Source organism: Amycolatopsis sp. N2S4-7 (assembly GCF_058119595.1).
The window spans coordinates 5711052-5822418 of sequence record NZ_CP172299.1 but is presented as its reverse complement, the minus strand read 5'-3'; the positions used below and the strand labels follow the sequence as shown (position 1 = coordinate 5822418).

The 111367-nt window shown below is 71.8% G+C and carries 123 protein-coding genes and 2 pseudogenes (2 of these 125 only partly in view); 82 read left to right on the top strand and 43 right to left on the bottom strand.

What is annotated here, in order from left to right; all coding sequences use genetic code 11:
- From ACH54P_RS27305 to ACH54P_RS27290, 4 genes are all read right to left on the bottom strand, one after another.
- Nucleotides 1-146 carry the 5' end (the start) of a hypothetical protein gene (locus tag ACH54P_RS27305; protein WP_489906197.1) on the bottom strand. It extends 997 nt beyond the left edge of the window, so only the first 146 of its 1143 coding nucleotides appear in the window; it begins with the start codon at nt 144-146; its stop codon lies off the left edge, out of view.
- 19 nt (nt 147-165) lie between these two features.
- Nucleotides 166-558, bottom strand: a complete 393-nt coding sequence (locus ACH54P_RS27300; protein WP_489906196.1) for a FixH family protein — start codon at nt 556-558, stop codon at nt 166-168.
- A complete protein-coding gene (locus ACH54P_RS27295) occupies nt 555-1955 on the bottom strand; it encodes a DUF8832 domain-containing protein (protein ID WP_489906195.1) in 1401 nt (466 codons plus the stop codon). Before ACH54P_RS27295 ends, ACH54P_RS27300 begins: the two co-directional genes overlap by 4 nt.
- A 96-nt stretch (nt 1956-2051) precedes the next feature.
- The gene (locus tag ACH54P_RS27290) at nt 2052-2903 is read right to left on the bottom strand and encodes an alpha/beta fold hydrolase (protein WP_489906194.1); all 852 of its coding nucleotides are present in this window, start codon (nt 2901-2903) and stop codon (nt 2052-2054) included.
- A 53-nt stretch (nt 2904-2956) separates the two neighbouring features.
- Between ACH54P_RS27290 and ACH54P_RS27285 the strand changes: the two genes are divergently transcribed.
- On the top strand, nt 2957-3523 hold the full coding sequence (locus tag ACH54P_RS27285) for a CGNR zinc finger domain-containing protein (RefSeq protein ID WP_489906193.1): 567 nt from the start codon (nt 2957-2959) through the stop codon (nt 3521-3523).
- A 67-nt stretch (nt 3524-3590) separates the two neighbouring features.
- Here ACH54P_RS27285 and ACH54P_RS27280 read toward each other — a convergent pair whose 3' ends face one another.
- From ACH54P_RS27280 to ACH54P_RS27270, 3 genes are read right to left on the bottom strand one after another with little or no spacing between them, the layout of a single operon-like run.
- On the bottom strand, nt 3591-4463 hold the full coding sequence (locus ACH54P_RS27280) for an oxygenase MpaB family protein (RefSeq protein WP_489906192.1): 873 nt from the start codon (nt 4461-4463) through the stop codon (nt 3591-3593).
- Complete coding sequence (locus ACH54P_RS27275; RefSeq protein ID WP_489906191.1) at nt 4463-5038, bottom strand: TetR/AcrR family transcriptional regulator; 576 nt, start codon at nt 5036-5038, stop codon at nt 4463-4465. Before ACH54P_RS27275 ends, ACH54P_RS27280 begins: the two co-directional genes overlap by 1 nt.
- On the bottom strand, nt 5005-6381 hold the full coding sequence (locus tag ACH54P_RS27270) for an amidase (RefSeq protein WP_489906190.1): 1377 nt from the start codon (nt 6379-6381) through the stop codon (nt 5005-5007). Before ACH54P_RS27270 ends, ACH54P_RS27275 begins: the two co-directional genes overlap by 34 nt.
- 126 nt (nt 6382-6507) lie before the next feature.
- Between ACH54P_RS27270 and ACH54P_RS27265 the strand changes: the two genes are divergently transcribed.
- Both ACH54P_RS27265 and ACH54P_RS27260 read left to right on the top strand, forming a co-directional pair.
- Complete coding sequence (locus tag ACH54P_RS27265; protein ID WP_489906189.1) at nt 6508-7065, top strand: dihydrofolate reductase family protein; 558 nt, start codon at nt 6508-6510, stop codon at nt 7063-7065.
- Nucleotides 7066-7093: 28 nt separating this feature from the next.
- Nucleotides 7094-8122, top strand: a complete 1029-nt coding sequence (locus tag ACH54P_RS27260) for a D-cysteine desulfhydrase family protein (RefSeq protein WP_489906188.1) — start codon at nt 7094-7096, stop codon at nt 8120-8122.
- 84 nt (nt 8123-8206) lie between these two features.
- On the opposite strand, the pseudogene ACH54P_RS27255 reads toward ACH54P_RS27260, so the two are convergent.
- Both ACH54P_RS27255 and ACH54P_RS27250 read right to left on the bottom strand, forming a co-directional pair.
- Nucleotides 8207-8767 (bottom strand): annotated as a pseudogene (locus ACH54P_RS27255) (DUF998 domain-containing protein); the annotation flags it as partial.
- Nucleotides 8768-8801: 34 nt separating this feature from the next.
- A complete protein-coding gene (locus ACH54P_RS27250) occupies nt 8802-9587 on the bottom strand; it encodes a protein phosphatase 2C domain-containing protein (protein WP_489906187.1) in 786 nt (261 codons plus the stop codon).
- Between the two features lie 91 nt (nt 9588-9678).
- Between ACH54P_RS27250 and ACH54P_RS27245 the strand changes: the two genes are divergently transcribed.
- Together ACH54P_RS27245 and ACH54P_RS27240 are read left to right on the top strand one after the other, a co-directional pair.
- The gene (locus ACH54P_RS27245) at nt 9679-9888 is read left to right on the top strand and encodes a sigma factor-like helix-turn-helix DNA-binding protein (RefSeq protein ID WP_004559389.1); all 210 of its coding nucleotides are present in this window, start codon (nt 9679-9681) and stop codon (nt 9886-9888) included.
- Nucleotides 9888-10415 (top strand): Clp protease N-terminal domain-containing protein, encoded by a 528-nt coding sequence (locus ACH54P_RS27240; RefSeq protein WP_489906186.1) that lies wholly within the window; start codon nt 9888-9890, stop codon nt 10413-10415. The genes ACH54P_RS27245 and ACH54P_RS27240 overlap by 1 nt, the downstream gene beginning before the upstream one ends.
- Here ACH54P_RS27240 and yczE read toward each other — a convergent pair.
- Entirely contained in the window at nt 10412-11059 is a 648-nt protein-coding gene (gene yczE / locus ACH54P_RS27235; RefSeq protein WP_489906185.1) for a membrane protein YczE, read from the bottom strand. The genes ACH54P_RS27240 and yczE overlap by 4 nt on opposite strands.
- A gap of 61 nt (nt 11060-11120) precedes the next feature.
- On the opposite strand from yczE, the gene yczR reads away from it, so the two are divergent.
- Nucleotides 11121-12572, top strand: a complete 1452-nt coding sequence (yczR, locus tag ACH54P_RS27230; protein WP_489906184.1) for a MocR-like transcription factor YczR — start codon at nt 11121-11123, stop codon at nt 12570-12572.
- A gap of 502 nt (nt 12573-13074) precedes the next feature.
- Here yczR and ACH54P_RS27225 read toward each other — a convergent pair.
- Nucleotides 13075-14370 (bottom strand): hypothetical protein, encoded by a 1296-nt coding sequence (locus ACH54P_RS27225; protein WP_489906183.1) that lies wholly within the window; start codon nt 14368-14370, stop codon nt 13075-13077.
- A 923-nt stretch (nt 14371-15293) separates the two neighbouring features.
- Complete coding sequence (locus ACH54P_RS27220; protein WP_489906182.1) at nt 15294-16469, bottom strand: pyridoxal phosphate-dependent aminotransferase; 1176 nt, start codon at nt 16467-16469, stop codon at nt 15294-15296.
- A gap of 29 nt (nt 16470-16498) precedes the next feature.
- Between ACH54P_RS27220 and ACH54P_RS27215 the strand changes: the two genes are divergently transcribed.
- On the top strand, nt 16499-17797 hold the full coding sequence (locus ACH54P_RS27215) for a DUF445 domain-containing protein (protein ID WP_489906181.1): 1299 nt from the start codon (nt 16499-16501) through the stop codon (nt 17795-17797).
- Between the two features lie 213 nt (nt 17798-18010).
- Here the strand turns inward: ACH54P_RS27215 and ACH54P_RS27210 are convergent, their stop codons facing one another.
- Nucleotides 18011-18472 carry a CGNR zinc finger domain-containing protein gene (locus ACH54P_RS27210; protein ID WP_489906180.1) on the bottom strand — a complete coding sequence of 154 codons (462 nt, stop codon included), beginning with the start codon at nt 18470-18472 and terminating at the stop codon, nt 18011-18013.
- A 90-nt stretch (nt 18473-18562) separates the two neighbouring features.
- Between ACH54P_RS27210 and ACH54P_RS27205 the strand changes: the two genes are divergently transcribed.
- The 3 genes from ACH54P_RS27205 to ACH54P_RS27195 are packed head-to-tail and all read left to right on the top strand — an operon-like array spanning nt 18563 to nt 19935.
- Complete coding sequence (locus tag ACH54P_RS27205; RefSeq protein ID WP_489906179.1) at nt 18563-18931, top strand: VOC family protein; 369 nt, start codon at nt 18563-18565, stop codon at nt 18929-18931.
- A gap of 25 nt (nt 18932-18956) precedes the next feature.
- A complete protein-coding gene (locus ACH54P_RS27200; RefSeq protein ID WP_489906178.1) occupies nt 18957-19322 on the top strand; it encodes a TFIIB-type zinc ribbon-containing protein in 366 nt (121 codons plus the stop codon).
- A 1-nt stretch (nt 19323) separates the two neighbouring features.
- Nucleotides 19324-19935 carry an AAA family ATPase gene (locus ACH54P_RS27195; protein ID WP_489906177.1) on the top strand — a complete coding sequence of 204 codons (612 nt, stop codon included), beginning with the start codon at nt 19324-19326 and terminating at the stop codon, nt 19933-19935.
- A 58-nt stretch (nt 19936-19993) separates the two neighbouring features.
- On the opposite strand, the gene ACH54P_RS27190 is transcribed toward ACH54P_RS27195, so the two are convergent.
- The gene (locus ACH54P_RS27190; protein ID WP_489906176.1) at nt 19994-21142 is read right to left on the bottom strand and encodes a methyltransferase domain-containing protein; all 1149 of its coding nucleotides are present in this window, start codon (nt 21140-21142) and stop codon (nt 19994-19996) included.
- 150 nt (nt 21143-21292) lie between these two features.
- Between ACH54P_RS27190 and ACH54P_RS27185 the strand changes: the two genes are divergently transcribed.
- From ACH54P_RS27185 to ACH54P_RS27160, 6 genes are all read left to right on the top strand, one after another.
- On the top strand, nt 21293-21712 hold the full coding sequence (locus tag ACH54P_RS27185; protein ID WP_489906175.1) for a helix-turn-helix domain-containing protein: 420 nt from the start codon (nt 21293-21295) through the stop codon (nt 21710-21712).
- Nucleotides 21709-22389, top strand: a complete 681-nt coding sequence (locus ACH54P_RS27180) for a hypothetical protein (RefSeq protein WP_489906174.1) — start codon at nt 21709-21711, stop codon at nt 22387-22389. The genes ACH54P_RS27185 and ACH54P_RS27180 overlap by 4 nt, the downstream gene beginning before the upstream one ends.
- An 84-nt stretch (nt 22390-22473) precedes the next feature.
- Complete coding sequence (locus ACH54P_RS27175; protein ID WP_489906173.1) at nt 22474-22767, top strand: DUF2516 family protein; 294 nt, start codon at nt 22474-22476, stop codon at nt 22765-22767.
- A gap of 241 nt (nt 22768-23008) precedes the next feature.
- Nucleotides 23009-23554 carry a YbaK/EbsC family protein gene (locus ACH54P_RS27170; RefSeq protein ID WP_489916658.1) on the top strand — a complete coding sequence of 182 codons (546 nt, stop codon included), beginning with the start codon at nt 23009-23011 and terminating at the stop codon, nt 23552-23554.
- Nucleotides 23551-24558 (top strand): ornithine cyclodeaminase family protein, encoded by a 1008-nt coding sequence (locus ACH54P_RS27165; RefSeq protein ID WP_489906172.1) that lies wholly within the window; start codon nt 23551-23553, stop codon nt 24556-24558. The genes ACH54P_RS27170 and ACH54P_RS27165 overlap by 4 nt, the downstream gene beginning before the upstream one ends.
- Nucleotides 24555-26003, top strand: coding sequence for an aromatic amino acid lyase (locus ACH54P_RS27160; RefSeq protein ID WP_489906171.1), 1449 nt, complete (start codon nt 24555-24557; stop codon nt 26001-26003). Before ACH54P_RS27165 ends, ACH54P_RS27160 begins: the two co-directional genes overlap by 4 nt.
- 154 nt (nt 26004-26157) lie before the next feature.
- Here the strand turns inward: ACH54P_RS27160 and ACH54P_RS27155 are convergent, their stop codons facing one another.
- Entirely contained in the window at nt 26158-27093 is a 936-nt protein-coding gene (locus tag ACH54P_RS27155) for a GNAT family N-acetyltransferase (RefSeq protein WP_489906170.1), read from the bottom strand.
- Nucleotides 27094-27152: 59 nt separating this feature from the next.
- Here ACH54P_RS27155 and ACH54P_RS27150 point away from each other — a divergent pair, with 59 nt between their 5' ends.
- On the top strand, nt 27153-27716 hold the full coding sequence (locus ACH54P_RS27150; RefSeq protein ID WP_489906169.1) for a cadmium resistance transporter: 564 nt from the start codon (nt 27153-27155) through the stop codon (nt 27714-27716).
- A gap of 66 nt (nt 27717-27782) precedes the next feature.
- Here ACH54P_RS27150 and ACH54P_RS27145 read toward each other — a convergent pair.
- From ACH54P_RS27145 to ACH54P_RS27135, 3 genes and pseudogenes are all read right to left on the bottom strand, one after another.
- Nucleotides 27783-28539: pseudogene (locus ACH54P_RS27145) on the bottom strand (IS5 family transposase); the annotation flags it as partial.
- Nucleotides 28540-28725: 186 nt separating this feature from the next.
- On the bottom strand, nt 28726-29436 hold the full coding sequence (locus ACH54P_RS27140; RefSeq protein WP_489906168.1) for an ABC transporter permease: 711 nt from the start codon (nt 29434-29436) through the stop codon (nt 28726-28728).
- Entirely contained in the window at nt 29433-30131 is a 699-nt protein-coding gene (locus ACH54P_RS27135; protein WP_489906167.1) for an ABC transporter permease, read from the bottom strand. Before ACH54P_RS27135 ends, ACH54P_RS27140 begins: the two co-directional genes overlap by 4 nt.
- A gap of 138 nt (nt 30132-30269) precedes the next feature.
- Here ACH54P_RS27135 and ACH54P_RS27130 point away from each other — a divergent pair, with 138 nt between their 5' ends.
- A complete protein-coding gene (locus ACH54P_RS27130) occupies nt 30270-31193 on the top strand; it encodes an ABC transporter substrate-binding protein (protein ID WP_489906166.1) in 924 nt (307 codons plus the stop codon).
- 174 nt (nt 31194-31367) lie between these two features.
- Here ACH54P_RS27130 and ACH54P_RS27125 read toward each other — a convergent pair whose 3' ends face one another.
- Both ACH54P_RS27125 and ACH54P_RS27120 read right to left on the bottom strand, forming a co-directional pair.
- On the bottom strand, nt 31368-32162 hold the full coding sequence (locus ACH54P_RS27125) for a class I SAM-dependent methyltransferase (protein WP_489906165.1): 795 nt from the start codon (nt 32160-32162) through the stop codon (nt 31368-31370).
- A 28-nt stretch (nt 32163-32190) separates the two neighbouring features.
- On the bottom strand, nt 32191-32673 hold the full coding sequence (locus ACH54P_RS27120; RefSeq protein WP_489906164.1) for a MarR family transcriptional regulator: 483 nt from the start codon (nt 32671-32673) through the stop codon (nt 32191-32193).
- Nucleotides 32674-32759: 86 nt separating this feature from the next.
- Here ACH54P_RS27120 and ACH54P_RS27115 point away from each other — a divergent pair, with 86 nt between their 5' ends.
- Together ACH54P_RS27115 and ACH54P_RS27110 are read left to right on the top strand one after the other, a co-directional pair.
- Nucleotides 32760-33194 (top strand): SRPBCC family protein, encoded by a 435-nt coding sequence (locus ACH54P_RS27115; RefSeq protein ID WP_489906163.1) that lies wholly within the window; start codon nt 32760-32762, stop codon nt 33192-33194.
- Nucleotides 33195-33346: 152 nt separating this feature from the next.
- The gene (locus tag ACH54P_RS27110) at nt 33347-34363 is read left to right on the top strand and encodes an NADP-dependent oxidoreductase (RefSeq protein WP_489906162.1); all 1017 of its coding nucleotides are present in this window, start codon (nt 33347-33349) and stop codon (nt 34361-34363) included.
- Here the strand turns inward: ACH54P_RS27110 and ACH54P_RS27105 are convergent.
- Nucleotides 34360-34992 carry a haloacid dehalogenase type II gene (locus ACH54P_RS27105; RefSeq protein ID WP_489906161.1) on the bottom strand — a complete coding sequence of 211 codons (633 nt, stop codon included), beginning with the start codon at nt 34990-34992 and terminating at the stop codon, nt 34360-34362. The genes ACH54P_RS27110 and ACH54P_RS27105 overlap by 4 nt on opposite strands.
- 70 nt (nt 34993-35062) lie before the next feature.
- Between ACH54P_RS27105 and ACH54P_RS27100 the strand changes: the two genes are divergently transcribed.
- The gene (locus ACH54P_RS27100) at nt 35063-35395 is read left to right on the top strand and encodes an ArsR/SmtB family transcription factor (RefSeq protein ID WP_489906160.1); all 333 of its coding nucleotides are present in this window, start codon (nt 35063-35065) and stop codon (nt 35393-35395) included.
- Here the strand turns inward: ACH54P_RS27100 and ACH54P_RS27095 are convergent.
- Nucleotides 35364-35978: a pyridoxamine 5'-phosphate oxidase family protein gene (locus tag ACH54P_RS27095; protein WP_489906159.1), complete on the bottom strand. Its 615-nt coding sequence runs from the start codon at nt 35976-35978 to the stop codon at nt 35364-35366. The two genes, ACH54P_RS27100 and ACH54P_RS27095, sit on opposite strands and share 32 nt — an antisense overlap.
- Nucleotides 35979-35987: 9 nt before the next feature.
- On the bottom strand, nt 35988-36587 hold the full coding sequence (locus ACH54P_RS27090; RefSeq protein ID WP_489916656.1) for a TetR/AcrR family transcriptional regulator: 600 nt from the start codon (nt 36585-36587) through the stop codon (nt 35988-35990).
- Between the two features lie 113 nt (nt 36588-36700).
- Between ACH54P_RS27090 and ACH54P_RS27085 the strand changes: the two genes are divergently transcribed.
- Nucleotides 36701-37750: an NAD(P)-dependent alcohol dehydrogenase gene (locus ACH54P_RS27085; RefSeq protein ID WP_489906158.1), complete on the top strand. Its 1050-nt coding sequence runs from the start codon at nt 36701-36703 to the stop codon at nt 37748-37750.
- A 21-nt stretch (nt 37751-37771) separates the two neighbouring features.
- Here the strand turns inward: ACH54P_RS27085 and purU are convergent, their stop codons facing one another.
- The 5 genes from purU to ACH54P_RS27060 all read right to left on the bottom strand — a co-directional run bounded on the left by purU (nt 37772) and on the right by ACH54P_RS27060 (nt 41005).
- Nucleotides 37772-38647, bottom strand: coding sequence for a formyltetrahydrofolate deformylase (gene purU, locus ACH54P_RS27080; protein WP_489906157.1), 876 nt, complete (start codon nt 38645-38647; stop codon nt 37772-37774).
- A gap of 40 nt (nt 38648-38687) precedes the next feature.
- On the bottom strand, nt 38688-38987 hold the full coding sequence (locus ACH54P_RS27075; RefSeq protein ID WP_489906156.1) for a maleylpyruvate isomerase N-terminal domain-containing protein: 300 nt from the start codon (nt 38985-38987) through the stop codon (nt 38688-38690).
- On the bottom strand, nt 38956-39657 hold the full coding sequence (locus ACH54P_RS27070; protein ID WP_489906155.1) for a DedA family protein: 702 nt from the start codon (nt 39655-39657) through the stop codon (nt 38956-38958). The genes ACH54P_RS27075 and ACH54P_RS27070 overlap by 32 nt, the downstream gene beginning before the upstream one ends.
- Before the next feature lie 62 nt (nt 39658-39719).
- Nucleotides 39720-40520: a class I SAM-dependent methyltransferase gene (locus tag ACH54P_RS27065; protein WP_489906154.1), complete on the bottom strand. Its 801-nt coding sequence runs from the start codon at nt 40518-40520 to the stop codon at nt 39720-39722.
- Nucleotides 40499-41005, bottom strand: coding sequence for a DUF2505 domain-containing protein (locus tag ACH54P_RS27060; protein WP_489906153.1), 507 nt, complete (start codon nt 41003-41005; stop codon nt 40499-40501). The genes ACH54P_RS27065 and ACH54P_RS27060 overlap by 22 nt, the downstream gene beginning before the upstream one ends.
- Nucleotides 41006-41029: 24 nt before the next feature.
- Here ACH54P_RS27060 and ACH54P_RS27055 point away from each other — a divergent pair, with 24 nt between their 5' ends.
- The 7 genes from ACH54P_RS27055 (at nt 41030) to ACH54P_RS27025 (ending at nt 48324) form a co-directional block, all read left to right on the top strand.
- Nucleotides 41030-42085: a UDP-N-acetylmuramate dehydrogenase gene (locus ACH54P_RS27055; RefSeq protein ID WP_489906152.1), complete on the top strand. Its 1056-nt coding sequence runs from the start codon at nt 41030-41032 to the stop codon at nt 42083-42085.
- A 156-nt stretch (nt 42086-42241) separates the two neighbouring features.
- Nucleotides 42242-43420, top strand: coding sequence for a L,D-transpeptidase (locus ACH54P_RS27050; protein WP_489906151.1), 1179 nt, complete (start codon nt 42242-42244; stop codon nt 43418-43420).
- Nucleotides 43421-43423: 3 nt separating this feature from the next.
- Entirely contained in the window at nt 43424-44239 is an 816-nt protein-coding gene (locus ACH54P_RS27045) for an alpha/beta fold hydrolase (protein ID WP_489906150.1), read from the top strand.
- Nucleotides 44240-44339: 100 nt separating this feature from the next.
- A complete protein-coding gene (gene mshA / locus ACH54P_RS27040; protein WP_489916654.1) occupies nt 44340-45635 on the top strand; it encodes a D-inositol-3-phosphate glycosyltransferase in 1296 nt (431 codons plus the stop codon).
- Nucleotides 45632-46144, top strand: a complete 513-nt coding sequence (locus ACH54P_RS27035; protein WP_489906149.1) for a type III secretion system chaperone family protein — start codon at nt 45632-45634, stop codon at nt 46142-46144. The genes mshA and ACH54P_RS27035 overlap by 4 nt, the downstream gene beginning before the upstream one ends.
- Nucleotides 46145-46214: 70 nt before the next feature.
- The gene (locus tag ACH54P_RS27030) at nt 46215-47090 is read left to right on the top strand and encodes a DUF4349 domain-containing protein (RefSeq protein WP_489906148.1); all 876 of its coding nucleotides are present in this window, start codon (nt 46215-46217) and stop codon (nt 47088-47090) included.
- A gap of 484 nt (nt 47091-47574) precedes the next feature.
- On the top strand, nt 47575-48324 hold the full coding sequence (locus ACH54P_RS27025; protein ID WP_489906147.1) for a phosphoglyceromutase: 750 nt from the start codon (nt 47575-47577) through the stop codon (nt 48322-48324).
- Nucleotides 48325-48383: 59 nt separating this feature from the next.
- Here the strand turns inward: ACH54P_RS27025 and ACH54P_RS27020 are convergent, their stop codons facing one another.
- Together ACH54P_RS27020 and ACH54P_RS27015 are read right to left on the bottom strand one after the other, a co-directional pair.
- Nucleotides 48384-49262, bottom strand: coding sequence for a hypothetical protein (locus ACH54P_RS27020; RefSeq protein WP_489906146.1), 879 nt, complete (start codon nt 49260-49262; stop codon nt 48384-48386).
- Nucleotides 49259-49897 (bottom strand): DNA-binding response regulator, encoded by a 639-nt coding sequence (locus ACH54P_RS27015; protein ID WP_489906145.1) that lies wholly within the window; start codon nt 49895-49897, stop codon nt 49259-49261. The genes ACH54P_RS27020 and ACH54P_RS27015 overlap by 4 nt, the downstream gene beginning before the upstream one ends.
- A gap of 66 nt (nt 49898-49963) precedes the next feature.
- Between ACH54P_RS27015 and ACH54P_RS27010 the strand changes: the two genes are divergently transcribed.
- The 8 genes from ACH54P_RS27010 (at nt 49964) to proC (ending at nt 58768) form a co-directional block, all read left to right on the top strand.
- Entirely contained in the window at nt 49964-50836 is an 873-nt protein-coding gene (locus ACH54P_RS27010; RefSeq protein WP_489906144.1) for an oxidoreductase, read from the top strand.
- Between the two features lie 145 nt (nt 50837-50981).
- Nucleotides 50982-52226: a sensor histidine kinase gene (locus ACH54P_RS27005; protein WP_489906143.1), complete on the top strand. Its 1245-nt coding sequence runs from the start codon at nt 50982-50984 to the stop codon at nt 52224-52226.
- Nucleotides 52223-52912: a response regulator transcription factor gene (locus ACH54P_RS27000; RefSeq protein ID WP_091303839.1), complete on the top strand. Its 690-nt coding sequence runs from the start codon at nt 52223-52225 to the stop codon at nt 52910-52912. The genes ACH54P_RS27005 and ACH54P_RS27000 overlap by 4 nt, the downstream gene beginning before the upstream one ends.
- Nucleotides 52913-53035: 123 nt before the next feature.
- Entirely contained in the window at nt 53036-54019 is a 984-nt protein-coding gene (locus ACH54P_RS26995) for a Ppx/GppA phosphatase family protein (protein WP_489906142.1), read from the top strand.
- Between the two features lie 157 nt (nt 54020-54176).
- The gene (locus ACH54P_RS26990; protein WP_489906141.1) at nt 54177-55823 is read left to right on the top strand and encodes an Rv0497 family membrane protein; all 1647 of its coding nucleotides are present in this window, start codon (nt 54177-54179) and stop codon (nt 55821-55823) included.
- 148 nt (nt 55824-55971) lie between these two features.
- Complete coding sequence (locus ACH54P_RS26985) at nt 55972-56784, top strand: sugar phosphate isomerase/epimerase family protein (RefSeq protein ID WP_489906140.1); 813 nt, start codon at nt 55972-55974, stop codon at nt 56782-56784.
- Nucleotides 56785-56954: 170 nt separating this feature from the next.
- Nucleotides 56955-57773: a thioesterase family protein gene (locus tag ACH54P_RS26980; RefSeq protein WP_489906139.1), complete on the top strand. Its 819-nt coding sequence runs from the start codon at nt 56955-56957 to the stop codon at nt 57771-57773.
- 185 nt (nt 57774-57958) lie between these two features.
- Nucleotides 57959-58768, top strand: a complete 810-nt coding sequence (gene proC / locus ACH54P_RS26975) for a pyrroline-5-carboxylate reductase (protein WP_489906138.1) — start codon at nt 57959-57961, stop codon at nt 58766-58768.
- Here the strand turns inward: proC and ACH54P_RS26970 are convergent.
- On the bottom strand, nt 58756-59082 hold the full coding sequence (locus ACH54P_RS26970) for a winged helix-turn-helix transcriptional regulator (RefSeq protein WP_489906137.1): 327 nt from the start codon (nt 59080-59082) through the stop codon (nt 58756-58758). The genes proC and ACH54P_RS26970 overlap by 13 nt on opposite strands.
- A 41-nt stretch (nt 59083-59123) precedes the next feature.
- Between ACH54P_RS26970 and ACH54P_RS26965 the strand changes: the two genes are divergently transcribed.
- From ACH54P_RS26965 to ACH54P_RS26945, 5 genes are all read left to right on the top strand, one after another.
- Entirely contained in the window at nt 59124-59684 is a 561-nt protein-coding gene (locus ACH54P_RS26965) for a carboxymuconolactone decarboxylase family protein (RefSeq protein ID WP_489906136.1), read from the top strand.
- 182 nt (nt 59685-59866) lie between these two features.
- Nucleotides 59867-60082, top strand: coding sequence for a helix-turn-helix domain-containing protein (locus ACH54P_RS26960; RefSeq protein ID WP_285456379.1), 216 nt, complete (start codon nt 59867-59869; stop codon nt 60080-60082).
- 154 nt (nt 60083-60236) lie between these two features.
- Nucleotides 60237-60338, top strand: a complete 102-nt coding sequence (locus ACH54P_RS26955; protein WP_007030867.1) for a 30S ribosomal protein bS22 — start codon at nt 60237-60239, stop codon at nt 60336-60338.
- 266 nt (nt 60339-60604) lie between these two features.
- Nucleotides 60605-61648: an NAD-dependent epimerase/dehydratase family protein gene (locus ACH54P_RS26950; RefSeq protein ID WP_489906135.1), complete on the top strand. Its 1044-nt coding sequence runs from the start codon at nt 60605-60607 to the stop codon at nt 61646-61648.
- Nucleotides 61649-61722: 74 nt separating this feature from the next.
- Nucleotides 61723-62757, top strand: a complete 1035-nt coding sequence (locus ACH54P_RS26945; RefSeq protein WP_489906134.1) for a lysophospholipid acyltransferase family protein — start codon at nt 61723-61725, stop codon at nt 62755-62757.
- A gap of 3 nt (nt 62758-62760) precedes the next feature.
- Here ACH54P_RS26945 and ACH54P_RS26940 read toward each other — a convergent pair whose 3' ends face one another.
- From ACH54P_RS26940 to ACH54P_RS26930, 3 genes are all read right to left on the bottom strand, one after another.
- A complete protein-coding gene (locus ACH54P_RS26940) occupies nt 62761-63663 on the bottom strand; it encodes an HAD family hydrolase (protein WP_489906133.1) in 903 nt (300 codons plus the stop codon).
- Between the two features lie 99 nt (nt 63664-63762).
- On the bottom strand, nt 63763-64839 hold the full coding sequence (locus tag ACH54P_RS26935; RefSeq protein WP_489906132.1) for a DUF5667 domain-containing protein: 1077 nt from the start codon (nt 64837-64839) through the stop codon (nt 63763-63765).
- Nucleotides 64840-64952: 113 nt separating this feature from the next.
- Entirely contained in the window at nt 64953-65645 is a 693-nt protein-coding gene (locus tag ACH54P_RS26930; RefSeq protein WP_489906131.1) for a sigma-70 family RNA polymerase sigma factor, read from the bottom strand.
- Nucleotides 65646-65960: 315 nt separating this feature from the next.
- Between ACH54P_RS26930 and ACH54P_RS26925 the strand changes: the two genes are divergently transcribed.
- The 15 genes from ACH54P_RS26925 to ACH54P_RS26855 all read left to right on the top strand — a co-directional run bounded on the left by ACH54P_RS26925 (nt 65961) and on the right by ACH54P_RS26855 (nt 80764).
- The gene (locus tag ACH54P_RS26925; protein WP_489906130.1) at nt 65961-67472 is read left to right on the top strand and encodes an AMP-binding protein; all 1512 of its coding nucleotides are present in this window, start codon (nt 65961-65963) and stop codon (nt 67470-67472) included.
- Nucleotides 67473-67491: 19 nt separating this feature from the next.
- Nucleotides 67492-67728 carry a glutaredoxin family protein gene (locus ACH54P_RS26920; RefSeq protein WP_360263394.1) on the top strand — a complete coding sequence of 79 codons (237 nt, stop codon included), beginning with the start codon at nt 67492-67494 and terminating at the stop codon, nt 67726-67728.
- Between the two features lie 64 nt (nt 67729-67792).
- On the top strand, nt 67793-69349 hold the full coding sequence (locus ACH54P_RS26915) for a molybdopterin-dependent oxidoreductase (protein ID WP_489906129.1): 1557 nt from the start codon (nt 67793-67795) through the stop codon (nt 69347-69349).
- Nucleotides 69350-69579: 230 nt separating this feature from the next.
- Nucleotides 69580-70506 carry a redox-sensing transcriptional repressor Rex gene (locus ACH54P_RS26910; RefSeq protein ID WP_489916651.1) on the top strand — a complete coding sequence of 309 codons (927 nt, stop codon included), beginning with the start codon at nt 69580-69582 and terminating at the stop codon, nt 70504-70506.
- Entirely contained in the window at nt 70503-71810 is a 1308-nt protein-coding gene (locus tag ACH54P_RS26905) for a glutamyl-tRNA reductase (protein ID WP_489906128.1), read from the top strand. Before ACH54P_RS26910 ends, ACH54P_RS26905 begins: the two co-directional genes overlap by 4 nt.
- A gap of 3 nt (nt 71811-71813) precedes the next feature.
- Nucleotides 71814-72761 carry a hydroxymethylbilane synthase gene (gene hemC / locus ACH54P_RS26900; protein ID WP_489906127.1) on the top strand — a complete coding sequence of 316 codons (948 nt, stop codon included), beginning with the start codon at nt 71814-71816 and terminating at the stop codon, nt 72759-72761.
- Between the two features lie 85 nt (nt 72762-72846).
- Nucleotides 72847-74379 (top strand): bifunctional uroporphyrinogen-III C-methyltransferase/uroporphyrinogen-III synthase, encoded by a 1533-nt coding sequence (locus tag ACH54P_RS26895; protein WP_489906126.1) that lies wholly within the window; start codon nt 72847-72849, stop codon nt 74377-74379.
- Nucleotides 74380-74678: 299 nt separating this feature from the next.
- Nucleotides 74679-75650, top strand: coding sequence for a porphobilinogen synthase (gene hemB, locus ACH54P_RS26890; RefSeq protein ID WP_489906125.1), 972 nt, complete (start codon nt 74679-74681; stop codon nt 75648-75650).
- 17 nt (nt 75651-75667) lie between these two features.
- Nucleotides 75668-76204: a hypothetical protein gene (locus tag ACH54P_RS26885; RefSeq protein ID WP_489906124.1), complete on the top strand. Its 537-nt coding sequence runs from the start codon at nt 75668-75670 to the stop codon at nt 76202-76204.
- Nucleotides 76201-76647, top strand: a complete 447-nt coding sequence (locus ACH54P_RS26880; protein WP_489906123.1) for a hypothetical protein — start codon at nt 76201-76203, stop codon at nt 76645-76647. The genes ACH54P_RS26885 and ACH54P_RS26880 overlap by 4 nt, the downstream gene beginning before the upstream one ends.
- Before the next feature lie 13 nt (nt 76648-76660).
- On the top strand, nt 76661-76999 hold the full coding sequence (locus ACH54P_RS26875) for a hypothetical protein (protein ID WP_489906122.1): 339 nt from the start codon (nt 76661-76663) through the stop codon (nt 76997-76999).
- 62 nt (nt 77000-77061) lie between these two features.
- Nucleotides 77062-78333 (top strand): efflux RND transporter periplasmic adaptor subunit, encoded by a 1272-nt coding sequence (locus ACH54P_RS26870; protein WP_489906121.1) that lies wholly within the window; start codon nt 77062-77064, stop codon nt 78331-78333.
- The gene (locus tag ACH54P_RS26865) at nt 78330-79034 is read left to right on the top strand and encodes an ABC transporter ATP-binding protein (protein WP_489906120.1); all 705 of its coding nucleotides are present in this window, start codon (nt 78330-78332) and stop codon (nt 79032-79034) included. Before ACH54P_RS26870 ends, ACH54P_RS26865 begins: the two co-directional genes overlap by 4 nt.
- Nucleotides 79031-80233 carry an ABC transporter permease gene (locus ACH54P_RS26860; protein WP_489906119.1) on the top strand — a complete coding sequence of 401 codons (1203 nt, stop codon included), beginning with the start codon at nt 79031-79033 and terminating at the stop codon, nt 80231-80233. The genes ACH54P_RS26865 and ACH54P_RS26860 overlap by 4 nt, the downstream gene beginning before the upstream one ends.
- A gap of 9 nt (nt 80234-80242) precedes the next feature.
- A complete protein-coding gene (locus ACH54P_RS26855) occupies nt 80243-80764 on the top strand; it encodes a hypothetical protein (protein WP_489906118.1) in 522 nt (173 codons plus the stop codon).
- On the opposite strand, the gene ACH54P_RS26850 is transcribed toward ACH54P_RS26855, so the two are convergent.
- Nucleotides 80761-81237, bottom strand: coding sequence for a TspO/MBR family protein (locus ACH54P_RS26850; RefSeq protein WP_489906117.1), 477 nt, complete (start codon nt 81235-81237; stop codon nt 80761-80763). The two genes, ACH54P_RS26855 and ACH54P_RS26850, sit on opposite strands and share 4 nt — an antisense overlap.
- A gap of 60 nt (nt 81238-81297) precedes the next feature.
- On the opposite strand from ACH54P_RS26850, the gene hemL reads away from it, so the two are divergent.
- The 7 genes from hemL (at nt 81298) to ACH54P_RS26815 (ending at nt 88770) form a co-directional block, all read left to right on the top strand.
- Nucleotides 81298-82599, top strand: a complete 1302-nt coding sequence (gene hemL / locus ACH54P_RS26845) for a glutamate-1-semialdehyde 2,1-aminomutase (protein WP_489906116.1) — start codon at nt 81298-81300, stop codon at nt 82597-82599.
- On the top strand, nt 82596-83222 hold the full coding sequence (locus ACH54P_RS26840; protein ID WP_489906115.1) for a histidine phosphatase family protein: 627 nt from the start codon (nt 82596-82598) through the stop codon (nt 83220-83222). The genes hemL and ACH54P_RS26840 overlap by 4 nt, the downstream gene beginning before the upstream one ends.
- Nucleotides 83219-83791: a TlpA family protein disulfide reductase gene (locus ACH54P_RS26835; protein ID WP_489906114.1), complete on the top strand. Its 573-nt coding sequence runs from the start codon at nt 83219-83221 to the stop codon at nt 83789-83791. Before ACH54P_RS26840 ends, ACH54P_RS26835 begins: the two co-directional genes overlap by 4 nt.
- 226 nt (nt 83792-84017) lie before the next feature.
- Entirely contained in the window at nt 84018-84791 is a 774-nt protein-coding gene (locus ACH54P_RS26830) for a cytochrome c biogenesis CcdA family protein (RefSeq protein WP_489906113.1), read from the top strand.
- Entirely contained in the window at nt 84788-86383 is a 1596-nt protein-coding gene (gene resB, locus ACH54P_RS26825) for a cytochrome c biogenesis protein ResB (RefSeq protein ID WP_489906112.1), read from the top strand. Before ACH54P_RS26830 ends, resB begins: the two co-directional genes overlap by 4 nt.
- Nucleotides 86384-86386: 3 nt before the next feature.
- The gene (gene ccsB / locus ACH54P_RS26820) at nt 86387-87355 is read left to right on the top strand and encodes a c-type cytochrome biogenesis protein CcsB (protein WP_489906111.1); all 969 of its coding nucleotides are present in this window, start codon (nt 86387-86389) and stop codon (nt 87353-87355) included.
- Nucleotides 87356-87432: 77 nt separating this feature from the next.
- Nucleotides 87433-88770 (top strand): MinD/ParA family ATP-binding protein, encoded by a 1338-nt coding sequence (locus tag ACH54P_RS26815; RefSeq protein ID WP_489906110.1) that lies wholly within the window; start codon nt 87433-87435, stop codon nt 88768-88770.
- 62 nt (nt 88771-88832) lie between these two features.
- Here the strand turns inward: ACH54P_RS26815 and ACH54P_RS26810 are convergent, their stop codons facing one another.
- Together ACH54P_RS26810 and ACH54P_RS26805 are read right to left on the bottom strand one after the other, a co-directional pair.
- Nucleotides 88833-89018: a hypothetical protein gene (locus tag ACH54P_RS26810; RefSeq protein WP_489906109.1), complete on the bottom strand. Its 186-nt coding sequence runs from the start codon at nt 89016-89018 to the stop codon at nt 88833-88835.
- 150 nt (nt 89019-89168) lie between these two features.
- A complete protein-coding gene (locus tag ACH54P_RS26805) occupies nt 89169-89381 on the bottom strand; it encodes a BldC family transcriptional regulator (protein ID WP_072474890.1) in 213 nt (70 codons plus the stop codon).
- Nucleotides 89382-89661: 280 nt separating this feature from the next.
- Here ACH54P_RS26805 and ACH54P_RS26800 point away from each other — a divergent pair, with 280 nt between their 5' ends.
- From ACH54P_RS26800 to cds1, 3 genes are read left to right on the top strand one after another with little or no spacing between them, the layout of a single operon-like run.
- The gene (locus tag ACH54P_RS26800; protein WP_489906108.1) at nt 89662-90135 is read left to right on the top strand and encodes an Lrp/AsnC family transcriptional regulator; all 474 of its coding nucleotides are present in this window, start codon (nt 89662-89664) and stop codon (nt 90133-90135) included.
- Between the two features lie 11 nt (nt 90136-90146).
- A complete protein-coding gene (locus ACH54P_RS26795; protein ID WP_489906107.1) occupies nt 90147-90422 on the top strand; it encodes a DUF4229 domain-containing protein in 276 nt (91 codons plus the stop codon).
- A complete protein-coding gene (gene cds1, locus ACH54P_RS26790) occupies nt 90419-91501 on the top strand; it encodes an L-cysteine desulfhydrase Cds1 (RefSeq protein WP_489906106.1) in 1083 nt (360 codons plus the stop codon). The genes ACH54P_RS26795 and cds1 overlap by 4 nt, the downstream gene beginning before the upstream one ends.
- On the opposite strand, the gene ACH54P_RS26785 is transcribed toward cds1, so the two are convergent.
- Genes ACH54P_RS26785 through ACH54P_RS26770 form a run of 4 tightly spaced genes read right to left on the bottom strand, consistent with a single transcriptional unit; the run spans nt 91498 to nt 94676 of the window.
- On the bottom strand, nt 91498-92370 hold the full coding sequence (locus ACH54P_RS26785) for a 1,4-dihydroxy-2-naphthoate polyprenyltransferase (RefSeq protein WP_489906105.1): 873 nt from the start codon (nt 92368-92370) through the stop codon (nt 91498-91500). The two genes, cds1 and ACH54P_RS26785, sit on opposite strands and share 4 nt — an antisense overlap.
- Nucleotides 92371-92419: 49 nt before the next feature.
- A complete protein-coding gene (locus ACH54P_RS26780; RefSeq protein WP_489906104.1) occupies nt 92420-92566 on the bottom strand; it encodes a hypothetical protein in 147 nt (48 codons plus the stop codon).
- 51 nt (nt 92567-92617) lie between these two features.
- Entirely contained in the window at nt 92618-93751 is a 1134-nt protein-coding gene (gene menE / locus ACH54P_RS26775) for an o-succinylbenzoate--CoA ligase (RefSeq protein WP_489916649.1), read from the bottom strand.
- A gap of 1 nt (nt 93752) precedes the next feature.
- Nucleotides 93753-94676, bottom strand: coding sequence for a 1,4-dihydroxy-2-naphthoyl-CoA synthase (locus ACH54P_RS26770; RefSeq protein WP_410639765.1), 924 nt, complete (start codon nt 94674-94676; stop codon nt 93753-93755).
- A 57-nt stretch (nt 94677-94733) separates the two neighbouring features.
- On the opposite strand from ACH54P_RS26770, the gene menD reads away from it, so the two are divergent.
- The 3 genes from menD to ACH54P_RS26755 all read left to right on the top strand — a co-directional run bounded on the left by menD (nt 94734) and on the right by ACH54P_RS26755 (nt 98523).
- Nucleotides 94734-96419: a 2-succinyl-5-enolpyruvyl-6-hydroxy-3-cyclohexene-1-carboxylic-acid synthase gene (gene menD / locus ACH54P_RS26765; RefSeq protein ID WP_489906103.1), complete on the top strand. Its 1686-nt coding sequence runs from the start codon at nt 94734-94736 to the stop codon at nt 96417-96419.
- 117 nt (nt 96420-96536) lie between these two features.
- The gene (locus tag ACH54P_RS26760; RefSeq protein ID WP_489906102.1) at nt 96537-98054 is read left to right on the top strand and encodes a M1 family metallopeptidase; all 1518 of its coding nucleotides are present in this window, start codon (nt 96537-96539) and stop codon (nt 98052-98054) included.
- A gap of 22 nt (nt 98055-98076) precedes the next feature.
- Nucleotides 98077-98523 (top strand): DUF3592 domain-containing protein, encoded by a 447-nt coding sequence (locus tag ACH54P_RS26755; protein WP_489906101.1) that lies wholly within the window; start codon nt 98077-98079, stop codon nt 98521-98523.
- Between the two features lies 1 nt (nt 98524).
- Here ACH54P_RS26755 and ACH54P_RS26750 read toward each other — a convergent pair whose 3' ends face one another.
- Nucleotides 98525-99361, bottom strand: a complete 837-nt coding sequence (locus ACH54P_RS26750) for an inositol monophosphatase family protein (RefSeq protein WP_489906100.1) — start codon at nt 99359-99361, stop codon at nt 98525-98527.
- Nucleotides 99362-99565: 204 nt separating this feature from the next.
- Here ACH54P_RS26750 and ACH54P_RS26745 point away from each other — a divergent pair, with 204 nt between their 5' ends.
- Together ACH54P_RS26745 and ACH54P_RS26740 are read left to right on the top strand one after the other, a co-directional pair.
- Complete coding sequence (locus tag ACH54P_RS26745; protein WP_489906099.1) at nt 99566-100636, top strand: glycosyltransferase family 4 protein; 1071 nt, start codon at nt 99566-99568, stop codon at nt 100634-100636.
- A 3-nt stretch (nt 100637-100639) separates the two neighbouring features.
- The gene (locus ACH54P_RS26740) at nt 100640-101743 is read left to right on the top strand and encodes a glycosyltransferase (protein WP_489906098.1); all 1104 of its coding nucleotides are present in this window, start codon (nt 100640-100642) and stop codon (nt 101741-101743) included.
- A gap of 59 nt (nt 101744-101802) precedes the next feature.
- On the opposite strand, the gene ACH54P_RS26735 is transcribed toward ACH54P_RS26740, so the two are convergent.
- Nucleotides 101803-102270 (bottom strand): MarR family winged helix-turn-helix transcriptional regulator, encoded by a 468-nt coding sequence (locus ACH54P_RS26735; protein ID WP_489906097.1) that lies wholly within the window; start codon nt 102268-102270, stop codon nt 101803-101805.
- 53 nt (nt 102271-102323) lie between these two features.
- Here ACH54P_RS26735 and ACH54P_RS26730 point away from each other — a divergent pair, with 53 nt between their 5' ends.
- The 10 genes from ACH54P_RS26730 to ACH54P_RS26685 form a co-directional block, all read left to right on the top strand.
- Entirely contained in the window at nt 102324-102875 is a 552-nt protein-coding gene (locus ACH54P_RS26730) for a DUF4386 domain-containing protein (protein ID WP_489906096.1), read from the top strand.
- A gap of 9 nt (nt 102876-102884) precedes the next feature.
- Nucleotides 102885-103574, top strand: coding sequence for a demethylmenaquinone methyltransferase (locus ACH54P_RS26725; RefSeq protein ID WP_489906095.1), 690 nt, complete (start codon nt 102885-102887; stop codon nt 103572-103574).
- A 9-nt stretch (nt 103575-103583) separates the two neighbouring features.
- Nucleotides 103584-104870: a geranylgeranyl reductase family protein gene (locus ACH54P_RS26720; protein ID WP_489906094.1), complete on the top strand. Its 1287-nt coding sequence runs from the start codon at nt 103584-103586 to the stop codon at nt 104868-104870.
- 467 nt (nt 104871-105337) lie between these two features.
- Complete coding sequence (locus tag ACH54P_RS26715; protein WP_465308443.1) at nt 105338-105757, top strand: NADH-quinone oxidoreductase subunit A; 420 nt, start codon at nt 105338-105340, stop codon at nt 105755-105757.
- 4 nt (nt 105758-105761) lie between these two features.
- On the top strand, nt 105762-106310 hold the full coding sequence (locus ACH54P_RS26710; RefSeq protein WP_086863694.1) for a NuoB/complex I 20 kDa subunit family protein: 549 nt from the start codon (nt 105762-105764) through the stop codon (nt 106308-106310).
- Between the two features lie 4 nt (nt 106311-106314).
- A complete protein-coding gene (locus tag ACH54P_RS26705) occupies nt 106315-107064 on the top strand; it encodes an NADH-quinone oxidoreductase subunit C (RefSeq protein ID WP_489906093.1) in 750 nt (249 codons plus the stop codon).
- Entirely contained in the window at nt 107061-108440 is a 1380-nt protein-coding gene (locus ACH54P_RS26700) for an NADH-quinone oxidoreductase subunit D (protein WP_489906092.1), read from the top strand. The genes ACH54P_RS26705 and ACH54P_RS26700 overlap by 4 nt, the downstream gene beginning before the upstream one ends.
- The gene (nuoE, locus tag ACH54P_RS26695; RefSeq protein WP_489906091.1) at nt 108437-109294 is read left to right on the top strand and encodes an NADH-quinone oxidoreductase subunit NuoE; all 858 of its coding nucleotides are present in this window, start codon (nt 108437-108439) and stop codon (nt 109292-109294) included. The genes ACH54P_RS26700 and nuoE overlap by 4 nt, the downstream gene beginning before the upstream one ends.
- Entirely contained in the window at nt 109294-110589 is a 1296-nt protein-coding gene (gene nuoF / locus ACH54P_RS26690) for an NADH-quinone oxidoreductase subunit NuoF (protein WP_489906090.1), read from the top strand. Before nuoE ends, nuoF begins: the two co-directional genes overlap by 1 nt.
- Nucleotides 110586-111367: the start of an NADH-quinone oxidoreductase subunit G gene (locus ACH54P_RS26685; RefSeq protein ID WP_489906089.1), read on the top strand. Its footprint extends 1690 nt past the window's final position; 782 of the gene's 2472 nt are visible here — the first part of the coding sequence; the start codon lies at nt 110586-110588; its stop codon lies beyond the right edge, outside the window. The genes nuoF and ACH54P_RS26685 overlap by 4 nt, the downstream gene beginning before the upstream one ends.

Genomic DNA, 111367 nt, shown 5'->3' with positions numbered 1-111367 from the left:
CCGACGTCGCTGTGCCACTGGATGTCCCAGGTCAGCCCGACCAGCGACAGCAGCGACCCCCCGAGCACGACGTTCGCGGGCAGCAACCCCGTTCGCGCCTGTTTCGCGACCGACGTCGTGTGTACGCCGGATGCGGTGAGATCCATTTCCCCCGACCTCCTCCTTCTACTTGACCAACACGGGAAAGACGACCTGCGCGGGGCCGCCGGGGCCGCGCAGCGAAACGGTGATCTCCCACTGCCCGGCCATCGGCAGCCCGACGTCCGCGGCGCGGAACCGGCCGGGCCCGTCCGGCCCGGCGGGCACCGGCGCGAGCGCGTGCCCCATCTGCGCCATCACCGGCGCGACCGTGACGGCGTCCGGCGCGGGTCCGGTGACCGCCACCGCGAACGTGTTGCCGCCGATGCGCGGGGCGTCCGCGGAGAACTGCACGGTGTACGGCCCGGAAACGGCTTGCTGGGTAGTGGGTTGGGTGTCGCGGCCGCCCCAGAGCAGCCAGGCGGCACCGGCCGCGACGACCAGCGCGACGACGGCGATCAGCACGGTGGGGCGTTTCATCGGCCGGCTCCTGTCGTCGGGACGTCCACCACGGCGGGGACGGTGAGCACCTGGTAGCCGCGTTCGGCCTGCAGCCAGATCCGGTACCGGCCGGGCTCGGCGAAGGTGTAGGTGAAGCTGACGTCCGGGCCGTACGCGGCCACGGTCTCGTCCGGGCGGTCGAGCTGACCGGCGACCGGCGGCACCATGGCGTGGACGTGCGCCCACGTCGGCGCCTTCGCGGCGCCTTCTCCGGCGGGGCCGGTGAACGGCCCGGTGATGATGAGGTGGCCGAGCATGCCCAGCCACGGCTGGAGGTCCTGGGCCGGGAAGCGCGCGGTGATGGTGGACGGCGTGCCGGGGGTGACCGTCAGCTCGACCGGGGTGCCGTCGACCGTCCGCAGCCCTGGGCCGGGTGGTTCGGGAGCGGGCGCCGCGGTGCCGTGCATGTCCACAGAGGACCGGACGAGCTGGACCCCGCCGCCGCGCCGGGCGAGTTCCGCGGCGACGGCGTAGGTGCCCGCTTCCGGAGCGGCGACGCGGACGCGGTAGTCGCCGGGGCCGACGCGCACCGGGTGCAGGTGGCTCATCCGCCCCGACGGCGAGACCAGGACCAGGTGCACGAGGGCGTTGTCGTGGACGAGCAGGTCGTCGACCGGGCGCCCGGTGGCGCCGTCGGTGAGGCGCAGCTTCAGATCGCCGCGCTCCGCCTGGACGGCCAGGTTCGCCGGCGGCCGCGAGTAATCCACTGTGGACAGCTGCGCGTTCGCGTACGGGTCGGTGACGTTGTCGAACGTCGGGTCGAGCTGGCTGCCGGGCGCGGGTGGCGGGGGAGTGCTCGCCGAGAGCACTGCACCGGTGACCGCGACGGCGATCGCGGCGACCGCGCCACCCGCCGGGACCAGCGCGAACGCGGTGCGTTTCGCCCGCACCCCCACGGCGAGGGCGAGCAGCAGGAACACGCCCGCGGCGACGAACCCGCCGTAGGTCGCCTTCTCCCACGGCGGCACCACCCGCGCGGGCACGAGGAACGGGATGGTCGCCGCGGGTCCGGTCCCGTCGCTCAGCGACAGTTCCCACGGCCCCGGCTTGCCGACTCGGAGATTTCCCGGGTAGACGCCCGGCTCGGCGCCGAGGACGACGTCGGCTCGCGAGCTCGTGACACCGTCCGCCGCGACGGCCAGGTGCAGCGTGCCCGGCGCGGTGCCCCGGTGCGTCACCACGTCGACCCGCAGTGGCGACGGCGTCGTGTCGACCCGCCGGATGATCACGGTCAGCTCGCGCGCCCCGAGCGTCTGCGCGACCTGGACGTCGGTGCCGGACGGCGCGCCGTCGGCGTACGCGGTCCCGCCACCGAGCGCGATCCCCAGCGCGGCCAGCAGGAGCAGCAGCGTCATGTGCTTTGGTGTTGTCCCCATCGTGGGATTGAACCTAGCCAGCGCGCGGGGTGGCGGGCGTCACGGCGGCGAGGGAACTCCGGTCCCCAGTGCGGGGGACCGGAGCCCCCGGGGACCTCAGGGCTGCAGGAATCGCCGCAGGTGGGCGACGACTTCGGCCGGCTGCTCCTCGGCCAGGAAGTGGCCGCACTCGTCGAGGGCCACGCCCGTGACGTCGTTCGCGTACTCGCGCCAGATCTCCAGCGCCGGCAGCTTGCCGACCAGGCCGTTCGCGCCCCACAGCGCGAGAAGGGGCTGGGTGACGCGTTTGCCCGCGGCGAAATCGGCGTCGTCGAGCTCGGCGTCGTCCGGGAAGGACGCCCGGTAGTCGTCGAAGCCGGCGCGCAGCGCTCCGGGCTGGGAGAAGGCGCGGACGTACTCGGCGACGGCGTCCGCGTCGAGGGCGTGGCGCTGGTAGGTCCAGCGCTCGAAGAAGTAGCCGAGGTAGGCGGCGACGTTCTGGCCGGCCAGCAGTTCCGGCAGGTCGGGCTGCAGGTGGAAGAGCCAGTGCCAGGAGGTCTTGGCGATGGTGTCGAGCCGGTGCCACATCGCGCGGGTCGGCACGATGTCGAGCACGGCGAGGCGGTCGACCTGGTCCGGGCGGTCGAGGGCCCAGCGGTGGGCGACGCGGCCGCCGCGGTCGTGCCCGGCGACGGCGGTCCGGGAGAAACCGAGGTGGTCGGCCAGCGCGGCGACGTCGGCGGCCATGGTGCGCTTGGCGTAGCCGGTCTTCGGTTTGTCGGTGCGGCCGTACCCGCGCAGGTCCGGGGCGATCACGGTGTGCGTCTCGGCGAGCGGCTCGAGCACCTTGTGCCAGCAGTGCGACGTCTGCGGCCAGCCGTGCAGCAGGAACAGGGGCGGCCCGTCGCCGGCTTTCAGGTAGTGCATCCGGAGCCCGTTCACTTCCGCGGTGTTCTCTAACCGGTTCATAGGGTTAGAGGGTAGCTGTGCTTCTAACTGTCTTCAAGGGTTAGAATGCAGGCATGGAGTGGGCCTTCGACGGCGGACGGCCGTGCCTCGACCTCGTCAACACGCTGCGCGCGCGGTACACGGCCGACGGCATCGAGATGCTGACCGGGCCCGAGGCGCTGGCCGAGTGGCTGTCCCTGGCCGGGTTCACGACGGGCGAGGTCCCGGTGACGGCGGGGAACGTGCTGGCCGCGAAGGCCCTGCGGGAGGCGATCGACCGGGTGCTGCAGGCGGTCGCCGCGGGGGAGCCGCCAGCGGAGATGGACATCGGCCTGGTGAACAACGCGGCCGCCTCGGCCCCGGCGCCCCCGCCGCGGCTGGTGTTGTCGGAGGGGCGGGTGCGCCGCGAGGTCCCGGCCCCCAAGGACCCGGTGGCGGCAGCGTTCGCAGCCCTGGCGGCGGACGCGATCGCGTTGGCGACGAGCGACGCATCAGTCCGCATCTGCGCGGCGGACGACTGCGGGCTGCGGTTCTGCGACGCGTCGCCGCGGCGGAACCGGCAATGGTGCTCGATGGCGCGGTGCGGGAACCGGGCCAAGGCCCGGGCTCATTACGCGCGGGTCAGCGGCCGGGAGGAGTAGGCGGCGTGGGGCGGCCCAGCAGGTGGGGCGCCAGCAACGCCACGCGTGCGGCGGCGAGCGAGGGCCGTCAGGGCGAAGCGCCCGGCCCATCTCCCCGCACCAAGGCCCGATAAGCCCGCGGGTGCGCCCGGAACCACACGTTGAGCTTCCCGATCCACCGCATGTGCGCAGTCCGCAGCCCGGCCGGAATCGGCGTGGCGAGAACCCGCACCACCATTGCGAACCGATCGAACCGCCGCTGGTCCCGGAAAGTCCACTGTAGACCCAGCCGGTCCCGCAACGAGGGTGGCAACGTCGCCCGGAGCAGAAACATCTGCCCCCGCGCCTGAAGCTCCCGCATCGGCCGCCACCAGCGGTCGGGCAACCACGAAACCGGCTTCCGCACCGTCCGGATCGTCTCGAAGAGCGTGTCGATCGCCGAATTCCCGGCGAAACCCGCCACCATCGAGTCGTAATAACGCTCGAAACCCGCCCAGTCCGGCGGCAGGTCGCGGTCCCGCACCCCGAGCAGCCGGCCGATGCCGCACATCTGCGCGTAGTACTCGTCAAGCTCCGAAGTGGACAGCGGAACCCCGAAAAACCGTTGCGCGTCAACGGGAACCTTCACCAAAGTCGCATGCACCCAGGCGTACGCCTCGGGGTTCAGCGCGCTGTAGCGCCGACCGGACGAAAACCCGGTGAACGACCGGTGCAACGCGCGCAACCGGGCCGCCTCCACCCGCGCCCCTTCGACACCGCCGTAGACGTAGATCGACAGCGACGCGCCCGTCCGCATCAGCCGGGTCCACGGATCCTCCGTGTAGTCCGAATGATCGCGGACCCCCGCCGCGACGATCGGGTGCGCCACCTGCAGCACCAGCACCTGCCCGGCGAGGAGCGCGTCGCGGAAGTCGCCGAAGTACTTCCACGCCGCCGTGCCGCGGACGACCGGCGGGGCCATCAAGCCCCGCGGAGCAGCATCATCAACGGCTCGGCCACCGGGGTCTCGGTCTCGCCGGTCGCCAGCCGCCGCAGCTGCAGGCCGGCGATCAGCGCGACCACCGGCCCGGCCAGCCGCCGCGGTTCCGGCACCCCCAGCGCGTCGAGGATCGTCACCGCCAGCTCGTCGTACGCCGCGAAGCAGCGGGAAGACGCTTCGCGCAGTCCAGGATCGCGTGCGGACTGCAGGTACAGCTCGTGCGCGCCGAGCTCGTCGGCGCCGAACGGCAGCTGCGCGATCACGTGCTCGACAACCGAAGCCGCCTGCTCGACGCTGAGGCCGTCCGCGCGGTAGCCGTCGACGATCGCGCCGAGCTTGGCCGTCTCCTCTTCGACGAACAGCAGCATCGCTTCGCGCAGCAACGCCGTCTGGCTGGGGAAGTGGTAGGTCAGCGTGCCGAGCGAAACCCCGGCGGCGGCCACGATCCGGCGGTTCGTCAGCCCGCCGACGCCGTGCTCGCCGACGACCGTCAGCGCGCCGCGCAGAATGGCGTCCCGGGTGCTTACCAGCTTGTCTCGGGATGCCGCTCCGGCCACCGTTCGACCTCTTCCAGTTGCGCGGCGAGCGAAATCAGCCGCTCCTCGGCGTGCGACGGCCCGAGCAGCTGCGCACCGAGCGGCAGCCCGCTCTCCGTCTGCCCGGCCGGGACGTTGACCCCCGGCCAGCCCAGCACGTTCCACGGCCAAGCGTACGGGCAGGCGGCGATCATCGCCTGGTCGGTCTCCCAGCCGGACAGCCCGTCGAACGTGCCGATCGGCGGCGCCGGGGTCGCGGTCGTCGGGGTCAGCAGGACGTCGACGCGGCCGAACACCGAGCCGATCCGCCGGTGCAGCCCCGGCTCGAGCGCGCGGGCGAGCCGCAGCGCGGGTCCGGCCAGGATCCGGCCGTGGCCGGCGTTGCTGCGGGTGCGCGGGTCGAGCCCGGCGCGGTCCGGGACCCGCAGCGCCCAGTCGCGGACGCCGGTCAGCGAGCGCGGCAGGAACGTCAGGCCGATCAGCCCGTAGTCGGGCTCGAGCTCGACGATCTCGTGGCCCAAGCCGGCGAGCGACTCGGCGAGCCGTCGCACGGAGTGTTCGACGACCGGGTCGAGCCGCGTCTTCGTGGCGGTGAACGGGATCCGCGTCGACAGCCCGATCCGCAGCTTGCCGGGCTCGCGGGTGGCGGCCGTCCGGAACGTCTCGGGCGTGCCGGCCGCGGCGTCGAGCAGCAGGGCGGCGTCTTCGACCGTCCGGGCGAGCGGGCCGAGCACGGTCAGGCCGTGGAACAGCTCGCCGCCGGTCGGGATCCGGCCGCGCTGGGTCTTGATGCCGACGAGCCCCGTCCACGCGGCCGGGATGCGCACCGAGCCGGCGCCGTCGGAACCGAGCGCGGCCGCGATGACCCCCGACGCCACCGCGGCCGCGCTCCCGCCCGAAGACCCCCCGGGTGTGTGGCCGGGGTGCCACGGGTTGCGCGTGACACCGAAGGCCGGGCCCTCGGTGAACGGCCATTGCCCCAGTTCAGGGGTGTTCGTCTTGCCGATGATCACGGCGCCCGCTTCGCGCAGCAGGGCGACCGCGGGCGCGTCGGCTGTCGCGCAGGGGAACTCCCCGGAGCAGCCGAACGCGGTCGGCAGGCCGGTGAGGTCGACGTCGTCCTTGATCGCGACGGGCACCCCGAGCAGCGGAGCGCGCTCGCCGGCCGCGAGCCGCCGGTCCGCGTCGGCGGCTTCGGCGCGGGCTTCGTCGTCACGCAGGTGGCGGAAGGCGTTGAGCGTGGGCTGGCTCGCGTGGGCGCGGCCGAGCGCGGTGGCGACGAGCTCGGCGGAGGTGACCTCGCCCGCGGCGAGCTGCGCGGCCTGGGCGGCGAGGCCCGTGAAGTCGAGGCTCGTAGCGGTCATGGCGGCCCCCGAAGGTTCTCGTTCGTTCGAACGAACGTTACCGGATCACCGGCCCTTCGGCCACTGCCGATGAGTTTCCGCCGCCCGGCCCGTCTACCTCTCCGACGACTACGCAGGGAGAAACCGATGGCTCAGGTACACGCGGGCATGGCCATGTCGCTGGACGGCTTCGTCGCCGACCGCCACGGCGGCATGGCCCGGCTTTCCGGCTCCGCCACGTCCGCCGGCAGTGACCACATGACCGCGCTGATCCGGGAGACCGGCGCGGTCGTCCTCGGTCGCCGGACGTACGCGATGGCCGACGACCCGGACTGGTTCGTCGGCAACTACGAGTTCCAGGTGCCGATCTTCGTCCTCACCCACACGCCGCCGGACGCGCCGCCGGCGCAGGACGAGAACCTCACCTTCACCTTCGTGACCGACGGGATCGCTTCGGCGGTCGCGCAGGCGAAGGCGGCCGCGGGCGACCGGGCGGTCAAGGTGATCGGCGCGAGCACGGTCCGGCAGGCGCTGCGGGCCGGGCTGGCCGACGAACTGCACGTCGACATCGTCCCGGTGCTGCTGGGCGCCGGGCTGCCGTTGTTCGGCGATCCCGGCCTCGATGGCGTCGCGCTCCGCCGGATCGCGGCGCGCGAGGTCGGCGCGGTCACCGCGCTCCGGTTCGAGGTGATTAACCCCCTATAGTGGTTAGAACGCCGAGCCTGGAGGACCGATGACCTTCGACTTCGCCCGTTTCCCGGACGCCGCCCTCGCCGCGATCCCGCGCGTCGACCTCGGTGGCTGGCCGACGCCGCTGCACGAGGCGCCCCGGCTCGGCGAAGCCCTCGGCCTGCGGAACCTCCTGCTCAAGCGCGACGACGTCCACCCGCTCGGCGCGGGCGGCAACAAGCTCCGCAAGCTCGAGTACCACCTCGGCGCCGCGAAGGAAGCCGGCGCGGACACGGTGATCACCTTCGGCGCGCTCCAGACCAACCACGGCCGTCAGACCGCCGCCGCGTGCGCGAAGCTCGGCCTGCGCTGCGAACTCGTCCTCACCGCGAAGGTCCCGCGCGACGGTGACGCCTACGAGCGTTCGGGCAACATCCCGCTGGACCGGCTCTTCGGCGCGACCGTCCACGTCTGCGCCGACGGCGAGGAGACCGGCCGCACCTACGACCGCCTCGTCGCCGAAGCCGCCGAGGACGGCCGCAAGGTCGCGACGATCCCGGTCGGCGGCTCGAACGACCTGGGTGCGCTCGGATACGTCCGCGCCACCCACGAACTCGCGACGCAGCTCGCCGAACGCGGGATCGAGCGGGCCCACCTCGTCGTCCCGCACGCCAGCGGCGGCACGGCGGCCGGGGTGGCACTGGCCGCCGGGCTGCTCGGCGGCCTCGGCGTCGGTGTCGCCTGCGTCAGCCACCCGCTCGACGAGGCCACCGAGAACCTGCGCGAACTCGTCGACGGCGCGGCCAAGCTGCTCGGCATCGACCCGCCGTCGCTCGACCACGTCCGGCTGGGTGACTCCACGCTCGGCCCCGGCTACGGCATCCCGACCGACGCGGTCTGGAACGCGCTACGCCTCTTCGGCGGCACCGAGGGCGTTGTGCTCGATCCGGTCTACACCGGCAAGGTGGCCGCCGCGCTGATCGAATGGGCCGGCCACTTCGCCCCGGACGACCACGTGGTGTTCCTGCACACCGGCGGCATGCCCGGCCTGTACGGCTACGCGCCCGAATTCGCGGCGGCCGTCGAAGGCTGATTCCAGCCGGGTCGCCAGCCGCAGCAGCGTGCCCAGCAGCACGACGTCGGCGAGCAGCAGGAGCCGCTGCGTCACGCCGATCGGGAACGCGTCGGAAAGCTCGGGGAACGGACCCACCCCGGCCTCGCTCAGCCGCACGAAGACGAAGCTCACGGCGAAGAGCGCGAAAGCGCCTGCGACCAGCTGGATCGCCCGCACCAGGGCGGCGCGCTCCGGCCGTCCCCGCAGCGGTTCCAGCAGCGAGATCGCCGCGCCGGGCAGGCTGAGGAACGCGACCAGGCACGCGTAGAGGTGGATTTCACCGCTCACCGGGTCCGGCGCCTCCGGGTAGCTCGCCGGGAACACCGCGGCGGCGGCCATCCCGAGCGACCAGAGCGCGAGCAGCAACCGGGTCGTCCGCGACAGGGGCACGCCCGCGGCGTGCAGCGCGCCGAGCACCGCCAGCGACCCGATGGCCAGCGAAAGCACGCTCGCGGCGAGCATCCCTTCGCCGCGATCGGTCACGGTGTAGCTCGAGAGCGTGTCGTAGACCGGGTCGTGCGAGCTGATCACGTGCAGCACCACGGCCGTGAACAAACCCCACCCGATCGCGCCCAGCGCCACCAGCCGCCACGGTCTCGTGCGCTTCCCCGCTTCCGTCCCCATGCCTCCAGGGTCTCGGGAAACGGGACGCCCGTGATCAGGGAAGACCCTGAATAACCCCCGAATTGAAATCCACGAGGACCAGGGCCTGGTTGTCGTGGCGCTTGGGCCGGGGCCAGCGCTCGCCGTCCGGATCCTGCTTTTCCGCGGTGCGGACGGCGTCCAAAACCGCATCCGGCCCGTCGGCGCGGGAGATCGCGAGGACTTCGTGCCAATCGAACAGCGCGTACTGGTCGACGCCGATGGAGACGCCGTCGCTGGCGAGCAGGACGGCGTCGACGTCGGCCCGCCGCCAGCTGCGCCGGACCGCGTGGGCCGCGGCGCCCGGGTCGGCTTCGGCGACCCAGAAGCCGTCGTGGGCGTTGCGCCGGCGCCGGACGTCGGCGCCGGTCTGGAGCATCCCGCGCCGCCGCAGCCGGGCGAGCCGGTCGTCCGAGACGACGTCGACGCCGAAGCCGCCGAAGCCGACGACCGGGCTGTCGGCGAGGACCAGCGCGTCGACGCGGTCTTCGACCCAGCGCACGGCCGCGACCGTGCTCGACGGCGAGCGCTGCGGCCGCAGGGAGTTCTCCGCCGTGACCACGGCGATCGCGCCGGTCAGCACGTCCGTCAGGTCGGCTTCGGGCGCCGCGCGAAGGTTGTCGCCGAGGCGCTGCGCCAGCCGTTCCGCGTACCAGCCGCCCGGGGGTTGCGAGGGATCCGACGAAGTGGCGCCGTCGAGGACGAGCACCGCGTTGTCCAGCACGACGACGTGGTCCTCGGTGGGGCGTGGGTGGCCGTCGGCGCCCACCCCGGCCCGCTCGGCGATCGCGATCTCGGGCATCACCCGACTGTACGTCGCCCGTCCGGCGTCTTCGCGATGAACCTGTCAACTTCGGTTGACAGCGGGCGGATGTCAACGTAGGTTGACGAGCATGACGGAAGCGACGGACCTGGCCGCCCGGGCCGGCGACCGCGATCCCCGGGTGGGACTGCGTGCGGTCGCCGCGCTCCGGCGGCTGCTGGAACAACTGGAGGCCGTGCAGGTGCGCAGCGCGCGGGTGCACGGGTGGTCGTGGCAGGAGATCGCCGCCGAGCTGGGGGTCAGCCGGCAGGCCGTGCACAAGAAGTACGGGAGGCACTGATGTTCGAGAGGTTCACGGCCGACGCGCGGATGGCGGTGGTCGAGGCGCAGATCGTGGCGCGGGAGTCCGGTTCGGTGGAGATCGGGCCGGCGCACCTGCTCGCCGGGCTGGTCAAGAGCGGCGTCCCGCTGCTCACCGAGCTGGGCGTCTCGACGGACGACATCGCCGAGGAACTGGCGCGCACCCGGCGCCGCGGCGGGGTCAGCGACGCCGACGCCGAGGCGCTCACCGAGTTCGGCATCGACGTCGAGCAGATCGTCGAGCGTGTCGAGCAGACGCACGGCGAGGGTGCCCTCGCCGGCCGGCTCGGCCCGGCCAAGCGCGGGCACATCCCCTTCACCGCACAGTCGAAGAAGACCCTCGAGCTGAGCCTCAAGGAAGCCGTCCGGCTGGGGGACAAGCACCTGGGGCAGGAACACATCCTGCTGGCGCTGGCGCAGCAGCGGGGGACCGACGACGTGCTCGCCCGGCGCGGCGCCGACTACGTGACGCTGCGCCGGGTCGTGCAGCAGCGCAAGGCCGGTTAGTGAACGGGCTCCTGCTCTTCGCGCTGCGGTTCGCGCCACACGACCAGGGGCAGCAGCGCCTGCGTGAGCGGGCCGATGGCGAGGGCGTAGAGCACGGTGCCCACCCCGACGGTCCCGCCGAGCAGGAAACCGGCGGCGACCACGGTGATCTCGATGCCGGTGCGCACCAGCCGGACCGACCAGCCGGTGCGCCCGGCGAGCCCGGTCATCAGGCCGTCGCGGGGACCCGGGCCGAGCCGGGCGCCGACGTAGGTGGCGGTCGCGACGCCGTTGAGCGCGACGCCGCCGACCAGCAACCCGATCTGCCACGCCAGGTCGTGCTGGTCCGGGAGGAACGCCCGGACGACGTCGACCACGACCGAGATGACCACGACGTTCGCGATGGTGCCGATCCCGGGCCGCTGTCGCAGCGGGATCCACAGCAGGAGCACGGCCACCGAGATCAGGCCGGTGACCGTGCCGAACGTCAGGCCGGTGTGCTTCATGACGCCCTCGGCCAGCACGCTCCACGGCTCGAGGCCGAGGCCGGCGCGGGTGACGAGGGCGACGCTGGTGCCGTAGAGGGCGAGGCCGGCCAGCAGCTGGACGCTGCGCCGGGCGGGGTTGCGGGTGATCCGGACGGGCCGGAGATCGGTCTGAGCCACGTCCTCACTATCCGCGGTAAGTGGCCTTGTAAACCATAGCCAATTCCCGGATATTGGCCTTATGGAAGCAGTTATCCCGCTGGGTGGACGCATCTCCGGTCCTCGATTGGCCGTCATGCTGGGCTCGTGGCGCCAGGGCTCCCGGCAGGGCGCGGCCGATCTGGCCGCGGCCATCGAGCTGCAGGTGCTGGACGGCCAGCTGCCGCTCGGCACCCGGCTGCCCGCCGAGCGCGAGCTGGCCGACGCGCTCGGCGTGAGCCGGACGCTGATCGGCGCGGCGCTGGACCGGTTGCGGGAGAGCGGGTTCGTCGCCAGCCGCCGCGGCGCGGGGTCGTGGATCGCCGCGCCGGGACGCCGTCGCCGTGACCCGCTCGCCGGGGGCCGCGACGACCTGATCGACTTCACCCACGCGTCCTCGCCCGCCACGGCCGGCATGATCGCGGCCGTCGACGCGGCCCGCATCGCGCTCGCCGACCACCTCGGCGACCACGGCTACCAGGAACGCGGGCTGCTCGGCCTGCGGGAGCGGATCGCCCAGCGGTACACCGAACGCGGGCTGCCGACGACGGCCGCGCAGGTGATGGTCACCAACGGCGCGCACCACGCGTTCGTGCTGGTCCTGCGGATGCTCGCGGGCCCCGGCGACCGGGTGCTGGTGGAGCAGCCGACGTACCCGAACGCCCTGGAGGCGATCCGCGCCGCGCACGCGATCCCGGTGCCGGTGGCGCTCGACCCGACCGGGGCGCGCGGCTGGGACATCGCCGGTATCGACGCGGCGCTGCGCCAGGCGTCGCCGCGGTTCGCCTACCTCGTCGTCGACTTCCAGAACCCGACCGGCCTGCGGCTGGACGCCGAAGGCCGCGAACGGCTCGGGGCGGTCCTCGCCCGGGCCCGGACGCCGGTTGTCGTGGACGAGACGCTCGTCGAGCTCGACCTCGAGGCTGATCCGCTGGCGGGACCGCCGCCGCTGGCCGCGTTCGCCGGCGACCTGGCGATCTGCGTGGGTTCGGCGTCGAAGACGCACTGGGGCGGGCTGCGGATCGGCTGGATCCGCGCGTCGGAGGACCTCCTCGGCCGCCTGGTTTCGGCGCGCTACGCGGTCGACCTGGGCTCACCGGTGTTCGAGCAGATCGTGTTCACCGAGCTGCTGGGCGACGAGGGCCGGGCCGCGCTGGCCCGCCGCCGTGAGGAGCTGCGCGGGAACCGCGACGCACTGGCGAGCGCCGTCAGGGGGCTCCTCCCGGACTGGACGTTCACCCTGCCGAAGGGCGGCTTGTCGCTGTGGTGCCGGATGCCGGAGCCGGTGAGCTCCCGCCTGGCGGTGGCGGCGGCGAGTCACGGGATCCAGGTGGCGCCGGGTTCGCGGTTCGGCGTCCACGGCGGCCTGGAGCGGTGGATCCGCCTGCCGTTTTCGCTGCCCCCGGAGAAGATCCGCGAGGCGGTCCGCCGGCTGAGCGCGGCGGCGGCTTCGGTCCAGGGCACCCCGGCTTCGCTGGACGCCCCGATCGCGTAAACGGAACGAACCGGTGCGCTGGATGCAGGCCTGCTCCCAGGGATGGGCGGCGTCTGAGTGCATCCAGCGCACCGGTTCGTCGTTTCACACACCCGCAGGCGGGACGTGACTTCCGCTTGCGGGTACCGCGGCTTCCCGGCACAGCCCCTCGACGTGCCGGGAAGCCGGCGGCTCAGGTGCGCTCGCGGTACTGCGAGCCCTCGCTCGGCGCGGTGAGCGAGGACTCCCGGAGCGCGCCCGGTGTGGGTCCCGGCGCCACGGGGGCAGCGCGGCGCCGGGACCGGGATCCGACCCGGCCGGGCGCGGTCGGCCGGTCGGAAAGACAGTGGTTTCGCATGGCTTTTCGCCCCTGGGGTACGTCGGACGCGCCAAGGCGTCACGAGACGTGAAAGGGTCACGGATTTCGTACTGGAGCAGGGGATTCGTCACGCATCAACGGCGTGGAGCTGCGTCGAGTTGATCTTGTTTTGGACGCAGTTGTCCCCGGCTGCCCGGTCGGGGGTCAGTCGGGGGAGGTGGTGGGCAGGGCGGCTTCCCTGCCGGCGCCGTCGACGTCGTGGTCGCGGCTGGCACCGATGAGCTTGAGCTGGGTGGTGGTGGCGTCGTCGGTGTGGACGGCGAACTGGTGGCGGGCGCCACCGGAGCCGTCGTGGCCGGACGTCGCACTGGTGGCCGGCGCGCTCGGCGCGCTCGTGCCACCGGGGAGGCCGGGGGTGGAGTCGCCCCCGCCGTTGCGCGCGTGGACGCCGGAGTCGCGCGGCTGGTCCTGGGCCGCCGGCGAAGACTGCTGCTGCCGGACGACGAGGTGCGCGACCGGGAGCCGGGTGGTCGGCTGGGCGACGGCCGCGGCCGCCGCCGGGACCCCGGTGGCGGGAACGGTCTCGACGACCGGCACCTCGGTCACGACGGCGGTCACGCCGGGCACGGTCGCGGTGACGCCGCCCGAGTTGGACCCGCCGCCGAACACGGGGCCCAGCACGTCGTCGAGGGGCAGCAGCACGGGCGCGCCCGGGTTGTTCGCGGGCGGCTGGGTGAGCGGCGCGAGCACGGTGTGGGACAGCGTGTCCGTGAGGCCGCCGACCGTGCCCGTGACGGTGCTCAGGGTGCCGCCGACGGTGGCCGTGACGGTGTTGAGCGTCCCGCCGACCACGTTGACGACGCCGCCGACGAGCCCGCCGAGCAGGCCACCGCCGGACGAAGTCGCCTTCGTCGTGGTCGTCGCCTTCGTCGTGGTCGTCGTGCCGCTCTCCGGCTCTTCGGCGGTCACTGGGGTGTCCGTCGGCTCTTCGGTGGCCTGAGTGTCCTTCGTGGACTCCGCCGGGGCCTGGCTCTCGGTGGCCTCGCCGGTCTGGGTCTCGTCGCTCTTCGGCTCGGTGGCTTCGTCCGGCTGCTGCGTCGCTTCGTCGCCGGTGTCGGCCTGGCGCGCGCACGTGCCGGCGCCGGTCTCGCGGTGGCTTCGGCGGTGCTTGCCGTGCGTGAACGGCTTCGCGGCATGGTCCACAGTGGAAACGGCGGGCGCTTCGGGGCACGCCGGCCGGACCGCCGCCGACGCGGTGCTGCCGGACAGGGCGCCGGTGAGCAGCCAGCCCGCGAGCGTCAGGCCGCCGGCGAGCAGGATCTTGGCGGCAGGCCGCTGCAGGGCCGCAGTCCAGGGGCGCGGCCCCCGCCCGCGCGAGGACTCGGTGGTGCCGCGCGATTTACCCGCTGTGAAGGCGGAGCCGCGCGTTTCACCTGCTGTGAGGGCGCCGCCGCGCGATTTACCCGCTGTGAAGGCGGAGCCGCGCGTCTCACCCGCCACTAGGGCACCGCCGCGCGTTTCACCCGCTGTGAAGGCGGAGCCGCGAAGGGGTTCGACCGCGCTGAGCGCAGGCTGCGCGGGAGCGCTGCGGCGCACGTTCGCCGTGCTGCTCACCGCCACCACCACCGTCCGCGCCTGAAGCTCTCGCGATGCCCGCTCGAGTCTGTTCTTGCTGGGGTCTTTCTCCGGCCAGGTCGCAGTTCCCCCGGGGGCTGCCCTCTTTCTAGCACCGCTCGGGAGTCTTTCATCTCTCCCGCGTTCTATCCAGCCCGTAAGGCGGAACGGCCCCACCGGGCAAGGTCTCTGCGGCCGACGAGTTGATCACTCTCAGTGCCGTTCGGGTGTTCCGTTGCCGCCATTCGGACCAGTTCTGCAAATTGCACATTTCGCGGTTGACCTGATGTTTTCGGGATCACTGTCGCGGTCGGTGCCGCTTCGGTGGCGTTGGGTGCTCGCAACCCGTTCCGGCCAGGCGCTCGGAAAGGCGTCCGGCATGTGGGACGACGACTGCGCCGAACGGCCCCGCGCCCTGGCACCGACCCTCTCCGCGAGGCGGCTGCACCCCTGCCAACGCTAGGGATCCAGGCCAGGAGACGTGGTTTGAATCCGCCACGCACCGGCTGCGGTCCGTGATCACCCGGCAGCCGGTCGGCTGCCTCGGCACCACCGCGCCGCGCGCACCCGCCAGGCCGGGCGCGCGAGCGGCTGGCCGCCGGAACCCGACGCCGTGATCGCGGAGCGTGACGGCACGCAGCCACCCAGGTTCCCAGCGCCTGACGCGCCTGCCGGAGCTGTCACGGGCCGCGCTCACCGCCGAACTCGCCGTCAGCTCGCGCAGCCCGGCGCCGCTTCCCCGCCGGTGTCGCACCCGGATCAGGCGCCCACAGGCCACCGACGGCGCCTACCAGACCTGACCGCGGACGTCAGACCAGTTTGCGCAATCGGGTGACGGCCTCGTCGATGACTTCGTTGCGCTTGCAGAACGCGAAGCGCAGCAGGTGTTTCCACTCGTCCGGGTGATCGGTGAACACCTTCACCGGCACCGCCGCAACCCCGACCCGGCCCGGCAGCTCCCACGCGAGATCCGCGGCGTCCGTGAAACCCAGCGGCCGCACGTCCACGCAGACGAAGTACGTGCCCGCCGTCGGCCGCACGGCGAACCCGGCGTCCGCGAGCCCGGCCGACAGCCGGTCGCGCTTCTCCTGCAGGCTCTCGCGCAGGCCGTCGACCCAGGGCAGCTCGTGGTCGAGCGCGTGCGCGACGGCGGGCTGCAGCGGCCCGCCGGAGACGAAGGTGATGAACTGCTTCGCCGCCTTCACCGCCGCGACGAGCTCCGGCGTCGAGCAGACCCAGCCGATCTTCCAGCCGGTGCAGTTGAACGTCTTGCCGGCGCTCGAGATGCTCACCGTCCGCGGCCGCATCCCGGGCAGCGTGACCAGCGGGACGTGCTCGACTCCGCTTGACACGTCGAACACCAGGTGTTCGTACACCTCGTCGGTGACGGCGATCAGGTCGTGCTCGACGCACAGCGCGGCCAGCGCCTCCAGCTCGGCGCGGGTGAACACCGTCCCGGTCGGGTTGTGCGGCGAGTTCACCAGGATCGCCCTGGTCCGCGGCGTGACGGCGGCGCGCAGGCCGTCGACGTCGAGGCCGAACCGCCCGTCCGGGCCTTCGACCAGCCCGACGACCCGGCGCTGCGCGCCCGCCATCGCGACCGCGGCGGCGTAGGAGTCGTAGTAGGGCTCGATGACGATGACCTCGTCGCCGGGCTCGGTCAGCGCGAGCAGCGTCGCCGTGATGGCCTCGGTCGCGCCCGCGGTGACGAGGATCTCCGTGTCCGGGTCGTACTCGGTGCCGTACCGCAGCCGGTGCCGCGCGATCGCGGCCCGCAGCTCCGGCCGGCCGGGCCCCGGCGGGTACTGGTTGGCCCCGCCGAACAGCGCGTTCTTCGCCGCTTCGAGCATGCCGGCCGGGCCGTCGGTGTCCGGGAAGCCCTGGCCGAGGTTGACGGCGTCGTGCCGGACCGCCAGTGCGGTCATCTCCGCGAAGATGGTCGACGTGAACGGCCGGAGGCGGGGGACGAGAGCAGGTTCGCGCACGATCAGCCATCCTCACGGACAATGGCGTTGTGGAGCAACTGACCCCCGCCAAGGTGACCCCGGCCGACCCGCCGGGCGGCGCAGCCGGTGAAGAGCAGAAGCGGCGCGCGCTGCGCAAGATGAAGGTCGTCGCGCTGTCGTTCCTGCTCGGCGCCACGCTCGTGTTCCTGCTGACCAGCTGGGCGCAGGCGAGCGGCTGGCCGGGCTGGGTCGGCTACGTGCGCGCCGCGGCCGAGGCCGGCATGGTCGGCGCGCTGGCCGACTGGTTCGCCGTCACGGCGCTGTTCCGGCACCCCCTCGGGCTGAAGATCCCGCACACGGCGATCATCCCGAACAAGAAGGACGCGCTGGGCAACAGCCTCGGCGACTTCGTCGGGTCGAACTTCCTGTCCGAGGAGGTCATCCGCGACAAGCTCAAGCGCGTCGAGATCGCGAAGCGGCTCGGCGGCTGGCTCGCGGAGCCCGACAACGCCGAGCGCGTGACGTCGGAGCTGGCCACGGTGGTCCGCGCCGCCGTGAAGGTGCTCCGCGACGAAGACGTCCAGGCGATCATGGAGCAGGCCGTCGCGCGGCGGATCATCGACAAGCCGTGGGGTCCGCCGCTGGGCAAGATCCTGCAGGGCGTGTTCGCCGACGGCGCGCACCACAAGCTCGTGGACCTGATGTGCGACCGCGCGTACGAGTGGGTGCGCGACAACCACACGACGATGCTGCGCGTGGTGTCCGACCGGGCGCCGAGCTGGTCGCCGAAGTTCGTCGACGAGATGCTCGCGGACAAGGTCTACGGCGAGGTGCTGTCCTTCACCTGGGCGGTGAAGACCGACGTCAACCACCCGATGCGGCTGGCCCTGGACAAGTTCCTCGGCGAGTTCGCCCAGGACCTCCAGACCGACCCGGAGGTGATGGCCCGCGCCGAGCAGGTGAAGGGCCAGATCGTGCACCACGAGGAGGTGCAGCGGCTGATCGGCTCGGCGTGGAGCACGGCGAAGGAGATGCTGCTGACCGCCGCCGAGGACCCGTCGAGCGAGCTGCGCCGGCGCGTCCGCCTCGGGCTGACGTCGCTGGGACAGCGCCTGATCACCGACGACCAGCTGCGCGAGAAGGCCGACGGCTGGGTCGAGGGCGCTGCCGCGTACCTGGTGAAGAACTACTCGCGCGAGATCACCACGATCATCACCGACACGGTGGAGCGCTGGGACGCCGAGGAGACGTCGCGCAAGATCGAGCTCCAGGTGGGCCGCGACCTGCAGTTCATCCGGATCAACGGCACGGTCGTCGGCGCGCTCGCCGGCCTCGTCATCTACGCCGTCGCGGAGCTGCTGTTCTGAGGGCCCGTATCTATACCACACCTGGGGGAGCTTCAAACCAGTTGTCCACAGGAAGCTGAGTTATCCCCCGGGTTATCCACAGGTTTTCACGGTGATGGCCTAATGGCTGTCCACAACGTGTGGGGCCGAGGCGGTCCAGAGCGTGGATATGTGGTGCCGCGGTCGCGAGTTGTCCACAACCGGTCGAGGGTCCGCCGCTCGGATGAGGCCTTCTCAGCCGGCGGCGGCGCGGGCGCGCCAGCCCCGCGCCTTCTCCCGGTTGCCGCAGACGCGCATCGAGCACCACGTGCGCGAGCGGTTGCGGGACTCGTCGTAGAACGCCCACAGGCAGGTGTCGGCGGGGCAGATCTTCAGCCGGATCCAGTCCCCGCGGACGACCAGGCGCGCGCAGGCCGCGAACACCGCGCCGACGACGTCGTCCGCGACGAGCGCCGGCCCGTCGTCGGTCAGGGAGATCCGCGTGCCGACGTCGACGCTGCCGCCGGGTAGCCGCGGATCGCCGATCGCGGCGCGCAGCGCGTCCCGCGCCGCGCGGGCCTCGGCGGCCGGATTGGCCGCCAGCCCGTGCCCGGTCGCCCACTCCCGCCACTGCCCGGGATCTTCGAGCAGGTCAGTGCCCTCTTCGACGTTGACCGTGTTGAGGAACTCCACCACGAGGGAGGCGTCGGTGTGCACGAAACCAGTGTACGGCGGAGGGTGGTTGCCCCGAGATGCGCTAACCCACATAATGCCTTTACTGGTTACTCACGATCGAAGGGAGCGACGATGGGTGCGGTACCGACGCTGGGTGTGGTGGCCCTCGACTGCCCCGACCCGGTGGCGCTGGCGGAGTTCTACCGGTCGGTGCTGGAGTGGGAGGCGCCCGAAGTCGCCGAGGACGGCCACTGGGTGACGCTGGCGAACCCCGCGGGTGGCGCGGGCCTCGCGTTCCAGCGGGTGCCCGACTACCGGCCGCCGGCGTGGCCGTCCGCGGAGAACCCGCAGCAGATGCACCTGGACCTGAACACCCCGGACCTGGAGGCGGCGCACGAGCGCGTGCTCGGGCTGGGGGCGAAACTGCTGGACGACGCGCCGAAGACGTTTCGCGTTTACGCTGATCCCGTGGGCCACCCGTTCTGCCTCTGCGCCTGCTGAGCGGTTTATGCGTAGGCTCTGATGTGTGATTTGTCCGAAGTGTCAGAACCAGATGCGGACCGTGGACAAGAACGGCGTCCACATCGACCAGTGCGAGGGCTGCCGCGGGATCTTCCTGGACCGCGGTGAGCTCGAGGCCATCGCCGGCGCGGAGAGCTCGTTCTACGGGCACCAGCCGCCGCCCTACCAGGGAGGGCCGGCGCCGACGGCGCACTACGGCCGTCCCGACTCGCCACGCCCGTACCGCGGCGGCTACCCGGATTCGCCGAAGGCGTACCGCGGTGGCTACGCCGACTCGCCGAGGCCGCACCGCGGTGGCTACTCGGATTCGCCGAAGCCGTACGGGCACGGCCACCGCAAGCGCGGCTTCCTCGAGAACCTCTTCGACTGAGGTGGGGCTCGACCTGCGGATCTGCCCGGCGTGCGGCGACCGGGCAGACCGCCCGGTTGTCGCGGACACGAGCGTCTCGTGCGTCCGGTGCGGTCACCGGTGGCCGTTCCGGAAGCTGCCGCTGTTCGCGCTGACCGGCCCGAGCGGGGCCGGCAAGTCGACGCTCGGGCCGCTGCTGGCGGCCCGGTTCGCCGGCGACGTCGTCGTGCTGGAGCAGGACGTCCTCTGGACGGGCGCGCTGCGCGACGACGTCCCGGCGTTCCGCGCGGTGTGGCTGCGGATGGCGGCGATGCTGCACCAGAACGGCCGCCCGGTCGTGCTGTGCGGCACGGTGGCGCCCCCGGAGTTCGAGCCGCTGCCGGAGCGCGCGTTCTTCAGCGAGATCCACTACCTGGCCTTGGTCGGCTCGCCTTCGTCGTTGCGGGCCCGGCTGCGGGCGCGCCCGGCGTGGCGGGAGTGGGACGAGCCGCGGATCGAGGAGATGCTGGAGTTCAACGCGTGGCTGCTGAGGTCGGCGCCGTCTCTGGGGGTCGACCTCTTCGACACGACGGAGGCGACGGCGGAGGAGACCGCCGACCACGTCGAGAAGTGGATCCGGGACCGGCTGCCCTAGTCCCGTCGGCCAGGCCCGGCTGTGCGGTGCGTCGAGCGGCCAGGCCTGCCGCCCGGGGCTAGCCGAGCGGCCAGGTCCGGCCGTCCGGGGCGTCGAGCCAGAACTCCTGCCGCTCGCCGGTCACCGTCACGCCGAACCGGTCGCGTTCCGGCTTGCCCAGCTCGCACCACTCGACGTACGCCGCCTCGGCGAGCTCCCACAGCGCGCGCGGGCCGCCCTGGGCCACCTCGTCCGCGCCGCCGCGCTTGCGGTGGCGGACCCACGAGCCGTCCGGGTGGACCAGCGCGACGCTCGGCGCCTCGTCGTCGACGCCATCGCGCACCGCCCGGACGCCGGGCAGCGCCAACCCGGCGAAGAACTCGAACTGCTTGCGCGGCTGGAGCACGGTCGACATCGGCAGCCGCGTCTGCTCCCAGTCGTGGCGCGACGGCATCGGCAACGGTCCGCCCTCCGGCAGCCGATGCGCGCGAAGCGGCATGAAGCGGCCGTCGCGGGCGAGGACGCGGCCCCGCCCCGTGCCGTCCTCGCCGGCGACGATCCGGACCAGCCCGGCGCCGATCGGCCGGTTCAGCGTCGTCACGATCAGCCCGCCCGGCGCCGTCTGCGCCAGCCAGGCGAGCGGGATCGAAGACACCGAAGCGGTGCACAGCACCCGGTCGAAGAGCGTGCCGGCGGGGAAGCCGAGCGCGCCGTCGCCCACCGCGCACGCCGGGCGGTAGCCCGCCACGGCCAGCCGTTCGCGCGCCTGCGCGACGATCACCGGGTCGATGTCCACTGTGGACACCTGCCCGGCGCCGCAGCGGTGGCTCAGCAGCGCGGCGTTGTAGCCGGTGCCGGTGCCGATCTCGAGCACCCGCTGCCCGTCCCGCACCCGCAGCTCCTCGAGCATGATCGCCATGATCGACGGCATGCTCGACGAGCTCGTCGGCGTGCCCGCCACCGGGCCGGAGCGCCGGGCGAGCTCCCAGCGGTCCGGGTCGTCGTCCAGCTGCGTCACCAGCACGTCGCGGGAGTACGCGGTCTCCAGCCAGCCCGGGTCGCCGCGCTCGACCGCGGCCCACAGCCCGCCCGCCGGCGCGAAGAACCTCGGCAGGAAGACGTGGCGGGGGACCGCGCGGAAGGCGGCGATCCACTCCGGGGCGTGCAGGACGTCCTCGTCGAGCAGGTGCTCGACGAGCCGCCGCCGGAGCCGGGCCGAGCGCGTCATGGGACCACGTTAGCGGTGAGCACCACCACACCCGATAGTTGCAAGCAGAGTGCTTGCAATAGCTAGCACCGGGGCGTAGCGTTGAAGACGTCGCGAGGAGGTGACCGGATGGCAGAAACCGGTGGGACACAGCCAGGATCCGGCAGTCCCATGGAGAAGGTCGCGGACATCGCTTCCGACATCGGCGAGTACATCCGCCAGCAGCGCAACACCGCGAAGATCTCGTTGCGCCAGCTGTCGAAGCTCGCCGGCGTGTCCAACCCGTACCTGAGCCAGATCGAGCGCGGGGTCCGCAAGCCCAGCGCGGAGATCCTGCAGCAGATCGCCAAGGGTCTGCGCATTTCGGCGGAAGCCCTGTACGTGCAGGCCGGGATCCTCGATCTGCCGACGGGTGGCCCGGTGGGCGACGCGATCCGCGCCGACGCCGAGCTGACCGAACGGCAGAAGCAGGTCCTGCTCGACGTCTACGAGTCCTTCCGCAGGGAGAACGCCGCGGCACGGCCGGCCGCTCCCACCACAGACACCCCAGACACCACACCAGCCGCAGAAGACCCCAAGGAGTCAGCATGACCACGCCCAAGAGCGAAGACGTCAAGAAGGCCGTCACCACCGCCCTCGACCAGGTCCGCACCCCGCTGCTCGCCGCGCTCGGCGCCGGCAACCTGGCCACCCACGCCGTCACCGACGCCGTGGCGAAGGCCAAGGAGAACGTGACCAAGAGCGGCGAGACGGCCCGCAAGAACCTGCAGGAGCTGCCGACCGACGTCGAGAGCCTCCGCGAGAAGCTGGACCCGGCCGAGCTGCGCAAGGTCATCGACGAGTACACCGAGGCCGCGCTCAAGCTGTACAACAAGCTGGCCGAGTCGGGCGAGCAGGCGTGGGACAAGATCGCCACGCAGCCGCAGGTCAAGAAGGCCATCGAGCAGCTCGAGGAGGCCCTGACCACCGCGCAGGGCCAGGTCGAGGAGGTCACCACCGAGGTGCGCGAGCGCGTCGACGGCGTGCTCGCCAAGGTGACCAAGCGCACCCGTTCGGCCGGTGAGAAGACCGCCCGCAAGGTGACCGAGGTCGCCGGCGACGCCGCTGACGCCATCGAGGAGCTGGGTGACGACGTCGCCCACGAGACCCGCTCCGCGAGCCGCCGCGTCGCGAACAAGACGGCCCCGAAGACGGCCGCCCCGGCCCGCCGAACGACCACCACCAGCGCCGCCGCGAAGAAGCCGGCCGCGCCGAAGACCGACAAGTAAAAACGCCGTGAACACCCCGGCCCCGTCCCCGGTCCTCCGGTGGCGGGGCCGGGTCGTTCGGGCGGTTTGCCGTAAGCTGTCGCTGTGCTAGTCGCCATCTGGATCCTCGAAGTCATCCACTGGGGCAGCGCGCTGGTCGGGCTCTTCGCCTTCGTGCACGCGCTGCTGCAGCGTGCCGACGCCTATTCGGCGGCCGACCGCAAGACCAAACCCATCTGGATGCTGATCACCGGCGGCGCCACGCTCGCGATGGCCCTGTTCAACGTGATGGGCCCGGGAATGATCTTCTGGGTCCCGGCGATGGCCGCGGCGTTGGTCTACATCGTGGACGTCCGCCCCAAGCTGATCGAGGTCCAACGCGGCGGCTCCAACTGGTGAGCTGGGTCCCGCCGGGCCGTTCCGCCTGGTGAGCTAGCTCCTGCCGGGCCGTTCTGCCCGGTGAGCCAGGTCCTGCTGAGTCATCCTGCCCGCCGAGCCAGCTTCTGCCGGGCCGTTTTGCCCGGCGTGCCGGGTCCCGCCGAGCCGTTCCGCCCGGGGAACCAGTCCCGTTGGGCCGTTCCGCCCAGTGGGCCTCCTTCCCGCCCTCGCCGCTCTCCGGCGGGGGCGCTGTTTAATGGGGATCGTGACCTGGACCATCGCCGGGAGCCTCACCGCCGTTCCCGCCCCCACGCGTACTGACCTCCTCGCCGAGCCCGTCGCCAAGGCCCTGGCCGCGCTCGCCGACCCGGACGCCGTCGGCGTCACCGAGATCGACCCGTCGCTGGCCGACACCGCCGCCTTCTGCGAGGCCTACGGCTCACCGCTCGAGGCGTCCGCGAACTGCGTCGTCGTCGCCGGCAAGCGCGCGGGCGAAGTCCGCTTCGCGGCCGCGCTCGTGCTCGCGACCACTCGCGCCGACGTCAACGGCGTGATCAAGCGCCGTCTCGACGTCCGCAAGGCGTCGTTCGCGCCGATGGACGAAGCCGTCTCCCTGACCGGGATGGAGTACGGCGGCATCACACCGGTCGGCCTGCCCGCCGAATGGCCCATCCTTATCGACAAGGCCGTCGCCGACGCACCCGAGCTCGTCATCGGCAGCGGGATCCGCGGCAGCAAGCTGCTGATCTCCGGCGCCGCACTGGCCGCGCTGCCCGGCGCCGAGGTCGTCGAGGACCTCGCACGGTGACGTCCGTCTGGCTCCGGTACCTGACCGGTGCCGACATCGACTCCCTCGGCGTCACGGACGCCGACATCGTCGGCGCGGTCGAGGACGTGCTCGCCGACCACGGCCGCGGTCAGGTCGTCTTCGAGCCGCGTACGCACCTCGTGCCGGACAACGGCGGCAAGGGCCACTTCAACATCCTTCGCGGCCACCTGTCCGCGAAGCAGGTCAGTGGCGTGAAGGTCGTCGGCGACTTCGTGGGGAACTTCGAACGGGGCCTCCCTTCGGAAATGGCGTTGATCCTGCTCCTCGACCCGGACACCGGCATGCCACGGGCGATCGTCGACGGCACGATGATCACCGAGGCCCGCACCGGCGCGATGACCGCCGTCGGCGCGAAGTACCTGGCCCGCCCGGATTCACGGGTGCTCGGGCACATCGGCGCCCGCGGTACCGCCTGGTGGAACGTCGTGCTCCTCGACTCGTTGTTCGACTTCGCCGAGATCCGCGTGACCAGCAAGCGCCCGGAGTCCCGCGAGGACTTCGGCCGCCGGCTGTCCGAGCGGCTCGGCAAGGACGTCCGCGTCTGCGCCACGGCCGAGGAGACCCTGGACGGCGCGGACATCCAGGTCGAGGCCTCCCGGCTGGTCGAACCCGAGGCGCTGGTGCGCCGCGAATTCCTCCGGCCGGGCACCTTCCTGGTGCCCTACGGCACGATCAGCGCGCTCGAACTCACGCTGCTCGACGACATCGACAAGGTCGTCGTCGACGACTGGCGCGAATCGCAGTCCGGCAACCCACGATTCGGCGCCCTGCGCCCCCAGCTCAACGCCGGCCTCCTCACCGCGGACGGGGTCCACGCCGAGATCGGCGACGTCGTGGCGGGCAAGAAACCCGGCCGCGAGCACGACGCCGAACGGATCCTGTTCTGGCACCGCGGACTGTCCACAACGGACGTCGCGGTGGCGAACATGATCCTCACCCGTGCCGAGGCTTCCGGCGTCGGCACCATGCTGCCCTACCGATGATCATCGACGGAACCGGTTTCGCCGACAGTGAACGGTTGGAATTGGCCAAACCGCTGGTAGAGGCCCTGACCCGGCGTCGCGACGAGCTCTTGACGGCGCTGGAAAAGCGCGAAACCCCGGTCTACGGCGTCAACACCGGCATGGGCCGCCTCGCGGGCGTCGCCCTCGACGCGCGGCAGCAGGCCGAACACCAGCGCAACCTGCTGATCGGCCGCGCGGTCGGCGGGCCGCCGTGGCTCCCGCCCGAAGACGTCCGCGCGCTGCTCGTCATCCGGTTGCGCGACTTCCTGCAGCCGTGGTCGGGGGTGAGCCCGGAGCTGGTGCAGTTCCTGGTCGACCGCCTGAACGACGGCTTCACGCCCGCCGTCCCACGCTTCGGTCTCGGCAGTTCGGGCGAAATCATCCCGCTGGCGCACGCATTTCAGACGTTCCTCGGCATCGGAACGGTCCTCGAGGACGGCGTCGAAGTCCCTGCGGCTTCGGCGCTCGCTAGGCGGGGCGCCGCGCCGTACGTGCTCGGGCCGAAGGAAGGTGCTTCCCTGCTTCAGGGGTCGCCGCTGGCGGTGATGCACGCGGAGCGGGGCTGGACCGAAACGCAGCAGCTCATCGACCTGCAGACGCTCACCGAGGCGATGGCGATCGACGTCCTCGGCGCGCCACGCGACGTCTTCTCACCGGCCATGGCGGGCGGCGACGACCACCTGAAAACGCTGCTGCACGAGCTGGTGGCGCTGGTGGACTCGGGTCCGGTGCGGCCCGGCGTGGTGCAGGCGCCGCTTTCGGTGCGGGTGGCGCCGCGGGCGCTGGCGCACGCGGACCGCGTCAACGGTGACTTGCGCGCGACCTGCTTGCGCTGGCAGTCGATGCCCGGCGATTCGCCGTCGTTCGTCGACGGTTCGTTCATCCCGGGAACGGCGTACCACGCGGTGGACGTCGGGCTGCGGATGGACGCCGTGACGGCCGCGCTGGTCCACCTCGGCGAAATTTCGGTGCAGCGCATGCACCGGTTGCTCGACGAGCGGTTCAGCGGACTCCCGGCGCAGCTCACGGCGGATCCGGGGCCGCGGGCGGGGCTGGTTCCGCTGCACAAGCGAGCGGTCGGCGAACTGCACGCATTGCGCCGGCTCGCGACTCCCGCAACGCTCGGTTCGATCGACACTTCGGCCGGCCAGGAGGACGTGCAAGCGTTTGCGCCAGCGGCCGGAGAGCAGCTGCGCGCGGCGGCCGGACATCTTTTCGCGATCACGGCGTGCGAGTTGATCACGGGCTCACAGGCGCGGCATTTGGCTGCCGGTGACGGCGTTCCTGGTCTGCGCGCGGCTTACGAGTGGGTGCGGTCTTCGGTGCCACCGCTGGAAGAGGACCGTCCGCTGGGGCCCGAGGTGGAGCGTTTGATCGCAGCCTGCCGGGCCGCTCACTTCAACGACTTGGCGACGCTTACCTGAGTCCGTCGCGGATTTGCTTCACGCGCCGTATCACGCGACACCGACTATTCCGGGTCCGGCAAGGGAAATCCACCGGGTTGTCCACAGGGTTGCCCAGATGTGGACAACCCGCCTCGGAACGCCGCCGAAACGGACAGGTCGGTCGCGGCGGGCGCTACGTTCGTCGTTGTGCGCCCTCCGGGGACGCGGACTCCGGGGAAGGAGGGATACGACGGCGGGTCCGCGTGAAGGTGAGGGTGCGGGCATACGGGCGGAAGCCCAGATCGCGATACAGAGGGAGGGCACCAAGGGATTTCGGATGACCGATCACCGGATACACGACGGCTTCGCGAGCACCGGCGTGGTGGGCCGCGCGCAGCGCGGCGAGGCACACCGCACGGGCGAGCCCTTTTCGACGGAACTCCGGCAAAGTTCCGACGGGCTCCAATTCGCCGACGGCATTGCGTTCGTCGAGCCAGATCAGGCACTGCGCGGCGAACCGGCCGTCAGGTGCTTCCACGACCCAGTCCAGATCGGCGCGGTACGGCCACGCGGCCATGACGCTCCGGTAGCTCGGTTCGGTCACCCGTGACGGGTGCCAGACCGCGCGGTGCACGGCAACGCGCCGAGCCAGATCGTCCGGGCCGACCGGCCGGACGGTGAACCCGCCGGGCACCACCGGTTCGGGCAGATCTTCGAGGAGGCGAGACGTATACGACTGGAAGACAGGACTCTCCTGAAGCGCGAATCCGCTTCGCTCCAACGCGGCGACGACGTGCTTCTCGGCGTCAAGCACAGTGACAGTGAGCTCGTCCGCGGAAGCGGTGTCTTCGCCCCAGCCGAGCACCTCGGACGCGAGTCCGGGGCGCGCCGGATCGACGAGCAGCGCCAGTTCACCGGGTAGCGAAAGCCAGCCCCACGCGACGACTTCGCCACCTGCTTCCCACAGCGCGGTCGGCCACTCCGCTTCACGGCCGGCGTGCTGGAACCGCTGCCACGCGAGATCCCCGACGTGCACCGAACTCGACTTCGACCAGATCCGGCGGGCCAGGCTCTGCATGGCCCGCAGGTCCTCCGGACCGGCGTAGCTGCGGCGCGTGACGGCGGGCATGGGCAGAATCGTCCTGTGCCGCGCCGATCTCCGCCAAGCGGTTTACCGGGAGGGTGGGCGTGGACGTCGGACTGATCGGGCGCGCGGCGGCGATGTTCGCGGTGACGAACGTCGACGACCTCGTGCTGCTCGCGGTGTTCTTCGGCCGGGCGGCCGGACGTCGTGGCGAGCTCAAGGTCGTGGCCGGGCAGTTCCTGGGCTTCGCGGCGATCCTGGCGGCATCGGTCGCGGGGGCGCTCGGGGCCGGGCTGCTGCCGGAAGGTGTCGTCCGCTGGCTGGGCGTCCTGCCGGTGCTGCTCGGGATCCGCGCGGCTTGGCAGGCGTGGCGCAAGGACGACGACGAGCCGGCGCCGGCGACGGGCGTGCTCGGGATCGCGACGGTGTGCTTCGCCAACGGCGGCGACAACGTGGGCGTGTACGTCCCCGCGTTCGCGGCGACCGGGCCCGCGGGCCTGGCCGGCTACGCGGTGGTGTTCCTGCTGGGCGTCGCGGTGTGGTGCATCGCCGGTCGGTTCCTGGCAACCCGACCGGGCGTCGCCCAGGTGCTCGCGCGATGGGGAGACGCGGTGCTACCGGCGGTCCTGATCGCACTCGGCGTGCTGATCCTGCTCGGCGCGTTCTAGGGCCTGTCCTCAAAGCCGGATGAGCAGCGTGGCCAGGTCGATCGGGCCCCGGTAGGAGATGAGCCGGCAGCGTTCGATGATGTTGCGGCGCTGGTAGGCGACACGGACGAGGGCCGGTGGGCGTCCACCGGCTCGGCCCCGGCGCAACCGGTTGGCCTGCTGATCCCGGCGTTCGGGAATCGTCGCCGGGGTGTGCCGTCGGTGCAGGGAGGAGCGATGGCGCGGCTGGAGTAGCCCTTGTCGGCCAGGAGCCGGCTCGGCCGGGGTCGGCGGACGGCCGGGACCTGGCCGGCGGAACTCGATGCCGGCCATGACCTGGACAAAAGCGGTGCAGTCGTTGACGTTGCCGCCAGTCAGCACGACCGACAACGGCCGTCCGTGACCGTCGCAGGCGAGAGGGATCTTGGTGGTGGGTCCACCCCGGGACCGGCCGATGGCGTGATCGTCTGGCTCGCTGTGTCCGCCGCGCGCGTGTGCTTCCCCCTGTGTGAGACGCGGTCGTGCGGTCGGCGCCGGCAGCGTGCTGATGCGCCCGCACGATGCTGGAATCGACCGACACCTCGCTGTCGATCGCCTCGGCGATCACACGGACCTGCGCCACCAGCGCGGCCAGGGTGCCGGTGCGCGACCAGCGCCAGAACCTGTTGCAGACCGTCTTCCACGGCCCATACCGTTCGCCAGGCCACCTCGGTCTTGGCCTTGAACAACATCCCGTTGATCACCCGCCGGTCACCCACCCGCGGGCGTCCCTTCGCCCCGAAGCGGGCAGCAACGGCTGGATGACCTGCCACTGCTCATCAGTCAGCTCATGCCTACGCACCACAACCCAAGATCAAGCAGTTACCCACCAGACACGGCCTAGCAGGCGATTCCCGATGTGGTGTGGCGCCACGCGTCGGTGAGCGCGCTGTTTCACCGGCACGGGCGTGCCGGGGCCAGCCAGTTTTGGCGCTTGGGCTGGGGAGGGGAGGGGGTGGGCCCCGAAGGCGCGGAGTGTCCCGCAGTCCGGCTACTCGCGGTGGGCGGTCTGCAGGGCGAGGCCGCGCGGTGTCGCCAGGCGGGTGATCAACGCGAACGCGCCGTCGCACACCAGGGCCAGCACCACCGCGGCCAAGCCGCCCGCGAAGATCTGGCCGTAGCCCTGGGCGCCGAGGGCGAAGCCGTCGACTATGTAGCGGCCCAGGCCGCCGCCGTCGTTGACGATTGCTCCGATTGCCACCGTGGCGATCAGCTGGAGGAACGACACCCGGGCGCCCGCCAGGATCACCGGGGAGGCCAGCGGGAGCTCGAGGCGCAGCATGATCTGCCACTCGCGGTAGCCCGTTCCGCGGGCGGCGTCCACTGTGTCCTGTTCCAGCGATACCACGCCCGCGTACGTGTTGGTGAACAGCGGCGGCATCGCCAGCGCGACCAGGGCCAGCAGCAACGGCCAGAACGTCGTGTCCAGCTCCCAGCGGCTGGCCAGGAACCAGAACAGGATGATCAAGCCGAAACTCGGGATCGCCCGGCCGATGTTCACCGCGCTGCTCGCGAGGAACGCGCCGCGCCGGTAGTGGGCCAGCCACAGTGCGGCGGGGATCGTCAGCACCGCCGCGATCACCAGCGCGAGCAGGGAAAACCTGAGGTGCTCGACTGTCCGGTAGGGGACGCCGGCCTTGTCGGTCCAGCTCCAGCGGTTGGGGTCCGCGAGCCACGCGTTCAGCTGGTCGAGGAAGTTCATCGCGCCCGCACCTTCCGCGACCAGGGCGCCAGCACGCGCTCGCTGAGCCAGAGAACGAGGTCGACGACCACCGCCAGGACCACCGACAGCACCACGCCGACGATGATCTCCGTCGGGTTCGGGGTCGCCGTCTGGATGCCCGCGCGGATGAAGTAGCCCAGGCCGCCGAGGCCGAGCATCGACGTCACCGTGACCAGGCCGATCGTCGTCACCGCGGCGACGCGCAGCCCGGCGATCACCACCGGGAGCGCGAGCGGCAGCTCGATCTGCCAGAGCAGCCTGCCGCGCGTGTACCCCATGCCGACCGCGGCTTCGCGGACCTCGTTCGGCACCTGGTCGACGCCCGTGACGATGTTGCGCACCAGGATCAGCAGCGTGTACGTCGCGAGGGGGATCATCGCCGTCACGAACGTCAGCCCGAAGAACGGCACCAGCACCGCGAACGCGCCGAGGCTCGGGATCACGTACAACGCGCCGGCCGTGCTCAAGATCACCGGGTACGACCAGCGGTAGCGCAGCGAGACCACCGCGAGCGCGATCGAGACGACCAGACCGATGCCGAGCGCGGCGGCGGTCAGGGAGATGTGCTCCACCAGGCGCTGGGCGATGTCGTCCGCGTTGCGGTCCACCCACTTCCACTGGAAGAGCGGGGGTCCGCTGTCGGCGGCCAGTGGCGTCACCGCGGTCACGTGCACCGGGCGACCCTACCCCGATCGGGCGGGAAAATTCCGCAGGCTGGGAATTCGGGACGGTTACTCCCAACATGTGGATTCTTGTCGGTGGTGCGGGCTAGGGTCCTTTCGTCTGTTCGAGTGACGAGGGAGTGGGGATTCGTGCGCTGGTTCCGGAACGCGTCCGTGGTGGCGGTGGCCGTCGCGGCGACGCTCGGCTTGGCCGCCTGTGGTGGTGGCAGCGACAGCGGTGACAAGCCCGCCGCACAGAGCAAGGGTGGGGCGCCGATCGTCGTCGCGTCCTTCAACTTCACCGACAGCCAGATCCTCGCCGAGATCTACGCGCAGGCGCTGGAGGCCAAGGGCTACCCGGTGACGCGCAAGCTGAACCTCGGCTCGCGGGAGCTGATCTACCCGTCGCTGAAGTCCGGTGAGCTGCAGTTCGTCCCGGAGTACCAGGGTGCGGCGATCACCACCGGCTTCGGCAAGGAAGCCGGGAAGACCGCGCAGGAGGAGCACGACCAGCTGGCCAAGCTGTTCGAGCCGGACGGCATCTCGCTGCTGAACTTCGCGGCCGCCGAGGACAAGAACACCTACATCATCAAGTCCGACCTGGCCAAGGAAAAGGGCATCGCGTCGATCAGCGACCTGAAGAAGCTCGACAAGGTCGTCATGGCGGGGCCGCCGGAGTGCGAAAAGCGGCTTCCGTGCTTCCTCGGGTTCAAGGACGTCTACAAGCTGACGAACGCGACCTTCCAGACCGTCCAGGAGGCCGGGCCGAGGGTCGAGCAGCTCAAGTCCGGCGCCGTCACGGTGATCCCGGTCGACTCGGTCAGCCCGCTGACCGGTGACTCGAACTACACGGTGCTCAAGGACGACCTGAACATCGTGCCGACCGAGAACGTCGTGCCCGCGGTGAACAAGAAGGTGCTCGACGAGCGCGGCGCCGACTTCGCGAACGCGGTCAACGCGGTCAGCGCGAAGCTGACGACGGACGTCATGCGAGACCTGAACAAGCGCGTCGACTCCGACGGCGAGAAGGCTGCCGACGTCGCGAAGGACTGGCTGGCCCAGGCCGGTCTCTGACCCGAACGGCGAAGGGCCGCTCCCGGTGGGGGCGGCCCTTCTTCGTGTCCGGGCGGGTTGCGCCGGGCCTCGGGCGTGGTGGGTAGCTGCGCCGCGCCCGGCCTGGGACCGGGGCGGGCGGGCTGCGGGGTTCGCCGCCTGGCGCCTGGGTGCTGCCCAGGCCGCCCGCCTTGGCTAGGCGGCCGTTCCCTGGACCACCCAGGCGCGGGCCGTCAGGGGGATCGAGCCGTCGGGGTTTGTCGGGAGGCGGCTGCGCAGCAGCTCTCGGATCTGGTTGCGGCGGGCGTCGGGCAAGGACGCCAGGTACGCCGGGGCTGGGCCCTGTGCGCCCAGGAACGGCTGCCAGTAGTCGTCGAAACCGGTGAACACCGTGGGGATCTTGATCTCCCCCACGGACACCTCGGTCAGGCCCGCCTCCGTCCACAGCCGGCCGAGCGGAGAGGGGCGGCACAGGGTGAACCGGCGGCCCTCGTCCAGGTCGGCGACCGTGGCCGGGTCGAGTTCGGCTGCTGCTTCCCAGAAGTGGCGGATCAGCTGCATGCCGTCGGAGAGGTCCCAGAGGTACGCCGCGGCCAGGCCGCCCGGAACCGTCACCCGGGCGATCTCCGCGGCCGCTCGGGCCGGCTCCGGGACGAAGTTCAAGACCAGGCCCGTCACGACCACGTCGAAGCGGTCGTCCGGGAAGGGAAGTGACTGCGCGTCGGCTACCTCGAACGACGCCCGCGGGTCCGTCACGCCGGTGCGGGCCGTCGCCAGGAACCCTTCGGACGGGTCGACGCCGACGACCTCCGCGGGATCGGCCGCGGCCAGCACGGCCGAGGTCAGGGCGCCGGTTCCGCAGCCGACGTCGAGCCAGCGTCTGCTCGCCGGGACGTCGAGACGGCGGACGAACGTCTGCGCCACGCGGCGGCTCCACCGCCCGATGTAGGCCTCGTACGCGTCGCCGGCCATCCACAGCTCACCTGTCACGGGGCGAGTACAGCACAAAAACCGCTGGTCAGCCGTTAGCCAGATCACCGGTGGCCGTGTGACCCGCCGACGTCGCGCGGCGCAGGAACCCGGCGATCAGCGCGAGCTCGTCCTCGCTGTAGCCGGCGCACAGCTCGTCCATCGCCGTGTTCATCCCCGCATACAGCCGGAACAGCTCCCCGTTGCGGCCGCGGACCGCCCGGACGGCGACCGCGCGCCGGTCGGCGGCCTCGGGGTCGCGTTCGCGGACGATCCAGCCGCCCTTCTGGAGCCGGTCGAGGATGCCCGTCATCGTCGCCGGGTGCAGGCCCGCGCGGCGGGCGAGCGCGCTCGGGCTCAGCGGGCCGTGCCGGGCGATCAGCTCGAGGCAGTCGAGGTCGACGTCCTTGAGGGCGAGGTGGGCGCTGACCTGGTGGTTCAGCAGCGAAAGCTGGTTGCGCAGCTCGCGCAGCGACTCCTTGAGCGCCACCGTGGCGCGCCGCCGGCGGGCGGCGTCCGATGCGGAACTCATGAGCGTCAGCCTAACGCGGTGCACCGCCTCCGGGCCGGTGGTGGAATCGTGGGCCACGATCGGTACCCGATGCCAGGAGGAGCGAAATGGGAAAGGTCACGGCCACCGCGGAGCGCACGATCGACGCCCCGGCCGACAAGGTCCGCGCGCTCGTCGCCGACTACGCCGAAACGCGCCCGAAGCTGCTCACCGAGCACTACCGCGACTACGAGGTGACCGAGGGCGGCGTCGGCGCCGGGACCAAGGCCGGCTGGAAGCTGCAGGCGACCTCCAAGCGCGTGCGCGACGTCAAGGCCACGGTCACCGAGCCGAAGCCCGGCACCCTAGTCGAGACCGACGCGAACTCCAGCATGGTCACCACCTGGACCGTCACCGAGGCCGGCGAGCGCAGCCTGGTCCGGATCGAGACGACCTGGGACGGCGCGGGCGGCATCGGCGGCTTCTTCGAGAAGACGTTCGCGCCCGGCGGCCTGAAGAAGATCTACGACGGCGTGCTCGGGAAGCTCGCCGAAATAGTGTGACAGTGGCGCGAAGCGCCTCCGTTGAGGGTGGGGGTGGGGGAAGAAGGCGGGGTGTGACGGCTCACAATCGGAATGTGCGCCCCGGTTAGCGGGTTGTACCGGGTGAAATCCGGGGCGCTTGCCCCGCTTCGACCGACTTGAGGAGTTCGACGGTGAACGCACCCACCCAGGCGACCGAAATCCGGCTGGCCTCGCGCCCCGAAGGTGTCCCCACGCACGACAACTTCGCCATCGTGGACACCGAGATCCCCACCCCGGGCGAGGGCCAGATCCTGGTGCGCAACCTGATCATGAGCGTCGACCCGGCGATGCGCGGCCGCATGCGCGACGTCAAGTCGTACGCGCCGCCGTTCGCGGTCGGCGAGGTCATGTCCGGCGGGGCGGTCGGCGAGGTTGTCGAGTCGAACGTCGACGACGTGAAGGCGGGCGACCACGTGCTGCACCAGGCCGGCTGGCGCACCCACGCCGTGCTCGACGCCAAGCGCTACGTCAAGGTCGACGCCGACGCCGCGCCGCTGTCGACGTACCTCGGCGTGCTCGGCATGCCGGGCCTGACCGCCTACGCGGGCCTGCTCGAGTCGGCCGAGTTCAAGGCGGGCGACACCGTCTTCGTCTCCGGCGCGGCCGGTGCCGTCGGCTCGCTGGTCGGGCAGCTCGCGAAGCTCAAGGGCGCCAAGCGCGTCATCGGCTCGGCCGGGTCGGCGGAGAAGGTCCGCCACCTGATCGACGACCTCGGCTTCGACGCGGCCTTCAACTACAAGGACGGCCCGGTCGCCGAGCAGCTGCACGCCGCCGCGCCCGAGGGCATCGACGTCTACTTCGACAACGTCGGCGGTGAGCACCTCGAAGCCGCCATCGACGCGATCAACCTGCACGGCCGGATCGCCGTCTGCGGGATGATCTCCCAGTACAACGCCACCGCGCCGACCCCGGCGCCGCGCAACCTGTCGCAGATCATCGCCAAGCGGTTCACCATGCGCGGCCTGCTCGTGCTCGACCACTGGGGCCTGCAGCCGCAGTTCGTCAGCGAGGTCGCGCCGCTGGTCAGCTCCGGGCAGATCAAGTACTCGGAGACCGTGGTGGACGGCATCCGCAACGCGCCGGACGCCTTCCTCGGCCTGCTGTCCGGGGCCAACACCGGCAAGATGCTGGTCCGGATCGCGGACTAACCCAGCAGCGGAGCCAGCTCGGGCAGCGTCGAGATCGTGTAGGTCGGCGCGGGCGAGCCGGGGAGCGGGCGGACGCCGGGGCGGGCGAGCAACGCCGTCCGCAGCCCGGCCGCCTGCGCGCCCGCGATGTCCCAGTCGTGGGCGGCGATCATCACCGCGTCGCCCGGCTCGACCGAATGCGCCGCCAGGACCTGGCGGTACGGCTCGGGCGCCGGCTTGAGCCGGCCGGCCTGCTCGGCCGAGAAGACCCGGTCGAAGTGCGGCGCCAGGCCCGAGTTCTGCAGCTGCGCCTCGGCCGTGGCGAGCGGCGAGTTCGTCAGCGCGACGACGTCGTGGCCCGCGTCGCGCAGCTTCACGAGCCCCGCCTCGACGTCCGGGTGGGCCGGGAGCGAGCGCAGCCGCTCGCCGACCTCCGCGAGATCGAGCTCCCGCCCGTGCCGGGCGGCGACCTCGACCGCGGCCTCGCCCGCGATGCCCGCGAAGTCGCGGTAACCGCCGGTCGCCGTGACGGTCAGGACCGTGTGGATGGCCAGCCCGAACCACTCGCGCCGCAGCTCGGGACCGCCGACGGTGTCGTCCATCGCGGCGAGGTCGAGCAGTGTCTCGTTGACGTCGAACACGCACAGCATGCGGATCTCCGGAGGTTCGAAGGTTCTCGTACCTCGTCGAAGGTACGACAGCTGCCGTACCATGTCCAGCATGCCCGGTGAACTGCCGATCCCGGCGATGGCCGACGTCGACCTCGGCGCCGTCCTGTCCGCCCTCGCCGACCCGCACCGCCGCGCGGTGGTCCTCGAACTCGTGGGTGGCGACGGCGCCGAGCGCGCTTGCTCGTCGTTCCCGCTGCCGATCGCCAAGTCGACCCGTACGCACCACTGGCGCGTGCTGCGCGAGGCCGGCCTGGTCCGGCAGCGCGACGCGGGGAACGGCACGTTCGTCCGGCTTCGCCGTGACGAGTTCGACGCGCGGTTCCCCGGCCTGCTCGACGTGGTCGCCGAGATCAGTACTGCTGGGTCAGCGCCCGCTCGGTGAGGTCCGCGTCCAGCGCCTCCGCCGAGATCGGCAGGTCCATCTGGTCGCGCAGGATCGTGCCCAGCGACGGCAGCGTCGACCGCTCCGGCCACGTCGACGGGTCCCACAGCGACGAGCGCAGGAACGCCTTCGCGCAGTGCATGTAGAGCTCCTCGACCTCGACGACCACCGCCAGCTTCGGCCGCTTGCCCCGCACCACCAGCGAGTCGAAGAACGGTGCGTCCGACACCAGCTGCGCGCGGCCGTTGACCCGCAGGGTCTCGTTCATGCCCGGCACCAGGAACAGCAGCCCGGCGTGCGGGTTGTCGACGATGTTGCGGAAGCTGTCGATCAGCTTGTTGCCCGGGCGGTCCGCGAGCACGAGCGTCTTCTCGTCGAGCACCAGCACCGAGCCCGCCGGGTCGCCGCGCGGGGAGACGTCGCAGCTGCCGTCCGGCGCCGACGTCGCCAGCAGCACGAACGGCGAGTGCTCGATGAGGTTGCGCGCGTGCTCGTCGATCCGGTCGATGACCTTCTTCTTCGTCCGCTCGGCCACTTCGCCGACGACCTCGCGCAGTGCCTCGTGTGAGTCGATGATCCCCATGCCGCCAACCTAGCGCCCACCACCGACAGCCCGGCCCGTGATCGCGATCCGCGCGGCCTCGGTGGACTTCCGCACCACCAGGTCCACCGAGTAGCCGTGCTTCACGAAGACGCCGTCGAGGTGGAACGTGCCGTAGCCGTGTGCCTGGGTGAACAGCTGCTCCATCAGCTCCAGCGCGGTCGGCGGGTCCGGGGCGACGGTCAGGCACAGCATCAGGAACTGGTCGGTGAGCCGGCGGGTCTGGTCGTGCAGCTCCGCGTACTGCGGACCCTGGAGCCCGTTGGCGTAGATCACGTTCATCCCGGCCCGCCGCTCGATCAGGTACCGGGTGTACGCGCCCGCGGCCGCCGCGAGGGCGTCCGCCGGGTCGTCGTGCTCGCCGGCCGCGGCAGTGACGCGGTCCGCCAGCTGGCAGGCGACGTGGGCCGCGACTTCGGCCAGCAGGCTCTCCCGGGTCGGGAAGTGCCGGTAGGGCGCACCGGGGCTGACCTTCGCCCGCTTCGCCACCTGCGCGACGGAGAAACCGGCGAACCCCTGCTCGGCGATCAGGTCCAGCGAGACGCGCACGAGCTCGCCACGGAGGTCGCCGTGGTGGTACTTCCCGCCCATGACCTGGCTCACATCTTTCGATCGGAATATGTAAGAGGCCTCTTACGTCGGTGGTGTAAGTGACCTCTTACAACGGGGTCCCGCTGCAACGGTACTTAATCTTGGAGGGTTCCATGAGCACGACCACGCACGCCATCGCCGTCCCGGCGCCGGGCGCGCCGCTCGCGCCGACCACGATCGAGCGCCGTGACCTGCGCCCGGACGACGTGCTGATCGACATCGCCTACGCCGGCATCTGCCACAGCGACATCCACCAGGCCAAGGAGGACTGGGGCCAGGCGATCTTCCCGATGGTGCCCGGGCACGAGATCGCCGGCGTCGTCGCCGCGGTCGGTTCGGACGTCACGAAGTACCAGGTCGGCGACCGCGTCGGCGTCGGCTGCATGGTCGACTCCTGCGGCGAGTGCGAGTACTGCCGCGCCGGCACCGAGCAGTTCTGCGTCAAGGGCAACATCCAGACCTACAACGGCGTCGGCTTCGACGGCGAGAACACCTACGGCGGCTACAGCAACCAGATCGTCGTGAAGGACGCCTTCGTCTGCGGCATCCCGGAAGGCATCGATCTCGACGTCGCCGCGCCGCTGCTGTGCGCGGGCATCACCACGTACTCGCCGCTGCGCCACTGGGGCGCCGGCCCGGGCAAGAAGGTCGCCGTGATCGGCCTCGGCGGGCTCGGCCACATGGCCGTCAAGATCGCCGCCGCCATGGGTGCCGAGGTGACCGTGCTGAGCCAGAGCCTCAAGAAGCAGGAAGACGGCCTGAAGCTCGGCGCGAAGGACTACTACGCCACCAGCGACGAGTCGACGTTCGACGTCCTGCGCGGCAAGTTCGACATCATCCTCAACACCGTGTCGGCCAAGCTGCCGGTGGACGCCTACCTCGGCCTGCTGCGGGTCGGCGGCGCGATGGTCAACGTCGGCGCGCCCGGCGAGCCGCTGTCCTACAACGCGTTCTCCCTGCTGGGCGGCAACAAGGTGCTGGCCGGGTCGATGATCGGCGGCATCGCCGAGACCCAGGAGATGCTCGACTTCTGCGCGGAGCACGGCATCGGCGCGGAGATCGAGACGATCTCGGCCGACCAGGTCAACGAGGCCTACGCGCGCGTCGAGAACTCCGACGTCCGCTACCGGTTCGTCATCGACGCCAAGACGATCGGGGCGTGACGCACCCGCACGGCAACCGCGTCAGAACACCACGGTGCGGTTGCCGTGCACCAGCACCCGGTTCTCCAGGTGCCAGCGCAGGCCGCGGGCGAGGGTGACTTTTTCGATGTCACGGCCCTTGCGGACCATGTCCTCGACCGAGTCGCCGTGGTCCACGCGGATGACGTCCTGCTCGATGATCGGGCCCGCGTCGAGGTCGGCCGTCACGTAGTGGCAAGTCGCGCCGACCAGCTTCACCCCGCGCGTGTGCGCCTGGTGGTACGGCTTCGCGCCGATGAACGACGGCAGGAAGCTGTGGTGGATGTTGATCGCCCGGCCGGCCCACTCGCGGCACAGGTCGGCGGGCAGGATCTGCATGAACCGGGCCAGCACCACCGCGTGCGGCTCGTGCTCGTCGACCAGCTTGCGGACCTGCTCGAACGCCGCGGCCTTGTCGCCGGGCGGGAAGGGCACGTGGTGGAACGGGATGCCGTGCGCGCGGGTGATGTCGGCGAGCGAGTCGTGGTTGCCGATCACCGCGGCGATGTCGACGTCCAGCTCGCCCGAGGCGACCCGGCCGAGCAGGTCGTACAGGCAGTGCCCGGCCTTCGACACGAGCACGACCGCGCGGCGCCGCTCACCGGTGTCGGTCACCTGCCAGCTCGAGTCGGCGGAGAGGGCCGCGGCCACCTCGGCGAACCGCGACCGCAGTTCGGCGGCGTCGAACGGCAGCGAGTCGGCTCGGACGACCTGGCGGGTGAAGAACCAGCCCGTGTCCGGGTCGGTGTGGTAGGCCGCTTCGACGATCCAGCCGCCGTGCTCGGCGAGGAACCCGGAGATCCGGGCGATGATGCCGGTGCGGTCGGGGCAGCCGAAGGTGATGACGTAGCGGCGTTCGGGAGCGGTCACGCCGGACATTGTCCCCTGCGCTGGTCAGGGCGCCGCGAGCGGTGCGAGGTCACCCGTGACGGACGCGCGGTGCGAGCGGCCCCACAGGGCCCGGTGGACGTCGTCGGCGGCGCCGGAGACCTCGGCGCGCCCAGGTCCGCTCGGGCGTGGTGACGCGCACGTCGGCCAGTCGGCGACCGTGACGGCGAAACCCGGGTACGGCGAGTACGCCGGGGCTTCGGGGGCTTTGGCGAGGGCTTCGCGCAGGGCCGGGCGCCGGCCGGTTCACCGCCAGGCCGACGGCGAAGCCGTGCACGAACGCGAAGTGCGTCACCAGGTCATGGACAGTCCACTTCGGACAATTCGGCACCGGGGCCGCCGGACCCGCTTCCAGCGCCGCCCGCTTCAGTGCGTCGGCGTGGACGTCGCTCGCTTCGAGCGTGAGCCGACCGTAGCCGTCGCCCGGCTTCGATCGCGAAGACCAGGCCGAGGCCGAGGCTGAACGACAGCAGCAGGCCCTTGCCCGGCTCGTCGGCGAAGGCGGCTCCGCCGGCCAGGCCGATCAGCACGCTGTACACCGCCCAGATCGCCGCACCCGCGGCGTCGAGCGGCACGAACCGGCGCAGCGGGTAGCCGAGGCTGCCGTTCGCGAGCGCGCTCGCGACGCGCCCGCCCGGCAGGTACCGCGCCGCGATGATCAGCAGGCCGCCGTTGCGCCGCACCTGCTCGCGCGCCCACTCGTAGCGCCGCGGCCCGTCCGCGCCACGCTGCAGGCGCGCGATCGCCCGCGGCCCGGCGGCCCGGCCGGCGGCGTACCCGAGGCAGTCGCCCGCCCACGCACCCGCCGCGGCCACCGCGGCGAGCAGCGCGAGCCGCGCCGGGTCGGGGCCGAGCAGCACCGCGACGGTGACGACGGTGGTCTCGCTGGGCATGAACGGCAGCAGCGCGTCCAGCGCGGACACGGCGAAGACGACCACCCACAGCCACGGCGAGCCCAGCACACCGCGCAGCAGCTCGGTGACCTGCCCCAGGAGTTCCACGGCTCAATGGTGATCACCCCAGGTCACTCCGAGGTGACGCAGCGGGGGTGGCCCGGTGAACTTCAGGCCGGGGCGACCGCGCTCCAGGGAACAGTCAGCTCGCCGAGACGGATCCGCGACGGCGGCCCGAGCACCGGCCAGCCCCGCGAACCCAGCAGCCGCACCGTTTCCCGCCAGCGGGACCGGACCCCGAACGCCTGGTGCGGGGCCGCCGTCGCCCAGCAGGCGTCGAGGGCGGCCAGCAGCGCGTGGACCCGCTCACCCGGGACGTTCCGGTGGATCAGCGCCTTCGGCAGCCGCTCGGCGATCGTCGACGGACGGTCGAGTCCCGCCAGGCGCATCGAGAGCGTCAACGAGATCGGTCCGGACGCCGAAACCAGGACCCAGGCCGACAGCCGGCCGATCTCGTCGCACGTGCCCTCGACCAGCAGGCCGCCGGGCGGCATCGCGGCCAGCATCAGCGTCCACGCGCCGGCGACCTCGTCCTCCGCGTACTGGCGGAGCACGTTGAACGCCCGCACCAGCACCGGCCGCGTCCCGGCCAGCTCGAACCCGCCCCGGCGGAACTCCAGCCACGGCGGCGCCGCGGCGGGCTGCGCCGCCGCCACCCGCGCCGGATCCAGTTCCAGGCCCAGCACCCGGACGTCCGGCCGGACGCGACGCAGCCAGCGGGCCAGTTCGACCGTCGTCACCGGCGAAGCGCCGTAGCCGAGGTCGACGACCAACGGCGAGGGGGCCGCGCGCAGCAACCGGGTCGTGGCCGGCGCAGCGGCGATCCACCGGTCGACCCGGCGGAGGCGGTTCGGGTTGGTCGTGCCGCGGGTCGGCGCGCCGACCGGGCTCAGTTTGCTTCGGTGAGCCACTTCGCCGTGAATTCGGACTCGTGCTCCAGCAGCTTCGTGACCTGCTCGGCGATCACGCTCTCCAGCTTCCCGCCGAACAGCGGGATCCGGACCGTCACTTCGCCGCTGATCCGCAGCACGGTCTTGTCGCCGTTGGCCAGCAGCGCGGTCCGCGCGGTGATCTCGCCCGGGACGCCGCCGACCTCGACCGACGCCTGGCCCTGCCGGCCCGTGCCGTCCTTGCTCACGCGCCAGGTCTGCGTCCGGGTCACCAGCAGGTCGCCCTTGTGCAGCGTCCGCACCGCCTGCGGCAGCTTGTCCGCGCTGATGCCCTGGCGCAGCTCGTACCGCAGGTCCGAACCGGAGACCTCGTACGACAGCAGGGCCGCGCCGTGGCCGCCGAGCCGCTCGAGCCGGGCGCGCAGCGCGTCTTCGCCGGCCACCGCGGCGTACGTCGCGGCGACGTCGGCGGAGAACTCAGCGCGGTGCTCGATCCGGGATCCCATGAGCCGGACAGTACCGTCAGACGCGTGAACTCCGCCCGAACTCCCGCCCTCCCGAAGCTCGCCGCGTACACCACGCTGCGCCTCGGCGGTCCGGCCCGCCGGTTCGTCAGCGCCGTGACCAGCGAAGACCTCGTCGCGGCGGTCCGCGAGGCGGACGCGGCGGGCGAGCCGGTGCTGCTGCTCGGCGGCGGCTCCAACCTGGTGGTCGGCGACGCGGGGTTCGACGGAACGCTCGTCGAGGTGGCGAACACCGGCTGGCGGCGCGAAGGCGGTGTCGTCGACGTCGAAGCCGGCCAGAACTGGGACGCGTTCGTCGCCGCGCTGGTCGACGCCGGGCTGGGCGGCCTCGAGTGCCTCTCCGGCATCCCGGGCAGCGTCGGGGCGACGCCGATCCAGAACGTCGGCGCGTACGGCTGCGAAGTCGCCGAGTCGATCGTCTCGCTGGAGCTGTACGACCGGCGGACGCGCGAAGTGCGCACGCTCAAGGCCGACGACCTCGGCTTCGCCTACCGCACCAGCGTCCTCAAGGGCACGGACACGGGCGTCGTGCTTTCGGTCCGCTTCGAGGTCCGCGAAGACGGCCTGTCCGCCCCGGTCCGGTACGCCGAGCTCGCGCGGACGCTCGGCGTCGAGATCGGCGCCCGCGTCCCGGCCGCCGATGCGCGCGAAGCCGTCCTGAAGCTGCGTCGCGGCAAGGGCATGGTGCTCGACCCGGACGACCACGACACGTGGAGCGCGGGCTCGTTCTTCACCAACCCGATCGTTCCGTCGGCAGAGGCGGAAGCGGTCCTCGAGCGCATCACCGACCTCGTCGGCACCGACGTCCCGCAGTACCCGGCGGACGGCGGCGTCAAGCTGTCGGCGGCCTGGCTGATCGAGCGCGCCGGCTTCGCCAAGGGGTACCCCGGCCCGGGGAACCGGGTCTCGCTGTCGACGAAGCACACCCTGGCGCTGACCAACCGCGGCGACGCGACGACGGAAGACCTGCTCGCGCTGGCCCGCGAGGTCCGCGACGGCGTCCACGAGCGCTTCGGGGTCCGGCTGCACCCGGAACCCCTGCTGATCAACTGCGTGATTTGAGCCGAACCGGGCAACCTGGACGTGTACAAGACGTCTTTGTCGACATAGGCGGCGCCACCTGATCGGATTCTTCACGTGCCGATCGGTAACGTCGGCTGGGCCACCAGCGCTAAAGGCGTGTGCCCGCTGGTCGCGGGGGATTTCGGGAGGTTTCTGGTGATCGAACGGCGTACGGTCTTCAAGGCCGCTCTCGCGGCGGGGGCCGCTCTGGTCGCCGCGGCGTGCTCGAGCCAGAACGACGGCAAGGCGCTGCCCACGGGCGCGGCGAACGCCGACGGCGAGGGCGGGGCGCAGCCCGTGGCGAAGATCACGGCCGAGCCCGCGGTCAACGCCAAGGACGTCTCGGTCCTCAAGCCCGTCGTGATCAAGGTCGCCGACGGCAAGCTCACCGAGTGCAAGGTCACCGCCGACGGCGGCAAGGACGTCAAGGGCGACACCGCACCCGACGGCCTCACGTGGACCAGCTCCGAGCCGCTCGGCTACGGCAAGACCTACAACTACACGGCCAAGGCCACCGGCTCCGACGGCAAGCCGGTCGAGCTCACCGGCACCTTCGCCACGATCACCCCGGCCAAGCAGGTCCGCGCCACCCTCAACCCGTCCGACAACCAGACGGTCGGCGTGGCCATGCCGATCAGCGTCAAGTTCGCGTCGCCGGTCAAGGACCGCGCGGCGGTCGAGAAGGCGCTCACCGTGAAGACGGACAAGGACGTCGAGGGTGCCTGGGGCTGGCTGTCCGACAGCCAGGTCGACTACCGGCCGAAGGAGTACTGGCCGCAGAACATCACCGTGAACGTCGAGGCGAAGCTGTACGGCGTCGAACTGGGCGGCGGCGCGTACGGCAAGGCCGACGTCACCACGAAGTTCAAGATCGGCCGCAACCAGGTGGTCAAGGTCAACACCCCGGACCACCAGATGCGCGTCTTCCACAACGGCTCGCAGGTCAAGAGCTACCCGTGCGCCAACGGCCTGGACGCCGAGGTCGACCGCAACACCCCGAACGGCACCTACATCATCATGAGCAAGGAGCCGACGGCCGTCTTCGACAACGCCCGCTACGGCTACACGAACGTCAACAAGAAGTGGGCCTGCCGCTTCTCCAACCACGGCGAGTACATCCACGAGAACCAGGACAACGCGGCCAACATCGGGAAGACGAACAACTCCCACGGCTGCGTCAACCTCCTCGAGGCCGACGCCAAGGACTTCTTCGACTCCGCGCTGGTCGGCGACCCGGTCGAGATCACGGGCTCCCAGCTGGGCGCGCCGATGGCCTCGGACGTCAAGGACTGGAACTACAGCTGGTCGGCCTGGAAGTCGCTGGGAGCGAAGTAGCCCGTGCGCACCGAAGTCGTCGGACACGGCGGGGTGCGGCTCGGCCTGCGGGTCGAGGGCGCCGAGAACAGCAGGCCGATCGTCTTCGTGCACGGCTGGGCGCAATCGGGCGCCTGCTGGGCCGCGCAGCTGGCCGACCCCGCCCTGACCGAGCGGTTCCGGCTGGTCGCGATGGACCTGCGCGGCCACGGCGCCTCCGACGTCCCGGCTTCGGGCTACGACGACCCGGTGGCCTGGGCCGACAACCTCGCCGCGGTGCTCGACTTCGCCGGCCCGGACGCGATCGTCGTCGCCTGGTCCTACGGCGGCCTGGTGCTGACCGACCACATCCGCGTGCACGGCACCGCACGCCTGCGCGGCCTCGTGCTGGTCGGCGCCATCACCGAAATCGGCCGCGACCGGCCGGGCGGCCGCGTCGGCGCGCTGATGCGCGAGCACATGCGGGCCATGCTTTCGGACGATCCGGACATCGCGGTCCCGGCGCTCACCGCGTTCAGCCGCGAGATGGTGGCCGGGCCGGTGCCCGGCGCGCAGGTCCAGGCCCTGCTCGGCGCTTCTCTGAGCGTGCCGCCCGCCGTCCGTTCGGCGCTGTTCCGCCGGGACGTCGGCAGCGAAGATGTGCTGGCCGGGATCGACAAACCGGCCCTGGTCGTGCACGGCACGGCCGACCGCGTGATCGAGCCGTCAGCGGCCGACCACGCGATCGGGAAGATTCCGGGGGCCGTCGGGCGTTGGTTCGCTGAAGGGGGCCATGCGCCCTTCGCCGAGTCCGCGGACGAGTTCGACGCGGTGCTGCGGCAGTTCGCCGAGGAATGCTGAACTACGCAGGAGACGTGACCAGGTGAGCAGCTCCATCCGGAGGTTCCGTGCTGAGCATTCTGGGGCCGAGCCCCAGACCCCAGCCGGGGGGCGAGCCCCCCTGGGCCCCCCAAGAGCGGCGGTCCCGCGCCGGATCGCGGTGCTGTCCGTGCACACTTCGCCGCTCGAGCAGCCGGGGACCGGCGACGCCGGCGGGATGAACGTCTACGTCAGCCAGACGGCGACCGAGATGGCTCGCCGCGGTGTCGAGGTCGAGGTGTTCACCCGCGCGACCGCGTCCGACCAGCCGCCGGTGGCCGAACTGGCGCCCGGCGTGACCGTGCGGCACGTGCAGGCGGGGCCGTTCGAGCCGCTGGGCCGCGACGAGCTGCCGGCGCAGCTGTGCGCGTTCACCTCCGGCGTGCTGCGGACCGAGGCCTTCCACGAGCCCGGCCACTACGACCTCATCCACTCGCACTACTGGCTGTCGGGCCAGGTCGGCTGGCTCGCCCGCGACCGGTGGTCCGTCCCGCTGGTGCACACCGCGCACACCCTGGCGAAGGTGAAGAACGCCGCCCTGGCCGAGGGCGACAAGCCCGAACCGCGCACCCGCGTGATCGGCGAGGAGCAGGTGGTCGCCGAGGCCGACCGGCTGGTCGCCAACACCGCGGTCGAGGCGCGCCAGCTCATCGACCTCTACGACGCCGAGCCGCACGCCGTGCACGCCGTGCCGCCGGGCGTCGACCTCGACCGGTTCACCCCGGGGTCCCAGCACGTCGCCCGCGCCGCGCTCGGCCTGGCCGACGACGACGTGGTGCTCGCCTTCGCCGGCCGCATCCAGCCGCTGAAGGCGCCGGACGTGCTCCTGCACGCCGCCGCGGCCCTGCTGCGCCGCCGCCCCGAGCTCACGCCGAAGCTGGTCGTGCTGGTCGTCGGCGGGCCGTCCGGCACCGGGCTCGAGCAGCCGCAGGCCCTGCGCGAGCTGGCCGTATCCCTCGGCATCGAGCGGCAGGTCCGCTTCCTGCCGCCGCAGCCGGGTGAGAAGCTCGCCCAGGTCTTCCGCGCCGCCGACGTCGTCGCGGTGCCCAGCTACAACGAGTCGTTCGGCCTGGTCGCGCTGGAGGCGCAGGCCTGCGGGACGCCGGTGGTCGCCGCCGAGGTCGGCGGGCTGCCGGTGGCGGTGCCGCACGGGGTCTCCGGGCTCCTGGTTCCCGGGCACGGCGCCGAGGAGTGGGCGGACGCGCTGGCCGCGGTCGCGCTGCGCCCCGACCGGCGCGCCGAGCTCGGCGCCAACGCCGTCGTGCACGCGCGGCGCTTCTCCTGGCGTCGCACGACGGACGCGCTGCTCGACATCTATGCTCAGGCGACCAGCGCCTTCACCCGCGCGCTGGACCTGCGCGCGGAGGTGGCGGTGTGAGCCTGGACGAGCTGATCCAGTCTACTTTGGACTCGGCCGAGCTGAAGTACGAGAAGCGCGGGCCGGGCAAGTACTTCGTCACGCTGCCGGGCACGAAGAAGCTGCAGACGAACGCGTGGCTGGTCGACGGCGACCACGCGTTTTCCGTGGAGGCCTTCGTCTGCCGCCGTCCCGATGAGTCCCATGAGGACGTTTACCGGTTCCTGTTGCAGCGCAACGCGAAGCTCTACGGCGTCCACTACACAGTGGACAGTCTCGGCGACATCTACCTCGTCGGCCGGTTCGGCAAGGACACGATGAGCGCCGACGAGCTCGACAAGGTGCTCGGCCAGGTGCTGGAAGCCGCCGACGGCGACTTCAACACGCTGCTCGAGATCGGCTTCGCGACGTCCATCAAGCGCGAGTGGGACTGGCGCGTCTCCCGCGGCGAGTCACTGGCGAACCTCCAGGCGTTCAAGCACCTCGTGGCGCCCGCGCAGCCGCACGAACCGGGCTTGACCGAGTCGTGACCCGGGCCGTGCAACGGCCCTGAACCGGACATCCGTCTCCTCGCCAGTCGAAACTGGAGGGAGACGCAGGATGCGGACTCGATGGAGAACCCTGCTCGCGGTCGCGGGCGTGGTGTTCGCGCTGGCCGGTTGCTCGGCGGAACAGGGCTCGGCACCGTCCTCGGCGGACAGTGCCGGCTCCGGGCCGTTCCCGGCCGGACCGCAGCAGGGCACGGGAAAACCGGCCGACCAGGGCAAGGGCTCGCAGGTGACGCCACCGCAGGCCGGCGCCGCTGACCGCAAGCTCTCGCGCAGCGCCCGGCTCGAGCTGACCGCCACCAAGGTCACCGACGTCGTCGCGCAGGCCAGGGAGATCGCGCAGGGCGCCGGGGGCTACACCGGTCAGGAGAGCACCGGCGACGAGCGGGCGACGCTCAGCCTCGCCGTGCCGGCGGACCGGCTCGACGGCGTGCTCGACCAGCTCTCGCACCTGGGCACGAGCCTGGTGAAGCGGGAGCTGAGCACCCAGGACGTGACCGAGCAGGTCATCGACGTCGACGCGCGGCTGGCGACGCAGCGGGCGTCGGTGGAGCGGATCCGCGCGTTGCTCGCGAAGGCGACTTCGGTGTCCGAGATCGCCTCGGTGGAGAGTGAGCTGACGAGCCGCGAGTCGGCCCTCGAATCGCTCGAACAGCAGCGGAACTCACTGGCGGGCAGCGTCGCGATGGCGACCGTGGGGATGACGATCCGGAGCGTGGCCGCACCCGCGCCCCCGTCGGAAGACCGCAGCGGCTTCCTCGGCGGGCTGGCCGCGGGCTGGGACGCGTTCCTCGTCTTCGGCGGCGGCCTGCTGACGGTGCTGGGCGCGATCGCGCCGTTCCTGCTGATCATCGCGCCGCTGGGCTGGCTCGCCTGGTGGCTGCACCGCCGCCGTCGCGCGGCGAGGCCGGACCCGGCCGAGAGCTGAGCGGAACAGGCGGGACGGCTCGAGGGAGGGGGGAGTCGCGATCTCGAGCCGCCCCGCTGAAGTTCCCGCCGATCAGGACCCGGTGACGAGGGGGGTGCCAACGGGGCCGGCGGGCCGCGGCTCGGCAGGGGGAGACGAGCCGCGGTCAAAGCCCGAATCCGGCCGGGGAGTGCGTGGAATCCGGCCGCTCGGGACGTAGTCAACCTGTCAGATCTCGACCTGTAATCACAAGACTACCCGGTAGTCCGTTCGAGTGAACTTTGCGAATGTCGATAACGGTGTGCAGTCCGTTGCCGCCGTTTTGCGCGTTGTTGGCAGCCGGACTTGTCGAAGAGTGAGGTGTTACCTGCGGGTAACACACTCTGGGTAGGACGGCCGGTGCGGCGGAGGTCACCGGTGGGCGCGGTGGTCCGTTCTGGCAGGCTGTGGCTCGGACGACACAGCGGCGCGGAGCGCCTCGTTTGAGGGTGGTGGAGGGGCAGGCATGGCCGAGATTGGGACGTTGGTGCTGCTGCGGCACGGGCAGAGCACGTGGAACGCGGAAAACCTGTTCACCGGCTGGGTGGACGTACCGCTTTCGGACCAGGGCGAGGGCGAGGCCCGCCAGGGCGGCCGGCTGCTGGCCGACGCCGGGCTCCTGCCGGACGTGGTGCACACCTCGCTGCTGCGGCGCGCGATCTCCACCGCGAACATCGCACTGGACGCGGCCGACCGGCACTGGATCCCGGTGAAGCGCGACTGGCGCCTCAACGAGCGCCACTACGGCGCGCTGCAGGGCAAGAACAAGAAGCAGACCCTCGACGAGTTCGGCGAGGAGCAGTTCATGCTCTGGCGCCGCTCGTACGACACGCCGCCGCCGGAGATCGACCCGAAGGACGAGTGGAGCCAGGCGGGCGACGCCCGGTACGCGAACCTCGGCGACGACGCGCCGCTGACCGAGTGCCTCAAGGACGTCGTCGAGCGGCTGCTGCCGTACTGGGAGTCCGAGATCGTGCCGGACCTGCGCGCCGGCAAGACCGTGCTGGTCGCCGCGCACGGCAACTCGCTGCGCGCGCTGGTCAAGCACCTCGACGGCATCTCCGACGCCGACATCGCGGGCCTGAACATCCCGACCGGCATCCCCCTGCGCTACGACCTCACCGACGACCTCCAGCCGGTGAAGCCGGGTGGCGAGTACCTCGACCCCGACGCCGCCAAGGAAGCCGCCGCCGCGGTGGCGAACCAGGGCCGCTGACGCAGGTCCGTGAAGGCTCCTCACCGGCTCCGGATGCCGGTGAGGGGCCTTCACGGCTTTCAGGCGCCGCTGATCACCCGGAAGCCGGTCGCCTTCCAGCCCGCCGCCGCGCGGACCACTTCGAGCTCGGCGGTGAAGGGCTGGTCGGTCACCTCACCCGCGGTGTTGGTGACGTGCAGCACCGTGAAGAACAGCACGTTCGCCCGCCCGCCGGCGAGCGCGGTCACGCCGGCCACCGGGTTCGCCCCGAGGGTGACCCGCACGCCGCTCTTCTGGATCGCGTCGAGGTTGGCGCTCCGGTTCTTGAGGTAGTCCGTTCGCAACGGGTCGGCGGTCACCGCTTCGGCCCGCGCGAACGAGCCGGCGGGGTCGGCGCTGTCGGCCGTGAACAGGGCGCCGGCGATCGTCCGGGCCCCGGCCACGGCCGCGTCGCGCAGGCCGGCCTGACTGCCGTCGTCCGGCTGCGGCGCCGGCGGCGGCTGCACGGGGCTCACCGCGATGTCGGAGATCTGCCAGCGTCCATCGGCCTTCAGCGCGGTGAACGCCACCGTGGCCAGGCCCTTCGTGGCCCCGCTGGTCTGCTCCAGCACGGCCAGCTCGCGGACCCGGTTCCCGGTGAGCTCCAGCGCGGCCGACTGCCGGACGAGCGTGGTCAGGTGCACCGCCTGCGGGGTCTTCTTGATCTGCTCGAACAACTTCGCGAGCTGCTGCTTCGCGTCTCCGGTGAGGTTCGCGCCGACGGCCTGGTCGTGCGCGGCGGGGCTCGTGGACTCGTAGCTGAAGACGGCTTCCGCCGCGACCTTCACGGCGGCGAGCGCGGCGGCCGTGCCGGGCCCGTCGACCACCGCGAGGTTGGCCGCGCCGGGCACCGGCTGCGCCGTGCCGGAGACCGTGCACGCCGACGTCACCAGCACCAGGGCCAGCAGTGCTCGCCTCACAGCAGCCCGGCTTCGCGGGCCCGGGCCCCGGCCTGGAACCGGGACGAGGCGCCGAGGACCTCCATCAGCTCCGCCACCCGCCTCCGGTACGTGCGCAGGCCGACGCCGAGGGTGCGGGCCGCCGTCTCGTCCTTGCAGCCGGACGCCAGCTGCTCCAGGATCTCCCGCGCGCCCAGCTCGGTGAACTTCGCCTGGTAGGACTCCAGATCGGTGGCGCCGGCCCAGGCCGCCTCGAACAGCGACCGGATGCCCTGGACGAGGTCCGGGCTGCTGATCACCGTGTACCCGCGGACGCCGCCGACGGTTTCGCCGGCCACGATCGCGATGCGGCGGTCGAGCAGGATCGTCTCGTTGATCTCGCGCTCGGTGATCCGGATCCGGGCGCCGTTGCCGGCCATGAACCGCAGGTGCTCGGCCAGCGCCGGGTCGAACAGCACGCCCGGCAGGTACATCTTGCGCACGGTCATCCCGCGCACCGATTCCTCGCGCGCGGACGCCGCGGGGTGCGCCACCGACCACGTGTGCAGGTCGCGGGCCGCGCACGACACCTCCGTCGCCGCGGCGAACAGGTGCGCCGTCCGCTCGAACAATTCGGCCTCGCCGCGCACCATGACGACGTCGGTCACCTTCTCCACGTATTCCAGTGTGGCAGCAAAGTGCCATTTCCGGCGGCGCGCGGTCCGGATGCCGAGGCTGGAGGCATGACCACCACGAACACCCTCCCCGCCGCCGCGGCGGGCACCTGGAAACTCGGCCCCTTCGAAGTCAACCGGCTCGGCTACGGCGCCATGCGCCTGATGTCCACTTCGGACGGGGGCGTCCGCGACCGCGAGACGTCGATCGCCGTGCTGCGCCGCGCCGTCGAACTCGGTGTCAACCACATCGACACGGCCGCGTTCTACTTCGCCGGCCCCCGCTCGGCGAACGAGCTGATCAACCGGGCCCTCGCGCCGTACGACGACCTGGTGCTCACCACCAAGGTCGGGCCGGGCCGCGACTTCACCGGCGCGTTCTACACCGCCCGGCCGGACCAGCTGCGGGACCAGGTCGAAGAGAACCTCCGCGAGCTGGGTCTGGACCACCTCGACGTCGTCAACTACCGGATCGGCCAGAGCCTCGACCGCGGCGAGGGTTCGCTCGCCGAGGGCTTCGGCGCGCTCGCCGAGCTGCGCGAAGCGGGGATGATCCGCGAGCTGGGCATTTCCAACGTCGGCCCGGAGCACCTCACGGAGGCGCTGGAGATCGCGCCGGTCGTCTGCGTCCAGAACCAGTACGGCCTGACCGCGCGCCGCGAGGACGACGAAATCGTCCGGATGTGCGCCGAGCGCGGGATCGCTTTCGTGCCGTTCTTCGCCGTCGCGAGCGGGGCGGGGGAGGACGCGCGGGTCGCCGAGGTCGCCCGCCGGCACGACGCCACCCCCGCGCAGGTGCGCCTCGCCTGGACCCTCCACCAGGGACCGCACGTGCTCGCCATCCCCGGCACCGGGGACGTCGCGCACCTCGAGCAGAACGTCGCCGCGGCGGCGCTGGAGCTCACCGTCGAGGACCTGAAGTCCCTCGACGGAGAAGGGTGATTCACCCGGAAGGTCTCGCTCGGGAATCGGCCGGGTGAACGACGGCTGACACCCCGGCGAACATGTCCTCCTCAGGTGTCGCGGTGCTCACGACAAGGCGGACAACGCTAGGCCGAAAGCCCACATCACAGCTTACGATCGGCCTGTGACCACGCCTGTTTCACTCGCACTGGCCATCGGAGCACTGGTGGCCGGTGCGGTGGCCGGTTACTTCGTCGCCCGGGCGCGGACCCGGCACGAAGCAGCCCGGCCGCCGGGCCCGACCGTCGCGGAACTCCTCGAACGGCTGGTCCGGTCGTCGAACAACGGCGTCGTCGTGCTCAACAGGTTCGGCGACATGCTCCTGCACAACCCGCGGGCCTACGAGCTGGGGCTGGTCAAGGTCAACCAGGCCGACCCGCGGGCCCGCAAGGCCGCCGAGCAGGTTGTCGAAACCGACGAGGCCCTGGAGATCGACCTCTCGCCGCTGGAGGCGCGCGGCCGCCAGCCGGAGGCGGTGCTCGGCCAGGTCCGGCCCCTCGGCGACGGCTTCACCGTCGTCGAGGCCGTCGACCACTCCGAGGCCATCCGGCTGGAGGCCGTCCGCCGCGACTTCGTCGCCAACGTCAGCCACGAGCTCAAGACCCCGGTCGGCGCGATCGCGCTGCTCACCGAGGCCGTCCTCGACGCCGCGGAGGACGTCGAGGAGGTCCGCCGCTTCGGCGGCAAGATCCTGCGCGAGTCCACGCGGCTCGGCCAGCTCGTCACCGAGCTGATCGCGCTGTCGCGGCTGCAGGGCGCCGAACGGCTGCCCGACCTCAACGTCGTCGAGGTCGACGCGGTCGTCCGCGAGGCGCTCGGCCGCACCACGCTGTCGGCCGAGTCCGCCGACATCAGCGTCACCACCGACACGGCCAGCGGCCTGCTCGTCGAGGGCGACCGCACGTTGCTGGTCACCGCGCTGTCGAACCTGCTGGAGAACGCCGTGGCGTACTCGCCGGCCGGCAGCCCGGTCTCGATCAGCAGGCGGCTCGCCGACGGGATGGTCGAGATCGCCGTCACCGACCGCGGCATCGGCATCGCCGAGGACGAGCAGCAGCGCGTGTTCGAGCGCTTCTACCGAGCCGACAAGGCCCGCTCCCGGGCCACCGGCGGCACCGGGCTGGGCCTGGCGATCGTCAAGCACGTCGCGGCCAACCACGGCGGCTCGGTCGGGCTGTGGAGCCGTCCGGGCACCGGTTCGACGTTCACGCTGCGCATCCCCGCGCACGTGCGGTCCGAGCCCGCCCCCGAGCCGGTGAAGGCCGGCAAGCAGACCTCGCCGGCACCTCGGCAGGAGAAGACCCCCGAGCGCACCCCGAGGCTCGTGGTTACCGGGCAGGACAGCCCAGATCATGGAGGAAACCTGTGACCAGGGTTCTCATCGTCGAGGACGAGGAGTCGTTCGCCGACCCCCTCGCCTTCCTGCTGCGCAAGGAAGGGTTCACCGCGGCCGTGGCCGGCACCGGCCAGGCCGCGCTGGAGGAGTTCGACCGCAACGGTGCCGACATCGTGCTGCTCGACCTCATGCTGCCCGGGATGAGCGGCACCGACGTCTGCAAGCAGCTGCGCCAGCGCTCCGCCGTGCCGGTGATCATGGTGACCGCGCGCGACAGCGAAATCGACAAGGTTGTCGGCCTCGAACTCGGCGCGGACGACTACGTCACCAAGCCGTATTCGGCGCGGGAGCTCATCGCGCGGGTCCGCGCGGTGCTGCGCCGCGGCGGCGAGCCGGGCTCGGACGGCGAGCTGGCCCCGCTGGTGCTCTCGGCCGGTCCGGTGCGGATGGACGTCGAGCGGCACGTGGTCACTGTGGACGGCGCCGAGGTGTCGCTCCCGCTCAAGGAGTTCGACCTCCTCGAGTACCTGCTCCGCAACGTCGGCCGGGTGCTCACCCGCGGCCAGCTCATCGACCGGGTGTGGGGCGCGGACTACGTCGGCGACACCAAGACGCTCGACGTCCACGTGAAGCGGCTGCGCTCGAAGATCGAACCGGACCCGGGCTCGCCGCGGCACCTCGTGACCGTGCGGGGCCTGGGCTACAAGTTCGAGACGTAGGTCCCCTTTGCGGTGGTACGGCCCCTGCGCGCGTTCCTCGGAGGCGCGCCGGGGCGGTACCGCACCGAGTGTTGTTGGTTACATGTTCGAGACCTGCCGCTGAGCCCGGTACCCTGGACCCCCGTGCGCCTAGGGGTACTCGACGTCGGTTCCAACACCGTCCACCTGCTCGTGGTCGACGCCCACCGTGGCGCCCACCCGACCCCGATGCATTCCGAAAAGTCCGTGCTCCGCCTGGCCGAGCAGATCACCCCCGGTGGGGAGCTCAGCAAGGCCGGCGCCGACGAGCTCGTGACCGCGGTCGAATCCGCGAAGGAAGCCGCCGCCCGGCTCGGCTGCGAAGAAGTGATGGCGTTCGCGACCTCCGCGGTCCGGGAGGCGAAGAACTCCGCCAAGGTGCTGGCCCGCGTGGCCGACAAGACCGGCGTCGACCTGCAGGTGCTCTCCGGCACCGACGAGGCCCGGCTGACCTTCCTCGCCGTCCGCCGCTGGTACGGCTGGTCGGCGGGGCAGCTGCTGGTGCTCGACATCGGCGGCGGCTCGCTGGAGATCGCGATGGGCCGCGACGAAGAGCCCGTGCTGGCCGAATCCCTGCCGCTGGGCGCCGGCCGCACGACGCGCACCCGCTTCCGGCACGACCCGCCGACGCGCTCGGAGCTGGTCGCGACGTCGGCGTGGCTGGACGACCAGCTCACCGAGCTCGCGCGGAAGGTCACCAAATGGGGTGAACCGGACCGCGTCGTGGCGACGTCGAAGACGTTCCGCTCCCTCGCCCGGCTGACCGGCGCCGCCCCCTCGGCGGCGGGCCCCCGCGTGCGACGTACGCTCACGGACACGGCATTGCGCCAGCTCCTGGCCTTCATCTCGCGGATGCCGTCGGCCGATCTCGCGCAGCTGGAGGGCGTCAGCTCGAGCCGATCGCACCAGCTGGTGGCGGGCGCGCTCGTCGCGCAGGCCACGATGCGGGCGCTCGGATTGCCGGAACTCGAGATCTGCCCGTGGGCTCTGCGAGAGGGTGTCATCCTGCGGCGGCTGGACCATTCCAACGGCGCGGATGAGACTGGAGCCGCTCTCGTGGCGCGCTTCGGCGCACAGGAGGACCGGTGAAAGCACGCGGCTGGACTTCGGAGACAGAAGACGGGCACGGTGGAGAGATGACGGACATGCAAAGGTCGGTGTACAGCGCGCGCGGCGCCGCCGGTGTGCCGTCGGGTACCGCTTCGCCGAGTGCCGAGGACCCGGAGCGCGCAGGGGATTACCAGGTATGACGGACCAGACCGGAGGCGACCAGCCGCAGAAGACCGTGGCTGAGCTGCTCGCCCAGCACGGTGCCCAGGTCGACGGCACCCGCCGTCGCCGTCGGCGTGCGGCCGAGGACGACGACGAGCCCGGCACCCCCGAGCCCACCGGCACGACCGGCACGCACCGGCGGCCGGGCGTGAGCGACACCGGACCGCAGGCGATCATCGACCGGGTGGCCGCCGAAGGCGCACCGCCCCCGCCGGCCCCGCCCGCGCGGCCCGCCGGACGGCGCCGCGCCGAGCCGTCGTCCCCGCCACCGCCCGCGCCCCGCGCGGTCCCGCAGGACTCCCAGCCCCTGCCGCGGCCGGTGCCGCCGCCCCCGGCGCGGCCCGCGCCCGGTGGGGCCGAGTCCGGCCAGTACGCGCGCCCGGTGCCGCAGGAGTCGGGCCAGTTCGCCCGGCCGCCCCAGGAGTCCGGGCAGTTCGCGCGCCCGCCGGAGCCGCCGCCCGCGCCGCCGCGGCCGCAGGAGTCGGGGCCGCTGCCGGTGCCGCCGCGCGCCGCGCCCCGGCGCCAGCCGCCGCCCCCGCCTTCGCAGCAGCTGCCGGTCCCGCCGCCGCCGGCGGCCGAGGAGACCCGTGCGGCCGTCCCGCCGGTCCGGCGCCGCCCGGCGCCGCCGCAGCCTTCGCAGCAGCTGCCCACCCCGCCGCCGCCCCAGCCGTCGCAGCAGCTGCCGGTGCCGCCGCCCGCCGGACCGCTGTCGGCCCGGCTCGACGGCCTGAACGGCACCCCCGACGCCGACATCGACGTGCCGCCGGGTCCGATGGCCAGCGGCACCTTCGCGACGCCACCGGCCGCGCCCGGCCGTCCGCGGCGAGCGCCGTCGCGCCGTCCGGAGCCGAAGCCCGAGGCGCACACCGAGCAGTTCTCCGCCGTCCACGACGAGGAGCCGCCGCCGGTCAAGCCGAAGCCGAAGAAGGGCGGGCCGCCCGAGTCGCCCGCCGGGCTGGCGAACTGGCGCAAGCGCCGCCAGAAGGAGCAGCTGGAGGACACCGAGATCGGCGTCATGCCGGTGGTGCCCACCGACACCCCGGACGACGGCTACCCCGAGGACGACTTCGAGCCCGACGGCTTCGCCCCGGAGTCCAGCGGCTACCAGGCCGCCTACGACGCGGGCCCGCCGACCGGCACGTACCCGCCGCCGATGCCGTTCGCGCCCGGCGACCGCGCCGCGCGGACGCCGATCCCGGACGACCTCGAGCCCTACGAGCGCGAGTTCGCCGACGGCTACCCGCCGGACGGCCCGGACTTCGAGCAGGACGAGTACGGCTACGAGCAGGGCGAAGGCTACGAAGACGACGAGTACGAGGACGCGCCGGAGCCGGCCGCGGAGCCGGTGCCCGCGGGCTCACCCGGCAAGCAGTGGCTGGCGCTGGCCGGCCAGCTGGCGATGGGCGTCGTCGGCGGTGCCGCCGTCTGGCTCGGCTTCAACTGGCTCTGGGTGAACATCCCGGCCGCCGCGCTGATCGCGGCGCTGCTCGTGGTCGTCGCGCTGGTCTGGATCGTCCGGAAGATCCGCCGGGCCGAGGACCTGCAGACCACGGTGCTGGCGGTGCTGGTCGGCCTGGTCGTGACGGTGTCCCCGGCGGCCTTGCTGCTCGTCGGCCGCTGACGCCCGAAGGGGACACCGTAGGACCCCGAGGTTTTCGCGAGCGCGTAGCGCGGCGAAGGCCCCGGGGCGCGTCCGGTGCGGGCGAGCACCGAGATCCGGGTCCCCTTCGGCGCACGCCGCTGCTCCGCACCCTCGGTGACGAGGCAGGATGGCGCGCGTGAGAGACGAAAAGCCGGTCCCGGTCGGCCTGAGCACGGCGTCCGTGTGGCCCCTGCGCGCCGGCACGGCCTTCGAGCTCGCCGCCGAACTCGGCTACGACGGCGTCGAGGTGATGGTCTGGGCCGACCCGGTCAGCCAGGACATCACCGCGCTGCGCCGCTGGTCGCGCCGGACCGGGGTGCCCGTGCTGTCGATCCACTCGCCGTCGCTGCTGATCACGCAGCGGATCTGGTCGCCGGACCCGGTGGTGCGGCTGCGGATGTCGGTCGACGCCGCCCACGAGCTCGGGGCGCGCACGGTCGTGGTGCACCCGCCGTTCCGCTGGCAACGCCGGTACGGCGACGCGTTCGGCGATCTCGTCGACGAACTGGAAGAGTCCAGCGGGATCGAAATCGCCGTCGAGAACATGTTCAAGGTCCGCCCGCCGGGCGGTTCCCGGAATTCCCGGGTGTCCGCGTTCCGGCCTTCGATCGACCCGACGGACGTCGGTTTCCGGCACTACACGCTCGACCTGTCCCACACAGCGGCAGCCGGGATGGACGCGCTGGCGCTGGCGGAGCGGATGGGGGAGGGTCTCACACACCTCCATCTGGCGGACGGCACCGGCGTCCCGAAGGACGAACACCTGGTGCCCGGACGGGGTGATCAGCCTTGCGCCGCGGTGCTCGAAAAGCTGGTCAGCAGCGGTTTCGCCGGGCAGATCGTGCTGGAGATCAACACCCGGCACGCCGTCAACGCCGCCCAGCGGGTCCGCGATTTGGCCGAGGCCCTCCTGTTCGCGCGATTCCACCTCGGGCAATAAGTGCGCACGTTCGGGCGGGACACGACTGGTCCCGTCTCCATTTCCGCCGGTGAAACCCGTAAAGTTCCGACTGTGAACCCGTTGCGCTCGTTGATCTCCGCCGTTTCCGGTCAGGACCCCAATTCCCCGATCGGGACGGGTGCGGACGGGACCGCGCGTTCGTGAGCGGAATGGACGGCACCACCGTGTCCTTCGACACGGCGAGTGCGGCGCGGTCGCTGGGGGACGGCACCTTCACCGCGGTGCTGCGTGCGGAATGGGCCATCGGCTCGCACCCGCACGGGGGTTTCCTGCTGGCCCTGCTGGCCAAGGCGGCGATCGCCGCGCTGCACGAACGCGGTGAGCCGCACGCCGAGCCGCTGGTGGTCAGCGCGGAGTTCCTGCACGCGCCCGCGCTCGGCCCGGTGCTGCTGCGCACGGACGTCCGGAAGGTCGGCCGCCGCGCGACGGTGGTCGAGGTCCGGCTGGAACAGCGTGGCCGCAGCTGCGTCGAGGCCAGGGTGACGACCGGCCGGCTGCCGATGCGGCGCCCGGAGTGGACGGACGTGCCGTCGATGCCCGCCGAGCCGTCCCCCGGCGCGCTCGCGATGGCCGAGAGCACGGAAGGCCCGTTCAACCTGGCGAAGGGCTGCGAAGTCCGCCTCGACCCGGCGACCGCGGGCTACCTGGCGGGCCGCACGGGCGAGCCACCCCGGATGCGGCTGTGGGTCCGGCCGCGCCACGGGCTGGTGGATCCGTACTTCACGCTGCTGGCGTCCGACGTGAACCCCCCGGTGGTGATGAACCTCGGCCGGATCGGCTGGGCACCGACGGTCCAGTTGACGGCGTTGCTGCGGACCCGCCCGGCCCCGGGCTGGTTGCGGGTGGTGGTGGAGTCCCGCTCGGTCCACGAGTCGTGGTTCGACTCGGACGCCACGGTGGTGGACTCCCAGGGCCGGCTGGTGTGCCAGGCCCGGCAGCTGGGTCTCGCCCCGGCACCAGGCGGCTGAGGTCCGGCGCTGGTGGCTGGGCGCGGGCCGCGTGTCGCGCGGCCGCCGCTGCGGCCTCGGCCGGGCTGCCGGGTGCGGCCGGCTGGGCCGCTGAGCCCGGGCGGTCGTCTGATCCCTGCCGGGCCTGGCAGCTGGGGCTCGCCCCGGCACCAGGCGGCTGAGCGGCGTTTGGCACGCTTTACGGCATGACGGTCATCGCGGTGCTGGGTGCGGGCAAGATCGGCGAAGCGTTGCTCTCGGGGCTGCTGCACGGCGGCCACCAGGCGGGCGACCTCCTCTTCACCGAGCGGTACCCGGCGCGCGTCGAGGAGCTGACCACGCGCTACGGCATCCGCGGCGTCGAGGTCGAGGAAGCGGCCAAGCGGGCCGATGTCCTGGTCGTCGCCGTGAAGCCGCAGGACATCGAGCCCGTGCTCGATGAGCTGGCGCCGCTGCTCGGCCCGAACTCGCTCGTCGTCTCGCTGTGCGCGGGGCTGCCGACGTCGCTGTACGAGCGGCGGCTGGCCGAGGGCGTTCCCGTCGTCCGGGTCATGCCGAACACGCCCATGCTGGTCAACGAGGCCATGAGCGCCATCTCCGCCGGCAAGCACGCCACCGCGGAGCACCTGGCCGTGGTCAAGGACCTGCTCTCCCACGTCGGCCAGGTCGTCGAGGTGCCGGAAGCGCAGCAGGACGCCGTCACGGCGTTGTCCGGCTCCGGCCCGGCGTACTTCTTCTACCTGGTCGAGGCCATGATCGACGCCGGGATCCTGCTGGGCCTGCCGCGGGCGCTGGCCGGGCAGCTGATCATCCAGTCGGCCGTCGGGGCGGCGAAGATGCTCGCCGAGTCGGAGGAGCACCCGGTGCTGCTGCGCGAGGCCGTGACGTCGCCCGCCGGGACGACCATCAACGCCATCCGCGAGCTGGAGAAGCACGGCGTCCGCGCGGCGATGCTGGCGGCCATCGAGGCCGCCAAGGACCGGTCCGTGGAGCTGGGCAAGGCTCACGAAGGCTGACGCGGCCGCCAGCCCGCCGCCCAGGCGTCCAGCTGGACCAGCGTCCCGAACAACGAACGGCCCTGGTCGGTGAGCGAGTAGCCCTCGGCGTGCTCGACCAGGTCCGCTTCGCCCAGTTCGCGCAGCCGGGTGGCCAGCACGCTGGACGACACCCCGTCGCAGCGCTGCTGGAGCACGCGGAACGTCGGCGTCGCGTCGTCGCGCAGCTCCCAGAGGATCCGCAGCGTCCACCGCCTGCCGAGCAGGTCGAGCAGCGCCATGACCGGGCGGCCGGTCGTCGAGCCGCGGACGGGGCGGCCCGGGAGTGGGGTCATCGTGCTTTCCTTTCCGAAGCGCCGATGTTACCTTGCCCGGTATGCCTCTGAAATCGAAGCAGTCGCGGATCGTGCCCCTCGAGCCGCCGTTCGACGTCGAGGCGGCCGAGGCGCTCGACCGGCTCGGGCCGCCGATCGCGCTGTTCCGCGTCTGGGCCCGCCGCCCGGAGCTGGCCAGGGGTGTCGCGGACTGGGGCCGGTACTACTTCTCGCGGCAGTCGGCGCTGACCGTCCGGCAGCGTGAGCTGGTCATCGACCGGACGACCGCGCTGTGCGGCGCCGACTACGAGTGGGGCGTGCACCTCGCGACCTTCGCCGACAAGGCCGGGCTCGACGCCGTGCAGGTCCGCTCGCTCGCCGCCGGCAGCCCGGCCGACGAGTGCTGGGACGCGGGGGACCGCGCGGTGCTGACGGCCGTCGACGAACTGCACGCCACCCACGACCTCGCCGACGGGACCTGGGCGGACCTCGTCGCCGCCATCGGCGAGGACGGCGCCCTCGACCTGCTGCTCGTCTGCGGCTGGTACCACGCCGTCTCGTTCACCGTCCGGGCGCTGCGGCTGCCCCTCGAACCGGGCACCGAGCGCCCGGATTCGCCGTAATGGGCGATTCCGGAGGTCTTGCACGCCCGGGTGCTTGTGCGTTAGCGCTGGTAGGGGCCCATCTCGGTGACAGGCGTCGCATTAGTCCCACCAGTCCCGCTACTCTCGATAGAGCACGTGCGTGTCGATACCACAGGTGGGGAAGCCTCGTGGCGCGACACGTGTCGAAGGACGCGGTAAACATGTCGCCGAACAAGAAGGAGGAGCTGCCCGCAGTCGGGCAGGTCCAGTTCCTGACGGTCGCCGAAGTGGCCACGCTGATGCGGGTCTCCAAGATGACCGTCTACCGTCTCGTGCACTCGGGTGAGCTGCCCGCCGTCAGGGTTGGGAAGTCCTTCCGGGTGCCGGAAAAAGCAGTGCACGAGTACCTGCAGGGTGCCTATTACGACGTGGGCTGATCCACGTCGCGGCCGGCGGCACGTCGCTTACGACGTGCCCGCTGACCGGCCCGCGAAGCACCACGGGTAACCTAAAAGACCGCTCGTGCCTGTGCGCTCCACCCGTTGGACGCTGCGCCGGGCAGCGTGACCGACGACGACCTAAGGAGCGCCCATGGGCTCTGTGATCAAGAAGCGCCGTAAGCGCATGTCGAAGAAGAAGCACCGCAAGCTGCTGCGCCGCACGCGAGTGCAGCGTCGGAAGGCCGGCAAGTAACTCTGCCTGTCAAAGCCGTGCGTAGCCGTGGCCCGTCCAGTCTCTGGGCGGGCCACGTCCATGTGGTGGGCCGGATCCCCCCGTTCGAGTGAGGCGTTCGTCGCTTTCCGGGGGAATAGCGGTTAATAGCACGTAAGACACCCCGGAGCTACCACTGAAGAGCGGTAACATCTCAAGGGCGTCCGCGCGATGCTTCCAGTGAGTGCAGGTTCGCGCACCTCGGGTGATCGTCCACCCCCCACACGCCCTACGCCGCAGGGAGTCGTATGCCGTCGAACATCGTGCTCGTCACCGGCGTCGCCGGGGAACTGGGCGGGAAACTGCTCGCCCGGCTGGGCAACAACCCCGACTTCGAGCGGGTCATCGGTGTCGACACGGTCCCGCCGGACAAGACGGTCCTCCAGCGCATGGGCCACGCGGAGTTCGTCCGCGCGGATATCAGGAACCCGTTGATAGCCAAGGTGATCAGCACCGCCAACGTCGACACGGTGGTGCACGCCTCCTGCACCGCGCACCCGGCCGGGCCGGGGCGCCGCACGGCGATCAAGGAAGTCAACGTCATCGGCACGATGCGGCTGCTGGCCGCGTGCCAGCGCTCCCCGCTCGTCCGCAAGCTGGTGGTCAAGTCGACGGCGGCGGTCTACGGCGCCGGCGCCCGCTCGCAGGCGGTGTTCACCGAGGACTCCGAGCTCATCCCGACGTCGACCAGCGGCTACGCGAAGGACGCCGTCGAGATGGAGGGGTACGTGCGCGGCCTGGTGCGGCGCCGGCCCGACATCACCACGACGTTGTTCCGCTTCGCCAACATCATCGGTCCCGAGACCGACACCGTCCTTTCCCGCTACTTCGCGCTGCCGGTCGTGCCGACGGTGTTCGGCTATGACGCGCGCATCCAGCTGCTGCACGCCGCGGACGCGCTGGCCGTGCTGGAGCGGGCCACGCTGATCGACCGGCCCGGCGTCTTTAACGTCGGCTCGGAAGGGGTACTCACCCTCTCGCAGGCGATCCGGCGGGCAGGCCGGGTCGAGCTGCCGATGCCGCGGAGCGTGGTGCCGTCGGTCGGCAAGGTCCTGCGCGGTGCCCGCGTGGTCGACTTCTCCGCCGACCAGGTCCGGCTGTTGAACTTCGGCCGGGTCGTCGACATCACCAAGCTGAAGCAGGAGTTCGGGTACACGCCGCGGTGGACGACGCGAGAGGCGTTCGACGACTACATCGTCGGACGCGGGCTCCGGCCGGTGCTCGACGGCGGCAAGCTGGCGGGCCTGGCCGGCAAGGTGCTCGTCGCCGCGGCGACCGGGCAGAGCCGGTAAGCGGGTTTTCCGGGGGTCCGGGTGGCGGAGCCCCCGGCCCGGAGCGAAGCTCCGGATGTCACAGACCGCACGACTTGGACGACTTCGAAAGCGAGGCGGAGACGGTGGGCGGTGCCGAAGCGCAGGTCATCCCCCTGCACGGGCCGGGCCGGGAGAAGCCGGAAGCGGTGGCGGCGCAGCAGGACCTGCGCGAACAGGAAGCAGCCCGGCAAGACGAAGCCCGGCGGGCGGCCCCGGTCGTCGCCTTCCCCGGTGCGGCCCAGGCCCCCGAGATCCTCTCGGACGCGGCCCGGTCCGCGCTCGGCTTCATCCGCGACCGGCTGACGGGCGACTACACCGTCGACGAGTTCGGCTTCGACGCCGAGCTGACCGACGCCGTGTTCCTCCCGCCGCTGCGTGCGCTGTACCGGAAGTGGTTCCGCGTCGACACGTACGGCGTCGAGAACCTCCCGGCGTCGGGCGGGGCGCTGCTGGTGTCCAACCACTCGGGCACCTTGCCGCTCGACTCGCTGATGACGGCGGTGGCGGTCCACGACGAGACGGGCGGCCGCCACCTGCGCGGCCTCGGCGCCGACCTGGTGTTCCAGGTGCCGCTGGTGGGTTCGTTCGCCCGCAAGTCCGGCCAGACGCTGGCCTGCAACGCGGACGCCGAACGCCTGCTGCGGGGCGGTGAGCTCGTCGGCGTGTGGCCGGAGGGCTTCAAGGGCATCGGAAAGCCGTTCTCGTCCCGCTACAAGCTCCAGCGCTTCGGCCGCGGCGGCTTCGTGTCGGCGGCGCTGCGCGCGGGCGTGCCGATCATCCCGGTGTCGGTCATCGGCGCCGAGGAGATCTACCCCAAGCTCGGCGACATCAAGCTGCTGGCGCGGATGTTCGGCCTCCCGTACTTCCCGGTGACGCCGTTCTTCCCGCTGCTCGGCCCGCTCGGCGCGATCCCGCTGCCGACGAAGTGGAGCATCGAGTTCGGCGAGCCGATCGCGACGGATTCCTACGGCCCGGAGGCCGTGGAGGACCCGATGCTGGTGTTCCAGCTGACGGACCAGGTGCGGGAGTCGATCCAGCAGACGCTCTACCAGCGGCTTTCGCAGCGGAAGTCCGTCTTCCGCGGCTGAGGTTCAGCGGCGGCGGTAGGCCATGCCGGCCGCCACCGCGCCGGCCAGCGCGCCCGCTCCCAGCACCGACGGCACCCCGATCTTCGCCGCCTTGCGCCCGGTCCGGAAGTCGCGGATCTCCCACCCGCGCGCCCGGGCCACGTCCCGCAGCCCGCCGTCCGGGTTGACCGCCACCGCCGTGCCCACCGCCGACAGCATCGGGATGTCGTTGGCCGAGTCGGAATAAGCCGTGCAGCGCTTCAGGTTCAGGCCCTCCCGGGACGCCAGTGCCCGGACCGCGTGGGCCTTCGCGCGGCCGTGCAGGAGGTCGCCCACCAGGCGGCCGGTGTAGACGCCGTCCTTCGTCTCGGCGACCGTGCCCAGCGCTCCCGTCAGGCCGAGGCGGCGGGAGATGATCGCCGCCAGCTCGATCGGGGTGGCCGTCACCAGCCAGACGCGCTGGCCCGCGTCCAGGTGCATCTGGGCCAGCGCGCGCGTGCCGGACCAGATCTTGTCCGCCATCAGCTCGTCGTAGATCTCTTCGCTGATCGACGTCAGCTCCGCCACCGTGCGGCCGGCCACAAAGGACAGTGCGCGTTCGCGGTGGGTCTTGATGTCCTCTTTGTTCTCCCGGCCGCCGAGGCGGAACTTGATCTGGCCCCAGACGAAACCGGCCAGGTCCGACGACGTGAAGAACTTGCGCGCCGCGAGCCCGCGGGCGAAGTAGAAGATCGACGCGCCCATCATCATCGTGTTGTCGACGTCGAAGAAGGCGGCGGCGGTGAGGTCCGGCGGTGCGGGCGGGGCGGGCGGCTCGGCGGCTTCGGAAACCACTCGGGCGTGGGCGGCCTCGGCCGACGCCTCGCCCGCGAGCGCGGCGAGCCGTTCCAGCTCCTGACTCTTATCCCTGCCACGCCAAGCTGACACGCACACCGCCTCCACGTCTGCCCACGTCCGGCCACGTCCCGGGTCCTTCGCACAGGGTAGCGAGCCGCCCACCGCACCGTCGCAGGTGTGGTCCGTGCCTCAGCCGATCACGATCGGCGGCAGACCCGGCAGCAACGGCGGGATCGAAACCAGCGGTGGCGGGGACGTCGTGGGGGTCGGCGCCGACGGCCGCGTCGTGGTCGGCACTTGGCCGTACACCGGCGGGGGCGTCACGCCACCGGTCGGCGTGGGGAGGCCCGGGGTCGCCGCGGAGTCGGACGGGGGCAGCGGCGTGCCCGTCGGTGCCGGGGCCGTGCTCTCCTCCGACGACGACGACGGCTCGGTCGGCTGCGACGACGGGACGCCCGCCTGCGGCACCACCGGCCGCTCCGTGCACGCGCCCGTCGCCGGCAGCAGGCCCAGCTCGTCGGACGTGCCGGTGGTGATCTCGTAGCAGCTCATCCGGGCCGCCAGCCCGCTCGTGCGCTCCTGGACCTTGCCGAGCAGGTCGCGAACGTCATCGAACACCGGGGCCGCGTCCGCCGGCAGCGGCTGGGCCGCCAGCCGTGCCGCCTGGTTGCGCGCCCACAGCCGGACGTCGGACAGCGCCTGGGCGCCGCTGCCGTCGCTGGTCGCCACCGTCGCCATCTGGGCGACGCCGGCCCGCAGGTCGGCGGCGAAGTCTTCGTACGCGGTCCGGTAGTCGGCTTCGCCCGCGCCTTCCGCGGCCAGCTCGCCGAGCTCGGTGATCCGGTTGGTGGCGAACTCGAGGTGCTTCTGCGCCTTCGCCTGGTCACCGAAGGTGAGGTTCAGCGCCGTCGTCTCCCCGGCGCGCTTCACGCCGTACAGCGGATCACCCGGCAACGCGTTCCGGGAGAGCACCATGGTCAGTCCGGAGAGGACGAGGACGAGGAACAGCGCGGCGGCCACCAGGTCGGCGGTCCGCGGCCGCCACCTCCGACGTGGGGTGGTGGCCGCCGCCGTTTCGAGGCGGCCCGCGATCTCCGCGCGGATCCGCTGCCGGGTCTCCAGGTCCGGGGCCCCGGCCGCGCCGAGGTCGCGCAGGGCACCGACGAGGGCCAGTTCGTCGGCGAACTCGCCGTCCCGGCGTACCGGGGACGGCTCCAGGGCACGCGCGAACCGCTCGATGTCGGCTCGCTCACGCGCAAACCTCACTGCGCTGCTCCATCTCGGGCCTTGGCCGGTCCTGACACCGGTCTGGCAGGAGTAACGATCCAGAAGCCGCCAGGGTTACCGGTTTCGGTCGATGAGCAGAAAAGTTCGCGGGTTCAGCGCAATCCGGTGGGCAGCAGTTGTGCCAAACGGCGTACCGCGCGGTGCTGCAGCGCCTTGATCGCGCCCTCGTTGCGGTTCATGATTTCGGCCGTCTCCGCCACGGACAGTCCCTGCAGGAACCGCAGGATGATGCACTCCCGCTGGTCGTCGCCCAGCTCCGCGACGCAGCGCAGCAGCTCGGCGCGGGTGGCGCGGCTGATCGCCTCCTGCTCGGGGCCCGCCTGCGCGGTCGCGCCGACGCTGAACGGCGCCGATCCGGGTTCGGTGACCTCGTCGGTGACGACCTCGAGCTTGAACCGGCTCGACTTCACGTGGTCGAGCACGAGGTTGCGGGCGATGGTGACGAACCAGGCGCCGACGTCCCGTCCCTGGTAGCTCACCGACGTGATCCGGCGCAGCGCGCGCAGGAACGTCTCGCTGGTGACGTCCTCGGCGAGGTCGCGGTCGCCGAGGCGGAACAGCACGTAGCGGTAGACGACGTCGACGTAGCGGTCGTAGAGCCGGCCGAACGCGGACGTGTCGCCGTCCTGCGCGGCGCGCACCAGCTCCCAGGCCTCGGCCTTCGCCGCCTCGGCGCGCTCGTCGTCGGACGCCTGCCTGCTCAGCGGCACGGCGGACGGTCGCCCGAACACGCGCTCGGCGAACATGAAGACGGGCCCGCGGCTGACGGCGGTCGGGACGGTCATCGGGCGGCACCTCCGGCGGCGGCTTCGGCCCAGCGGGCCACGGAACCCCCGGAACCCCGGCGAGCAGGGGCCTGCCGGCTCGCATGCCCCACGACCTCGTGGGCAGGCAAGTTCGTCACGGCGACTCCCTCTCTCCGGTCGCGTGGTGGTGATCAACACCACCGGCGCGACGCAGTGCAGCATACGTGTAGTTACCGCGAAGTAGGTAGTGGCTACGGGGTTGCGAAGGGGCGACGCTCGCGGTCAGCACCCATGACGTCGCTTCGGATGACAGACTTGCAACGGTTTGGCCGGGCGAGGAGAGGTGGACCGCGGGTGAGTGCTCCAGAGGGGACGCAGGCGGGGGTCGGCGGGGTGCTCACGCGGGCCGCGGCCACGTGGCCGGACCACCCGGCCGTGCGCGAGACCGGCACCGGGCGGGGCCTGACCTACCGCGAGACCGAGGCCGCCGCCCAGGCCCAGGCCAGGCGGCTCGCGGACGCCGGCGTCGAGCCCGGCGACCGGGTCGCCCTGCGGCTGCCGACGTCGGTGGACTTCGTGGTCGCCTTCTTCGGTGCGCTCCGGGCCGGGGCCATCGTCGTGCCGCTGTCGCCGCAGGCGCCCGGACCCGAACTCGAGAAGCTGCTCGACCACAGCGGTGCCAAGGTTGTCATCCAGCGCGACGCGGACGCGGCCCTGCCGGACGGAGTGAGCGGCCTCACGCCGGAAGCTGACCCGGATGGAGTAGTCGAATTCGTCGACGCGGGCCGGTCCGGTGAGGACATCGCGGTCATTTCGTACACGTCCGGCACCACCGGGCCGCCGCGCGGGGTGATGCTGTCGCACCGTGCGCTGCTGGCGAACCTCGGGCAGATCAGCGGCGTCGAAGGCGTCCTCGAGCACGACAACCGCGTGCTGATCACCATTCCGCTCTTCCACGTCTACGGCCTGGGGCCGGGCCTGCTGCAGGCCACCTCCGTCGGGGCGACCGCGATCCTCTCGGAGCGCTTCGAAGCGCAGCGCACGCTGGACGACTGCGCCGAATACCGCGTCACCTCGATCACCGGGGTCCCGACGATGTACGGCGAGTTCGCGGCGCTCGGCACCGACGAGCTCCGCCGCGGGCTGGCCACCGTCCGGCGGATGACGTCCGGCGCCGCGCCGCTGCACCCGAAGGTGCTGTCGGCGATCCGCGAGGCCACCGGCCTCGACGTCTTCGAGGGCTACGGCCTGACCGAATGCGCGCCGGTGGTGACGTCGACGCTGGTCACCGGCTACCCGAAGCCGGGCTCGGTCGGCCGCCCGCTGCCGGGGATCGAGCTGCGGCTGGTGGACAGCGACGGCACCGACCAGGCCGTGCCGCTCGACCCCGACGACGTCGACGACGTCTTCGAGGCCGAAGGCGAAACCGGGCTGGTGTCGATCCGCGGCGCGAACCTGTTCTCCGGGTACTGGCCCGATGGTGACCACGGTCCCGGCGAGGGGGGCTGGTTCCGCACCGGCGACGTCGGCTACCTCGACACCGACGGCGACCTGCACCTGGTCGACCGGGCCAACGACCTGGTCATCGTGAACGGCTTCAACGTCTTCCCGCGCGAAGTCGAAGAGGTCATCGGGCAGCTGCCGGAGGTGGCCGAAGCCGCCGTCGTCGGCGTGGTCGACGAGCGGAGCGGCGAAGCGGTGAAGGCGTTCGTCGTGCCCGCGCCCGGGGCGTCGCTGTCCGAGCAGCAGGTCGTCGACCACTGCGCGGCCCACCTGGCCGGGTACAAGGTGCCGCACGCGGTCGAGTTCGCCGAGTCGCTGCCGCACTCGGCCACCGGCAAGCTGCGCCGCGTGCGGCTGCGGTAGTTGCGGTAGTAAGGACGTCATGGCGCACGAAGTGACGGTCATGGGCCGGGACGGCTGCCACCTCTGCGAGGTCGCGGAGGCGGACGTCGCCCGGATCTGCGGCGAGCTGGGGGTCGCGTGGAAGGCGGAGGACGTCGACACGGACCCGGAGTGGCGGGCGGAGTACGGCGACCGGGTCCCGGTGATCCTGGTGGACGGGGCCGAGCACGGGTACTGGCGCGTCGAAGAGGACCGGCTGCGCCGGGCGCTGGCCTGAGCCGTAACACGTCCGTAAGCCACATCGGGCAGCCATCCGGAGCGAGTGCTCCGAAGATGGAGGCGTGAGCACACTGCAGGAAGCGCCGCCCGAAGCCCCCAGGCGGCTTTCGCTGCCCGTCGCCACCCTCATCGGGCTTCTCGCGCTGGCCGCGGCCCTCGGCGTCGGGCACCTCGTCGCGGGCTTCGTCGGCTACACCGCTTCGCCGTTCATCGCGGTCGCGAACTACGTCATCGACCACAGCCCGACCGGCATCGTGAAGTGGGCCGAGCGGACGCTGGGCACCTGGGACAAGCCGGTGCTCAAGATCGGGCTCGGCGTCGTGCTGGTCCTGTTCGCGCTCCTGGCCGGCCAGCTCTCGCGCCGGACCCCGCGCGCCGGGCAGGTGCTCGTCGTCCTGCTCGGCGCCGCCGGCGTCGCGGCCGTGTACGCGCGCAGCGACCTCGGGCAGGTCTCGCTGCTCGCGCCGGTGGCCGCCCTGGTCGCCGGGCTCGGGGTCTTCACCTTCCTGCACCGGATCGCCCTGCCCGCCGAACTCGTGCACGACCGGGGCTTCGACCGGCGGAAGTTCCTGCGCGCCGGCCTCGGCGTCGCCGCGGGTTCGGGGATCGCGGCGGTGGTCGGCCAGGTGGCCGGGACCAGCTCGAACGCCGAGGACTCCCGGGCCGCCGTCGGGCCGCTCGTGCCCGCGCGCACCGCGCCGCCGCTGCCGCCGGACGCCGACTTCGCGAAGCTCGGCTCGCCGCCGTTCATCACGCCGAACCCGGACTTCTACCGCATCGACACCGCGCTGGTCGTGCCCCAGATCCGCACGGAGGACTGGAGCCTGAAGATCCACGGCATGGTCGACCGCGAGGTGACCTTCTCCTACGCCGACATCCGCAACCGGCCGCTGGTCGAGCGGCGGGTGACGCTGACCTGCGTGTCCAACGAGGTCGGCGGGCCGCTGATCTCGAACGCGACCTGGCTCGGCGTCGACCTCGTGGACCTGCTCGACGAAGCCGGGGTGCAGGCGGGCGCCGAGCAGATGTTCGCCACCAGCGTCGACGGCTGGACGTGCGGCACCCCGGCGAACGTCGCGCTCGACCCGGCCCGCGGCGCGATGCTGGCGATCGGCATGAACGGCGAGCCGCTGCCGGTCGAGCACGGCTTCCCGGCCCGGATCGTCATCCCCGGCCTCTACGGCTACGTCTCGGCGACGAAGTGGGTCGAATCGCTCGAATTCACGAAGTGGGACGCGCGGCAGGCGTACTGGCTCAACCGGGGCTGGGCCGAGCAGGCGCCGATCAAGACCGAGTCCCGGATCGACACCCCGAGCGGGTTCGCGCGGGTGAGCGCGGGCAAGGTCCGCCTGGCCGGCACGGCGTGGGCGCAGCACACCGGCATCGCGAAGGTGGAGGTCCGGCTCGACCAGGGGCCGTGGCAGCCGGCGACGCTGTCGGCCGAGGTGAGCAAGGACACCTGGCGGATGTGGTGGATCGAGCTGGACGTGCCGAAGGGCGCGCACCAGGCGGCCGTCCGGGCGACCGATCAGGACGGTTACACGCAGACCGAAAACCGCGCCGACCCGGTCCCCGACGGCGCCACGGGCTGGCACTCGGTCAGCCTCGACGCGAGCTGACCGCCGGAAGTGCCTGGCGGGCAAGGATTCTGACGCGGTGTCATGATCTCGGCGGCGTCGGAACCGCCTCCGACCAGTGACTTTGTGCACGCGTTCACAAGTGGTCTACCGTAGGACCATCGCCCCCGGGCGGTCCGCATCAAACCGGACCCCGCGCCCTGGGTCAAGACACAGTTCGGAGCGGCCGTGGCGATGGTCGCCGGGTGCACAGCGGGCAGGAGACGACGGGCGTGGTGACACAGCGGGGGAGGCGCGACGACGCGGGCTCCCCGGGCCGACCGCCGCGACGGTCCCGTCGCCAGGACACCCCGGACGCCGACAACGCGCCGACCGCCGAAATGCCCGCGGTACCCGCCGACGCCGGCGGCCGCAACGGGGATGCCCCCGAGGCCGTCCGGGCGAAGCAGATCCCCGAGGCCGCCGTCGCCCGCCTCGCCGTCTACCTCCGCGTGTTGTCCGGAATGTCCGAGCAGGGCGCGACGACCGTTTCGAGCGAAGAGCTGTCACAGGCCGCCGGCGTCAATTCCGCCAAATTGCGCAAAGATCTGTCCTACCTCGGCTCGTACGGCACCCGCGGCGTCGGCTACGAAGTCAGCGTCCTGGTCAGCCAGATCGAGCGCATCCTGGGGCTGACCCGCCAGCACAAGGTGGCCGTGGTCGGGATCGGCAACCTGGGCCACGCGCTGGCCAACTACGGCGGCTTCCCGGGGCGCGGTTTCCCGGTCGAAGCGCTGTTCGACCTGGACCCGGACCTGATCGGCGTGCCGGTCGGCGGCCTCCCGGTGTCCCACATGGACGACATCCCGCGGATCTGCGCCGAGCGCGGCATCTCCATCGGCGTGATCGCCACCCCGCCCACCGCCGCGCAGTCGGTGTGTGACCGCCTGGTCGCGGGCGGTGTCCAGTGCATCCTCAACTTCGCCCCGGTCGTGCTGCAGGTTCCTGCTCACATCGAGGTCCGCAAAGTGGATTTGGCCGTCGAGCTGCAGATACTCTCGTTCCATGTGGCCCGCCGTGCGGACAGTGAGGCTCCAGCCGCCGGTAATCAGGGCAATTCCGGATTACCCGCCAGTGGTACGCCGTCCGACAATGGCAACGGCGGCGGGCGGAACGGCACGGGTCCGGACAGCGGACGGGGAATGGTGGTGCGCTCATGAGCGTGTTGGCGGTCGGGCTTTCGCATCGCAGTGCGGAGCTGAGCACGCTGGAGCGCGTCGCGGTCCCCGCGCCCGAGGTGGGCAAGGTGCTGCACGAGCTGCAGCAGGCCGAGCACATCAGTGAGGTCATGCTCGTCTCGACCTGCAACCGCATCGAGGTCTACGCGGTCGTCGAGACCTTCCACGGCGGCCTCAACGACGTCTCCGAGGTGCTTTCGCGCCAGGCCGGGATGGAACCGGCCGAGCTCTACGACAGCCTGTACGTGCACTACGCGGGCGCGGCCGTCGAGCACCTCTTCTCCGTCACCTCCGGCCTGGACTCGATGGTCGTGGGCGAGACGCAGATCCTCGGCCAGGTCCGCTCCGCGTACGCCACCGCGCGCGAGGTCGGCACGGTCGGCCGGACGCTGCACGAGCTGATCCAGACCACGCTGCGCGTCGGCAAGCGCGTGCACAGCGAGACCGGCCTCGACGCCCTCGGCGCGTCGGTCGTGTCCGAAGCACTCGCCGCGGCCGGCGACGTCAGCGGCAAGCACGCCGTCATCGTCGGCGCTGGATCGATGGGCGCGCTGAGCGCGTCGCAGCTGCGCAAGGCCGGGATCGGCGAGATCACCGTGGCCAACCGCACCGACGCCCGCGCCCGACGGCTCGCCGCGAACGTCACCGAGCAGGGCGTGGCGGCCCGCGCGGTCCCGCTGTCCGGCGTCGCCGAGGCGGTCCGCGAAGCCGACGTCGTGATCTGCTGCACCGGCGCCCAGGACGCCGTCTTCGGCCCGGACCACGTGCTGCCCCGCGGCGGCCGCGCCCTGGTCGTCTGCGACCTGGGCCTGCCCCGCGACGTCGACCCGGCGGTCGGTGAGCTCGCCGACGTCCGCGTCGTCGACCTGGCCACCATCCAGCGCCGGATGCGGGAAGCCGGGACGCCGACCACCGAGCGCCAGACCGCCAAGGCGACCGGGATCGTCCTCGACGAGGTCCGCGACTACCTCGCCGGGCAGCGCAGCGCCGAGGTCACCCCGACCGTGACGGCGCTGCGGCGGCGCGCGGCCGAGGTCGTCGACGCCGAACTGCTGCGGCTCGACCACCGGCTGCCCGACCTCGAACCGGGTGTCCGGGAAGAGGTCGGCCGCACGGTGCGCCGGGTGGTCGACAAGCTGCTCCACGCGCCGACGGTGCGGGTCAAGCAGCTGGCCGCCGAGACGGCCGAGACCGACTACGCGAACGCGTTGCGAGAACTGTTCTGCCTCGACCCGCAGGCACCCGCCGCGGTGGCGAGCCCGACGCCCCCACCAGAGAAGAAGTAGTAAGTGACCAGAGTCATTCGCATGGGCACGCGCGGTTCGAAGCTCGCGCTCACCCAGACCGGGATCGTCGCCGACGCCCTGCGCGCCACCGGTGCCGAGGTCGAGATCGTCAAGGTGACCACCCCCGGCGACAAGTCGATGGCGCCCATCTCGACGATCGGCGTCGGCGTGTTCACCTCCGCGCTGCGGGAAGCGTTGCTGCGCAACGAGGTCGACGTCATCGTCCACTCGTACAAGGACCTGCCGACCGCGCCCGAGCCGGGCATCACGCTCGCTGCCGTGCCGCCGCGCGAGGACCCGCGGGACGCGCTGGTCGCGCGCGACGGGCTGACGCTGGGCGAGCTGCCGCCGGGTTCGAAGGTGGGCACCGGCGCCGCGCGGCGCACCGCGCAGCTGCACGCGCTGGGTCTCGGTTTGGAAATCGTGCCGATTCGCGGCAATATCGACACCCGCATGCGCAAGGTGACCGACGGCGAGCTGGATGCCGTGGTGCTGGCGCGTGCCGGACTGGCCAGGGTCGGACTGGCCGAGGTGATCACCGAGACCCTCGACCCGATCCAGATGCTGCCCGCGCCCGCCCAGGGCGCGCTGGCGGTGGAGTGCCGGACCGCCGACGTGGACCTCGAGCACCTGCTCGCATCCACGTTGGACGACGAGGGCACGCGGGCCGCGGTGACGGCCGAGCGTGCGCTGCTGGCCGCGCTCGAGGCGGGGTGCAGCGCGCCGGTGGGCGCGCTCGCCGAGATCGTCGAAGATCTCGACGCCGAGGGCAAGGTCGTGGAACGGATCTCGCTGCGCGGCACCGCCGCGATCGAGGGCGAGGACGGCGCGGTGGACATGGTCCGGGCCATCGCGCTGGCCGACAAGCACCAGGCCGCCCAGCTGGGCAAGGACCTGGCCGCCGAGCTGCTGGACCTCGGAGCCGGAGCCCTCTCCGGTCCCGCTCAGTAGCGCTCTCGCGAGCGCTCGAAAAGACGTGTAGGAGACCTGCGTCCGTGCGACCCCGCACGGCCGCCGCTAGAGGAGAAACGCACAGATGACCCCCGCGCGAAAGACCACCGGGCGCGTAGCGTTCGTGGGCTCCGGGCCCGGCGACGCCGGCCTGCTCACGGTCCGTGCCCAGGAACTGCTCGCCAAGGCCGAGGTCGTGGTGACCGACCCCGACGTGCCCCAGGCCGTGCTGGCCATGGCCGCCGAAGGCGCCGAGGTCCGGCCGGCCGTCGGCGAGGCGGCCGAGGTCGCCAAGGACCTCACCGGCGAGGCCAAGGCCGGCCGGCTGGTGCTGCGGCTGGTCGCGGGCGACCCGCTGACCACCCCGGCCGTGGTGGCCGAGGTCCAGGCGGTCGCGCGCACGAGCGCCGTCTTCGACGTCATCCCGGGGGTTTCCCCGGGCGCGGCCGTCCCGGCGTACGCGGGCGTCGCGCTGGGCGGCACGCACACCGAGGTCGACGTCCGCGGCGACGTCGACTGGGCGGCACTGGCCGCCGCGCCCGGCCCGCTGGTGCTGCACGCGACGTCGGCCCACCTGGCCGAGGCCGCTTCGGCGCTCACGGGCAACGGCGTCCCGGCGTCGACCCCGGTCGCGGTGACCGCGAACGGCACCATCAACACCCAGCGCACCCTCGACACCACGCTCGAGAAGGTCGCCAACGACGCGGGCGAGCTCGTCGGGCCGCTGATCGTCACGATCGGCCAGGCCGCCGGGCACCGCTCGAAGCTGTCGTGGTGGGAGTCGCGCGCGCTGTACGGCTGGAAGGTCCTGGTGCCGCGCACCAAGGAGCAGGCCGGCGAAATGGCCGAGCGCCTCCGCGGCCACGGCGCGACGTCGCACGAGGTCCCGACCATCTCGGTCGAGCCGCCCCGCAGCCCGGCCCAGATGGAGCGCTCGGTCAAGGGCCTGGTCGACGGCCGCTACCAGTGGATCGTCTTCACCTCCACCAACGCGGTGCGTGCGGTGTGGGAGAAGTTCGAGGAGTTCGGCCTGGACGCCCGCGCGTTCTCCGGCGTGAAGATCGCCTGCGTCGGCGCGGCCACCGCGGAGAAGGTGCGCTCGTTCGGCATCATCCCGGAGCTGGTCCCGTCGGGTGAGCAGTCCTCGGAGGGTCTCCTGGCCGAGTTCCCGCCGTACGACGACGTCCTCGACCCGGTCGACCGCGTCCTGCTGCCCCGGGCCGACATCGCCACCGAAACGCTGTCGGCCGGCCTGCGCGAGCGCGGCTGGGAGATTGACGACGTGACGGCGTACCGCACGGTCCGTGCCGCGCCGCCGCCCGCCGAGACCCGCGAGATGATCAAGACCGGCGGCTTCGACGCGGTCTGCTTCACCTCGTCCTCGACCGTGCGGAACCTGGTCGGCATCGCCGGCAAGCCGCACACCCGCACGCTGGTCGCGTGCATCGGCCCGAAGACCGCCGAGACCGCGGTGGAGTTCGGGCTGCGGGTGGACGTCCAGCCGGAGAAGGCGGACGTGCCGCACCTGGTGGACGCGCTGGCCGAGCACGCGGCCCGGCTTCGGGCCGAGGGTGCGCTGCCGCCGCCGCGGAAGGCCAAGCGGGCCCGCCGCTCCTGAGGTCGTCGTTGGTGAAGGCCGCCCCGGTTCGCCGGGGCGGCCTTCGCTCGTTTTCGGGGGCCGTCGTCCTCGGCACTTCGCGTTGTCGCCGCCTGTGGGGGTGCCGGACGTGCGGCGCGTCGCCGGCGTAATCCGTCCGGACCCGTCCGCCACCTCCGGGACCAGGGCCGCTCGGCGTGATCGCTCACCTCCGGACCGAATCGCCCTGGCGGATCGGCCTCAAGCCACTCACCGACCGGTACGTGCCACTGGGCACCCTTGCGGAACCGGGACGAAAGCGGCCGGAGTAACTTGGAGGGGTGTTCCCCGAGCATCGTCCCCGCAGGCTTCGCACCACCCCGGCCATGCGCAGGCTGGTGGGCGAAACGACGCTGCGGCCACGCCAGCTGATCCTCCCGATGTTCGTCGCCGAGGGGCTTGATGCGCCGCGGCCGATTTCGAGCATGCCGGGTGTTGTCCAGCACACCCGTGACACGCTGCGGAAGGCCGCCGTCGACGCGGTCAACGCCGGGGTCGGCGGGCTCATGCTGTTCGGCATCCCGGCCACGCGCGACGCCGAGGGCTCGGGCGGGGTCGACGAGAACGGCATCCTCAACGTCGCCCTCCGCGACCTGCGGCACGAGCTCGGCGACGCCACCGTGCTGATGGCCGACACCTGCCTCGACGAGTTCACCGACCACGGCCACTGCGGCGTCCTCGACGCCGACGGCGCGGTCGACAACGACGCCACCCTGCGCATCTACGCCGAGATGGCCGTCGCGCAGGCCGAAGCCGGGGCGCACGTGCTCGGGCCGTCCGGGATGATGGACGGCCAGATCGGCGTCATCCGCCGCGCGCTCGACGAGGCCGGGCACCGCGACAAGGCGATCCTCGCCTACGCCGCGAAGTACGCCAGCGCGTTCTACGGCCCCTTCCGCGAGGCCGTCGACTCGCAGCTCAAGGGCGACCGCAAGACCTACCAGCAGGACCCGGGCAACGCCCGCGAGGCGCTGCGCGAGATCGAGCTGGACCTCGCCGAGGGCGCGGACATGATCATGGTCAAGCCCGCACTGTCCTATTTGGACGTCGTCAAGGCGGCCGCGGACATCTCGCCGGTGCCGGTGGCGGCGTACAACATCTCGGGCGAGTACGCGATGGTCGAGGCGGCCGCGGCGAACGGCTGGCTGGACCGCGAGCGGACCGTCCTCGAGGTGCTCACCTCGATCCGCCGGGCCGGCGCCGACATGATCCTCACCTACTGGGCCGCCGAAGCCGCTGCCTGGCTGGACTGACCGGCTAGAGTCCACGCGTGGCCGAGAACGACAAAGAAGACCGCACGGGTCTGACCGATGACGAACGCCGCAAGCTGGGCGGCGCGCCGGATCCGGTCATGCCGGGCGAGCAGGCGCCGAAGGCCACCCCGCCCACGGCGGTGAAGTGGTCGTTCTGGCTGTGGCTCGCCGGTGGCGTGCTGCTGATCCTCAGCTACGTCCAGCTGCTCAGCAGCAAGTCGGCGATCATCGCGCAGGTCATCGAGACGACCAAGGACCCGAAGTACTCCCCGCAGACGATCGCGGACGGGATCACGTCGCGGCTGTGGTACATGCTGTTCGGCTCGATCATCTTCGTGCTGCTCTTCATGCTCTTCGCGTACAAAGCCCGCGAAGGCACCCGCTCGGCCCGGACGGTGCTCACCATCCTGCCGATCGTGATGGTGCTGCTGATCTTCGTGATCGCGCCGATCATCAACTTCCTGACGATCATCGCGCTGCTGGTGTTCATCGTCGCGATCTTCCTGCTGTACACGGCGCCGGCCTACTTCCCGAAGGTGGGCAAGAAGCCGTGAGCGAGCGGCTCTACGCCGAGTCCGGCGTGAGCTGGACCGCGCTCGTGTGGGGCCCGGTGTTCGCGCTGGTGGGCGCCCTGGCCGAGCTGGCGACCGGCGGCCCGGTGCACGTCGTGGGCTGGCTGCTGGTCGGGGTCGGGCTGTGCGTGATCACGGTGCCGTGGGTGTACGCGCGGCGCCGGTTCCTGTCGCTCGAAGTGACGACGACGCAGCTGCGCCAGGGCCGCGAGAAGGTCCCGGCCGACCAGCTGGCTTCGGTGACGGACGTCGGCACCCCGGTCGGCGCCCGGGTGCTGGGGGGCGGCTGGTCGGTGCCCCGCAAGTACGACTCACTCCCGGTGAGGCTCACGGACGGCACGGTGGTGCTCGCCTGGGCGAAGGACGTCGAGGCCCTGCAGGACGCGCTCGACCGGCTCGTCCGGGCGACGCCGCGGGAAGCATGAGAAAATCGCCGTTGTGATCGACCTTCCGCAGCCCACCGGGGCCGAGCTCTGGCCGCCGGATGACACTGGCCCGCGTGCTCGGCTGCACAAGCCGTGGCGGGCGGTGGTCGCCGTGGTGGAGGTTGTGCTCGCCGTCGCCGCCGGGTGGGCGGCCTACGCCTGCTGGCACGGCGGGGTCGCCACCGTCGTCACCCGGACCGAGGACGGCGCCGTCCTCGAGTCGCACCGGTACTTCGGGGGCTCGCTCGCGGCCGCCATCGGGCTGGGCACCTTGGCCGCGCTTCTGCTGGTCGACGCGGTGCGTCAGCTCGCGCTCGCGGTCCGTGCGCGCAGGCCCAAACCCACCGCCTGATACACAGCTCCCGCACAGGCAACCAACAGTCAATTGCTAAGCGGCGCCGCGATGGTTGCCGCATGACGCGCGTGCGTGCCTCGAAGGCATGGGTGATCAACGGTGCTCTGGTCGTACTGCTGGCCGGGGCGGGATTCGGGATATACCAGGCGTTCAGCCCCGAACCGAGCTCGGCGCAGGCGCAGACGCGCAGCACCCCGGTGCGCCGCGCGACGGTCACCGAGACCATCTCCGCCGCCGGGACCCTCGCCAGCAGCTACACCGGCGCGGCGAACTTCGCGACGGCCGGCAAGGTCACCTCGATCGACGTGAAGGTCGGCGACGTCGTGAGCGCCGGCCAGAAGCTCGCGACCGTCGACAGCACCCAGGCCGCGAAGCAGCTTCAGGTCGCGAAGGCGAACCTGGCGGTCGCGCAGGACAGCCTCGACACCGCGGAGACGGCGGAGGACACCCCCGCCACCGGGCAGAACAGCCAGAACAGCACCCAGTCGGCGGCGAACAGCGTCACCTCGGCGCAGGCGAAGCTGGACCAGGCCGAGCTGGACGTCCAGACCGCGCAGGAGGCGCTCGACAACACGACGCTCTACGCGCCCGGTGCCGGCACGGTCACCGCGATCAACGGCTCGGTCGGGCAGCAGTCCTCCAGCGGCTCGGCCTCGAGCAGCAGCAGCAGCTCGCAGTCGGCCGGCGGCAGCGGCCAGGGCGGGCAGGGTTCCTCGAACAGCGCCGCGGCCACCAGCAGCAGCTCCGGCAGCGGGTTCATCACCATCACGAACCTCACCGGCCTGGTCGTGGACACCTCGGTCGCCGAGATCGACGTCAGCAAGGTCAAGACCGGCCAGAAGGCCACGGTGACGCTCAACGCGCTGCCGGACAAGCCGATCCAGGCGACCGTTTCGAGCGTCAACCTGACCCCGACCACGAGCGGCAGCGTCGTGTCCTACGGTGCGCAGCTGGCCCTGACCGACCCGCCGGACGGGCTGCGGCCCGGCCAGTCGGCGAGCGTCGTCATCACCGTCGCCTCGGCCGAGAACGCGCTGAGCGTGCCGGCCGCGGCGGTGCAGACCGTCGGCAGCACCAACGTCGTCACCGTGCAGGAGAACGGCCAGAACGTCACCCGCCAGGTCCAGGTCGGCATCCGCGGCGAGTCGACGGTCCAGATCACCTCCGGGCTGACCGAGGGCGAGAACGTCGTGCTCACCGCGACGGCCGCCACCGGCACCACGGGCACCGGCCGGACCGGCACCGGCGGGTTCCCGGGCGGCGGGACCGGCGGCTTCCCCGGCGGCGGCACCGGGACCCGCACGGGCGGCGGCTTCGGCGGACGCGGATGAACCCGGTCATCGCGGTCTCCGGGCTGCGCAAGACGTACGGCGCGGGCGAGACGGCCGTGCACGCGCTGCGCGGCGTCGACCTCACCGTGTGGCCCGGCGAGTACGTCGCCATCATGGGCGCGTCGGGCTCGGGCAAGTCGACGCTGCTGAACATGCTGGGCTGCCTCGACGTCCCGACGTCCGGCCAGTACCTGCTCGACGGCTTCGGCGTCGGCAAGCTCAACGAACGGCAGCTGGCCTTGCTGCGCAACCGGAAGATCGGCTTCATCTTCCAGTCGTTCAACCTCGTGCCGCGGACGTCCGCGTTGTCCAATGTGGAACTGCCGCTCGTCTACAGTGGACTCCGCCGGTCGGAACGGCGGCGGCGCGCCCTCGCCGCGCTCGACATGGTCGGGCTGTCCGACCGCGCCAAGCACCTGCCGAGCGAGCTGTCCGGCGGGCAGATCCAGCGCGTCGCGGTGGCGCGGGCGCTGGTCACCGGCCCGGCGATGCTGCTGGCCGACGAGCCGACCGGCAACCTCGACCGCCGCAGCACCGAGGACGTCCTCGGCGTGTTCGACCGGCTCAACCGGCTCGGCCGCACCATCGTCGTCATCACGCACGAGGACGAGGTCGCCGAGCACGCGCGCCGCGTCGTCCGGGTCGACGACGGCCTCATCGTGTCGGACGAGATCACCCGCGCGGTCGGAGCGCTCACGTGAACCTCCTCGAAATCCTGCGCTTCGCCGTGCGCGGGCTCACCGCGAACAAGCTGCGCTCGGCCCTCACCACGCTCGGCATCACCATCGGCGTGGCCGCGGTGATCCTGCTCGTCGCGGTCGGCAACGGCGCCTCGGCGGCCATCGCGGCCAGCATCCAGGGCCTCGGCACCAACGTCGTCAACGTCTCCCCGGCGCGCGGCGGCGGGCAGGGCGCGTCGGCGCGGCCGCTGACCGTCCAGGACGCGCACGCGCTCGTCGACCCCGTCGGCGCTCCCGACGTGAAGGCCGCGTCGCCCGTGGTCAACACCACGGCGACCGCGACCTACGGGCAGACGTCCTACGACATCTCCAGCGTCGCGGGCACCGAACCCGCGTACTTCACGACCACGAACCGCGAGATCGCCGACGGCCGGCTGTTCAGCGGCGAAGACGTCACGGCCGCGCGGAAGGTCGTCGTGCTCGGCCCGACGACCGCGCAGTCGATCTTCGGCACCGCCGAGCCGGTCGGCAAGAACGTGCTGCTCAACAGCATCCAGTTCACCGTGGTCGGCGTGCTGCAGGCCAAGGGCAGCACCGGGCTGCAGAACGCCGACGACGTCGCCATCGCGCCCATCTCGGCGGTCCAGAACTCCCTGGCCGGCTACGGCAGCCTCAGCCAGATCGCCGTCCATGCGACCAGCGCCGACTCCGTCTCGCTGGCCCAGTCCGAGATCACCGCGATCCTCAACGCCCGCCACGGCATCCGGCTCGGCGGCACCGCCGACTACCAGATCCAGAACTCCGAGCAGCTGCTCGCGACCCGGACGTCGGCGACCGAGACGTTCACCGTGCTGCTGGCCGCGGTCGCGGCGATCTCGCTGCTGGTCGGCGGCATCGGCGTCACGAACATCATGCTCGTCACCGTGACCGAGCGGATCCGCGAGATCGGCATCCGCAAGGCCATCGGCGCCCCGCGCTCGGCCATCCTCGGCCAGTTCCTCGCCGAAGCGACCATGCTCAGCCTGTTCGGCGGGCTGCTCGGCGTCGCGATCGGGCTGGTCGGCAGCCGGTTCACCATCTCCGGGATCAAGCCCGTCGTGGTGCCGTCGTCGATCCTGCTCGCCTTCGCGGTATCCGCCCTGATCGGGCTGTTCTTCGGCAGCTTCCCGGCGAACCGGGCCGCCAAGCTGCGGCCGATCGACGCCCTGCGTCACGAATAAGGAGTCCCGATGTCTTCGTCCACCACGACCCCGCCGAACGCGGAGGAGATCATCGCCAGCCCGGCGGTCGACGGCGACCTGAACGCCGAGATGCGCCACGCCGCGAAGCCGTTCTCCCGCACGACGCTGGTGCTCGCCGGGCTCGTCGTCCTCGCGATCGCGTTCGGCGGCGGCGCCTGGACGCACGCGGCGTTCGGCTCGTCGACCCCGTCGACGCCCGGCCGGCAGGCCGGCGGCACCCAGGGCGGCACCGGCCAGGCGGCGGGCACCGGCCAAGGCGGCGGCTTCCGGGGCGCCGGCGGCCGCGGCACCACGGGCACGGTCGACCACGTCGACGGCACCACGGTGTACGTCAAGACCGCGCAGGGCACCGACGTCAAGGTGTCCACATCGGACTCGACCACGGTCGGGGTGACCCAGCAGGGCAAGCTGTCCGACCTCAAGCCGGGCTCGACCGTCGTGGTCCAGGGGCAGGCGGACGAGGACGGGACGGTGACCGCGCAGGCCATCACCCAGGAGGCGGCGCGCTAGTTGAGCGCGATGACCGCGCCGTTGAGCGCCGTCGCGAAGAGGATCCACGCGAGGTAGGGCACCAGCAGCACGGCGGCGAGCTTCGAACGGCGGGCGAACAGGACGATCGTCACGATGACGACGACGTCCAGCAGCACGATGTCGGCGAAGGCGGCCCTGGCCGCGCCGCCTTCGAAGAACAGGGGCGTCCAGAGCAGGTTGAACAGCAGGCCGATGCCGTACGCGGCGAACCCGCGGGTCTCGCCGTCGGTGCGCCAGTACAGCCAGCCGGACACCGCGATGGTGACGTAGAGCACCGTCCACACCGGACCGAACACGGAGGCGGGCGGCGCCCACGGCGGCTGCTCGAGCCGCGCGTAGACGTCCTTCGCCGACGTCGCGGCCAGGGCGCCGACCACGGCCACCACGGCGACGAGGCCGAGGAAGCCGGCCAGCACCAGCCACGGGTTGCGGTGCGAGACACGTTCGGTCACCGGCTGTTCCCCTCCCGGGCGGCTGCCCGCCATCTTAAGCGGGTTTGGGAGACTGAAGTCGTGAGCACTGGAACCGAGCAGTCCAAGGCGTGGTTCGAACGCGCGAAGGCAGCCATCCCGGGCGGGGTGAACTCGCCGGTCCGGGCGTTCAACTCGGTCGGCGGCACCCCGCGGTTCATGGTCCGCGGCGAGGGCCCCCACCTGTGGGACGCCGACGGCAACCGGTACGTCGACCTGGTCTCCTCCTGGGGACCGATGATCCTGGGGCACGCGCACCCGGCGGTGGTCGAGGCGGCGCGCGCGGCGGCGACGTCCGGGCTGTCGTTCGGCACGCCGACCCTCGGCGAGGTCGAGCTGGCCGAGGAGATCATCGGCCGCGTCGAACCGGTCGAACGGGTCCGCCTGGTCAACTCGGGCACCGAGGCCACGATGAGCGCGATCCGGCTGGCCAGGGGGTTCACCGGCCGGTCGAAGATCGTGAAGTTCGCCGGGTGTTACCACGGTCACGTCGACGCGCTGCTCGCCCAGGCCGGCTCCGGCGTCGCGACGCTCGGGCTGCCGACGTCACCGGGCGTCACCGGCGCCCAGGCCGCGGACACGCTGGTGCTGCCCTACAACGACCTCGACGCCGTCCGGAAGTCCTTTGTGGACAACCCGGGCGAGATCGCCGCGGTGATCACCGAGGCCGCGGCCGGCAACATGGGCGCCGTCGCGCCCGACGAGGGCTTCAACGCCGCCCTGCGGGACCTCGCCCACGAGCACGGCGCACTGCTGGTCATGGACGAGGTGATGACCGGGTTCCGCGTCTCGCGTGCGGGCTGGTTCGGCCTCGAAGGCGTGGCCGGCGACCTGTACACCTTCGGCAAGGTGATGTCCGGCGGGCTGCCGGCGGCGGCGTTCGGCGGCCGCGCCGACGTCATGGCCAAGCTCGCCCCGGGCGGGCCGGTCTACCAGGCCGGGACGCTGTCCGGGAACCCCGTCGCCGTCGCCACGGGCCTCGCGACGCTGCGCGCGGCCGACGACGCCGTGTACGCGGCTCTCGACGCCAACGCGAAGCGCCTCGGAGACCTCTTCGGCGCCGCGCTGAGCGAAGCGGGGGTTGCGCACAACGTGCAGTACGCGGGCAACTTGGTGAGCGTCTTCTTCGGCGAGGCGCCCGTACGCGACTACGCCGGCGCGCAGGCGTCCGAGACGTGGCGGTTCCCGCCGTTCTTCCACGCGTTGCTCGACGGAGGCGTGTACGCGCCTCCGAGCGCGTACGAGGCTTGGTTCGTCAACGCGGCCATGGACGACGAAGCGTTCTCGGTGATCGAAGCGGCTCTGCCCGCGGCGGCGCGCGCGGCGGCTGGAGCCGTCCAGTGACCACCGTCGTCCACATGCTGCGTCACGGCGAAGTCCACAACCCCGAGAAGATCCTGTACGGCCGTCTCGAGGGCTACCGGCTCTCCGAGCGGGGCCAGCGTCAGGCGCTCACGGTCGCGGAGGCCGTCGCGGGCCACGACCTGGTGCACGTCGTCGCGTCGCCGCTGCAGCGGGCGCAGGAGACGGCGGCGCCGATCGCGGCCGCGCACCGGCTCGACGTCGCGACCGACAAGGACCTCATCGAGGCCGGCAACCAGTTCGAAGGTCTGCACGTCGCGGTCGGCGACGGCGCCCTGCGCGAGCCGAAGCACTGGCCGAAGCTGGTCAACCCGTTCAAGCCGTCGTGGGGCGAGCCGTACGTCGAGATCGCGCACCGGATGCTCGGCGCGGTCCACCGGGCGCGGGAGGCGGCCGAGGGGCACGAGGCGCTGTGCGTGTCGCACCAGCTGCCGATCTGGACGCTCCGGCGGTTCCTCGAGGGCAAGCGCCTCTGGCACGACCCGCGGCGCCGCCAGTGCTCGCTGGCGTCGCTGACCAGCCTCGTCTTCGACGGCGACGAGCTGCGCGAGATCGTCTACAGCGAGCCGGCGGGCACCACCGACCCGAAGGTGACCGGGGCATGAAGCGGCTGGCGCTGGGGCTCGTGGCCGTGCTGGCGCTCGCCGGGTGCAGCGCGGGCAAGGACGCGGTGGTGCAGGGGAGCAGCTTCAGCTTCGTCTCCCCGGGCGGCAAGGTCGACATCACCTACGACGTCGCCCAGCGCCAGACGGCGCCGGTGCTGGCCGGCGACGACCTGATGAACGAGGGCAAGCAGCTGTCGCTGGCGGACTTCCCCGGCAAGGTCGTGGTCCTCAACCTGTGGGGCCAGTGGTGCGGGCCGTGCCGCACGGAGGTGCCGGAGCTGGAGTCGCTCGCGAAGCAGGCCCCGGGCGTCCAGGTGGTGGGCATCGACGTCCGCGACCCGGCGCGCGACGTCGCGCAGGACTTCGTGCGGGACCGGAAGCTGACGTACCCGTCGATCTACGACCCGGACGGCCGGGTGCTGCTCAAGCTGAGCGGCTACCCGCGCAACATCATCCCGTCGACGCTCGTCCTGGACGAACAGCACCGCGTGGCGGCGGTCTTCCTGCGTCAGGTGCTGGCCCAGGACCTGCTCCCGGTCACCCAGCGCCTGGTGGCGGAACAAGGCTGAAGCCGAGCACCCCCGCCCTTCCCCGGGGCCGACCTGCCGAACGGGTCGGTGCTCTGGGCCGAAGGCTGGGAGAAGACGGACAGCGGCCACGCCTGCGCGGCCGTCCGTGCGTCGAACCGCACTTCTGATCGGGCGGGCGGGACCAAGGTCCTGATCTGCTGTGACCGAGGTCCTGTGAACCGGCCCCGGCGTTCTCACCAGGACCTCACTGCCTACCCTCAACGGGGTGAACTCCGTGACCGAGCTGGCGATCTCCGGGCCGCTGCTGCTCGCCGCGGGCGTCGCGCTGCTGGCCGGAGCGATCTCCTTCGCCTCGCCGTGCGTGGTGCCGCTGGTGCCGGGGTACCTCGCGTACCTCGCCGCGCTCGTGGGCGCGGACGCCCCGGCCGTCAGCGCCGATGAGGAGCGCAAGCAGGGCCGCTGGGCCGTCGTCGGGGCCGCGCTGCTGTTCGTGCTCGGGTTCACCGTCGTGTTCGTCGCCACGCTGGGCACGCTCGTCTGGCTGACCGCGACCCTCACGCTCAACCAGGACATCCTGCAACGCATCGGCGGGGTCCTCACCATCGCCATGGCGTTCGTCTTCCTCGGCTGGATCCCCGGCCTGCAGCGCGAGGTCCGCTCGCACCACGTCCCGCGCGGCGGCGTCTGGGGCGCCCCGCTGCTCGGCGCGATCTTCGGCCTCGGCTGGACGCCGTGCATCGGCCCGACGCTGTCGGCCGTCACCACGCTGGCCAGCGCGACCGGCGGGGCCGAAGCCCGCGGCTACCTGCTGATCGCCGTCTACTGCCTCGGCCTCGGGCTGCCGTTCCTGCTCATCGCGCTCGGCGCCCGCTGGGCCGTGCGCGCCACCGACTGGGTGCGACGGCACGGCCGCCAGGTGCAGATCTTCGGCGGCGTGCTGCTGATGATCGTCGGCATCCTGCTGGTCACCGGCGTGTGGGGAGACCTGATGGGCTGGCTGCGCAACGAACTCGCCCTCGACCTGAGGCTGCCGCTGTGACGACGACCGAAGCGCCCCCGGTGACCCCGCAAGGCCCGACGCCCGCGAAGCGCACGTTCGCCTTCATCCGCAACACCTGGCGCGGCCTGACGTCGATGCGCACCGCGCTCGTCCTGCTGTTCCTGCTCGCCCTGGCCGCGCTGCCGGGCGCGCTCCTGCCGCAGCGGAAGCTCAACGCCCCCAAGGTCGACGAATACATCGCCGCGCACGGCTGGTGGGGCACCCTGCTCGACAAGCTCGAGTTCTACGACGTCTACTCCAGCATCTGGTTTTCGGCGATCTACCTGCTGCTGATGATCTCGCTCGTGGGCTGCCTGACCCCGCGCAGCTTCGAGTACGTCAAGGCGATGCGCGCCAAGCCGGTGCTGACCCCGCGCAACCTCGCGCGGATGCCGCACTACCGGCTCGGCCGCGGCCGGTCCGACGTCGCCGCCGAGATCGCGGCCGTCCACAAGCACCTGTCCGGCTGGCGGCGGGTCGAACGCGAGGAAGCCGGCGGCGTCCGCACGATCTCCGCCGAACGCGGGTTCCTGCGCGAGACCGGCAACCTGATCTTCCACTTCAGCATGCTCGGCCTGATCGTGTTCTTCGCCCTCGGCAAGCTCTACGGCTACGAGGGCCAGGTCATCGTCCAGGCCGACGGCGACAGCTTCTGCAACGCCGGCATCTACAACTACGACTCCTTCAACGCGGGCCTGCGCGTCGACGGCACCGACCTCGAGCCGTTCTGCGTGAAGGTCAACGACTTCACCGCGCGCTACACCGAGTCGGGCCAGCCCGACTACTACCACTCGAACATCGAGTACCAGTCCGGCCAGGACCTCGAGACGGGCACCTGGCGCCCGTACGGCCTCGAGGTCAACTCGCCGCTGCGCACCGCGGGCGACCGCGTCTACCTGCTGGGCCACGGCTACTCGCCGAAGTTCACGGTCACCTTCCCGGACGGCTCGCAGCGCACGCTGAACACCCAGTGGCGCACGGTCGACCCGACCACGATGCTCGCCGAGGGCGCGACGAAGTTCGACCAGCCCGGCATCACCGACGAGGTGCAGCGGCGGACCCGCCAGCTGGCCATCACCGGGTTGTTCGCACCGACGTCGTTCCTGCACGGCAACGTCCTGACGTCGTCGGCGCCCGAGGCGAAGGACCCCGCCGTCGCCGTCGACATCCTGCGCGGCGACCTCGGCCTCGACGCCGGGCGCGGCCAGTCGGTGTTCGAGGTCGACCAGTCGCTGATCGACGACGGCAGGCTGAAGAAGGTCGCCCGCGAGAACCTGAAGGTCGGTCAGGAGATCAAGCTCGACGACGGCACGAAGGTCCGCTTCGACGGCGTCGGCGACTGGGTCTCCCTCCAGGTCTCCCACGACCCGACGCAGGGGTTCGTGCTCGGGTTCGCCATCGCGATGTTCCTCGGCCTTGGCGCGTCCCTGCTGGTCAAGCGCCGCCGGCTGTGGGTGCGGGTCAAGCCGGGGACCGAGGACGACCCGGGTACCGTGATCGAGGTCGCCGGGCTGGCCCGCACCGACCAGGCCGGGTACGGCGAAGAGTTCCACCGGGTCAGTGAACGCCTGATCAGTGGTCAGAAGGGCTGAGGCATGCCGATCAACGAGACGCTGTCGCAGTACAGCGACTGGCTGTACACCACCGCCGCCGCGATCTACGTCGTCGCGCTGATGATGACGCTGGTCGAGCAGGGCTTCGGCGCCAAGGGCCGGCTCGCCACCGAGCGCGCCAAACTCCGGGCGCGCGAGCTCGTCGGCGCCGGCGGACCGCCGATCGAGGAGGCCCAGGCCGCGCAGCGCGAGGTCGGCCGTCCCGAGCGGATCGGCAAGATGGGCGCGTCGCTGCTCGTGCTCGGCGCGCTGCTGCAGCTGTCGGCGATCGTGCTGCGCGGGCTCGCCGTGCACCGCGCGCCGTGGGGCAACATGTACGAGTACGGCATGGCGGTCACCTTCATCACGGTGGTCACCTGGCTGATCGTGATGTCCAAGTTCCCGGTCCGGCACCTCACCGGCTTCCTGCTGCTGCCCGTCGTGATCCTGATGTTCGTCAACGGGACGCTGCTGTACACGATCGCGGCGCCGGTGCAGCCCGCGCTGCAGTCGTACTGGCTGGTCATCCACGTCTCGGCGGCCATCATCGGGTCCGGTGTCTTCCTGGTGCCGGGGGTGGCCAGCGTGCTGTACCTGTTCCGGGCGGCGTACGAGAAGGACGAGACGAAGTTCGCCCGATTCGCCTCGAAGCTGCCCGCGGCCGACGTCCTCGACCGGATCGCCTACCGGACCACCATCTTCGCCTTCCCGGTGTTCACCTTCGGCGTGCTCTGCGGCGCCGTCTGGGCCGAGTCCGCGTGGGGCCGGTTCTGGGGCTGGGACCCCAAGGAGACCGTCGCGTTCATCGCCTGGGTCGTCTACGCGGCCTACCTGCACTCGCGGGCGACCGCGGGCTGGCGCGGGGCCCGGGCGGCGGCCATCAACATCGTCGGGTTCGCCGCGATCATCTTCAACCTGTTCTTCGTGAACCTCGTCACGGCGGGCCTGCACTCCTACGCCGGGGTGGGCTGAGCCTCCCGCGGGTACGCCGACTACCGTCGACATCGGGGGACTGATGTGTCAGGCGGAGCGCGCGGAGGTTTTCACCGGTGACCGGACCCAGCGAAGAGTCGGCTCCAGGGCGCCCCGAGCAGGCCGAACCGGCTGCGCCGCAGCAGCCGGAGGGGGCGGCCGGGCTGTTCGCCGACGACCGGACGGACTCGCACCCGCACCCGGAGACGTCGGGGGCGTTCGACGTGCAGCCCACGCAGGCGGTCGCACCGCCGCCCAACCCGGCCGTGTCGGGCCCGCACCAGGTGCCGAACCCGGCGGTCTCGGGGCCGCACCAGGTGCCCTACGGCTATGACCAGAACCTGCCGCCGTTGCAGCCGCAGTACGGCGACCCGGCGCAGCAGTACGCCCAGGCGCAGGCCCAGTACCCGCCGCAGCAGCAGCCGTCCGGTCTGCCGCAGCCCCAAGGCGGCCGCCACGCGGCGCCGCAGCAGCCGGGCCACGGCCACGACCTGTCGACCGCGCACCTGGTCAAGCAGGTCAAGCGGCCCCCGCAGTCCGGCTGGCGCAAGGCCGTCTACGTCGGCACCGGCAAGCTGATCAACCCCGGGGAGAGCCCGGCCGACACCCAGCGCCGCGACCTGATCGCGCGCGTCAACCAGCCGCTGCGCGGGTGCTACAAGATCGCGATGCTGTCCCTGAAGGGCGGCGTCGGCAAGACCACGGTGACGACGACGCTGGGCTCGACGTTCGCGTCCCTGCGCGGCGACCGCGTGGTCGCCGTGGACGCCAACCCGGACCGCGGCACGCTGTCCCAGAAGATCCCGCTGGAGACCACGGCGACGGTCCGCCACCTCCTGCGCGACGCGGCCCGCATCACGCGCTACAGCGACGTCCGGTCGTACACGTCCCAGGGCTCCAGCCGGCTGGAAATCCTCGCCAGCGAGCAGGACCCGGCCGTGTCCGAGGCGTTCTCCGAGGACGACTACCGGCGCACGGTCAACCTGCTGGAGCACTTCTACAACATCGTGCTCACCGACTGCGGGACCGGCCTGATGCACTCGGCGATGAAGGGCGTCCTGGACGTCGCGGACGCGCTGGTGGTGGTGTCGTCCGGTTCGGTGGACGGGGCCCGCAGCGCCTCGGCGACGCTGGACTGGCTCGAGGCCCACGGCTACGGCGAGCTGGTGAAACGCTCGGTCGCGGTGATCAACTCGGTTCGCCCCAAGGGCGGTTCGGTCGACCTCGACAAGCTGTCGGCGCACTTCGGCGCGAAGGTCCGGGCGGTGTGCAAGGTGCCGTTCGACCCGCACCTGGAGGAAGGCGCGGAGATCGAGCTGGACCGCCTGTCCGGCGACACCCGCCTGGCCCTCCTGGACCTGGCGGCAACCGTGGCGGACGGCTTCGCGACCCCGCTCTCGCAGGGGTACCGCTAAGCCGTCGGGGGTGGTCCGGGCCCGTTCACGGCGGGCCCGGGTTCGGCGAAGGTAACGGCGGGCTAGAGGTCTTCGTCCCGGCGTTTGCGCTGCTGTTCGGCCAGCTGGCGCAGGAAATCGGGGTCGTCGTCCGGGGCGATCGGGGCGCGGCGGGCGGTCGACGGGACACCGACCCGCTGGCCGGCGAACGACCGCCACAGGAGCAGGGCGACGACCAGCGCGCCGACCGCCGCGAGCAGAGCGAGCATGCCGGATCCTTCCGTGTGGGTCCCACGAGGTTAACCGCTCCGGCCGGGTTTCGGCCCGAACCCGTGTTGCGGAGTGCTACCCAAAACGCGAGGGCCGCGCGGGACGGGGGTGTTTCCCCGTACCCGACACGGCCCTCGCGTCCGGATGGTTCAGGCCTTGCGCGCCGGTTCGCTGGCGTCGGTGGTCAGCTCGGCGAGGAGCTCGTTCACCTCGGACTCCCGGAACCGCCGGTGCCCGCCGGGGGTCCGGATCGAGCCGATCCGGCCCGCGGTCGCCCACCGGGTCACCGTTTTGGGGTCGACCCGGAACAGCGCTGCCACCTCGCCTGGGGTGAGCAGCCGTCCGCCCATCGTCGCGGTCATTTTCCGCCTCCTTAACGACCTCACTGCTATACCGGGAGGCGTCCGGGCCTTCTGCCCGTCGCGCCGGGGTAGCCAACACGGCAATCGTTGCACTTCACCCGTCGGGTACTCGAACGGTTGTCCAAGAGTAAAGAGCCCTTAAAGGTCAAAACGGACAGCTTGCTTACCCTGTGCAACTAAATCCCCGGTGACGTGAGGTGCCCGGATCCGGTTCCGCCGGGTCACCGGCCGCGAGGCGTGGTGCCAATGGGGGATTGTCCAACCGCATAGAGTGATCCCCGTGGATCAGTTGGACCGGAAGATCATCGCAGCGTTGCGCATCAACGGACGGGCCACTTACGCCGACCTGGGGCGAGCCGTCGGGCTGTCCGCGTCGTCGGTGCACGAGCGGGTGGGCAAGCTGGAAGCCGCCGGCGTGATCACCGGCTACCACGCGGTCGTCGACCCGAGCTCGGTCGGTCTCGGCGTCACCGCCCTCGTCAGCATCCATCCCACCGACACCGCGACCGAGGACGACGTCGCCGCGGCGCTCGCCGAGCTCGACGAGGTCGAGAGCTGCTACGCCGTGGCCGGTGACGAGGCCTTCGTCGTCAAGGTGCGCGTCTCGACCGTCGACGAGCTCGAGCGCACCCTCGGCAGGCTCCGCCGCATCCCCGGCGTCGGGCGGACGAACACCACCGTCGTGCTCTCGACGCGCTTCGAGGGGCGCCCGAACAACGCGGGTCTGCAGAAGGACCGGACAGGTGGGGCGTAGCCTGCGTCGATGTGAGGAACAACCTGCCCCGTGACCTGACGCTGTACCTGCTGGCGCGGTTCGTGCTGGTCGGGGTGATCGCGTGGGTGCTGTCCCTGGTGGGCGTGCCGCTGCTGGTCGCCCTGCTCATCGGGCTGGTCGTCGGGCTGCCACTGGGCCTGCTGCTGTTCCGCCCGCTCAACGCCCGCGTCACGGCCGGCTTGGCGCAGCGCAACGAGAAGCGCGCCCGTGCCCGCGCCGAGCTGCGCGCGCAGCTCCGTGGCGAAGCTTCGGGACAGCCGGAGTGAGCAGGCCGCACAACCGCAGCTGGGTCCGCGAGGCCGTCCGGATCATCGAGGCCGACGCCAACCGCAGCGCCGACACGCACCTGCACGTCTTCCCGCTGCCCCCGGAGTGGGGCATCGACCTTTACCTCAAGGACGAGTCCGTCCACCCGACCGGTTCGCTGAAGCACCGGCTGGCCCGGTCGCTGTTCCTGTACGGGCTCGTCAACGGCCAGATCGGGCCGGACACCGTGCTCGTCGAGGCGTCCAGCGGGTCCACGGCGGTGTCGGAGGCCTACTTCGCCCGCATGCTCGGGCTGCGGTTCATCACCGTCGTGCCGCGGCGCACTTCGCAGGAGAAGGTCGCGCTCATCGAGTTCTACGGCGGCGAGTGCCACTTCGTCGACGAGGCGCCGGCGATGTACCCCGAGGCAGAGCGGCTCGCGGCCGAGTGCGGCGGGCACTACCTCGACCAGTTCACCTACGCCGAGCGCGCGACGGACTGGCGAGGAAACAACAACATCGCCGAGTCGGTGTTCGCGCAGATGCGCTCGGAGCGCCACCCGGTGCCGGCGTGGATCGTCGTCGGCGCGGGCACCGGCGGCACGAGCGCGACCTTCGGCCGTTACGTGCGCTACAAGCGCCACACGACGAAGGTCTGCGTCGTCGACCCGGAGAACTCGTCGTTCTACGGCGCCTGGGAAACCGGCGCGCTGGACTACGCCACCGGTATGCCGTCGCGGATCGAGGGGATCGGGCGGCCGCGCTGCGAGCCGTCGTTCGTCCCCGGCGTCATCGACGAGATGTTCCGGATCCCCGACGCGGGCTCCCTGGCGGCCATCAGGCTGCTGCGCGAGCGGACCGGCCACTGGGCGGGCGGCTCGACGGGCACGAACCTCTACGGCGCGTTCCGGCTCATCTCCCGGATGGTCGAGGACGGCCAGGCGGGCAGCGTCGTGACACTCCTCTGCGACGGCGGCGAGCGGTACGCGCACACGTACTACAACGACGAATGGCTGGCCCAGCAGGGCTTGGACCTGGCGCCGCACACGGCGTTGTTCGAGGAGTTCCTGACGACCGGGAAGTTCGTCCCGGAGAGCTAGACGTTGAGGCCGACGGCGGCCAGCACGGCCCACACCAGCATCGCGAGCCCGGTGTCCCGGAGGGCGGGGATGAGGTCGCGGCCGGTCGCGTCGCGGAGGATCGCCTTGACGGACTGGATCAGCAGGGGAGCGCTCAGCAGGGTGATCGCGATGAGCGAGTGCGTGGTGAACTGCAGGACCACGCTGAGCACGAACGGCACCGCCACCAGCAGCAGGTAGAGCCGCCGGGTCCCGCCGTCGCCGAGGCGGGTCGCGAGGGTGCGCTTGCCGGACTCGATGTCCGTGGGGATGTCACGCAGGTTGTTGGCCGTCAGGACCGCCGTCGAGAAGCAGCCGACCGCGACCGCGCAGCCCAGCGCGGCCCAGCTGACCCGGCCGGCCTGGACGTAGACCGTGCCGAGCACGCCCGCCAGGCCGAAGAACACGAACACGGCGATCTCGCCGAAGCCGTAGTAGCCGTAGGGCTTCTTGCCGCCGGTGTAGAACCACGCGCCGAGGATGCACAGCGCGCCCATCGCCAGCAGCCACCAGTGCCCGCTGGCCACCACGAGCACCAGTCCCAGCACCCCGGCCAGGCCCAGTGCGACCAGCGCCGCGGTCAGCACGGCCTTGGGGGCGGCGACGCCCGACCCGACCAGCCGCAGCGGGCCGACGCGGTTTTCGTCCGTGCCGCGGATGCCGTCGGAGTAGTCGTTGGCGTAGTTGACGCCCACGATCAGCGAGAGGGAGACCAGCAGCGCCAGCGCCGAACGCCACCACGAGAACGCGTCCAGCGCGATCGCCGCGCCGGCGCCCGCCACCACCGGCGCCACCGCGTTCGGCAGCGTCCGGGGCCGGGCCCCTTCGATCCACTCGTTCAAGCTCGCCATGGCGCCATTCAACGCCATGGTGATCACGCCCGGGCGCCGAACCCGGAAGTCAGTCGTCGGTCGGCAGCTGCCAGACGAGCGAGCCGCTGTTGGGGTCGACCGAGGGGCCGTCGGAGGCCAGGGCCGCGCCCGCGGGCAGGAGGACCCCCAGCGTGACGGCGGTGCTGACGAGAGCAGTTCTGATCCAGCGCGTCATGGTCAGTAGCCAAGCGGGCGCACCCCGTAGATGTCAACGAAGTGCCGCCATTCAGCCGCTCAAACCCGACAGAAGTCGGACTTTGACCGCCGCCCGGTCGATCTTTCCCGGCCCGCGAAGAGGCAGCTCAGCGGCGTATTCGACGCGTTTCGGCGTCGCCGCCGCGCCCAGTTCGGAGCGCACCGCGGCCCGCAGTTCGTCCGGTTCGCGAGGGTCGCCGGAGGGGACGACGAGCGCCACCACGGCCTCGCCCCACTCCGGGTCCGGCAGGCCGACGACGCACGCGTCGCGCACGCCCGGCAGGGCGCAGAGGCACCGCTCGATCGCGTTCGCGGACACCTTCACGCCACCGGTGTTGATCATGTCGTCGGCCCGGCCGAGCACCTCGACGCGGCCGTCGTCGTGACGAACCCCACGGTCCGACGTCGTGAACCAGCCGTTGCTGAACGCCTCCGCGGTCAGGTCCGGCCGGAGCCGGTAGCCGTGGGCGAGGACGGCACCGGCGATGCGGATCCGGTCGCCCGAGACGTCGACGCGGACGCCGTCGAGGGGGTGGCCGTCGTAGACGCAGCCGCTCGCCGTCTCGCTCATCCCGTACGCGGGCACGATCCGGACCCCGGCGTCGGCGGCGCGCTCCCGCAGGGACGGCGACGTCGCCGCCGCGCCGACCACGATCGCGTCGAACGTCTTCGCCGCGGCCAGGCCCGCGCCGCCGTCGTCGAGCAGCCGGACCAGCTGCGTCGGCACCAGCGCCGTGTACCGCGGGCCGCCGGTCAGCTTCGCGGCCGCGGCGGCGAAGTCGTCCGGCCGGAAGCCGGTGCCGGTCAGCAGCGCCGGGGTCGTCCCGGCCAGCAGCGACCGGACCAGCACCTGCAGCCCGCCGATGAAGTGCGCCGGGGTCGCCAGGAGCCAGTGCCCGGGGCCGCCCAGCCGGGCGTGCGTGGCTTCGGCGGACGCGGTCAGCGCGCGGGCCGAGAGCAGCACGCCCTTGGGCGCGCCGGTCGAACCCGAGGTGGCGATGACCACGGCCGTGTCCGGCTCGGCGGGCCGGTCCGGCGCCATCGCGTCGCGCAGCGCGGGATCGGTGAACGGCAGCACCGCCGGGCCGCCGCCGAGCGCGTCCGCGACGGCCGCCTTCAGCGTTTCGAGCGCTTCGGGCGAGCCGTCGAGGTGGACCGGGAGCAGCTCAGTAGTAATAGGGGACGTCCTTGAAATCGGGGTCGCGCTTCTGGAGGAACGCGTCGCGGCCTTCGACGGCTTCGTCCTGCATGTAGGCCAACCGGGTGGTTTCGCCGGCGAACAGCTGCTGGCCGACGAGGCCGTCGTCGGTGAGGTTGAACGCGTACTTGAGCATCCGCTGCGCCGTCGGCGACTTGCGGGTGATTTCCCACGCCCAGGTCAGCGCCTCTTTTTCAAGGTCGGCGTGCGGGACGACGGCGTTGACCGCCCCCATCTGGTGCATCTGCTCGGCGGAGTACTCCCGGCCGAGGAAGAAGATCTCGCGGGCGAACTTCTGGCCGACCATCTTCGCCAGGTAGGCCGAGCCGTAGCCGCCGTCGAACGAGCCGACGTCGGCGTCGGTCTGCTTGAACTTCGCGTGCTCGGCCGAGGCGAGGGTGAGATCGCACACGACGTGCAGGGAGTGCCCGCCGCCCGCCGCCCAGCCCGGCACGACCGCGATCACGGGTTTCGGCAGGAACCGGATCAGCCGCTGGACCTCGAGGATGTGCAGCCGGCCGGCCCGCGCGGGGTCCACCGTGTCGGAGGTCTCGCCGCTCGCGTACTGATAGCCGGACCGTCCGCGAATACGCTGGTCACCACCGGAGCAGAACGCCCACCCGCCGTCCTTGGGCGAGGGGCCGTTGCCGGTGAGCAGGACACAACCGACGTCGGCGCTCATCCGGGCGTGGTCCAGCGCCCGGTAGAGCTCGTCGACGGTGTGCGGCCGGAAGGCGTTGCGGACCTCCGGGCGGTCGAACGCGATGCGCACGACGCGTTTGCCGCCGCGGCTCTCAGCGGAGCGGTGGTAGGTGATGTCGGTGAAGGCGAAACCTTCGACCTCGGTCCACGCGGCCGGATCGAACAGCTCGGAAACTCGGGCGTCATCCACGTTTGCGAGGATAGGACCTGTGGACATGAACGATCTCGATGCACCAGGGGCGTGCCGGTGAACCCTTCCACCGCGCAGGCCAGGGTGATCGTCGACGAACTCGTCCGCAACACCGTCTCGCACGTCGTCCTCTGCCCGGGCTCCCGCAACGCGCCGCTGTCGATCGCGCTGTATGACGCCGCGGCGGCCGGGAAGCTCCAGCTGCACGTCCGCATCGACGAGCGCGGGGCCGCCTTCCTCGCCCTCGGCATCGCCGCGCGCACCGGCCGCCCGGTGGCCGTGCTCTGCACGTCCGGCACCGCGGCCGCGAACTTCCACCCGGCCGTCCTGGAGGCCGACCGGGCCGGCGTCCCGCTGATCGTCATGACCGCCGACCGGCCGCCCGAGCTGCGGGCCGCGGGGGCGTCGCAGGTCATCGACCAGCACCAGCTCTACGGCGACGCCGTCCGCTACTTCGACGAGCTGGCCGTCGCCGAGCGGCGGGCCGGCCAGAACTCGTACTGGCGCAGCCAGATCTGCCGGGCCTGGAACGCCGCCTACGGCGAGTGGCGCTGCGGCCCGGTGCACCTGAACATCCCGTTCCGCGAGCCGCTCGTGCCCGATCTGGACGACAGCGGTGCGGCCGGCGAGTGGTACGAGTCCCTGGACGGCCGTCCCGACGGCTCCCGCTGGACCGAGCTGCCCGACTTCGGCGCGCTTCCGTCGTTCGTGGTGCCCTCGGCGCGGCACGGCCTGGTCATCGCGTGCGACACCGGCGTCCAGGCGGCCAGCGAGTGGGCCGAGCAGCACGGCTGGCCGGTGGTGTCGGAGACCGGCGGCCTCGGGCTGTCCGGCGGCACGGCGATCTCGTCCGGGGCGTGGCTGCTGGGCGTCGAGGAGTTCATCGCGCGGCACAAGCCGGAGCAGGTCCTCTGCCTGGGCCGCCCGACGGTGTTCCGGCAGATCCAGAACGTGCTCTCCGACGCCTCGGTCGAGGTGCTGCTGGTGCGCCCGGACTCGGACTGGCCGGCCCCCGCGCACAACGTCCGGCAGGTCGGGCAGTGGTTCGACGAGCCGACCAAGCCCGCCGACCCGGAGTGGCTGGCCAGCTGGCGCCGCGCCGACGCGGCGGCGTCTTCGGCGGTTTCGGAGCTGCTGGCCGCCGAGTCGTGGCCGACCGGGCTGCGGGTGGCCACCGAGCTGGTGGACGCCCTGCCGCCGGACTCGCTGCTGGTCGTCGGCTCGTCCAACCCGACCCGGGACGTCGCGCTGGCCGGACGGCTGCGCCCGGACGTCCTCGTGCACCGCAACCGCGGCGTCGCGGGCATCGACGGCACGGTCTCGACGGCGATCGGCGCCGCGTACGTCCACCGGGGCCCGTCGTACGCGCTGCTCGGCGACCTGACGTTCCTGCACGACGCGTCCGGGCTGCTGACCGGGCCGGCCGAGCAGCGGCCCGACCTGACGATCGTGGTGCTCAACGACGACGGCGGCGGGATCTTTTCGCTGCTCGAACAGGGTGCGCCCGAGCACGCGGCGAGCTTCGAGCGCGTCTTCGGCACCCCGCACGGCGCCGACCTGGGCGCGCTGTGCGCGGGCTACCGCGTCCCGCACGTCGTGGCGGAGACGCTGACGGAGTTCCGGGCGGCGCTGGAGCCGGCGCCGGGCCTGCGGGTGGTCGAGGTGCGAGTGGACCGTTCGCGGCACCGCGACCTGCACGGCCGGCTGCGCGCGGCGGTCTCTTCGGCCGTCTCCGCTGTCTGAGTCAAGCGGTTTCGGAACCGGGTCCCAGGAGGTAAGAACCTTCCTTCGCCGGTACCTGGCGCCCCCTTGGCTGGCTACGTTCGAGCGCGCTGAACCTCACCCGTTGGAGGGATTCGAATGCGTGCAAGAACGCGCACCGGTTTCGGTGCGCTCGCGGCCGGCGTCGTTTCGGTGCTGCTCGCCGGCACCGCCAGTGCGGCTCCGTCGCCCGGCGCCCCGGGCGTCGGCGACACCTACTACCCGAACGCCGGCAACGGCGGCACGGACGTGCTGCACTACGACATCCGGCTGACCTACCAGCCCGCGACCGACCTGCTGGCGGGCACCACGACGCTGCTGCTCACCGCGACGCAGGACCTTTCGCGGTTCGACCTGGACTTCGCGCTGAAGGCGTCGAGCGTGCGGGTGAACAACCGGCCGGCGCAGTTCGCGAACCAGACCGGCAACGGCGAGCTCGTCGTCACGCCGGCGCAGCCGCTGCTCAAGGGCCAGACCGCGACCGTTGTCGTCGCCTACTCCGACGTCCCGTCGACCGAGACGGTGGACGGCCTCAACGCGTGGAAGAAGGGCGCCTTCGGGGCGCTCGGCATCGACGAGCCGCAGAGCTCGGCGTGGTGGTTCCCGGCCAACGACCACCCGACCGACAAGGCGACCTACGACGTCTCCATCGAGGCTCCGGACGACAACGTTGCCATCTCCAACGGCTCCCTCGTCCGCAAGACGAAGAGCCGCGCCGGCTGGACCCGGTGGCAGTGGCGGAGCACGAAACCGCAGGCCACGTACCTGACGTCGTTCATCGTCGGCAAGTACGAGGTCACCGAGTCGACCACGCCCGACGGCAAGCCGTTCATCACGGCGTACGGCGCCGACCTAGGCGACTCGCTGGGCGCGGCGAAGGCCAGCGTCGAGCGGACGCCGGAGATCAACGAGTTCCTCGGGACGCAGTTCGGGCCGTACCCGTTCGAGGCCGAGGGTGGCGTCGTGACCAGCGGCATCACGTTCTCCCTGGAGAACCAGACCCGGCCGACGTACGGCGCCCGGAACTTCCGCGCGGGCTCGAACACGACACTGATCGCGCACGAGAACGCGCACCAGTGGTTCGGCGACAGCGTTTCGCTCGGGCGCTGGAGCGACATCTGGCTGAACGAGGGCTTCGCGTCCTACGCCGAGTGGCTGTGGTCGGAGCACGAAGGCGAGGGCACGGTCGCCGAGCTGGCGCAGTACACGTACGACTCGAACGCGGCCGACGCCGACCTGTGGAAGCTCGTCCCGGCGGACCCGGGCGCGGACAACCAGTTCGACAACGCCGTGTACGACCGGGGCGCGCTGACGCTCCAGGCGCTGCGGACCGCCGTCGGCGACGAAGCGTTCTTCCGGATCCTGCAGACCTGGCACGCGCAGAAGGCGGGCAAGGACGGCCGGATCCTGGAGTTCATCGCGCTGGCCGAGAAGATCTCGGGCAAGCCGCTGCACGAGCTGTTCCAGACCTGGCTGTACACGGCGGGCAAGCCCGCGGTCGGGCCGAACGGTGCCGCTGCGCCGGCTTTGCGCGCCGCGGCCGCTCCCGCGAAGCCGAAGTCGTACGACCAGATCCAGGCGAACCACCGGTTCCTCGCCGCGGAACACGCCGGGTAGGCAGGACCGCTACGCTCGCGGCGTGAGCACGAGAGGTGAGCGGGCGAGGCGCGTCGGGTGGTGGTCGACCCTCGCCGTGGCCTCGCTCCTCACCGTGATGTGCGTGTGCCTGCTGTTCGCGGCGATCCGCAACGACGGCGCGATCGCCGCCCAGCTCGGCACGGCGACCGCGACGGTCGATTCGGTGGCGTTCGACCGCACGATCATCCACTTCGAGACTCCGGACGGCATCGTCCACAGCCCGGCCAACGGCGTCCTGTACCCGGACGGCCTGGCGGCGGGCCAGCTGGTCCGCATCGAGTACGACGCGTCGGACCCGGAGCTGGCCAGGGTCGCGGGCCGCTCGGCGACGTTGACGCTGTTGCCGCTGGGCAGTTTCGTGTTCTTCACCTGGCTGGTGGCCGGGCCGGTGCTGTGGTGGATCCGGCGCCAGAACAAGCGCGCGAAGGTTCCGGCGCCAGCAGCCTGACTCACCCCGCGTGGGCCGTCTCCTGCCACCAGCCCAGGACCTCGTCCGCCACTCCCGGGGCCGCCACCAGCAGGCCGTCGGTGGGCAACGCCGTGTCCTCGCCGCGCTTGTCCAGGACCACCGCGCCCGCCTCGATGGCCATCGCCACCGAGCCCGCGACGTCCCACTCGTGGTAGCTGTGCAGCACCGCCGCCGCCGCGTGGCCCAACGCCACCTGGGCGATCGACAGCGCCGCCGAGCCCAGGACGCGGACTCCCGTGTGGGCCGCCGCCGCTCGTTCGATGAAGCCGCCCATGCCGGGCCACGGGCCGCGGCGGGCGAACTCCGTGCAGACCAGGGCGCCCGCCGTCACGCAGCGGTCGGTCAGCCGGACCGGTTTGCCGTTCGCGCGGGCTCCCCGGCCGCGCGCCGCGGCGTAGATCTGGGCGCGGTACGGGTCCGCGACCACCCCGACCACCGGGCCCGCCGCGTCCACCAGCGCCAGGCTGTACGCGCACCACGGCACCCCCGCGACGTAGTTCGCCGTGCCGTCCACCGAGTCGACCACCCAGCGGTACTCGGCGACGTCCGCGCCGTGGTCGGCGCCGAACTCGTGGCCCACCACCGGGATGCCCGGGAACTCGGCGGTCAGCACGCGCCGCGTGTGCCGCTCGAGGATCCGGTCGGTGTCGGTGACCCAGTCGAACGGCGAGTCCAGCGTCGAAGGGTGGGCGCCGCGGCCGGCGGTCGCGGTGATCACGTCGGTGGCGTCGTTGGCCAGCCGCCCGGCCACTTCGAGCGCCCTCGACAGCAGGCCGGGCTCGACGGGCCGCGGCGGCCGGGAGGACAAGAGGGTCATGCCTGCTTAGTCTGGGCCCCGCCGGAGAACGGGACACGACCTTGAGATGACATGTCGTGTCCGATCTTCGAGCGGTCCGCTCGGCCGGGCGCAGTGTTCGGACACCGTTGGCCGACGTGTCACGCGGTCGCCAGGATCGGGTGCGAAGGTCGGACCGTGCGAGTCGCCATAGTCACCGAAAGTTTCCTGCCCCAGGTGAACGGCGTGACCAACTCCGTCCTGCGGGTCGTCGAGCACCTGCGCGAACGCGCGCACGACGTGCTGATCATCGCGCCCGGTCCCGGGCCGGACTCCTACCGCGGCGCGCCCGTGGTCCGGATCCCGGCGCTCGACTTCCCCGGCGTCGGCTCCCTGCCGATCGGCGTGCCGACGCGCACGGTGCTGACCGCGCTCACCGCGTTCGGCCCGGACGTCGTGCACCTGGCGTCGCCGTTCGTCGTCGGCGCGCGCGGCCTCGCCGCGGCACGACGGCTGCGCGTCCCGTCGATCGCCGTCTACCAGACCGACATCGCCGGGTTCGCCGCCGCGTACGGCTTCGGCATCGCCGCGCGGGCCGCGTGGCGCTGGGTGCGGCGGCTGCACTCGCGCGCCGACCGGACCCTGGCGCCGTCCAGCGACTCGGTCGAGCAGCTGCGGCTGCACGGTGTGCCGCGGGTGCACCGGTGGGCGCGGGGCGTCGACATCGACCGGTTCTCCCCGGCGCACGCCGACCCGGCGCTGCGGGCCGAGCTGGCGCCGAACGGCGAGCTGCTCGTCGGGTTCGTCGGCAGGCTGGCGCCCGAAAAGGAGGTCGACCGGCTGGCCGCGCTGGCCGGCGTGCCGGGGATCCGCGTGGTCGTCGTCGGCGACGGACCCGAGCTGCCCGCGCTCAAGGAACAGCTGCCGGACGCGGCCTTCCTCGGCGCGAAGTACGGCGAAGAGCTTTCGGCGGCGTACGCGAGCTTCGACGTCTTCGTCCACACAGGACCGCACGAGACGTTCTGCCAGGCGGTGCAGGAAGCGATGGCGTCCGGGCTGCCGGTGCTCGCCCCGGACGCGGGCGGCCCGAAGGACCTCGTCCTGCCCGGCCGCACCGGCTACCTGCTGCCCGCGGCCCGCGAGGAGTTCGGCCCGGCGCTCGTCGCGAAGATCGGCGACCTGCGCGACGCGGCGCTGCGGGCCCGGCTCGGCGAGAAGGCGCGCAAGGTCGTGCTCGGGCGGACCTGGCCCGCCGTCTGCCGCGAGCTCGTGGGGCACTACGAAGCCGTGCAGGGCCGGGCCGCCCGCGCGGCCTGACCCGTGCACATCGTCCAGCTCGCGAACTTCTACGGGCCGCGCTCCGGCGGCCTGCGCACGGCCCTGCACCACCTCGGCGCCGGCTACGTCGCGAGCGGCCACCGGGTGACGCTCGTGGTGCCCGGCACCCGATACGCCGACGAGGTCCTGCCGACCGGCGTGCGCCGGTTCTCCCTGCCGGCGCCGAAGATCCCGGGCACCGGCGGGTACCGCGCCGTCGACCCGCACCGGGTCCGCGCGGTGCTGCGGAAGCTCGAGCCGGACCGCCTGGAGGTCTCCGACCGGCTCACACTGCGGGGAATGGGCAGCTGGGCGCGCCACCACGGCGTGCCCAGCACGGTGATCTCCCACGAACGGCTCGACCGGCTGCTGGAACAGTTCCTGCTGCCGGAGCCGGTGGCGCGGCGCGTCGCCGACGTCGCGAACCGGCGGATGGCCGCGAGCTACGACACGGTCGTCTGCACGACGGCGTTCGCGCGCGCGGAGTTCGACCGGATCGCCGCGCCGAACGTCCGCCGGGTGCCGCTCGGCGTCGACCTCGCGACGTTCCGGCCCGCCATGCGCGACGACGGCTGGCGCGCGGACCTGGCCGGTGGCGCGGATGCCCTGCTCGTCCACTGTGGACGCCTCTCGCCGGAGAAACACGTGGAGCGCAGCGTGGACACCGTCGCCGAGCTGACGGAGGCGGGCGCGCGGGTCCGGCTGGTGGTGGCCGGCGACGGGCCGCGACGGCGGGCGCTGGAACGCCGGGCGCGCGGCCTGCCGGTGACGTTCCTCGGGTTCCTGTCCGGCCGCGGCGACGTCGCGCGGCTGCTGGCCAGCGCGGACGTCTCGCTGGCGCCGGGCCCGCACGAGACCTTCGGGCTCGCCGCGCTGGAGGCCTTGGCGTCCGGGACGCCCGTGGTGGTGTCGGCGTCGTCGGCGCTGCGGGAGATCGTGCGGCCGGGGTGTGGCGAGGCGGTGGACGACCACGCGCCGGCGTTCGCCTCGGCGGTGACGAACCTGCTGGAGCGCCCGGAAGAGCTGCGCCGCGCGGCGGCCCGGGCACGGGCCGAGGAGTTCACCTGGCCGGCCGCGGTGGCCGGGATGCTGGCCGCCTTCCGCTGATCAGGTGGCCGGCCGCGGGCGTAGCCGGGATGGCCGGGATGCCGGCCGCCTTCCGCTGATCAGGTGATCGGCCCGCGGGCGTAGCCGGGGTGCACGCCCGGGGTGAGGTCCTGGTCGTCGGCGATCTTGGTCAGGAGGGCGTGGAGGGCGGCGCGCTCGTCGTCGGTGAGGGCCGCGGTGATCGCGCGCTCGTGGGCCATCGCGGTCTGGGCGATCCGGCCCATCAGCGCCTGCCCGGCCGGGCTCAGCTCCAGCGCGTAGAGCCGCCGGTCCTCGGGGTTGCGGCGGCGCTCGACCAAGCCGCGTTTCTCGAGGCCGTCGACCAGCGCCACCAGCCGCGTCGGCGGGGTGCCCAGCTGGGCCGCGATCGCCTGCTGGCTCTGCCCCGGCCGCGTCGCCACCAGCCGCAGCAGGCCGACCTGCGGCGGGGTCAGCTCCAGCTCGGCGATGCGCTCGGTGAACCGCTGCGCCGCGTGCGCGCCGACCTGGGCCAGCAGGAACGCGCTGCCGAACCGGGGAGCTTCCATGGCCGGAACGATAGTCGTTGACAATCGATTACACCAGTGTAATCGTTTACGGCATGAAACGAATTGCGATCACCGCCTACGCCGTGTTCACCATCGCCGGGGGAGTCCTCGGCGCCACCGGGACCCGACCCGACTCGTCCGCCGCCGAAATCTCCGCGTACTACGCCGCTCACCAGGGCCTCGTCCAGCTCCTGGCCCTGGTCGTCTTCGGCGCCGGGCTGTCCCTCGCGACGTGGACCGCGGCCGCGGGACCGCCCCGGCTCGGCTGCGCGGGCGGCCTGCTGGCGTCGGGTTCGCTGCTCCTGAGCGGACTGGTCACCTGGACCGCGGCCCAGTCGGCCGACCCCGCCGTCGCCCGCGCCTTCACCTCGCTGGCCTTCGCGAGCGGTGCCTTCGGGTTCGCCGTGCCGCTCGCGCTGCTCATCGCGGCCGTGGCCCGAACCGAACGCACGTGGCTGGCCGTCACCGGGTACGTCGTCGCCGCGCTCGCCGCGCTTTCGGCGTTCGGCATGCTGACGTCCGCGCTCTACCCGCTGATCCCGGTCGGCCGCTTCGGTGGCCTCATCTGGCTGGTACTGGCGAGCTTCGTGAAGCGACCCGACTAATCTCAACCCATGTCACGCGCAAGCCTGGACAAGGACCCGCACGAAGTCGCCGCGATGTTCGACGGCGTCGCGGACGGGTACGACCGGGCGAACTCGTTCATGACCTTCGGCTTCGACCGGCGCTGGCGCACCACCACCGCCCGCGTGCTCGACGCCCGCCGCGGCGAGAAGGTCCTGGACCTCGCCGCCGGCACCGGGGTGTCCACCGTCGAGTACGCCCGCGGTGGCGCCTGGTGCCTGGCCGCCGACTTCTCGTTCGGCATGCTCCGCGCCGGGCTGCACCGCAAGGTCCCGATGGTCGCGGCGGACGCGCTGAACCTGCCGTTCGCCGACGAGAGCTTCGACGCCGTGACGATCTCCCTCGCACTGCGCAACTTCGTCGACCCGAAGGCCGCGCTCACCGAGATCGCCCGCGTGGTCAAGCCGGGCGGCCGCCTGGTGATCTGCGAGGTCTCGACGCCGCCGTTCGCGCCGATCCGGTTCATCCACCGGCGGTTCATGCTGCGGCTGCTCACCTGGGTCGGCAAGCGGACGTCGTCCAACCCCGAGGCCTACTCCTACCTGGCCGAATCCATGCTCACCTGGCCCGACCAGCGCACGCTCGGCGAGATCATCGCGAGCGCGGGCTGGGCCGACGTCGAGTGGTTGAACCTCACATTCGGCGTCGTGGCGATCCACCGCGCCCGAAAGCCCGCATAAACTGCGGCCATGAGCCGTCGTAGCCCTGACCAGGACGCCGAAGTCATCGTCGTCGGCGCCGGACCCGCTGGGTCCACCGTGGCCACCTACCTGGCCCGCGCGGGCGTCGACGTGCTGCTGCTGGAGAAGACCGAGTTCCCGCGCGAGAAGGTCTGCGGCGACGGCCTGACCCCGCGTGGCGTCAAGCAGCTCATCGACCTGGGGATCGACACGAGCGAGGACGCGGGCTGGGTGCACAGCCGCGGCTTGCGGATCCTCACCGGCGACCTCACGCTCGAGCTCGACTGGCCGGACCTGACGAGCTACCCGCCGTACGGCGTTTCCCGCACCCGCCACGACTTCGACGACCTGCTCGCGAAGCTCGCGGTGAAGGCCGGCGCGCGGCTGTACGAGCGCACCACGGTCACCGGCGCGATCACCAGCCCGGCGGGGCGCGTGGTCGGCGTCGAGGCGAAGGTCGGCCCGGAGCGGACGCCGGTGAGCTACCGGGCGCCACTGGTCCTGGCCTGCGACGGCGTCTCCGCGCGGCTCGCGCTGAGCGTCGGCATCCAGAAGAACGAGAAGCGCCCGATGGGCGTCGCGGTGCGCCAGTACTACAAGAGCCCGCGCCACGACGACCCGTTCATCGAGGGCCACCTCGAGCTGTGGGACCGCTCCGACCCGCGCGACCCGAAGCTGCTGCCGGGCTACGGCTGGGCGTTCCCGCTCGGCGACGGCACGGTCAACGTCGGCCTCGGCATGCTCTCGACGTCGGCGTCGTTCCGGAACACCGACTACCGCGCGCTGCTGCGCCAGTGGCTCGACGGGACGCCGGAGGAGTGGGGCTACCGCGAGGAGAACGCGATCGGCAAGGTCGGCGGCGCCGGCCTCCCGATGGGTTTCAACCGCACCCCGCACTACCGCGACGGCCTGCTGCTGCTCGGCGACGCGGGCGGCATGGTCAGCCCGTTCAACGGCGAAGGCATCTCGGCCGCGATGGAGTCCGCGCAGATCGCCGCGGAAGTCGTCGTGCAGGCGCTCGCGCGCCGCGAAGGGCCTTCGCGGGAGCGGGCGCTGGAGGCGTACCCGCGCGCGGTCGGCGAGCTGATGGGTGGCTACTACCAGCTGGGCAACGTCTTCGCGAAGATCATCGGCAAGCCGAAGATCATGCACGCCTGCACCAAGTACGGGCTGCGCATCAACAAGCTCCTGCCGCTGGTCTACAAGGGCCTGTCGGGCTGCTACGACGCCAAGGGCGGCGACGGCGTCGACCGCCTGATCTCGGCACTGGCCCGGGTCACCCCGACCCCGCGCTGACCGGCTTACGAGGCCCCGGCAGGACTTCCGTGCCGGGGCCTGTTCGCGCGCGGACACACGAGTGGCCTAGCAAGTTGGCCGTGCGGTCAGTGGGATAGCTCACACGCCGCCGTCCGGATTGTCCGGCCCTCAGGCGATCTTGAACGGCCTTCGCGCAGGTCGCACGCGCGGCGTTGCCACGCCGTGACAACGATGGCAGCCGAACTTAGGGCACCCTCATAACACGGGCCCCTAGGGACAAGAATGTGAGTCGCGTCCTACACTCCCCCCATGCTTTGTGAATCCCTTCACATCCACGACGAGTGGCTTGTGAACTATTTCACAAGCACCTCGCGGTCCAGCCACGGGCCGTAAGGAGACCCTGACCCTCGGCGGTGTGACCCAGGTCCCTTAGGGTGCCGACGAGGCTCAAGCGGTTCCCACCACAAGCAAAACCGCAGCGGCGCGGAAAGGATGGCGAAGACCCCGTGCTGACGTTGCTGACCCGAACCGACACGGTGCAGCTGGCTCAAGAGGCCCCGAGCCTGAAGCCCTACCTGCCCCTGGTCCTGTTGTTCGTGCTGGCGCTCGGTTTCGCCGTGTTGTCGGTCCTGCTGGGCCCGCTCGTCGGCCCGAGCCGGTACAACAAGGCCAAGCTCGCCGCGTACGAGTGCGGCATCGAGCCGTCCCCGCAGCCGCTCGTCGGCGGCGGCCGGATGCCGGTGGCGTACTACATCACCGCGATGCTGTTCATCCTGTTCGACATCGAGATGGTCTTCCTCTACCCGTTCGCCGTGCAGGCGGACGCGCTGGGCACGTTCGGCCTGGTGGAGATCCTGCTGTTCATCGCGACGGTCGGCTTCGCGTACGCCTACGTGTGGCGGCGCGGCGGCCTGGATTGGAACTAGACCCATGGGCCTCGAAGAGAAACTCCCCAACGGCATCCTGCTGGCCAGCCTCGAAGGCCTCGTCAACTGGGCGCGGAAGAACTCGATGTGGCCGGCCACCTTCGGCCTCGCCTGCTGCGCGATCGAGATGATGACCGTCGGCGGCTCCCGGTACGACATCGCCCGCTTCGGCATGGAGCGCTTCAGCGCGACGCCGCGGCAGGCCGACCTGATGATCGTCGCCGGCCGGGTCACCCAGAAGATGGCCCCGGTCCTGCGTCAGATCTACGACCAGATGGCCGAGCCCAAGTGGGTGCTCGCCATGGGCGTCTGCGCCTCCTCCGGCGGCATGTTCAACAACTACGCCGTGGTCCAGGGCGTCGACCACATCGTGCCGGTCGACATGTACCTGCCTGGCTGCCCGCCGCGGCCGGAGATGCTGCTGGACGCGATCCTCAAGCTGCACGCCAAGATCCAGGACGAGCCGATCAACGCCCGCCGCGCCGCCATCCGCGCCGCCAGCGGGGCCCGCACCGAGCTCGTCGCGTCGTCGATCAAGTACGCGAAGAAGTAGAGCGATGACTGAGAACCCCCAACCCGGCGAAGAGCAGTCCAGCGCCGAACGTGCCGAGACGGGCCTGACGGCCAACGCGCCCGGCTCGGCCGAACCCGTCGTCACGGGCCGCGAGCGCCAGGGCATGTTCGGCGTGCACGGCACCGGCGACACCTCCGGCTACGGCGGCGTCCGGCTCCCGGCGTACAGCCCGGCCCCGGCCGAGCGCCCGTACGGCGGCTGGTTCGACCAGTTCGCCGACGAGTTCTACGCCGCGCTGGCCGAGCACAAGATCCCGGCCGAGGCGGTCCTGCAGACCACGGTCGACCGCGGCGAGATCACCTTCTACGTCGCCCGCGAGCAGCTGCCCGCGATCGCGAAGGTGCTGCGCGACGACGGCGGCCTCCGGTTCGAGCTGCTCAGCTCGGTGTCCGGCGTGGACTACGGCGTCGACGTGCCGCAGCGGCTGCACGCGGTCTACCACTTCACGTCGCTGACCTACCGGCGCCGGATCCGCCTCGAGGTCACGCTCGACATCGAGGACGCGCACGTGCCGTCGCTGGTCGGGATCTACCCGACCGCCGACTGGCAGGAGCGCGAGACCTGGGACATGTTCGGCATCGTCTTCGACGGCCACCCGGCGCTGACCCGCATCCTCATGCCGGACGACTGGGACGGCCACCCCCAGCGCAAGGACTACCCGCTCGGCGGGATCCCGGTCGAATACAAGGGCGCGGAGATCCCGCCGCCGGACCAGCGGAGGTCGTACTCGTGAGCACCGAGAACCTTTCCGACGTCACGACCGGCACCGACACGAGCGCGCCGGGCAGCGACAGCAGCGACGACGTCAACTACGCCGATTCCCGTGACACGACCGAAGGCCGCGTCTACTCGGTCTCCGGCGGCGACTGGGACGACGTCATCGCCGACGCGGCGCACGACGAGCGCATGGTCATCAACATGGGCCCGCAGCACCCGTCGACGCACGGCGTGCTCCGGCTCGTGCTGGAGATGGAGGGCGAGACCGTCACGCAGCTGCGGTCGGTCATCGGCTACCTGCACACCGGCATCGAGAAGAACTGCGAGTACCGCACCTGGACCCAGGGCGTCACCTTCGTGACGCGCATGGACTACCTGGCGCCGCTGTCGACGGAGATGGCGTACTGCCTCGCCGTCGAGAAGCTGCTGCAGGTCGAGGCCCCGCGCCGCGCGCAGTTGCTGCGCGTCATGCTGCTGGAGATCAACCGGATCGGCTCGCACCTGGTCTACATCGCCACCGGCGGCATGGAGCTCGGCGCCACCACCGCGATGACGCTCGGCTTCCGCGAGCGCGAAGAGGTCCTCCACCTGCTGGAGCACCTGACCGGCCTGCGGATGAACCACGCGTTCATCCGCCCCGGCGGCCTCGCGCAGGACATGCCGGCGGACTACCACGAGAAGGTCAGCGAATTCATCAAGACGATGAAGAAGCGCCTTCCGCTGTACGACAAGCTGTTCACCGGGCAGCCGATCTGGCGCAACCGCCTCAAGGGCGTCGGGTACCTGCCGGTCGACGCGTGCCTCGCGCTCGGCGTCACCGGCCCGGTGCTGCGCAGCGCCGGCCTGCCGTGGGACCTGCGCAAGACCGAGCCGTACTCCTGCTACGACGAGTTCGACTTCGACGTCCCGGTCGACAACGGCGCCGACTGCTGGTCGCGCTACCTGATCCGGGTGCACGAGATGCACGAGAGCCTCAAGATCATCGAGCAGTGCCTCGAGAAGCTCGAGCCGGGCCCGGTCATGGTGGCGGACAAGAAGATCGCGTGGCCCGCGCAGCTGTCCATCGGCAGCGACGGCATGGGCAACTCGCTCGAGCACGTCAAGAAGATCATGGGCCAGTCCATGGAGTCCCTGATCCACCACTTCAAGCTGGTCACCGAGGGCTTCAAGGTGCCGGCCGGGCAGGTGTACGTGCCGGTCGAGTCGCCGCGCGGCGAGCTGGGGGCGCACCTGGTCTCCGACGGCGGCACCCGGCCGCTGCGGGTCCACGTGCGCGAACCGAGCTTCGTGAACCTGCAGTCGATGCCCGCAATGGCCGAAGGCGGCCTGGTCGCGGACGTGATCGCCGCGATCGCCTCGATCGACCCCGTCATGGGGGGAGTGGACCGATGACCTCTGCAGTTCCCGAGCCGGGCCCGAACTACGCCGCGGCAACGCACGCCGCGGCCGGGCCGGACACCGACGTCGTCGCCATCGCGCCGGACCCCAATGTCGCAGCCGCGATCATCACCGAGACGCCGCTGGAAGACATCTTCGACGCGGACGTCCACGCCAAGGCGCAGGACCTGATCGCGCGCTACCCGATGTCCCGCTCGGCGCTGCTGCCGATGCTGCACCTCGTGCAGTCGGTGCAGGGCTACGTCAGCCAGGAGGGCATCGCGTTCTGCGCGCGGCAGCTCGACCTGTCCGACGCCGAGGTCAGCGCGGTCGCGACGTTCTACACGATGTACAAGCGCAAGCCCTGCGGCGAGCACCTCGTCAGCGTCTGCACCAACACGCTGTGCGCGGCCATGGGCGGCGACGCGATCTACAAGAAGCTCCAGACGCACCTCGGCTCCGAAGAGGAACCGCTGGGGCACAACGAGACCGCGGGCACGCCGAACGAGCCGGGCTCGATCACCCTCGAGCACGCCGAGTGCCTCGCGGCCTGCGACCTCGCGCCGGTCATCCAGGTCAACTACGAGTACTTCGACAACCAGACCGAGGAGAAGGCCGTCGCCCTGGTCGACGCGCTGCAGGCGGGCAAGAAGCCGGCCCCGACGCGCGGCGCGCCGCTGACCAGCTTCAAGGGCGCCGAGCTGCAGCTCGCCGGGTTCTTCCCGGAGGACGAGGCGACCTACCGCGCCGACGTCGACGGTCCTTCGCAGGCCGTCGAGACGCTGCGGGGCGCGAAGCTCGCCCAGGACCGCGGCTGGGTCGCCCCGGTCGCGCAGGACGTCCCTCTCCCAGAAGTGGAGAAGAAGTAATGGCCGACCCCATCACTCCGGTCCTCACGAAGCGCTGGCTGTCCCCGAACTCCTGGCAGATCGGGACGTACGAAGCACTCGAGGGCTACACCGCCGTCCGCAAGGCCCTCGCCGGGACGCCGGAGCAGCTCGTCCAGCTGGTCAAGGACTCCGGCCTGCGCGGCCGCGGCGGCGCGGGCTTCCCGGCCGGCATCAAGTGGTCCTTCATGCCACCGAACTTCGACAAGCCGCACTACCTGGTGATCAACGCCGACGAAGGCGAGCCGGGGACCTGCAAGGACATCCCGCTGATGATGGCGGACCCGCACTCGCTGATCGAGGGCTGCATCATCGCCTCGTACGCGATGCGGTCGAACCACTGCTTCATCTACGTCCGCGGCGAGGCGCTGCACTGCATCCGCCGGCTCAACGCGGCCGTGCGCGAAGCCGAAGCGGCGGGCTACCTCGGCGAGAACATCCTCGGCTCCGGCTTCGACCTCAAGATCACCGTGCACGCCGGCGCCGGCGCGTACATCTGCGGCGAAGAGACGGCCCTGCTCGACTCCCTCGAGGGCCGCCGCGGCCAGCCGCGGCTCAAGCCGCCGTTCCCTGCCGCAGCGGGTCTTTACGCCGCACCGACCACGGTCAACAACGTCGAGACCATCGCGAGCGCGCCGTTCATCGTCAACGGCGGCTCCAGCTGGTTCCGCGAGATGGGCCGCGAGAAGTCGCCCGGCCCGAAGATCTACTCGATCTCCGGCCACGTCGAGAAGCCCGGCCAGTACGAGTGCCCGCTCGGCACGACGCTGCGCGAGCTGCTGGACATGGCGGGCGGCATGAAGGACGGCATCCCGCTCAAGTTCTGGACCCCGGGCGGTTCGTCCACCCCGATGTTCACCGCCGAGCACCTCGACGTTCCCCTGGACTTCGAAGGCGCGGCGGAAGCGGGCTCCATGCTCGGCACCACCGCCGTCCAGGTCTTCAACGAGACCGTGTCGGTGCCGTGGGCCGTGATGAAGTGGACGCAGTTCTACGAGCACGAGTCCTGCGGCAAGTGCACGCCGTGCCGCGAAGGCACGTACTGGCTGGCGCAGATCCTCGAGCGCATGGTCGAGGGCCACGGCACCGAGGAGGACATCGACACCCTCCTCGACGTCTGCGACAACATCCTCGGCCGGTCGTTCTGCGCCCTCGGCGACGGCGCGGTGTCGCCGATCACCAGCGGCATCAAGTACTTCCGCGAGGAGTTCCTCGCGCTGTGCGAGAAGAACCGGCACGAACAGACCAAGCCCGAACTCGTGGGAGCGCAGGCATGACGATCGCGCCCGACAAGCCCGAAACGGCCGAGACGCCGGTCCCCGAAGGCCACGTCAAGCTGGTCATCGACGGCGAAGAGGTCATCGCCCCCAAGGGCGAGCTGCTGATCCGCACGGCCGAGCGCCTCGGCACGGTCATCCCGCGGTTCTGCGACCACCCCCTCCTCGACCCGGCGGGCGCCTGCCGCCAGTGCCTGGTCGAGGTCGAGATGGGCGGCCGTCCGATGCCGAAGCCGCAGGCGTCCTGCACGATGACCGTCGCCGACGGCATGGTCGTCAAGACGCAGCTGACGTCGCCGGTCGCGGACAAGGCCCAGCAGGGCGTGATGGAGCTCCTGCTCATCAACCACCCGCTGGACTGCCCGATCTGCGACAAGGGCGGCGAGTGCCCGCTGCAGAACCAGGCGCTGGCCCACGGCCGCACGGACTCCCGGTTCGTCGACACGAAGCGGACGTTCCCGAAGCCGCTGCCGATCTCGACCCAGGTGCTGCTGGACCGCGAACGCTGCGTGCTCTGCCAACGCTGCACCCGGTTCTCCGCGCAGATCGCCGGCGACCCGTTCATCGAGCTCCTCGAACGCGGTGCCCACCAGCAGATCGGCACGGCGGAGACGGCGGACGTGCTGGACCTGGCTTCGCGGACGACGTCCGGGCAGCCGTTCCAGAGCTACTTCTCCGGCAACGTCATCCAGATCTGCCCGGTCGGCGCCCTCACGAGCGCCGCCTACCGGTTCCGCTCCCGCCCGTTCGACCTGGTGTCCTCGCCGAGCGTCTGCGA

Bases quoted from the DNA above. Each gene is read 5' to 3' on its own strand.
- ACH54P_RS27190 (WP_489906176.1), bottom strand. From the start codon at position 21,142: ATGACGCGCTCGGCCCGGCTCCGGCGGCGGCTCGTCGAGCACCTGCTC.
- ACH54P_RS26750 (WP_489906100.1), bottom strand. From the start codon at position 99,361: ATGACCCTCTTGTCCTCCCGGCCGCCGCGGCCCGTCGAGCCCGGCCTG.
- ACH54P_RS27090 (WP_489916656.1), bottom strand. From the start codon at position 36,587: ATGGGCGGGAAGTACCACCACGGCGACCTCCGTGGCGAGCTCGTGCGC.
- ACH54P_RS26865 (WP_489906120.1), top strand. From the start codon at position 78,330: ATGAACCCGGTCATCGCGGTCTCCGGGCTGCGCAAGACGTACGGCGCG.
- ACH54P_RS27115 (WP_489906163.1), top strand. From the start codon at position 32,760: ATGGGAAAGGTCACGGCCACCGCGGAGCGCACGATCGACGCCCCGGCC.
- ccsB (WP_489906111.1), top strand. From the start codon at position 86,387: ATGCCGATCAACGAGACGCTGTCGCAGTACAGCGACTGGCTGTACACC.
- ACH54P_RS27085 (WP_489906158.1), top strand. From the start codon at position 36,701: ATGAGCACGACCACGCACGCCATCGCCGTCCCGGCGCCGGGCGCGCCG.
- ACH54P_RS27105 (WP_489906161.1), bottom strand. From the start codon at position 34,992: ATGCTGTGCGTGTTCGACGTCAACGAGACACTGCTCGACCTCGCCGCG.
- purU (WP_489906157.1), bottom strand. From the start codon at position 38,647: ATGTCCGGCGTGACCGCTCCCGAACGCCGCTACGTCATCACCTTCGGC.
- ACH54P_RS26960 (WP_285456379.1), top strand. From the start codon at position 59,867: ATGTCGCCGAACAAGAAGGAGGAGCTGCCCGCAGTCGGGCAGGTCCAG.
- nuoE (WP_489906091.1), top strand. From the start codon at position 108,437: ATGACCTCTGCAGTTCCCGAGCCGGGCCCGAACTACGCCGCGGCAACG.
- ACH54P_RS27160 (WP_489906171.1), top strand. From the start codon at position 24,555: ATGATCATCGACGGAACCGGTTTCGCCGACAGTGAACGGTTGGAATTG.
- ACH54P_RS26785 (WP_489906105.1), bottom strand. From the start codon at position 92,370: ATGGCGAGCTTGAACGAGTGGATCGAAGGGGCCCGGCCCCGGACGCTG.
- ACH54P_RS26920 (WP_360263394.1), top strand. From the start codon at position 67,492: ATGGCGCACGAAGTGACGGTCATGGGCCGGGACGGCTGCCACCTCTGC.
- ACH54P_RS27180 (WP_489906174.1), top strand. From the start codon at position 21,709: ATGACCACGCCCAAGAGCGAAGACGTCAAGAAGGCCGTCACCACCGCC.
- ACH54P_RS27265 (WP_489906189.1), top strand. From the start codon at position 6,508: ATGGCTCAGGTACACGCGGGCATGGCCATGTCGCTGGACGGCTTCGTC.
- ACH54P_RS27245 (WP_004559389.1), top strand. From the start codon at position 9,679: ATGACGGAAGCGACGGACCTGGCCGCCCGGGCCGGCGACCGCGATCCC.
- ACH54P_RS26990 (WP_489906141.1), top strand. From the start codon at position 54,177: ATGACGGACCAGACCGGAGGCGACCAGCCGCAGAAGACCGTGGCTGAG.
- ACH54P_RS27290 (WP_489906194.1), bottom strand. From the start codon at position 2,903: ATGAACCGGTTAGAGAACACCGCGGAAGTGAACGGGCTCCGGATGCAC.
- ACH54P_RS27295 (WP_489906195.1), bottom strand. From the start codon at position 1,955: ATGGGGACAACACCAAAGCACATGACGCTGCTGCTCCTGCTGGCCGCG.
- ACH54P_RS27155 (WP_489906170.1), bottom strand. From the start codon at position 27,093: ATGCCCGCCGTCACGCGCCGCAGCTACGCCGGTCCGGAGGACCTGCGG.
- ACH54P_RS27100 (WP_489906160.1), top strand. From the start codon at position 35,063: ATGCCCGGTGAACTGCCGATCCCGGCGATGGCCGACGTCGACCTCGGC.
- ACH54P_RS26725 (WP_489906095.1), top strand. From the start codon at position 102,885: ATGTCACGCGCAAGCCTGGACAAGGACCCGCACGAAGTCGCCGCGATG.
- ACH54P_RS27140 (WP_489906168.1), bottom strand. From the start codon at position 29,436: ATGAACTTCCTCGACCAGCTGAACGCGTGGCTCGCGGACCCCAACCGC.
- ACH54P_RS27280 (WP_489906192.1), bottom strand. From the start codon at position 4,463: ATGGCCCCGCCGGTCGTCCGCGGCACGGCGGCGTGGAAGTACTTCGGC.
- ACH54P_RS26705 (WP_489906093.1), top strand. From the start codon at position 106,315: ATGACTGAGAACCCCCAACCCGGCGAAGAGCAGTCCAGCGCCGAACGT.
- ACH54P_RS26710 (WP_086863694.1), top strand. From the start codon at position 105,762: ATGGGCCTCGAAGAGAAACTCCCCAACGGCATCCTGCTGGCCAGCCTC.
- ACH54P_RS26780 (WP_489906104.1), bottom strand. From the start codon at position 92,566: ATGACGCGCTGGATCAGAACTGCTCTCGTCAGCACCGCCGTCACGCTG.
- ACH54P_RS27025 (WP_489906147.1), top strand. From the start codon at position 47,575: ATGGCCGAGATTGGGACGTTGGTGCTGCTGCGGCACGGGCAGAGCACG.
- ACH54P_RS26855 (WP_489906118.1), top strand. From the start codon at position 80,243: ATGTCTTCGTCCACCACGACCCCGCCGAACGCGGAGGAGATCATCGCC.
- ACH54P_RS27095 (WP_489906159.1), bottom strand. From the start codon at position 35,978: ATGGGGATCATCGACTCACACGAGGCACTGCGCGAGGTCGTCGGCGAA.
- ACH54P_RS26870 (WP_489906121.1), top strand. From the start codon at position 77,062: ATGACGCGCGTGCGTGCCTCGAAGGCATGGGTGATCAACGGTGCTCTG.
- ACH54P_RS26905 (WP_489906128.1), top strand. From the start codon at position 70,503: ATGAGCGTGTTGGCGGTCGGGCTTTCGCATCGCAGTGCGGAGCTGAGC.
- nuoF (WP_489906090.1), top strand. From the start codon at position 109,294: ATGGCCGACCCCATCACTCCGGTCCTCACGAAGCGCTGGCTGTCCCCG.
- ACH54P_RS26720 (WP_489906094.1), top strand. From the start codon at position 103,584: ATGAGCCGTCGTAGCCCTGACCAGGACGCCGAAGTCATCGTCGTCGGC.
- ACH54P_RS26760 (WP_489906102.1), top strand. From the start codon at position 96,537: ATGCGTGCAAGAACGCGCACCGGTTTCGGTGCGCTCGCGGCCGGCGTC.
- ACH54P_RS27300 (WP_489906196.1), bottom strand. From the start codon at position 558: ATGAAACGCCCCACCGTGCTGATCGCCGTCGTCGCGCTGGTCGTCGCG.
- ACH54P_RS27060 (WP_489906153.1), bottom strand. From the start codon at position 41,005: ATGGGATCCCGGATCGAGCACCGCGCTGAGTTCTCCGCCGACGTCGCC.
- ACH54P_RS26810 (WP_489906109.1), bottom strand. From the start codon at position 89,018: ATGCTCGCTCTGCTCGCGGCGGTCGGCGCGCTGGTCGTCGCCCTGCTC.
- ACH54P_RS27030 (WP_489906148.1), top strand. From the start codon at position 46,215: ATGCGGACTCGATGGAGAACCCTGCTCGCGGTCGCGGGCGTGGTGTTC.
- ACH54P_RS26985 (WP_489906140.1), top strand. From the start codon at position 55,972: ATGGCGCGCGTGAGAGACGAAAAGCCGGTCCCGGTCGGCCTGAGCACG.
- ACH54P_RS26970 (WP_489906137.1), bottom strand. From the start codon at position 59,082: ATGACCCCACTCCCGGGCCGCCCCGTCCGCGGCTCGACGACCGGCCGC.
- ACH54P_RS26965 (WP_489906136.1), top strand. From the start codon at position 59,124: ATGCCTCTGAAATCGAAGCAGTCGCGGATCGTGCCCCTCGAGCCGCCG.
- ACH54P_RS27010 (WP_489906144.1), top strand. From the start codon at position 49,964: ATGACCACCACGAACACCCTCCCCGCCGCCGCGGCGGGCACCTGGAAA.
- ACH54P_RS27260 (WP_489906188.1), top strand. From the start codon at position 7,094: ATGACCTTCGACTTCGCCCGTTTCCCGGACGCCGCCCTCGCCGCGATC.
- proC (WP_489906138.1), top strand. From the start codon at position 57,959: ATGACGGTCATCGCGGTGCTGGGTGCGGGCAAGATCGGCGAAGCGTTG.
- ACH54P_RS27205 (WP_489906179.1), top strand. From the start codon at position 18,563: ATGGGTGCGGTACCGACGCTGGGTGTGGTGGCCCTCGACTGCCCCGAC.
- ACH54P_RS26730 (WP_489906096.1), top strand. From the start codon at position 102,324: ATGAAACGAATTGCGATCACCGCCTACGCCGTGTTCACCATCGCCGGG.
- ACH54P_RS27120 (WP_489906164.1), bottom strand. From the start codon at position 32,673: ATGAGTTCCGCATCGGACGCCGCCCGCCGGCGGCGCGCCACGGTGGCG.
- yczR (WP_489906184.1), top strand. From the start codon at position 11,121: ATGGAAGCAGTTATCCCGCTGGGTGGACGCATCTCCGGTCCTCGATTG.
- ACH54P_RS26950 (WP_489906135.1), top strand. From the start codon at position 60,605: ATGCCGTCGAACATCGTGCTCGTCACCGGCGTCGCCGGGGAACTGGGC.
- ACH54P_RS27270 (WP_489906190.1), bottom strand. From the start codon at position 6,381: ATGACCGCTACGAGCCTCGACTTCACGGGCCTCGCCGCCCAGGCCGCG.
- ACH54P_RS26735 (WP_489906097.1), bottom strand. From the start codon at position 102,270: ATGGAAGCTCCCCGGTTCGGCAGCGCGTTCCTGCTGGCCCAGGTCGGC.
- ACH54P_RS26980 (WP_489906139.1), top strand. From the start codon at position 56,955: ATGGACGGCACCACCGTGTCCTTCGACACGGCGAGTGCGGCGCGGTCG.
- ACH54P_RS26895 (WP_489906126.1), top strand. From the start codon at position 72,847: ATGACCCCCGCGCGAAAGACCACCGGGCGCGTAGCGTTCGTGGGCTCC.
- ACH54P_RS26835 (WP_489906114.1), top strand. From the start codon at position 83,219: ATGAAGCGGCTGGCGCTGGGGCTCGTGGCCGTGCTGGCGCTCGCCGGG.
- ACH54P_RS27185 (WP_489906175.1), top strand. From the start codon at position 21,293: ATGGAGAAGGTCGCGGACATCGCTTCCGACATCGGCGAGTACATCCGC.
- ACH54P_RS27250 (WP_489906187.1), bottom strand. From the start codon at position 9,587: ATGCCCGAGATCGCGATCGCCGAGCGGGCCGGGGTGGGCGCCGACGGC.
- ACH54P_RS26955 (WP_007030867.1), top strand. From the start codon at position 60,237: ATGGGCTCTGTGATCAAGAAGCGCCGTAAGCGCATGTCGAAGAAGAAG.
- ACH54P_RS26930 (WP_489906131.1), bottom strand. From the start codon at position 65,645: ATGACCGTCCCGACCGCCGTCAGCCGCGGGCCCGTCTTCATGTTCGCC.
- ACH54P_RS26805 (WP_072474890.1), bottom strand. From the start codon at position 89,381: ATGACCGCGACGATGGGCGGACGGCTGCTCACCCCAGGCGAGGTGGCA.
- ACH54P_RS27285 (WP_489906193.1), top strand. From the start codon at position 2,957: ATGGAGTGGGCCTTCGACGGCGGACGGCCGTGCCTCGACCTCGTCAAC.
- ACH54P_RS27240 (WP_489906186.1), top strand. From the start codon at position 9,888: ATGTTCGAGAGGTTCACGGCCGACGCGCGGATGGCGGTGGTCGAGGCG.